This is a genomic window from Plantactinospora sonchi (genome assembly GCF_036422035.1).
In the GTDB taxonomy this organism is placed as follows: Bacteria; Actinomycetota; Actinomycetes; order Mycobacteriales; family Micromonosporaceae; genus Plantactinospora; species Plantactinospora sonchi.
This window is the reverse complement of the sequence record NZ_JAZGQK010000031.1, coordinates 57,672-163,189: the sequence shown is the minus strand read 5'-3', so window position 1 is coordinate 163,189 and position 105,518 is coordinate 57,672. Positions and strand designations below refer to the sequence as shown.

The 105,518-nt window shown below is 70.3% G+C and carries 79 protein-coding genes and 2 pseudogenes (1 of these 81 only partly in view); 45 read left to right on the top strand and 36 right to left on the bottom strand.

The window, feature by feature from the left end; translation table 11 throughout:
- On the bottom strand, nucleotides 1-1,232 hold a 1,232-nt coding region (locus V1633_RS30585; protein ID WP_331217777.1), incomplete at its 3' end, for a peptidoglycan DD-metalloendopeptidase family protein.
- Nucleotides 1,233-1,748: 516 nt separating this feature from the next.
- Between V1633_RS30585 and V1633_RS30580 the strand changes: the two genes are divergently transcribed.
- Nucleotides 1,749-2,717 carry a LuxR C-terminal-related transcriptional regulator gene (locus V1633_RS30580; RefSeq protein WP_407952131.1) on the top strand — a complete coding sequence of 323 codons (969 nt, stop codon included), beginning with the start codon at nucleotides 1,749-1,751 and terminating at the stop codon, nucleotides 2,715-2,717.
- A gap of 333 nt (nucleotides 2,718-3,050) precedes the next feature.
- Here the strand turns inward: V1633_RS30580 and V1633_RS30575 are convergent, their stop codons facing one another.
- Both V1633_RS30575 and V1633_RS30570 read right to left on the bottom strand, forming a co-directional pair.
- Nucleotides 3,051-3,545 carry a DinB family protein gene (locus V1633_RS30575; RefSeq protein WP_331217775.1) on the bottom strand — a complete coding sequence of 165 codons (495 nt, stop codon included), beginning with the start codon at nucleotides 3,543-3,545 and terminating at the stop codon, nucleotides 3,051-3,053.
- 82 nt (nucleotides 3,546-3,627) lie between these two features.
- A complete protein-coding gene (locus tag V1633_RS30570) occupies nucleotides 3,628-4,470 on the bottom strand; it encodes a LysR family transcriptional regulator (RefSeq protein WP_331217774.1) in 843 nt (280 codons plus the stop codon).
- A gap of 73 nt (nucleotides 4,471-4,543) precedes the next feature.
- On the opposite strand from V1633_RS30570, the gene V1633_RS30565 reads away from it, so the two are divergent.
- On the top strand, nucleotides 4,544-5,788 hold the full coding sequence (locus tag V1633_RS30565) for an MFS transporter (RefSeq protein ID WP_331217773.1): 1,245 nt from the start codon (nucleotides 4,544-4,546) through the stop codon (nucleotides 5,786-5,788).
- Nucleotides 5,789-6,107: 319 nt separating this feature from the next.
- Here the strand turns inward: V1633_RS30565 and V1633_RS30560 are convergent, their stop codons facing one another.
- Nucleotides 6,108-7,037 carry an AraC family transcriptional regulator gene (locus tag V1633_RS30560; RefSeq protein ID WP_331217772.1) on the bottom strand — a complete coding sequence of 310 codons (930 nt, stop codon included), beginning with the start codon at nucleotides 7,035-7,037 and terminating at the stop codon, nucleotides 6,108-6,110.
- 74 nt (nucleotides 7,038-7,111) lie between these two features.
- Here V1633_RS30560 and V1633_RS30555 point away from each other — a divergent pair, with 74 nt between their 5' ends.
- The gene (locus tag V1633_RS30555) at nucleotides 7,112-8,146 is read left to right on the top strand and encodes an SDR family NAD(P)-dependent oxidoreductase (protein WP_331217771.1); all 1,035 of its coding nucleotides are present in this window, start codon (nucleotides 7,112-7,114) and stop codon (nucleotides 8,144-8,146) included.
- 223 nt (nucleotides 8,147-8,369) lie between these two features.
- On the opposite strand, the gene V1633_RS30550 is transcribed toward V1633_RS30555, so the two are convergent.
- From V1633_RS30550 to V1633_RS30535, 4 genes are all read right to left on the bottom strand, one after another.
- On the bottom strand, nucleotides 8,370-14,555 hold the full coding sequence (locus tag V1633_RS30550) for a S8 family serine peptidase (protein WP_331217770.1): 6,186 nt from the start codon (nucleotides 14,553-14,555) through the stop codon (nucleotides 8,370-8,372).
- Between the two features lie 15 nt (nucleotides 14,556-14,570).
- Nucleotides 14,571-14,720, bottom strand: coding sequence for a hypothetical protein (locus V1633_RS30545; protein WP_331217769.1), 150 nt, complete (start codon nucleotides 14,718-14,720; stop codon nucleotides 14,571-14,573).
- A gap of 80 nt (nucleotides 14,721-14,800) precedes the next feature.
- Nucleotides 14,801-17,755 carry a helix-turn-helix transcriptional regulator gene (locus tag V1633_RS30540; protein ID WP_331217768.1) on the bottom strand — a complete coding sequence of 985 codons (2,955 nt, stop codon included), beginning with the start codon at nucleotides 17,753-17,755 and terminating at the stop codon, nucleotides 14,801-14,803.
- A 181-nt stretch (nucleotides 17,756-17,936) separates the two neighbouring features.
- Nucleotides 17,937-18,857, bottom strand: coding sequence for a helix-turn-helix transcriptional regulator (locus tag V1633_RS30535; RefSeq protein WP_331217767.1), 921 nt, complete (start codon nucleotides 18,855-18,857; stop codon nucleotides 17,937-17,939).
- Between the two features lie 143 nt (nucleotides 18,858-19,000).
- Here V1633_RS30535 and V1633_RS30530 point away from each other — a divergent pair, with 143 nt between their 5' ends.
- Entirely contained in the window at nucleotides 19,001-20,047 is a 1,047-nt protein-coding gene (locus V1633_RS30530) for an alcohol dehydrogenase catalytic domain-containing protein (RefSeq protein ID WP_331217766.1), read from the top strand.
- Nucleotides 20,048-20,460: 413 nt separating this feature from the next.
- Here V1633_RS30530 and V1633_RS30525 read toward each other — a convergent pair whose 3' ends face one another.
- The 3 genes and pseudogenes from V1633_RS30525 to V1633_RS30515 form a co-directional block, all read right to left on the bottom strand.
- Entirely contained in the window at nucleotides 20,461-21,084 is a 624-nt protein-coding gene (locus V1633_RS30525) for a hypothetical protein (protein WP_331217765.1), read from the bottom strand.
- 272 nt (nucleotides 21,085-21,356) lie between these two features.
- Nucleotides 21,357-21,569 (bottom strand): annotated as a pseudogene (locus V1633_RS30520) (4Fe-4S domain-containing protein); the annotation flags it as partial.
- Nucleotides 21,563-22,738: a cytochrome P450 gene (locus V1633_RS30515; protein ID WP_331217763.1), complete on the bottom strand. Its 1,176-nt coding sequence runs from the start codon at nucleotides 22,736-22,738 to the stop codon at nucleotides 21,563-21,565. The gene V1633_RS30515 and the pseudogene V1633_RS30520, both read right to left, overlap by 7 nt.
- Nucleotides 22,739-23,255: 517 nt before the next feature.
- Here V1633_RS30515 and V1633_RS30510 point away from each other — a divergent pair.
- The gene (locus tag V1633_RS30510) at nucleotides 23,256-23,384 is read left to right on the top strand and encodes a hypothetical protein (protein WP_331217762.1); all 129 of its coding nucleotides are present in this window, start codon (nucleotides 23,256-23,258) and stop codon (nucleotides 23,382-23,384) included.
- A 224-nt stretch (nucleotides 23,385-23,608) separates the two neighbouring features.
- On the opposite strand, the gene V1633_RS30505 is transcribed toward V1633_RS30510, so the two are convergent.
- The 4 genes from V1633_RS30505 to V1633_RS30490 form a co-directional block, all read right to left on the bottom strand.
- The gene (locus tag V1633_RS30505; protein ID WP_331217761.1) at nucleotides 23,609-24,217 is read right to left on the bottom strand and encodes a dihydrofolate reductase family protein; all 609 of its coding nucleotides are present in this window, start codon (nucleotides 24,215-24,217) and stop codon (nucleotides 23,609-23,611) included.
- Between the two features lie 280 nt (nucleotides 24,218-24,497).
- Nucleotides 24,498-27,518: an AfsR/SARP family transcriptional regulator gene (locus V1633_RS30500; protein WP_331217760.1), complete on the bottom strand. Its 3,021-nt coding sequence runs from the start codon at nucleotides 27,516-27,518 to the stop codon at nucleotides 24,498-24,500.
- A 423-nt stretch (nucleotides 27,519-27,941) separates the two neighbouring features.
- The gene (locus V1633_RS30495) at nucleotides 27,942-28,496 is read right to left on the bottom strand and encodes a hypothetical protein (protein WP_331217759.1); all 555 of its coding nucleotides are present in this window, start codon (nucleotides 28,494-28,496) and stop codon (nucleotides 27,942-27,944) included.
- On the bottom strand, nucleotides 28,493-30,604 hold the full coding sequence (locus tag V1633_RS30490) for a galactose oxidase early set domain-containing protein (protein WP_331217758.1): 2,112 nt from the start codon (nucleotides 30,602-30,604) through the stop codon (nucleotides 28,493-28,495). The genes V1633_RS30495 and V1633_RS30490 overlap by 4 nt, the downstream gene beginning before the upstream one ends.
- Nucleotides 30,605-31,057: 453 nt before the next feature.
- Here V1633_RS30490 and V1633_RS30485 point away from each other — a divergent pair, with 453 nt between their 5' ends.
- The 3 genes from V1633_RS30485 to V1633_RS30475 are packed head-to-tail and all read left to right on the top strand — an operon-like array spanning nucleotide 31,058 to nucleotide 35,297.
- Entirely contained in the window at nucleotides 31,058-32,716 is a 1,659-nt protein-coding gene (locus tag V1633_RS30485; RefSeq protein ID WP_331217757.1) for a glycosyltransferase family 2 protein, read from the top strand.
- Nucleotides 32,713-33,732, top strand: a complete 1,020-nt coding sequence (locus tag V1633_RS30480; RefSeq protein ID WP_331217756.1) for a glycoside hydrolase family 26 protein — start codon at nucleotides 32,713-32,715, stop codon at nucleotides 33,730-33,732. Before V1633_RS30485 ends, V1633_RS30480 begins: the two co-directional genes overlap by 4 nt.
- A gap of 17 nt (nucleotides 33,733-33,749) precedes the next feature.
- Nucleotides 33,750-35,297 (top strand): glycosyltransferase family 39 protein, encoded by a 1,548-nt coding sequence (locus tag V1633_RS30475; protein WP_331217755.1) that lies wholly within the window; start codon nucleotides 33,750-33,752, stop codon nucleotides 35,295-35,297.
- 20 nt (nucleotides 35,298-35,317) lie between these two features.
- Here V1633_RS30475 and V1633_RS30470 read toward each other — a convergent pair whose 3' ends face one another.
- Genes V1633_RS30470 through V1633_RS30455 form a run of 4 tightly spaced genes read right to left on the bottom strand, consistent with a single transcriptional unit; the run spans nucleotide 35,318 to nucleotide 42,921 of the window.
- Nucleotides 35,318-38,083, bottom strand: a complete 2,766-nt coding sequence (locus V1633_RS30470; protein ID WP_331217754.1) for an ABC transporter permease — start codon at nucleotides 38,081-38,083, stop codon at nucleotides 35,318-35,320.
- Nucleotides 38,080-41,262: an FtsX-like permease family protein gene (locus tag V1633_RS30465; RefSeq protein ID WP_331217753.1), complete on the bottom strand. Its 3,183-nt coding sequence runs from the start codon at nucleotides 41,260-41,262 to the stop codon at nucleotides 38,080-38,082. The genes V1633_RS30470 and V1633_RS30465 overlap by 4 nt, the downstream gene beginning before the upstream one ends.
- 7 nt (nucleotides 41,263-41,269) lie before the next feature.
- Nucleotides 41,270-41,992, bottom strand: coding sequence for an ABC transporter ATP-binding protein (locus V1633_RS30460; RefSeq protein WP_331217752.1), 723 nt, complete (start codon nucleotides 41,990-41,992; stop codon nucleotides 41,270-41,272).
- Nucleotides 41,989-42,921, bottom strand: a complete 933-nt coding sequence (locus V1633_RS30455; protein WP_331217751.1) for an ABC transporter ATP-binding protein — start codon at nucleotides 42,919-42,921, stop codon at nucleotides 41,989-41,991. The genes V1633_RS30460 and V1633_RS30455 overlap by 4 nt, the downstream gene beginning before the upstream one ends.
- Before the next feature lie 495 nt (nucleotides 42,922-43,416).
- Here V1633_RS30455 and V1633_RS30450 point away from each other — a divergent pair, with 495 nt between their 5' ends.
- The 4 genes from V1633_RS30450 (at nucleotide 43,417) to V1633_RS30435 (ending at nucleotide 48,978) form a co-directional block, all read left to right on the top strand.
- Entirely contained in the window at nucleotides 43,417-45,906 is a 2,490-nt protein-coding gene (locus V1633_RS30450) for a glycoside hydrolase family 97 catalytic domain-containing protein (RefSeq protein WP_331217750.1), read from the top strand.
- 27 nt (nucleotides 45,907-45,933) lie between these two features.
- Complete coding sequence (locus V1633_RS30445) at nucleotides 45,934-47,181, top strand: ABC transporter substrate-binding protein (RefSeq protein ID WP_331217749.1); 1,248 nt, start codon at nucleotides 45,934-45,936, stop codon at nucleotides 47,179-47,181.
- Nucleotides 47,182-47,267: 86 nt separating this feature from the next.
- A complete protein-coding gene (locus V1633_RS30440; protein WP_331217748.1) occupies nucleotides 47,268-48,110 on the top strand; it encodes a carbohydrate ABC transporter permease in 843 nt (280 codons plus the stop codon).
- Complete coding sequence (locus V1633_RS30435) at nucleotides 48,103-48,978, top strand: carbohydrate ABC transporter permease (RefSeq protein ID WP_331217747.1); 876 nt, start codon at nucleotides 48,103-48,105, stop codon at nucleotides 48,976-48,978. The genes V1633_RS30440 and V1633_RS30435 overlap by 8 nt, the downstream gene beginning before the upstream one ends.
- A 269-nt stretch (nucleotides 48,979-49,247) precedes the next feature.
- On the opposite strand, the gene V1633_RS30430 is transcribed toward V1633_RS30435, so the two are convergent.
- Complete coding sequence (locus V1633_RS30430; protein WP_331217746.1) at nucleotides 49,248-50,177, bottom strand: AraC family transcriptional regulator; 930 nt, start codon at nucleotides 50,175-50,177, stop codon at nucleotides 49,248-49,250.
- 262 nt (nucleotides 50,178-50,439) lie between these two features.
- Here V1633_RS30430 and V1633_RS30425 point away from each other — a divergent pair, with 262 nt between their 5' ends.
- From V1633_RS30425 to V1633_RS30415, 3 genes are all read left to right on the top strand, one after another.
- The gene (locus tag V1633_RS30425; RefSeq protein ID WP_331217745.1) at nucleotides 50,440-50,964 is read left to right on the top strand and encodes a hypothetical protein; all 525 of its coding nucleotides are present in this window, start codon (nucleotides 50,440-50,442) and stop codon (nucleotides 50,962-50,964) included.
- A 204-nt stretch (nucleotides 50,965-51,168) separates the two neighbouring features.
- Nucleotides 51,169-52,020, top strand: coding sequence for an LLM class flavin-dependent oxidoreductase (locus tag V1633_RS30420; protein ID WP_331217744.1), 852 nt, complete (start codon nucleotides 51,169-51,171; stop codon nucleotides 52,018-52,020).
- Complete coding sequence (locus V1633_RS30415; protein WP_331217743.1) at nucleotides 52,017-52,442, top strand: nucleoside deaminase; 426 nt, start codon at nucleotides 52,017-52,019, stop codon at nucleotides 52,440-52,442. Before V1633_RS30420 ends, V1633_RS30415 begins: the two co-directional genes overlap by 4 nt.
- 119 nt (nucleotides 52,443-52,561) lie before the next feature.
- Here the strand turns inward: V1633_RS30415 and V1633_RS30410 are convergent, their stop codons facing one another.
- Nucleotides 52,562-53,437, bottom strand: coding sequence for an endonuclease/exonuclease/phosphatase family protein (locus V1633_RS30410; protein ID WP_331217742.1), 876 nt, complete (start codon nucleotides 53,435-53,437; stop codon nucleotides 52,562-52,564).
- A gap of 174 nt (nucleotides 53,438-53,611) precedes the next feature.
- Nucleotides 53,612-54,013, bottom strand: coding sequence for a hypothetical protein (locus V1633_RS30405; protein WP_331217741.1), 402 nt, complete (start codon nucleotides 54,011-54,013; stop codon nucleotides 53,612-53,614).
- Between the two features lie 188 nt (nucleotides 54,014-54,201).
- Here V1633_RS30405 and V1633_RS30400 point away from each other — a divergent pair, with 188 nt between their 5' ends.
- Nucleotides 54,202-54,735 (top strand): hypothetical protein, encoded by a 534-nt coding sequence (locus tag V1633_RS30400; RefSeq protein ID WP_331217740.1) that lies wholly within the window; start codon nucleotides 54,202-54,204, stop codon nucleotides 54,733-54,735.
- A 42-nt stretch (nucleotides 54,736-54,777) separates the two neighbouring features.
- Here V1633_RS30400 and V1633_RS30395 read toward each other — a convergent pair whose 3' ends face one another.
- Together V1633_RS30395 and V1633_RS30390 are read right to left on the bottom strand one after the other, a co-directional pair.
- Nucleotides 54,778-55,776 (bottom strand): phosphotransferase enzyme family protein, encoded by a 999-nt coding sequence (locus V1633_RS30395; RefSeq protein WP_331217739.1) that lies wholly within the window; start codon nucleotides 55,774-55,776, stop codon nucleotides 54,778-54,780.
- A 175-nt stretch (nucleotides 55,777-55,951) separates the two neighbouring features.
- Nucleotides 55,952-56,527: an EXLDI protein gene (locus V1633_RS30390; RefSeq protein WP_331217738.1), complete on the bottom strand. Its 576-nt coding sequence runs from the start codon at nucleotides 56,525-56,527 to the stop codon at nucleotides 55,952-55,954.
- A gap of 385 nt (nucleotides 56,528-56,912) precedes the next feature.
- On the opposite strand from V1633_RS30390, the pseudogene V1633_RS30385 reads away from it, so the two are divergent.
- From V1633_RS30385 to V1633_RS30365, 5 genes and pseudogenes are all read left to right on the top strand, one after another.
- Nucleotides 56,913-57,732, top strand: a pseudogene (locus tag V1633_RS30385) (ABC transporter ATP-binding protein).
- Nucleotides 57,729-58,490, top strand: coding sequence for an ABC transporter permease (locus tag V1633_RS30380; protein ID WP_331217736.1), 762 nt, complete (start codon nucleotides 57,729-57,731; stop codon nucleotides 58,488-58,490). The pseudogene V1633_RS30385 and the gene V1633_RS30380 overlap by 4 nt, the downstream one beginning before the upstream one ends.
- 120 nt (nucleotides 58,491-58,610) lie before the next feature.
- Nucleotides 58,611-58,937 (top strand): PadR family transcriptional regulator, encoded by a 327-nt coding sequence (locus tag V1633_RS30375; protein ID WP_331217735.1) that lies wholly within the window; start codon nucleotides 58,611-58,613, stop codon nucleotides 58,935-58,937.
- Nucleotides 58,934-59,290, top strand: a complete 357-nt coding sequence (locus V1633_RS30370) for a DUF1048 domain-containing protein (protein ID WP_331217734.1) — start codon at nucleotides 58,934-58,936, stop codon at nucleotides 59,288-59,290. The genes V1633_RS30375 and V1633_RS30370 overlap by 4 nt, the downstream gene beginning before the upstream one ends.
- Nucleotide 59,291: 1 nt before the next feature.
- Entirely contained in the window at nucleotides 59,292-59,621 is a 330-nt protein-coding gene (locus tag V1633_RS30365; protein WP_331217733.1) for a DUF1048 domain-containing protein, read from the top strand.
- Between the two features lie 108 nt (nucleotides 59,622-59,729).
- Here V1633_RS30365 and V1633_RS30360 read toward each other — a convergent pair whose 3' ends face one another.
- Nucleotides 59,730-61,706: an AfsR/SARP family transcriptional regulator gene (locus V1633_RS30360; protein ID WP_331217732.1), complete on the bottom strand. Its 1,977-nt coding sequence runs from the start codon at nucleotides 61,704-61,706 to the stop codon at nucleotides 59,730-59,732.
- 97 nt (nucleotides 61,707-61,803) lie between these two features.
- Here V1633_RS30360 and V1633_RS30355 point away from each other — a divergent pair, with 97 nt between their 5' ends.
- From V1633_RS30355 to V1633_RS30345, 3 genes are all read left to right on the top strand, one after another.
- A complete protein-coding gene (locus V1633_RS30355; protein WP_331217731.1) occupies nucleotides 61,804-62,688 on the top strand; it encodes an alpha/beta fold hydrolase in 885 nt (294 codons plus the stop codon).
- Between the two features lie 96 nt (nucleotides 62,689-62,784).
- Nucleotides 62,785-63,420, top strand: a complete 636-nt coding sequence (locus V1633_RS30350; protein WP_331217730.1) for an RNA polymerase sigma factor — start codon at nucleotides 62,785-62,787, stop codon at nucleotides 63,418-63,420.
- The gene (locus V1633_RS30345) at nucleotides 63,417-64,391 is read left to right on the top strand and encodes a CU044_5270 family protein (protein WP_331217729.1); all 975 of its coding nucleotides are present in this window, start codon (nucleotides 63,417-63,419) and stop codon (nucleotides 64,389-64,391) included. The genes V1633_RS30350 and V1633_RS30345 overlap by 4 nt, the downstream gene beginning before the upstream one ends.
- Nucleotides 64,392-64,533: 142 nt before the next feature.
- On the opposite strand, the gene V1633_RS30340 is transcribed toward V1633_RS30345, so the two are convergent.
- The 3 genes from V1633_RS30340 to V1633_RS30330 form a co-directional block, all read right to left on the bottom strand.
- Complete coding sequence (locus tag V1633_RS30340; protein ID WP_331217728.1) at nucleotides 64,534-68,184, bottom strand: S8 family serine peptidase; 3,651 nt, start codon at nucleotides 68,182-68,184, stop codon at nucleotides 64,534-64,536.
- A 489-nt stretch (nucleotides 68,185-68,673) separates the two neighbouring features.
- Complete coding sequence (locus V1633_RS30335; protein WP_331217727.1) at nucleotides 68,674-68,877, bottom strand: cold-shock protein; 204 nt, start codon at nucleotides 68,875-68,877, stop codon at nucleotides 68,674-68,676.
- Between the two features lie 218 nt (nucleotides 68,878-69,095).
- On the bottom strand, nucleotides 69,096-69,320 hold the full coding sequence (locus tag V1633_RS30330; protein WP_331217726.1) for a hypothetical protein: 225 nt from the start codon (nucleotides 69,318-69,320) through the stop codon (nucleotides 69,096-69,098).
- A 412-nt stretch (nucleotides 69,321-69,732) separates the two neighbouring features.
- On the opposite strand from V1633_RS30330, the gene V1633_RS30325 reads away from it, so the two are divergent.
- Nucleotides 69,733-70,026: a hypothetical protein gene (locus V1633_RS30325; RefSeq protein ID WP_331217725.1), complete on the top strand. Its 294-nt coding sequence runs from the start codon at nucleotides 69,733-69,735 to the stop codon at nucleotides 70,024-70,026.
- Here V1633_RS30325 and V1633_RS30320 read toward each other — a convergent pair.
- From V1633_RS30320 to V1633_RS30310, 3 genes are all read right to left on the bottom strand, one after another.
- A complete protein-coding gene (locus tag V1633_RS30320) occupies nucleotides 70,018-70,635 on the bottom strand; it encodes a DUF2306 domain-containing protein (protein ID WP_331217724.1) in 618 nt (205 codons plus the stop codon). The two genes, V1633_RS30325 and V1633_RS30320, sit on opposite strands and share 9 nt — an antisense overlap.
- Nucleotides 70,636-70,824: 189 nt before the next feature.
- Entirely contained in the window at nucleotides 70,825-71,487 is a 663-nt protein-coding gene (locus V1633_RS30315) for a response regulator transcription factor (protein ID WP_331217723.1), read from the bottom strand.
- On the bottom strand, nucleotides 71,484-72,623 hold the full coding sequence (locus V1633_RS30310) for a sensor histidine kinase (RefSeq protein WP_331217722.1): 1,140 nt from the start codon (nucleotides 72,621-72,623) through the stop codon (nucleotides 71,484-71,486). The genes V1633_RS30315 and V1633_RS30310 overlap by 4 nt, the downstream gene beginning before the upstream one ends.
- A 91-nt stretch (nucleotides 72,624-72,714) precedes the next feature.
- Between V1633_RS30310 and V1633_RS30305 the strand changes: the two genes are divergently transcribed.
- Nucleotides 72,715-72,951 carry a hypothetical protein gene (locus V1633_RS30305; protein WP_331217721.1) on the top strand — a complete coding sequence of 79 codons (237 nt, stop codon included), beginning with the start codon at nucleotides 72,715-72,717 and terminating at the stop codon, nucleotides 72,949-72,951.
- Between the two features lie 134 nt (nucleotides 72,952-73,085).
- Here the strand turns inward: V1633_RS30305 and V1633_RS30300 are convergent, their stop codons facing one another.
- Entirely contained in the window at nucleotides 73,086-73,448 is a 363-nt protein-coding gene (locus tag V1633_RS30300) for a YkvA family protein (protein ID WP_331217720.1), read from the bottom strand.
- A gap of 169 nt (nucleotides 73,449-73,617) precedes the next feature.
- On the opposite strand from V1633_RS30300, the gene V1633_RS30295 reads away from it, so the two are divergent.
- Nucleotides 73,618-74,211 carry an ester cyclase gene (locus V1633_RS30295; RefSeq protein WP_331217719.1) on the top strand — a complete coding sequence of 198 codons (594 nt, stop codon included), beginning with the start codon at nucleotides 73,618-73,620 and terminating at the stop codon, nucleotides 74,209-74,211.
- 362 nt (nucleotides 74,212-74,573) lie between these two features.
- On the top strand, nucleotides 74,574-74,930 hold the full coding sequence (locus V1633_RS30290) for a DoxX family protein (RefSeq protein WP_331217718.1): 357 nt from the start codon (nucleotides 74,574-74,576) through the stop codon (nucleotides 74,928-74,930).
- 105 nt (nucleotides 74,931-75,035) lie between these two features.
- On the opposite strand, the gene V1633_RS30285 is transcribed toward V1633_RS30290, so the two are convergent.
- The gene (locus tag V1633_RS30285) at nucleotides 75,036-75,326 is read right to left on the bottom strand and encodes a hypothetical protein (protein ID WP_331217717.1); all 291 of its coding nucleotides are present in this window, start codon (nucleotides 75,324-75,326) and stop codon (nucleotides 75,036-75,038) included.
- A 306-nt stretch (nucleotides 75,327-75,632) separates the two neighbouring features.
- Here V1633_RS30285 and V1633_RS30280 point away from each other — a divergent pair, with 306 nt between their 5' ends.
- The gene (locus V1633_RS30280) at nucleotides 75,633-77,012 is read left to right on the top strand and encodes an RICIN domain-containing protein (RefSeq protein WP_331217716.1); all 1,380 of its coding nucleotides are present in this window, start codon (nucleotides 75,633-75,635) and stop codon (nucleotides 77,010-77,012) included.
- Nucleotides 77,013-77,093: 81 nt separating this feature from the next.
- Here V1633_RS30280 and V1633_RS30275 read toward each other — a convergent pair whose 3' ends face one another.
- Nucleotides 77,094-77,840: a FadR/GntR family transcriptional regulator gene (locus V1633_RS30275; protein ID WP_331217715.1), complete on the bottom strand. Its 747-nt coding sequence runs from the start codon at nucleotides 77,838-77,840 to the stop codon at nucleotides 77,094-77,096.
- 180 nt (nucleotides 77,841-78,020) lie between these two features.
- On the opposite strand from V1633_RS30275, the gene V1633_RS30270 reads away from it, so the two are divergent.
- From V1633_RS30270 to V1633_RS30240, 7 genes are all read left to right on the top strand, one after another.
- Entirely contained in the window at nucleotides 78,021-79,286 is a 1,266-nt protein-coding gene (locus V1633_RS30270) for an ABC transporter substrate-binding protein (protein ID WP_331217714.1), read from the top strand.
- A gap of 264 nt (nucleotides 79,287-79,550) precedes the next feature.
- Nucleotides 79,551-80,378: a carbohydrate ABC transporter permease gene (locus V1633_RS30265; protein WP_331217713.1), complete on the top strand. Its 828-nt coding sequence runs from the start codon at nucleotides 79,551-79,553 to the stop codon at nucleotides 80,376-80,378.
- Nucleotides 80,378-81,205 (top strand): carbohydrate ABC transporter permease, encoded by an 828-nt coding sequence (locus V1633_RS30260; RefSeq protein WP_331217712.1) that lies wholly within the window; start codon nucleotides 80,378-80,380, stop codon nucleotides 81,203-81,205. Before V1633_RS30265 ends, V1633_RS30260 begins: the two co-directional genes overlap by 1 nt.
- 1 nt (nucleotide 81,206) lies before the next feature.
- Entirely contained in the window at nucleotides 81,207-82,430 is a 1,224-nt protein-coding gene (locus V1633_RS30255; protein WP_331217711.1) for a mandelate racemase/muconate lactonizing enzyme family protein, read from the top strand.
- Between the two features lie 117 nt (nucleotides 82,431-82,547).
- Nucleotides 82,548-83,573, top strand: a complete 1,026-nt coding sequence (locus V1633_RS30250; protein ID WP_331217710.1) for a zinc-dependent alcohol dehydrogenase — start codon at nucleotides 82,548-82,550, stop codon at nucleotides 83,571-83,573.
- Entirely contained in the window at nucleotides 83,570-84,331 is a 762-nt protein-coding gene (locus V1633_RS30245; protein WP_331217709.1) for an SDR family oxidoreductase, read from the top strand. Before V1633_RS30250 ends, V1633_RS30245 begins: the two co-directional genes overlap by 4 nt.
- Nucleotides 84,328-85,206 (top strand): amidohydrolase family protein, encoded by an 879-nt coding sequence (locus tag V1633_RS30240; RefSeq protein WP_331217708.1) that lies wholly within the window; start codon nucleotides 84,328-84,330, stop codon nucleotides 85,204-85,206. Before V1633_RS30245 ends, V1633_RS30240 begins: the two co-directional genes overlap by 4 nt.
- Nucleotides 85,207-85,471: 265 nt before the next feature.
- Here V1633_RS30240 and V1633_RS30235 read toward each other — a convergent pair whose 3' ends face one another.
- The gene (locus V1633_RS30235) at nucleotides 85,472-89,017 is read right to left on the bottom strand and encodes a ThuA domain-containing protein (RefSeq protein WP_331217707.1); all 3,546 of its coding nucleotides are present in this window, start codon (nucleotides 89,015-89,017) and stop codon (nucleotides 85,472-85,474) included.
- Between the two features lie 522 nt (nucleotides 89,018-89,539).
- On the opposite strand from V1633_RS30235, the gene V1633_RS30230 reads away from it, so the two are divergent.
- The 9 genes from V1633_RS30230 (at nucleotide 89,540) to V1633_RS30190 (ending at nucleotide 102,134) form a co-directional block, all read left to right on the top strand.
- A complete protein-coding gene (locus tag V1633_RS30230; RefSeq protein ID WP_331217706.1) occupies nucleotides 89,540-91,051 on the top strand; it encodes a sugar ABC transporter ATP-binding protein in 1,512 nt (503 codons plus the stop codon).
- A gap of 55 nt (nucleotides 91,052-91,106) precedes the next feature.
- The gene (locus V1633_RS30225) at nucleotides 91,107-92,081 is read left to right on the top strand and encodes an ABC transporter permease (RefSeq protein ID WP_331217705.1); all 975 of its coding nucleotides are present in this window, start codon (nucleotides 91,107-91,109) and stop codon (nucleotides 92,079-92,081) included.
- 2 nt (nucleotides 92,082-92,083) lie between these two features.
- Nucleotides 92,084-93,067 (top strand): ABC transporter permease, encoded by a 984-nt coding sequence (locus tag V1633_RS30220; protein ID WP_331217704.1) that lies wholly within the window; start codon nucleotides 92,084-92,086, stop codon nucleotides 93,065-93,067.
- A gap of 11 nt (nucleotides 93,068-93,078) precedes the next feature.
- Nucleotides 93,079-94,263: a substrate-binding domain-containing protein gene (locus V1633_RS30215; protein WP_331217703.1), complete on the top strand. Its 1,185-nt coding sequence runs from the start codon at nucleotides 93,079-93,081 to the stop codon at nucleotides 94,261-94,263.
- A gap of 6 nt (nucleotides 94,264-94,269) precedes the next feature.
- Nucleotides 94,270-95,121 carry a sugar phosphate isomerase/epimerase family protein gene (locus tag V1633_RS30210; protein WP_331217702.1) on the top strand — a complete coding sequence of 284 codons (852 nt, stop codon included), beginning with the start codon at nucleotides 94,270-94,272 and terminating at the stop codon, nucleotides 95,119-95,121.
- A 135-nt stretch (nucleotides 95,122-95,256) separates the two neighbouring features.
- Nucleotides 95,257-97,650: a ricin-type beta-trefoil lectin domain protein gene (locus tag V1633_RS30205; protein WP_331217701.1), complete on the top strand. Its 2,394-nt coding sequence runs from the start codon at nucleotides 95,257-95,259 to the stop codon at nucleotides 97,648-97,650.
- Nucleotides 97,651-97,823: 173 nt separating this feature from the next.
- Nucleotides 97,824-98,744, top strand: a complete 921-nt coding sequence (locus V1633_RS30200; RefSeq protein ID WP_331217700.1) for an RNA polymerase sigma factor — start codon at nucleotides 97,824-97,826, stop codon at nucleotides 98,742-98,744.
- Nucleotides 98,745-99,161: 417 nt separating this feature from the next.
- A complete protein-coding gene (locus V1633_RS30195) occupies nucleotides 99,162-100,586 on the top strand; it encodes an endo-1,4-beta-xylanase (RefSeq protein ID WP_331217699.1) in 1,425 nt (474 codons plus the stop codon).
- A gap of 360 nt (nucleotides 100,587-100,946) precedes the next feature.
- Complete coding sequence (locus tag V1633_RS30190; RefSeq protein WP_331217698.1) at nucleotides 100,947-102,134, top strand: zinc metalloprotease; 1,188 nt, start codon at nucleotides 100,947-100,949, stop codon at nucleotides 102,132-102,134.
- A 25-nt stretch (nucleotides 102,135-102,159) separates the two neighbouring features.
- Here the strand turns inward: V1633_RS30190 and V1633_RS30185 are convergent, their stop codons facing one another.
- A protein-coding gene (locus V1633_RS30185; protein WP_331217697.1) for a serine protease crosses the window boundary here: on the bottom strand, nucleotides 102,160-105,518 show its 3' portion. It continues 1,273 nt past the right edge of the window; only the last 3,359 of its 4,632 coding nucleotides appear in the window; its start codon lies beyond the right edge, outside the window; its stop codon occupies nucleotides 102,160-102,162.

The following is a 105,518-nucleotide window of genomic DNA, read 5'->3' as shown; positions in this document are numbered from 1 at the left end:
GCGCCGTCGGCGTTGTAGTCGCCGGGGGCGGGGATGGCGTTGCAGCCGCCGTATTTGAGGCCGGAGCGGAGGTGGGTGTTGGTGTGGGTGCTGTAGATGTTCCAGTCGGATCCGTTGGTGCAGTCGGGGCGGTACAGGGCCAGGTCGGTGGCGCCGTCGCCGTTGTAGTCGCCGGGGGCGGGGATGGCGTTGCAGCCGCCGTATTTGAGGCCGGAGCGGAGGTGGGTGTTGGTGTGGGTGCTGTAGATGTTCCAGTCGGATCCGTTGGTGCAGTCGGGGCGGTACAGGGCCAGGTCGGTGGCGCCGTCGCCGTTGTAGTCGCCGGGGGCGGGGATGGCGTTGCAGCCGCCGAATTTGAGGCCGGCGCGGATCTGGGTGCCGTTGGCACCGTTCTTGATCCACCAGGTGGAGCCGTTGGTGCAGTCGCGGCGGAACAGGGCCAGGTCGGTGATGCCGTCGCCGTTGTAGTCGCCGGGGGCGGGGATGTCGGTGGATCCGCCGTAGGGGTGGTCGGCGAGGATCTGGCTGTCGTTGGCCCCGCTCTGGATCCACCAGGTGGAGCCGTTCACCGGGTCCCGCCGGTACAGCGCGAGGTCACTGCGCCCATCGGCGTTGTAGTCACCCACGGTCCGGCTCTGTGCGCCGCCGCAGTTGTTGCTGACGCGCGTGACCGAGGGTGAGAGCGGTTCCCCGGCGGGGTAGCCGTCGGTGGTGATGCCCGACGGTATGCCGTTGAACCACGACTCGACCTTGGCGCCGTCCCGCTGCTGCTCGAAGTGCAGGTGAGGACCGGACGAACTGCCCGTACTGCCGACCTTGCCGAGCTGCCGTCCACGGCTCACGGTGTCACCGACCCGTACCATGGGCGCTTCGAGCATGTGCAGGTAGAGGGTGCGCCAGCCGTTGCCGTGGTCGATCTTCACGTAGTAGCCGCCGCCGGTGCCCATTGGACCGCTCGGGTTCTGCGGGGTCCGTCCACCAAGGGTTCCGTCGATGCCGGACGAGACCACCGTGCCCTGGTAGGCGGCGACAATCGGCCGACCCCACGCGCTGCCGGAGGTCGGGGTCATGTCGATGTCGTAGTCGTCGTGTCCCCGGTAGGTCCCCAGGAGCCACGACTCACCGCACGGGAACGGAAGCTGGAACAGTGGACGGGGGCCGGCGGCCTCCGCTCTCTGCGGATCGATCGTGACCAGGGTCGCCGAGGTCATCACGGCGAGCGCGGCCAGCATGGTGGCGACGATGGAACGGCCGCGGGACGCTGCTGTCCGTATCGTCGCGGGTGTTGTCGAGGGGGGCATCGGTCATCCTCTCTCAGGAGGCGCCAGCGGCTTGATATCCGCAGGCGAAAAAGCGTGGATTTGATAAGTTGTTCAAGCAAGCTGTCGGACTCGGATCGATCCAGGCTGACGGTCGATACCGCAATTCGGAGACAGACGGGCTCGGATCTGACCCGGTCCGACCTGGCGGATGGCGATGAACACTTCATGAACAACAACAGCAACTGCGTACTCTGATAGGTGAACATCTCTTCCGCGCTTGGTGTGGTGGTTGGCGCTCGGGCGATGACCCTCCGCCGAAACCAAGGGTGTCGATCTTCAGAGTGGAAGTCACGGCCTCTGAACTGGCGCGATTCCGCCTGGCGTGATGGCGCCAGCGCGCCGATCCGGACGCTGGAGTCGGGGGCAGCGGATCGACCGCCGGCTGTTGCAGAATCGTGCTAGATCCACACGGGGGAAGGGGCTGAGTTGCTGGCCAATCTGGGATTGTCACGGTGGGACGAACACGTGTATCGGGCGATGCTTCGCCACCCTTGTGCGGAGGTGGAGGAGATTGCCGCGTTCTTGGAGGCCGGCGAGGAGACGGTCCGCCAGGCACTGGACCGGCTCGTCGACCTGGCGCTGGTCCGCGCCTCCGACGACGGCCTGCGGGCGGTGCGCCCGCAGGCCGGCCTGATGTTGCTGCTGGCCCGTGCCGAGGCGGAGGTCGCGGCCCGTCAGCACGAGATCGAGGCGACCAGGACGGCGATCGGCAGCATCGTCGCCGAGTTCTCCGCGCACAGCTCGGCGGACGTCGTCACCCGCCTGGAGGGGATAGAGGCCGTCCGTGACCGGCTCGCCGAGCTCGCCTGTGAAGCGGAGTGGGAGTGCCTCTGGTTCAGCACCGGTGGTGCGCAGGCGTCCGATGCGATCGAAGCGGCGAAGCCGCTCAACCAGACCGCTCTGAAGCGGGGGGTGCTGGTCCGGAGTGTCTACCAGGAGAGCTTCCGGAACGACCCTGCCACCGTGGCGTATGTGCGGTGGATGGCCCAGCTCGGCGGTCACTGCCGTACCGTGCCGACCCTGCCGATGCGGCTGGTGATCTTCGACCGTCGCGCCGCCCTGGTGCCTATCGACCCCGCGGACTCACGAGCCGGCGCCCTGGAGATCTACATTCCGGGCGTGCTCGCCGGCCTCGTCGAGCTCTTTGAGCAGGTCTGGGAGTCGGGTCGGCCGATCGGTGAGGCGCCCGCCCGGGACGGGGACGGCCTGACCACTCAGGAACGGCACCTGCTCAAACTGCTGGCGGCCGGGCATACGGACGAGTCCGCGGCCCGCAGACTGGCGGTGTCGACCCGTAGCGTGCAGCGGATGATGACTGTGCTGACCGAGCGGTTGAGGGCGGTGAGCCGTTTTCAGGCCGGAGTGGAGGCGACCCGCAGGGGCTGGGTGACCTGAGCCAGCCTCGTAGCCCGCAGTCATGGCTTGGCCGCGGTCATCCGGGTGGGCGGGCCGGAAGTTCCCGCCAACTCCGGACCGACAAGCAACGAACGGACCCGCTCCCACGGCTCGTCCTCGCTACGGCGCTGGGCACGCCGGGTTTCAGGGCGGGGGTTGATGTCGTGGTCCGGTGGGACAACGCGCACGGCAGTTGGGTGATGGGAAATCTCCCGGACGGCTACACCTTGTCAGCCCAAGCCCTAACCGGATGACGCGCGATCTGCGGCAGATCGGTGCGTTCCTCACCGTCACCCTGCCCACCCTTCGGGCCGTTGGTGGTCTCCGAATTTCCTACCGGCCGGTGGCTCCGTCGACAAGCTCTCGCAGGATGTCGGCGTGACCGGCATGCCGGACGGTCTCGCTCGTCATGTGGGCGAGCACCCAGCGAAGCGTACGAGGCTCGTCACCGACCGGCTGCGCGGTGAGGACCTCGGGGCCAACAGCTGCGATGATGTGGGCATCGCTGTCGGCTATCGCGGTCCGGTAACCGGCGATGATCTGATCCGGCGACCTGTCCGGCTCGACCACCATGTCGAAGTCGACGTCGGCGTAGCGCGGGTCTCCGGCGAACGTGTAGCCGAACCAGTACCGTTCGGCGTCGGTCAGGTGCTGGACGAGGCCCAGCAACGTGGTGTCGGAGACGACCAGGCGGCGCCGCAGCTGCTCCTCGTTCAGGCCGGCAACCTTCTTCAGCACGCATGATCGAGCGAAGGACAAGAAGGCGAGGGCGGTGTCGAGCTCGCCACCGTCGTTGCGTGGCACGGCTTCGCGTTGGGATTCGATCATCCGCCGACCCTACGGTCTCGTCATCTGGGAGAGTCAGTCGGGCATCGTGGCGCGGCGTGCTCGGGTCTTGATGGGCTCCTGCTCAAACCACCTGACGTAGCGCGGTCTCCACGGCGTCGACCAGTGGGTCCCCTTCGGTCCGTGGGTGCCGTGCGAGGCCGAGCTCGACGTCCGGCAGGGTGGGCAGGGCGTCCGGGTCGTGGCAGACCATTGCCGGTTCAAGGTTCGCGGGCATGAGCGCTGCGACACCGAGCCCGGCCCGGATCGCGGCGAGCACACCGACCAAGCTGTTGCTCTCGAACACCATCCGCCAGCGCCGCTCGGTACGCTCCAGCGTCTCCAGCACCGATGTACGCCAGGCGCACGTGTTTGAAAACAGCACCACCGGCAGCGGATCGGCCGCAAGGTCCACATCCTGGCCGATCGCCCAGACCAGCGGGCGGCGGACCGTCCAGCGGGGCGCTCCGGGCAGGTCTGGCACTTCGTCGAGTACGAGGTGGACGCGGCTCGCGTCGTAGGCCTCCCGCATCGCGGCCCTGGAGAGGACGAGCACCTCCAGTGTCGCGCCGGGATGCAGTCGGGCGAGGTCGGCGAGGGCCTGCGAAAGCCGGGATGCGGCGAGATCTTCGAGCAGTCCGACGCCGCAGTGTCCGGTGAGCGCGCGCCCAGTTTCGGTGAGCGCCTGTGCGGAGAGCGAGAGGATGCGTTCGGCGTATGGCAGGAGTTCCTCGCCCGCCCGGGTTGGGGAGACGCCGGCTGGCGACCGGTGCAGCAGCGGATGGCCGACGACGCTCTCGAGCCTACGCAACTGCTGACTGAGCGCGGGCTGGGTATGTCCGAGCGTGGCCGCGGCGCGGCTGATGCTGCCCGCCTGCACAGCGGTGACGAACGACCGGAGCAATACGATCTCGAGCTCTCGAGCCATAAGGAATCATTATGCCGGATCCAACGTATGCGGCTCTTCCTACGACGAAGGCAGAGGATCTAGCGTCACAGAGATGACCCGATACGGGCAGGTGCTCGCCGTGCCAGGGATGGCATCGCTGCTGAGTGTCTCGCTGCTTGCCCGCACCGCGATCACGGCCGACGTGATGGCGCTGACGCTCTATGTCGTGCTGGGCCTGGGGCTGACCTACGCGGCAGCGGGCGGTGTCGCCGCAGCCCTGACCGCCGGAGTGGCGTTGGGTGGACCGATGCTCGGCCGCATGATCGACTCGCGGGGCCTACGCACCGTACTGCTCGTAACCGTCGTAGCGCAGGTCGTGTTCTGGTTGAGCGTGCCGATCCTGCCGTATGGGTTCCTGCTGGTCACCAGCCTCGTGGCGGGCCTGCTGATGGTGCCGGCCCAGGCGGTGACCAGGCAGGCGATCGCCGCGACGACGACGGCGGAGCAGCGCCGGGCCGCGTTTTCACTGGAGTCGGTGCAGGGCGAGCTGTCGTACATCGTGGGGCCGGCAGTGGTGATCCTCTGTGCGGCGACAATGTCGCCCGGTGTGGTGGCATGGGGGGTCGGTGCCGCGATCGTGGCCGGCGGGGCGGGAATCGTCTTGCTCAACCCACCGGTGCGTGCCGAGGACGAGGCAGACGCCGGCGCGGCCGGACGGCCCCCGTACAGGCAGTGGCTGGGCGCTGGGATGATTGCCGCACTGACGATGGCGTTCGGCACGACGACGCTGCTCAGCGGCGTCGACCTGGCCATCGTCGCCACACTGCAAGGGGCAGGTCAGGTGTCCTGGGCCGCCGTGGTCGTAGTGGTGTTCGGCGTGTCGTCGGTGGTCGGCGGACTGACCTACGGCGCACTGACCCGGCCGCTGCCCACGTGGCTGCTGCTTGGCTCGCTCGGGCTCGTGACGATTTTCGCCGGGCTCGCCCACGACTGGCGCTGGTTGTGCGTGGCCGTCGTCGGCGCCGGGCTGCTCACCGGGCCGACCCTTGCCACGGTGGCCGACGCGGTGAGTCGGCTGGCGCCGGCCGGTGTGCGGGGTGAGGCGACAGGTTTGCAATCTTCAGCGCAGAGCGCTGGGTTCGCGCTCGGATCCCTGCTCGTCGGCACGGCGATCGACCTCTCCGTGCCGGCGGGCGGCTTCGCGGCAGCCGGGCTGGCCGGCCTCGCCGCCGCGCTGACCGGTTACCTACTGTCCGGTCGCTCGTCCGCTCGAACTGCGGCTCCGCTCGGCGATCTCGACCGTACCGGGACATCCGACCCGGAGCCACGCGGAGCCGGCGCTCGGCCTGCCACATGACGTCCGGGTCGTCCCCTTTCGGTGGTCCGACTTCGTCGGCAACGTCCAGGCCTCGGCGAGCCAGCGAGACGGACGGCTCTCCACACCGGAAACCTCTGGGGCCGGATCGAGGAGCAGCCACCAATTCGTTGCCTCGCGAGGACGGCACCGCGCACGCCGTCCCGAGACCGGCGACAACACCCTGATCGTCCAACCTGGCGGACGTCTGCCGTTCGTCTGGCGGCTCGGCGGCGAGCATCGGGCCCCGGACCCCATACTCTGCCGCATGGTGCCAGCATCGACCGGGCACAACCTACGCATCTGCGTCGGACGACGACTGTCACGTTCCCTGTTCTTCGCGCACCCGGTACCGGTAACGCAGTGGTGACACGCCCACCTCGCGTTTGAAGGCGGTGCTGAAGGCGCTCTCGGACGCGTATCCGAGGTGGGAGGCGAGCGACCCGACGCGCACGTCGCCGTCGCGGAGGGCGCGTTGCGCGAGCAGCATCCGCCACCGGTTGAGGTAGGTGACCGGCGGCATCCCCGCGACGGTCCGGAAGCGGTCGGCGAACGACGTGCGCGACATCGCCGCGGCACGCGCCAGCTCCTCCAGGCCCCAGGGTTTTCCGGGTTCCTGGTGTATGAGGGCGAGCGCCGGACGCAGCCGTTCGTCGGTCAGCGCCCGTAGCCAGCCTGGCGGCAGCTCGGCCTGGTCGACGTAGGCGCGTAGCACCTCCAGCAGCAGGAGCTGGCCGTGCTGCCGGATCGCGAACGCCGAGCCAGGCTGACCGCCCGTCGCCTCGTCGAACAGGCGGTCGAGGCTTGTGCGCAGGTTGCTGGCCGCTGCGGCCGATGCCCGCACGTGTGCCACCGGAGGGAGCGCCTGTAGCAGCAGTGTCCGACCAGCCTGGTTCAGGTCCACGCGTACGCCGATGACGACGTCGTCGGTGTGGCGGTCGACACCGGCGAGGCGGGTCTGGGGGTCGGTCTCCTCCGGGACGATCACGCGGGGCGGGCCGTCGCCGGTGCCGCCTTCGATCTCCAGCCACGACCGGTTGGTCACGATCGCGACGTCGCCCGGCTGGAGCTCGACCGGGTCGCCAACGCCGTCGGTGGTCAGCCGGGCCCTGCCGCTCACCATCGCGAAGAACTTCAGGAGATCCTGCACCGGCGCGCGCGAGACCCACCGGCCCGTGGCTGACAGCCCGCCGGTCAGTAGCGCGCGCACCTCGACGAGGTCCAACACCTCGGACAACTGATCGCTCGCCATCCCCGTACTATCGCGCAAGAAAACCGGACCGACAACCATTCAGAGTTCGAGAGCGCGGGCGCACAGTGGTGGCCATGACACAGAACATGACCCACAGACAGCACCCCATCGGCTCCGGCTTCACCGCGGCGTCGACGGCCCGCGAGGTGCTCGCCGGGATCGACCTGTCCGGCATCAACGTCGTCGTCACCGGCGGCCACCAGGGACTCGGCCTGGAGACGACCCGGGCGCTGAGCACGGCGGGCGCGTCCGTGACGGTGGCTGCGCGTGACCCAAATCGGGCGGCGGCCAGGTTGACGGGCATCGAGCGCGTCGACACCGGCCGGCTCGACCTCCTCGACCCGAGCTCGATCGACGCCTTTGTCGCCCAGTACCTCGACTCAGGGCGCCCGCTGCACATTCTGATCAACAACGCGGGCATCATGGGCGGCCCCCTGGTCCGGGACGCCCGCGGATACGAGTCGCAGTTCGCCACCAACCACCTCGGACACTTCCAGCTGACCCTTGGCCTGCTGGCCGCCCTGCGGGCCGCGAACGGTGCCCGGGTCGTCAACCTCACCTCCGGAGGACACCGCGTGTCCGACATCCGCTGGGACGACCCGCACTTCACCAGTGGGTACGACCCGATGGGAATGTTCGGATACGGCCAGTCGAAGACCGCCAACGTGCTGTTCGCCGTCGAACTGGACCGCCGATGGGCCGCGGACGGAATCCGGGGCTACGCCGTGCACCCGGGCATCGTCTACGGCACGAATCTTGGACCCCACATCGCCGAGGGGGTGGCGCGCACGGCCACGTTCAGCGATGAGCAGCTGCGGGCCATGGGGCTGATCGACGAGTCGGGCCAGCCGGTCATCGACCCCGACCGCGAGCACAAGACGACGCAACAGGGCGCCAGTACCAGCGTCTTCGCCGCGACCAGTCCACTGCTGGCCGATATCGGCGGCGTCTACTGCAAGGACAACGACATCTCACCACTGGACGAGAACCCGGAGCCCGTCATCTTCGGCTCCGGGAAGCTACCCCCCGCCACCGTCGTGCCGCACGCCATCGACCCACAGTCCGCACAGCGCCTCTGGGACCTGAGCGAGGAACTACTCAAGGCGTAACCGGGCGCAAAGCTGCCACCGCGGTCGGGGCGACGCTGGCGAGGGGCTCTGGCGTGTGGCGGGCAAACGCGCTGTGTCGCCTGCTGACGAGGAACTCGGATTTATTGCCACCAGGTACGCGAGTACGGTCTGACGCCGCGAACCCGGTAGTCGCGGTCAGAGCCTCCACGACAATTCTTTTTCGTGGAGGCTCTGACCACTCTTGGCGAATCGGTCGGCTATCTCAGAGGCGCGGGTCCTGCTGGACCTTCAGCGCGTTGAGGATCGGGTCGCCCTCGCCCTTCTCGCGGTGAAGCTCGATCTTCAGATCGCCACCGGCGTGCTCGACGGTGACCGTGTTCATGTCCGCGGTCAGCGCACCCACCTTCGCCTGCACGTCGTGGTCGTAGAGCACGACCTTGCCGTCGACCAGCACATCGAAGGCACGCTTGCCGGCCCTGACCTTCTCGATCTCGGCGAAGTCGAGGCCGATCCGGTACGTCCCGGCGGGGGCGTTCTTGAACACGTAGCTGAACGTCTCGCCGGTCCGCTGGGTGCGGAACAGCGCGTCGTCCTCGGTGCCGGCGATGTCGGACTTGGTGGTACGCGCCTTGCCGCCGACGTAGCCCCACGGCCGCTTGCCGAGCTCCTGGTCGGGCGACCAGACGAAGCCGTCGGCACCGACGTAGCCGGATCCACCGACGTCGACGCCCTGCCAGTAGGCCGAGGTCGCCAGCCGGACCGGCTTGAGCTGGGCCTCGCCCTTGCCGGCGTTCGACGCCACGAGCAGGTCCCCGACGAGCACGCCGGGCTCGACGTCGGCGTTGTCGGCCGTCGCCGTGACCGTGGTGGCCTCACCGGCCGCGAGCGTGACCGTGCCGGTTGCGGCCGCGCCCGTGAGGGTCAGCCACGGAAGGTCGCCGGCCTCGTGCCCGCCGTCGCTGGCGCGTTTCTGCTCACCGATCCGCACCTCGAGCGGGGCGGAGCCGGTGTTGGTCACGGTCACGTCGGCTGTCGCCTTCTGGTCCGGACCGACGAGCCAGTCGAAATCTCCTCCGGTGACGGTGGCGATGCCCGTGGTCAACGCCGTGTCGACCACCTCGGCCTGATCCTTCTTGGCGATCGTCACCGGGTGCCTGGCGGTGACGTAGTTCGGCGCCTCGACCTGCACGGTGTTCTCGCCGACCAGCGCCTGGGCCTTCCACCGGCCCTTGGCGTCGGTGGTGATGACCCGTTCACCGCTCGGCCCGGTGAGCGTGACGATCGCGCCCTCGATCGGCTTGCCGTCGTTCTTGTCGGTGACCGTACCCTCGATCGTGCCCGCGGCCGGAAGGGTGTACTCCAGTCCCAGGCCGGCCTTCAGGACGGGCTGGTTGAAGGAGTACTGGCCCGCGGGGTTACGGGTCAGGCTCTCCACACCGACCGTCGCCGACGACCCTCGGGTGAGGGGGTTGTCGCCGCCGACACCGTCGCCGTACCCGATCTGGATTCGTCCGTCCGCGATCAGGGTGACCGAGAAGCTCACCCGAGCCGTCCGGTCACCGTAGAAGGCGACGTTGCGCCACTCGATGACTTCCGCCGCCAACCCGTCCACCTCGGTCCTGCCGAAGTAGATGCCCGCCTCGTCGTCGACGACCAGGTCGTCCCAGAGCGGGTAGATCGCGTCGAAGGTGAACGGCGACGGCAGCTCCGTGTTGCTCCCCACGGCGCTGGCCTGGTCGAAGATCAGCTGGCCGTTCGTCGTCACGCACACGCCGTCCCAGGCGGTGTCGTAGAACGGGAACAGGAAGCTGGAGTCGAACCACAGCACGCCGCATGAGTCGTCGCCGTGCCACCCGGACTCCTCCGTGCCCTGGCGGTATAGCCCGTCGGTCACCTTCATCGAGTACGAGCGGCCGGCGGGGGCCACCGGCACGGGGCCCGGCTCCGGCTGCTCGGGCTCCGGCTCCGGCTCCGCCGCGTCCGCGCGCGGGTCGAGCGTCACCCGCAGCGCGGCGATGGTCGGGGCCTTCAAACCCCGCGAACCCCGCAGCTCCACGGTCAGCGGACCGCCCTCGTGCTTCACGACGGTGGTGCGCCAGTCGGCGGCGTTCGGGCCCACGGCCGCCGCCGGGTCGTACGCGTACTCCGTCAGCGTCCCGTCCACGAGTACGTCGAACACCCGCTTGCCCCTGGCCACCTTCTCGATCTCGGCGAAGCCGAAATCGATCGCGTAGGTGCCCTTGGGCGCGTCGGGGAACCGGTAGAACAACTGCTTGTCCGGCGTGCTGCGTTGCGACTGGAACAGGGCGTCGTCCGTCGTACCTTCGATCCCGGACTTCGTCGCGGCGACCTTCGTCTTCCCCTCGTAGCCCCACGCCGCCTTGCCGGCGGCCTGGTCGCCGGACCAGGTGTAGCCGGAGCCGTCGGTGAACGACGGGCCGCCGGCGTTGACGCCGACCTGGTACTTCGTGGTCGTGAGCGTCACCGGGACGTAGGTCTTGGACTGGCGTCCGGAGTCGGACCTGACCACGATGTTCGCGCCGAGGACTCCGGGCTTGGCGTTCTTCGAGGAGATCGAGACCTTGACGGTCGTCGACTCGCCCGGGGCAAGGGTGCCGCCGGTCGAGGAGAGCGACAGCCACGGCAGGTCGGCGAGCAGGTCGTCCTCGACGTCGACCAGCACGACGTCGTCCGCGACCTGGTCCGCCGCCCACAGCGCGCCGGTCGAGTCGGTTTCGAGACCGCCGCCCTGGCCCGCCTTCTGGCCGGGAAACCACCACGCGTTGACCAGCGAGCAGTCGTCGGGGTCGACCTGCAGCAGGCGGGTGGGCCGGTTCGAGGTGAGGTCGGTGTACCAGATGGTGTCGGACGCCTGGTTGTAGGCCAGGCCCATCACCTCGGGCAGCGGCGGGGCGCAGAAGGAGAGCAGCGCACCCGGGTTGTCGTGGGACGTCCCGGCGACGGTGCCGATCATGCCGTTCGCCCGGCCACCGACGTAGAACACGTCCTCCGTCGGGTTGTAGGCGAGTCCGGTCAGCTGCAGCGTCGACCAGTCACCCTTGATCTGCCGGGTCTCCTTCCCGGTCTTCCGGTCGAAGCAGTGGATGTAGCTGGCCGGGCTGTCCTCCATCTGGCACATGTCACCGGTCCTGGTGTCGAGCGCCATGTCGAACGCGCGGTACGCGGGGTTCCACGACGCGTCGAAGACCTTGCCGGTCGGCCTGCCCGTCACCGTGTAGGCGGTGTTGGTCCGCCTGTTGTAGTCGTGGACCCAGACGTCGCCGTCGTACCCGATGCCCGAGGGCTCCTTCTCCTCAATCGTGCCGGGAATGGCGATCCGGGTGATGACGTCTCCACCGGAGGTCGCGCCGACCTTGCCCGCCGCCTGTGCTTCCGCGGCCTTCGCCGTCGCCGCCTTGCCGTCGACGTTCGACGGCTTCATGCCGCTCGCCCCGGCCTTCCACGCGGCGAGGTCGATGGTGCTGTTCGCACCCGTCCCGGTGCGCCCGGTGGCGCCGGCGGCGTCGAGGTCGGGGTGGCGCGCGGCCTCGCCCAGGTTGTACGTGAGCGGGGCGGAACCGGTGTTGGTCAGCCTCAGCGAGCCCACGCCGTTCTGGTCGGTACCCAGCAGCGCGTCGAGGCCGTCGGCCTTCAGGCCGGCGACACCCGTGGTCAGCCGCGCGTCGATCGTGGCATTCGCGTAGAGCTTGTCGAGGGAAAAGGGGTACGCCGCGGTCGTGTAGTTCGTCGCGTCGACCGTCATGGTGTAGTCGCCGACCGGAAGCTGGCGGTGCACGATACCGGTCCCGTTGGTCGTGACGGTCTCGACGAGCCCTTCCTTGTTGCTGAAGGAGACCTTGGCTCCGGCGACCGGCAGCCCGTCGTTCTGGTCGACGACGGTCGCGTCGAGGTACCCGAAGTCAGGCATGTCGTAGGTGACGATCATCCCGTCGCGCAGCACCGGGGCGCTGTCGGAGAACCGGATGCCGTCGACGCCGGCCCAGCCCTGGATGCCGGTGGTGGCGTGCGCGCCGGCGGTCACCGGGTCGTCGGTCCCGATACCGTCGCCGTAACCGAAGATCACGGTGCCCGAGCGGGTGAGCGTGGCCGAGTAGCTGACCGGCTCCGTGTACTCCGGCCGGGTCGGATAGGCCCATAGCCTGGCGTTGCGGAACTCGACGACGAACGCGTCCTCGCCGTTGACCTTGGTGGCTGCCGTGAAGACGCCCCCGCCGGGGGCGAACTCGACGGGGGTCTGGTGGTAGAACGGGAAGATGCCCGCACCGCCGCTGCCGGGTCCGGTGCCGATGTCCGGGGAGATCACGCCGCGCAGGCTGACACCGAGGGTGTCGTGGCTGCCGTTGTAGAGCGCGATCGGGAACGGCAGCTTCACCGTCGCCCACACGCCGCTGGTGAACGCGACCGGGTCGGTGCCGCGCAGGTATTCGCCTTCGGAGACGGCGCAGCTGTAGCCGCCCTTGTCGACGACGAGCCCGACCGGGATCTCGGGCGACTCGTTCTGCGCGCCGACGGTCAGCGGGACGGCCGTGGGCGAGAAGCAGGCGTTGGGCTTGACGTTCAGCGTGTACCCGCCCTCGGGGACACCGCTGAACGTGAACGCGCCGTTGGCATCCGTGCGTACCGGCTTCAGCGGCGTGTCCTTGACCGAGACGTCGGCGTTCGGGACGGGCCGCTTCCGGTCGTCGACGACCCTGCCGCTGATGTCGTGCCTGGCGGCGGCCGTGAGCGGCAGCGTGACGGAAGTGTCCTGACCGAGGGAGATCGTCACGTGGGCGGTCGCGGTCAGGTAGCCGAAGACCCTGGTGCTGAGCTGGTAGTCGCCAACCGGGAGGTTCGTGGTGAACCGGCCGTCCTCGTCGGTGCCGATCGACCGGCTGAACGGCCCGCCGATCGTCACCTCGGCGGCGGGGACCGGGACGCCGTCGGCGGTGACGACACCGGTCAGGGTGCCGCCCTGCCGGGGCGCGAGTTCGAGCAGGCGGACGAGGTCGAGCCGACCCTCGCCGTACTTGTTGTTGACCGCGGCGGTACCGCCGCACTCGGTGTCGTCGACGTCGACGGCCGACTCGGCGAGCAGGCGGCGGGTCTCCTCGACCTGCCCGATGAGGGTCGGGTCGTAGCTCCACAGGTCGGCGACGGCGCCGGCGACGTGGGGAGCCGCCATCGACGTACCGGCCATCTCGACGTAACTGTCGTTCGGGTAGGACGAAAGGACGGCGACGCCCGGAGCGGAGATCTCGGGCTTGATCCGGCCACCCTCACCCTCACCCTTGCGGGAGAACAACGCGAGCGTGCCGTCCGAGTCGTACGCGCCGACGGAGTAGGCACTCTCGGCGGAGCCGGGCGAGGAGACGGTGTCGCAGGCCGCGTACGGCGTGGTGTTGCCCGATGACCAGACGCTGAAAATGCCGGCGGCGCTCCAGGCCTCGTCGATGGCCCGGAAGAAGTCGTCAAAGTTGTGCTCGGCGTTCTGGCCCCACGAGTTGTTGATGACGTGCGGGCGCTTGGACGGGTCAGGGTTGTTCCCCTGGACGTCGGTCGGGGCGAGCAGCCACCAGCCGGACCGGAGCAGCGACTCGACGCCGGTACTGTCGCAGCAGCCGTTCGTCGCGATCCACTGCGCGTCCGGGGCGACGCCGACGTGGTTGGTGCCGTCGTCGCCGACCATGGTGCCCATGGTGTGCGTGCCGTGTCCGTTGTCGTCGCACGGCGCGCCCGTGCACGTGCCCCGGGTGGCCATCCAGTTGTAGTTGTGGTCGACGGTGCCGTCGGGCTTCGTGCCGCGGTACTGGTGCATCAGGGCGGGGTGGTCGAACTGGACGCCCGAGTCGAGGTTGGACACGGTGATGCCCGCACCGGTGGCGCCCATGGCCCAGGCCTGGGGGGCGTGGATGGCGTCCAGACCCCACGTGGCGGTGTCTGCCTCGGCGGCCTTCGGCGCGCCCGGGCGGGCAGCCTGGTCAGCGGGGATCTTCTTGTCCACCGGCTCGACCAGCGCGACCTGCGGCGTCGCGTGGATCTCGGCGACCTGCACCTTCGAGGCCACGTCGAGGGCGAGTTTTTCGGTGCCCCCCTTGACGAGCACGGTGTTGGCGATCGGGTAGGAGGTGTACGTGACGCCTGCCCGGTCGAGCTCGGTGGAGACGGATGCCAGGGACTGCTTCGCCGCCGCGCCCAGCGCGTCGTAGACGAATTGACCGCGAGCGGCCCAGTCGGTGATCTTCTTCGCCGGCCCGAGGTCGGCCTTGGAGTCGAACGTGATCCAGAAGTCGGACGCCGGCTCCGTGCGGAAGCGGTCCTTCAGGTTCGACGCGATCTTGTTGGCGGCCGCGCCGGGATCCGGCTCAGCGGCGGACGCCGGTGGTGCCTGGATCATGCTCAGGCCGACCGCTGCGGCAAGCGTTGCCGCGAGGGCTTTGAGTCTCATGTGGGGTCCTTCAACCTACAGGGGCTGGTAGGGGTCGTGGCTCTCGTGCTCGTCGGCACCGTGGGCGTCGTCGGCGTCGGAGGCGCCGACGCGCGGCTCGCGGGACAGCTCGGGTGGTCGGTGCTCGATGGCGGAGTCGTCACGCGTGACAGATCGCTCAGGCATGCGTCGCCCCACGGCTATGGATCATGAAGTCATGCTCGAGGGGCCGAGTGGTCGTCGCTATCCAGCGGATACGTCAATTTTCACGACGGGTCGCCGAGGGAGTCCTCTTCCGCGAACACTCCGGCCTCCACTGCCTTGACCGCGAGCGCGGTGCGGGAGGTCACCTTCAACTTGCGCATTGCCGCGCGCAGCTGCTGGTCCACCGTGGCCGGTGACTTGGCCAGGATTCGGCTGATCTCCCGGTTCGTCTTGCCGGCGACAACCAGTTGGACCACGTCGAGTTCGCGAGGTGAGAGCTGGTCGCCGTACCCGCGTCGGCCGCCGCGCCACAGTCGCGGAACCTCGGCGCCGTGATCGCGAAGCCGCTGTGCGACACGGTCCGCATCGCCGCGGGCTCCGAGCCTGAACAGTTGCTCGTACTGTGCGGCCAGCAGCTCTCGGCCTTGGTCGACCTGACCTTGTGCGATGAGCGCCTCGGCTTGACGCTCGCGGGCGACCATGACGTCGTAGGGGCGCGGCAATCCGCTCCAGGCGCGCGCCGCCCGATCGTATGCCGTCGCCGCACGGGCGTGGTCTCCGGCCGCGGCGAGCAGCAGGCCGCGGCATACGGCGAGCGCGGCGCGCGGCGCGGGCGCCGTACGGCCCCGCAGTCCTCTGGCGAACTGGTCGCCCAGGCGTGTCGCGGCCTTCAGGTCGCCCGCGGCCAGGTGCGCCTCGATCCGGGCGGGAACGAGGTCCGTCGCCCAGATCCAGATGCCTTTTCTCCGGACGGTGTCCATCGGCGCGTTCGTGATCTGCAGCGCCCGGCCGCTGTTTCCGTCCGTCAGCCACAGTCTGGCCAGCGCGGCGGCGGCCTCCATCGTGTCGTCGGCTGCGCCGAGACGGGCAGACTCGTCGAGGACCAGCCGGAACTGCTCCTCCGCGGCGCGCCGCCGTCCGGCCGCGCCTGCCAGCCGGGCCGCGAGGCGAATGCTGCCGAGGTAGTGCGCCGGCCGGTCCCGGTCGGCGTCGGCGAGTGCCGCGCTCCGCTCCGCGAGACCCTCCCACCGGCCGGTCAGCCACGCCAGGTTGGCCTGTTCGAGTCGGACGTTGTGCTGCAACCGGGATGCCTGCTCGGCCTCGGCAAGGCGCAGGGCCACGGCGAGGTGTTCCTCCGCGTCGGCGTACCGACCCCAGATCAGCGCGCCGGTCCCGACATTCGCGTGGATGCGGGCCACGTCCAGCCGCTCCGCCGAGGTCGCGCCGTCGACGGGTAGGCCGGCGACGACGTCCCAGGCCTCCTCCTCACCGAGCATGAGCAACGCGGCGGCGCGGTTGCCGGCCAGGTTCAGCCGCTCTGCGGGGGAATCGAATTCGGCGGCGTACTCGGCGGCGCGATCCAGCCAGCGCCGATGGGTCGACGCCGGCCACGGCCCCGCATAGGCCCAGCCGAGGTAGGTCATCGCCCGAGCCGCCTCGACCGGGTCGTGGTCAAGGTTGGCCACCGCCTGCTCCAGCTCGCTGAGTGCGGCCTGCGCCTCACCTCCGGTGATCAGGAGCCGACCCAGGGGGTTGCGGATCTCGGCCTGCTGGCGGGCGGAGAGACCGGGGGTCTCCAGCACCGAGCGCAGGGTACGGATCACGCGGTGGTAGACCTCGTCGACCGGTTCACGTCGGCCCAGTGCGGCTACTCCGGCGATGCGCGCGACCCGTGCCCGGTCCACCGGCGGCAGCACGGCCCACGACAACAGATCGACCAGCACGTCGACCGCCTTGGTGTGGTCACCCGAGGCCATGGCCAGCTCGGCACCCTGCTCGGCGTACCGCGCCCAGGACTGCCGCTCGCCCGCCTCACGGAAGTGGTGGGCAAGGCGTGCCACCGGCGGCGGATGGATGCCCTCCAAGGCCCGGCCGGCCAGCAGGTGCAAGTGTCTGCGGTCGGTCAACGGGATCGCTTCGTAGACAGCCGTGGCGGCCAGCACATGCCGAAATCGCCACCGGCCGCGGTCGTCCCCGTCCAGGACGCCGGCGTCGGCTGCCTCGGTGACAGCGTCTCGACACGTCGCTGGTGACAGACCGGCGGTCATCGCGATCGTGGCCACCGATGACCGCTCCGCCAACGTGGCCGCGGCTCGCAACACCTGCTGCGCCGTCGGCGACAGACGGCCCACCCGCTCCCGGGTCGAGTCGCGCACCGTTGGCGGCACCCGTAGCTCGCGCAGCTTCAGCCGGACCCACTGTCCGTCGCGGAAGACGAGGTCGGCGCGGTCGCACATGAGGCGAACCGACTCCTCCAGGGCCAGCGGAACGCCACCGGTCCGCTCGTGCATGAACGTCGCGAACTCCTGCGATACCGGGTTGCCGTCCAGCATCGAGGACACCAGCGCTGCCGTGTCGTCGGGGCGCATCGGCGCCAGGGCGATCCTCAGCTGGGTCACGCCAGCGGGCAACCGGGACGTCAGCCGCAGCAACAGCGATCCGTCGTCCACCTCCTCCGGCCGATAGGAGACCACGAGGCTCGGCCCGTCCGACTGCTGTCGGGAGGTGACGAAGAGCAGGAACTCCAGGGTCACCTCGTCTGCCCAGTGAGCGTCCTCCAGCACGAGAACGTCGACACGCAGCGCCCGCAGCAGCTCGTCCAGGGCGCGGAACAGGCGGTGCCGTGCCGCCTTCGCATCGTCCAAGGGCTGCGGTGCGGGCGGCAGGTCCGAGGACCACTCAGGAAACAGGGGCCGTAACGCACCCGCAAGCTCGGTGAGCCGCAGTCGCGACACCGGGCGGTCGATCCCACGGAACGCGTCGACGATCGGCCCCAACGTCAGCGACTCGCGAAGCGGTGGGCACACCGAGACCAGAGCCGTGCGCTGGTCGGGCGTGGCCAACCACTCTCGCAGCAGTCGGCTCTTCCCGATCCCCGCCTCGCCCTCCACCAGCACGATCGCCGGTGGCCGGGCCAAGGCGCCCCGAAGCGCCGTCATCTCACGATCACGACCCACGAAGTGCGGCGTAGAAACCGTCGGTGCAGTCCCGTCGGCCTCGGGCGGGGGGTCGAGCATGCGTGATGATCTCTCTTTCCGCTGCTCGGGCACAAGTACCGTCGCGGCGGCTCGCGTAGCGGCATCCTCAACCGGAGTGCCGAATCAGCCTCCTCGGGCGGCCCGGAGACCGGTCCTCCGCGCAGCGCCTGTCGTCGGGGTCCGTCCACCCCGGCCTCCGGGTCGGCTCGACCGCGATGGATCAGAGCGGCCCGGGCTGAGGGGAGAGACTGGTGGGCTCTGCCGCCCGAGACCGCGTAGCCGCCCAGCTGGCGAGGAGTTTGAACCGGTCTTCGGATGCGGTGCCGGGTTCGGCGGTGTAGATGATCAGGTCGTGCACGGCTCGGCCGGACAGGGGTAGGTCGAGGGACTGGAAGGTCAGCTCCAGCCGGCCGACGTCGGGGTGCTGGAGCCGTTTGATGCCGTCGTGGCGGATCAGGACGTCGTGTGCCGCCCACTGGCTGCGGAACTCCGGGCTGAGCGTGGACAGCTCGCCGACGAGTTCGCGTAGTGCCCGGTCACCGGGCTCACGCCCGGCTTCGGCGCGCAGCAGGGCGGCGGTGGCGATGCCGGCGGCGTCCCAGTCGACGAAGAAGTGGTGTGCACCGGGGTCGAGGAAAATGTAGCGGGCGATGTTGGGGCGGCCGCGCCTGTCGACGGTGGCGCTGTCGAACATCGGCGCGAGCAGGGCTCGGGCCAGGGGGTTGTTGGCGACGACGTCCATGCGGCCGTTGCGTACGAACGCCGAGGACATCGTCATGGAGTCCAGCAGCCACTGGACCCGGGGCGGGACCTCGACGTCCCTGCGACGCGACGGCGTGCGACCGTCGGGCCGCGATGACCGGGCCAGGTCGAACAGGTAGGTGCGTTCGTCGTCGTCCAGTTGCAGGGCGCGAGCGACCGCGTCGAGGACGCCTTCGGACACGCCGCCGATGTGACCCTTCTCCAGCCGCGTGTACCACTCCGTGCTCACGCCGGCAAGGACGGCGACCTCCTCGCGCCGCAGCCCGGCGACCCGGCGACGGACGCTGGTCGGCAGTCCGGCCTGCGCCGGGGTGATTCTGGCGCGTCGGCTGGCAAGAAAGTCCCGGATCTCGCCGCGGTTCCCGGGCCGCTGGTCCATGTCATTCACGGTAGCCGCCGCTCACGGCGCGAGGGGGGTCGAGGTTGTACCCCCGATAAACGCGACCTTTTCCGGTGGCGGCGGTCCCGGTCTGCTGGGGATCGAACCTGCCGACCCGATCCCAGTCCATTGGAGGACATCACATGCGTGCCACCCTCATGTACGGCGCCGGCGACGTCCGGATCGAGAACGTCCCGGACTCCGTCATCAAGCACCCCACGGACGCACTCGTCCGCGTCACCGCCTCCTGCATCTGCGGCAGCGACCTGTGGCCGTACGCCTCGATGTCGCCGACCAGCGCCCCGGCCCGGATGGGGCACGAGTTCATCGGCGTCGTCGAGGACACCGGCCCCGAGGTGAGCACCGTCAAGAGGGGCGACCTGGTCGTCGCCCCGTTCGCCACCTCCGACGGCACCTGCGAGTTCTGCCGGGACGGCCAGCACACGTCCTGCACCCACGCCCAGGCCGGCTTCTGGGGGCACGACGTGCCCGACGAGGGCGGCCAGGCCGAAGCCGTCCGCGTCCCGCTCGCCGACGGCACCCTCGTCAAGCTGCCCGTCGCGGCGGACTCGGCTCTCATACCGTCCCTGCTGACCCTCTCCGACGTTCTGGGCACCGGCTACCACGCCGCCGCCGTGGGCGGCGTCACCGAGCGCACCCGCGTCACCGTCATCGGTGACGGCGCCGTCGGCCTGCTGGCCGTGCTGTCGGCCAAGCGCCTCGGCGCCGAACAGATCATCCTGATGGGCCGTCACAAGACGCGCACCGACCTCGGCCGGGAGTTCGGCGCCACCGACGTCGTCTCCGCCCGCGGCGACGAGGGCATCACCCAGATCCGCGAACTGACCGGCGGACACGGCACCCAGGTGGTCCTCGAATGCGTCGGCACCATGCCCGCCTACGAACAGGCCTTCGGCGTCGTACGCCGCGGCGGCGTCATCAGCCGGGTCGGCGTCCCCCAGTACGAACAGGCCCCGATCGGCTTCGGCAGCCTGTTCCGCCACAACATCCGCCTCGCCGGCGGTCCCGCACCCGTCCGCGCCTACATCGAGGAACTCATGCCCGACATCGCCGACGGCACCATCAACCCGGGAAAGGTCTTCGACACCACTACCGACCTCGACGGCATCCCGGCCGGCTACCAGCACATGGCCGACCGCAGCAATCTCAAAGTCCTCATCAGGCCGTAATCGAAAACACCGACTCCGTGGCGGGCGCGCCGTGAGGTCGCCGCAGCGGCCGCGCCCGTCGAACTCGGTGGTCGGCATCCGTGGCCACCGCCGCGACCGGCGGCCCGGTCCGGCCGATTCGGGAAGTACCGAACACGGCCGGGACCCGCATCGGCAGTTTCGCCGGTCCAGGCCGGGGAGGCGAGGGCCGAAGCACGTGCGGAAGGGGTGCTACTGCTGACCGGCCGGTCGTGCGCGCGGTGTCCCGCCAACACTCGGCCACGAGCTGACGCGCCGCGATCGCGATCCGCAACGCAGCCGCCGTCAACGTAAGGCCCGCCATGCGGCAGGTCCGGATACCTGACCTTCAGCAGAACGCGCGGCGGCGGTGGCAACAGCGTGACGGTGACATCCGGTTCGTGGCTCGGGGCCGGTCAGACGGCCGGTTCGCTGGTGGGCGACCGGTGGCCTCCGTGGGACGCGACCAGCGCGTCTGCCACGATTTCCGCGTCAGCTTCGGCGATGTCCGCTGGATACTCGGGTAGCAGGTCGTCCCAGACGACCAGCCACGAGCCGTACAACTGGGCCTGTCCTTCGGGTCGAGCGAAGAACCAGACGTGCAGGTGGGCGCCACCGTCTCCGACGCGGTAGACGTGGGCCCGCGAGATGTGCGGCAGTGCCTGCACGTGGCGGACGATACGAGTGCTCAGTAGGCCCAGTTCGGCGGCCAGTTCGTCAGGTAGATCCGCCATGTCGTAGTGATCGCGCGGGTACAGCATGAGCGCCAGCGGAACGCCCACTCCCGAAATGCGGGCCAGCCGCCAGTGATCGTTGAACCAGATCCCTTCGTCCCGGTCGCGGCAGGCGTCGCAGTCCGACGGGTCCTCGCCGTGTCGGGCGGGCTCGGGCAGCACTGGCGGGCGTAACGGCGCTACGCGTAGTCCGTCCGGGTCGAACGGGCTGATCTCCCAGCCCGTCATGCGTGCCAACGGGAGCCGGCGCTCGCCGTCCGCGACGGCGACTGCGTGGTCATAGAACTCGTCCGGTCGTAAGGCCATGCGGCGAAGACTAGTACGACAGGATCCCAGGTGATCGATAGCCTCGTTGTGGCCGCAGGGCGCATGTCCCGGAGGTCATGTACACGGCGATGATGTAGCTGCGGGAGCGCTTTTCTGCACGGCCACCGACCGAGGTGTGCAGGTGTCGGACGAGAGTCCCGACGGCGCCGCTGTCACGGCCGATCTGCCGCGCCTGCGTGCGGTCATGGTGCAGCGCCGCCGGCATCATCGCCAGCAGGCGCCCGAGGCGCGTCGGTGCGAGCGGGAGCAGGCTGTTCGGCGAGGGCCAGCGCCCGGCTGGGGCAGAGGTGGATCGCCTGCCGTACCTGGCTGATCGTCTGCTCGTCCGTCGGGGCGTTGTCGAGGACGATTACGGTTCCGTCGTCCTCGTTCTGGTCGAACACGGACGGTTCGGCGAGTACGCACTGGCCGGCGCCGACGCAGCGGGTGGGGTCCGCGGTTACCTGGATCATGTCTGCTACCAGGTGACCGGGAGGGAGTGCAGGCCGTAGACGGTGGAGTCGTTCTTGAACGACAGTTCGTCGGTCGTCGTGGCGAGCTTGAGGCCGGGGATGCGGGCGAACAGGGTGTCGAAGACGATCTGGAGTTCGAGTCGGGCGAGGTTCTGGCCAAGGCACTGGTGCGGTCCGAAGCCGAACGCGATGTGGTGGCGGGCGCCGCGTCTGATGTCGAAGGTGTCGGCGTCGGTGAACGCGGCGGGGTCGCGGTTCGCGGCGTTGCCGAGCGTGATGACGCCCTCGCCGGCCCGGATCAGTGCGCCGCCGATCTCGACGTCCTCGGTGGCGACCCGGGACGTGACGAACTCGGCGATCGTGAAGTACCGGAGCAGTTCCTCGACGACCTCCGGCGTGACGGTGGGGTCCTCCTTCATCGCGGCCAGTGCCGGTGGCCGTTCCAGCAGCGTCATCACGCCGAGAGAGATCATGTTTCCGGTGGTCTCGTGCCCGGCGAGCAGCAACAGGAAGCCGAGACCCGCCAGGTCCTCCCGATCGGCGCCCTTGGCCAGTTGGCGGCTGAGCAGGTCGTCGGCCGGCTGCTTCTCCTTCTCGACGATCAACGCGGCCATGTACTCGCGGATCTCGTTGGCCGCCGCATAGCGTTCGTCAGCCGGAATGGAGCGGTTCAACAGGTTGGCGGACCGACTCTGGAAGAAGTCGTGGTCGGTGTACGGCACGCCGAGCAGCTCGCAGATGACCAGCGACGGCACCGGCAGTGCCAGCGCCGGGACGAGGTCGGCGGGGCGCGGTCCGGCGAGCATCGCGTCGACGTGCTCGTCCACGATCTGCTGGATGCGCGGGCGCAGTGCGGTCATCCGCCTGACGGTGAACTCGCCGACGACCGCACGCCGGGCCTCACCGTGCTCCGGCGGATCGAGCCCGATCATGGACTGTCGGACCGGAGTGCCGGTTCGCCGTGCGGGCGGCTGCAGCGGAAATCCCTCGCGTTGGCGGTCGGAGCTGAACCGGGGGTCGGTCAGCATCGCGCGGATGTCCTCGAGTCGGCTCAGTGCCCATGCCTGCGAGCCATCGGGAAGCGTCACCCGGGTCACCGGCTCTTGTTGCAGCCGGATGTGCTCCGGGGGCGGAGCGTAGGGGCAGGTGCGGTTCAGGGGAAGGACCAGGGAATCGGTCATGGCGCCATCTCCCATCGCAAAGGCTGATCAAGCAGACGGAATGTTCCTCCCGACGACGACCGTACCGCGCGGTGGAAGCCGCGACCCTCACCGCGAGGAAGATCAGTTCGCGGTGGATGCGGCGTTACTCCGTGGTGTTCCCGTGGGTCAGGCGCGGATTCACCGTATGGTGCGCGGAATCGACGAGAGTTGCTCGTCCCTGCGGCCCGACTTCTCGTCTCGACGATCACGACGCGATGACCAGGACGAACGACTTCCCGGCACCCGCAGGGCCGGTGAGAAGGGTGGCTGTCGTCGCCACGGGCCCCGCCATGGACGAGTGATCTCGACGCTGTCGAGATCGCCGACCTCGACGGCACAATCACGATCCAGAGCAGACCGGGCGAGGAGACCGGGGTGTAATTGTGGATTCCGCGGCACCGGCCCACCGACCGGTGAGCCGGAGCGGGTTGCCCGCCGGGCATTTTGGGAACAGGAAGGTCCTGGCCCGGTCCCTCCTCATCGGACGGAGATAGACATGCTGGAAAACCTCGCCGTGGTCGGCGGTCCGAAGACGCCTGTCGCCACACCCGTGCTGATCGGGTTCTTCGTCCTCGTCGGGGTCGCCATCGTCGTGATCCTGTTCCTGCGCTCGCGTAACAACTAGCACCGTACGATCCAGCCGGTCACCACCGGCCGGCCCGGCGCATCCACGGGGGACCGGCGGACGCAGAAGGCGGCCATGGTCGCTGCGGTGATCGCGATGTGGGCACCCGCTGGACGCTCGGCTCGTCGGCCGACGCGGGCGAACCGGGACGAACCCACGTCGGGGCATGACCCCCGATAGCCCTTTGGGTAGCCGGGAGGGGACGCCCCCTCCCGGCCGTCCAGCTAGGCGACGGCGCCGTAGCTCGGTTTGCCTGCCCACTCGTAGGTGAGGTACACGACGCCGGCGTCGGTGGCGCTCGACCCGGTCAGCTTCAGCCCCGTCGGCTTGGTGCCCTCGGCGAAGAGCCGCTTCCCCTCGCCGAGGACGACGGGGAAGACCAGGAGCCGGTACTCGTCGACCAGCTCCGCCTCCTGCAACGTACGGAGCAGGTTGCTGCTGCCCTGCACGAGGACCTCGCCGTCGGTGTCCTGCTTGAGCTCGGCGACCGTCTGCGCTGCCTCGCCCACCAGGACTCGGGTGTTGTTCCACCCGGCGGTCATCGGCGTCCTCGTGGCGACGTACTTCGCCATGCCGTTGATCTTCTCGCCGCCCTCGTCGTCGGGCACGTTGGGCCAGTGCGAGGCGAGAATCTCGTACGACCTGCGGCCGAGCAGCATGCCGTCCGCGCGGTCGAACACCTCGGTCATGATGCGGCCGAACCCCTCGTCGACGTGCGGGGGCAGCCATCCGCCGTGCGGGAAGCCGTTCGAGTCGTCCTCGCCGACTCCGCCGGGGCCCTGCATGATCCCGTCCAAGGACACAAAGGTGGAGACCACCAGCCTACCTGTCATTCCTGATTCCTCTTTCTGCAGAGATAGTTCGGCTAACGGGCTGTCTCGCGACAGCGGTTCCGCTCCGTCGGCTCTGTCATGGGCCTTGCCTCCCTCGGTCACCAGGACCCGACGGTTTTCCGGTCGTTCGGCCGAGAGCCTCTCCAATCGCCTTATCGATCGGTATTCGGCTCGTTATCCATCCGCCGACCGCTACGGCACCGGGCGTCGCGTCCGTCCGGGCGGGCATCGGGAGGGCCTGCGCCGGTACGGCGGGACCTGGGTGACCGAACGGCACCCGTCAGGCGTCCGCCGGTGGCAGGTTGGCCCGCTCGGCCCTGGCCAGCAGGTCGAGCGTTCTCGACACGAACGGCGGTGTGCCGATGTCGCGAAACAGCTCCAGCGCCCGCCGCAGGTACGCCGTTGCCGCCCGGGGCTCGTCCCGGGCCAGGTCGAACTCGCCCAGTCCGAGCAGCGCGCGTGCCTCGCAGAGCCGGTCGCCGACGGTGGCGGCCGCCCGCAGCGCCTCGCGCAGGGTGGTCTCCGACCTGTCCACCTTGCCGGCCCGGAGAAGCGCGGTGCCCAACCCGCACAGCGCGAACGCCCGGCCGATCGGGTCAGCGGTGTCCTCGACCGCGGCCAGCGCGGCCGTGTACGCGTCGACGGCCGAGAGCGGTTCGTCGAGGTGCAGGTGGGTCTCGCCGAGCCGGTACAGGACCTGCGCCTCGATCCGGCGGCTGCCGCCGCGCCGGCTGAGGTCCAGTGCCTCGGTCAGCACCCGGTGGGCCTCGTTCGGGTTTCCGGCCTGTAGTTCGATCGCCGCCAGGTTGTGGAGCACGTATGCCGAGTAGACCAGATCACCTGCGCGTTGGAAGATTGCCAGCGCCTGCCGGCACCGGGCCATGGCGTCTTCGAGGTGGCCACCCAGCCGGTCGATGATCGCCATGTGCTGGAGGGCGTGAGCCCGCCCGGCGTCGTTGCCGGTGGACCCGAACAGGTCGAGCGCCACGTCCAGGAATCGCCGGGACTCGCTGAACCGCCGCTGTGCGTCGAACAGTGACCCGAACGAGTACGACAGCACTGCTTGGCCGTGCCGGTCCCCGGCCCGGCGGGCGGCGTCGAGGGCGATCGTGTGGGTCTCGCGCCAATCGTCGAAGTAACCCCGCGCCTCGTAGAGCGTGACGGCCTGCTGGGCCAGGTCCCAGGAGAGTTCGGTGAACCCGGCCCCGGCGGCCTGGCGTACCGCGGCCAGCATGCTCAGCCGTTCCCGCTCGAGCCAGGCGATCGGCTCCGACACCAGTTCCTCGGCCAGCCGCTCCGGTACCGGCCAGCGCGGCGCGTCGCTACGCAGGTCGCGGTGCTCGACCCCGTAGCAGGCCCGGTGCGCGGCGTCGGCGAGGCACAGCAGGGCGCCGAGCGCCCGCGCCAGCGCGGGTCCCTGGTCGACGACCGGCTCCTCGGCGGCGAGCCGCTCCCGGGCGAACGCGCGGATCAGGTCGTGGAACCGGTACTGGCTGTGCACCCCGCGCGCGGACCCGGTGGTCTCCAGCAGGTGTGCGTCGGCGATATCGTCGAGCACGTCCTGCGCCGCGGTGCCGGGCTGGTCGAGCAGTGCCGCGGCGACCCAACCGGAGAAGTGCGGGAAGTCGAGCAGGGCGAGCCGCCGGAACAACCGGCGGGCCTGCTCCGGGAGGCTGTCGTAGGTCAGCGAGATGCTGGCCCGGATGCCGAGCACGCCGTGGTTCAGCTCGTTGAGACGGCGGGTCTCGTTGCCCAACCGCTCGACCAGTTGGCTCACCGCCCACTGGGGTCGGGTGGCGAGCCGGGCGCCGGCCACCCGCAGCGCGAGCGGCAGATGACCACACAACTCGGCGAGTTCCGCGGCGGCGGCCGGCTCGGTCCGCATCCGTTCCGGCCCGGCGACGCTGGTCAGCAGTTCGACGGAGTGATGGGGATCGAGCAGACCGACCTCGACATGACCGGTGCCGGGCAGCCCGGCCAGCCGGCTGCGGCTGGTGACCAGTACGGCGGCGGAGGGGGTCCCGGGCAGCAGTGGAAGCACCTGCCCCTCGTCGTTGGCGTTGTCCAGCACCACCAGGATCCGCCGGCCGGAGACCAGGTGCCGGTACATCTCCGCGCGTTCCTCGAGCGTTTCCGGCAGTGCGGTGCCCGGCACCCCCAGTACGCGGAGAAAGCGTTCCAGGACCCGGTTGGGATCCACCGGCCGCGTGGTCTGTCCCCGCAGGTCGATGAAAAGCTGGCCGTCGACGTATCGGTCCGAGAGCCGGTGCGCCACATGTACTGCCAGTGTGGTCTTGCCGACCCCGGCCATGCCGCTCGCCACCAGGACCGGTACCGCCAACCGGGTCCGATCCTCCCGCGTGCCGGTGAGGTGCCGTTCGATCGCTTCGGCCTGCTCGGCCCGACCGGTGAAGTCGGCGATGTCGGTGGGTAGCAGCCGCGGCGCGGCGGGGACCGGCAGGAGCGGCCCGGTAGCGGCCGGCTGGGCCGGCCCGGTGCGGGGTGGCTCGGCCGGTTCCGGCGGATCGAGTCGGGCGTTCCCGGTGAGGATGTCCTGTTCGAGTCGCTGGAGTTCGGTGCCGGGCTCGATGCCGAGTTCGTCGACCAGCGCACGCCGGGCCCGCCGGTAGACCACCAGGGCCTCGGCCTGCCGCTGTGACCGGTAGAGCGCGAGCATCAGTTGCCCGTGCAGCCGTTCCCGCATGGGATGTTCTTCGACGAGCGCGGTCAGTTCGGCGATCAGGTCGTGGTGCCGGCCCAGCTCCAGTTCCAGCTCGACACAGTCCTCGATCAGGCTGATCCGCTGCTCGTCCAGCCTGTCCGCCGCCGGCCGGAGCAGCGGGTTGACCAGTCCGTCCAGGGCCGGCCCGCGCCACTGGGCGAGGGCGCGGCGGTAGCACTCGACGGCCCGGTCCAGCCGGCGCTCGTCGCGGAACCGCCGGCCCTGCGCTGCCAGGTCACCGAAGCGCCGCAGATCGACCTGCGTGTCAGGGACCTGGAGCGCGTACCCCTGGGACCGGGTGGCGATGACGTCGTCCCCGCAGCCGTGCTCGGCGAACAGCCGGCGCAGCGCCGACACACAGATCTGCACCTGGACCCGGGAGGTTGACGGTGGGGCCGCCCCGTAGACGATGTCCAGCAGCCGGCTGACCGGGACCGGCCGGTTCGCCTCCAACGCGAGGGCCGCGAGCACGACCTGTTGCCGTGGGCCGCCGAGGTCCACCGGGTTGCCGTCGACCGTGACCTCGAGCGGGCCGAGTACCCCGACCACCGGGTCGCCGGCGGGCAGCGGGACGCTCATCGCGCTCGGTCGCTCGCGAGCGCGGCCCGCGAAAGCGTCGACGGCCGCATGGTCCTCCTGGGCGGAACGACTGGTACGGGAAGGGGCGTCGACGGCCGCCGGGTGGAGAAGGTGCGGCGTCACCGTCAGAAAGCACCCTAACAAGGGACGCCGAGCGACCCGGCCAGTTGCAGATCACCATGCACGACGGCGACGCGCTTCGCGCGGTGTCCACCGCCGTGCAGGCTGAGCTCGGCGGCAAGGACTGTCGCAATGCGGCACCGGCTGACCGGGACGACTGTCTGGTGGGGACGGAGTCCAGTCTGGGTCGTCGGCCCCGCCGACCACGATCCGTAACCCAGCCAGTGTCGCGCCGGCACCCGTGGACCTCGCGGTTCTGCCGCCCTTCTTCAACGAGTTGTCGGCACCCGCGCCGCCGCCGTGTCAGTCGCCCGGGCCGCAGGCCGTTCCGTCGCCGTTGCGGTCCAGGCCATGCCGGTCCCGCCCGTTCACCTTGAGCGGCTTGTAGCCCCGCTCCTTCAGCCAGTCGCACCGGGCGGTGACACCGTCCGGGAACTGCCACGGTACGCAGACGGTGCGGTCGCCGTACGCGTAGTCGCAGCCCTCGTTTCCCTCGCGGATCTCGTTCGGCGCGGTGGGCGAGGGGATCGGCGCCTCCGGAGCGCCGGGCTGCTCGGCGAAGGGCAGCACCCGGGGCGGCGCGGAGATTGCTGAGCCGGCCTGGTCCCGCACCACGCCCGCCCCGTCGGGCCGCGACTCCGACTCGGGCTGTTCCCCCGGGGTCGCCTCGACGGTGCCGGCCGAGTTCTCCGGCCCGCCGCCGAACCAGACCGCCGAGCCGGTGGCGTCCCGATCCAGCAGCAGCCAGCCGCCGACCGTCAACGCCAGCACCGCGATCAGGGTGCCTCCGGCGATCCATCGCTGACGTCGTCCGAGGCCGCCCAGCCAGCGCCGGGCGGCGTCCATCCGGCCCGTCATCCGACCTTGACCCACTTGGCGACCGACGGGACCCCGTTGGCCCCGTGCACGAAGAGCATGTACCAGCCGGGCGGGGCGAGGTTCGGGTTGCTGGTCACGTTCAGCCCGATGGTGTTGCCGGCGACCGTCATCGGCAGCTCGACGAAGCGCTGGTTCGGGTCCGAGGAGTGGGTGACGGCGGCCGGCCGGATCAGCGAGGCCCGGACCACCGGCGCGGAGACGGTGATCTTCTGGGTGCTGCCGTACGCCCACTGCGTGCTGGCCACCGACTGGATCTGCGGCCGGGTCCCGTGGAAGAGGTACGGCGGCGAGTAGATCGAGATGCGCATGTCGAAGGTGCCGTTACCCGGGTTGTCGCCGACCGCCATCACGCGGCCGTCCGGCAGCAGGAACGCCGAGGAGTGGTACGTGCGCGGCACCGGGTCGACGGCCATCCGGGGCCGGAACGTGTTCGAGATCGGGTCGAAGATCGACGCCTCGAAGACCGGGTCGGCCCGGTTGTGCAGCGCGCCACCGGTCTCGAAGACCGTGCCGTCCGGCAGCAGCACCGCCGAGACGTACATCTTGCCCTGGCCCGGGCTCTGCGGCGTGCCGCCGGTCAGGGTGCCCTGCGGGATCAGCGGACCGGGGACGTACCTCGGGCTGGCGGCCTTGAGGTCGATGATGTCGGTCAACCGGTTGGCGTCCACCGCCGTGTGGCCGTTACCGCCACCGAGGGTGAGCACCCGCTGGTCCTGGGCCGGCGGCAGCAACACGCTCATCGACTGGTCGCGCTCGTCCTTCTTCTGCAACCCGGGTACGTCGACGATGGTCTTGGCGTTGTAGTCGTAGATCGACGCGCCGGTGCCGGGCAGGCCGTCGCCGAAGGTGTGGCTGCCGGTGTAGAAGAGCCGGCCGTCCTGCATCAGCACCATCGTCGGGTAGAGGCCCCACCACTTCCAGGTCTGTTTCACCTCGTTCCAGGCCAGCCAACGCTTCTCGGCGGCCTTGTAGTACTCGGTGAACGCGGTGCCGGTGGAGTCCTCGCCGAGCCCGCCGAGCGAGATGACGTCACCGTTGCCGAGGATGGTCGCCGACGGGTACCAGTGGCCGGCGGTCATCGCGTTGGTCTTGGTGTACGAGTTCGTCGCCGGGTCGAAGAGGTACGAGCTGCGCAGCCCCTTGAAGCCCTCGCTGCCGTCGGGCTTCGGGTACTCCTTGTTGCCGCCCATCACCAGCACCTTGCCGTCGGCCAACTGGACGTGGCCGGCGCAGAACAGGTCCTCGGGGGTGTTCACGTTGGTGAAGACGCCGGTGGTCGGATCGTAGACGGCGGTCTTGAAGGTGCCGGCCCGGAACGCGGCGGTGTCGTTGCCGGAGCCGGCCACCAGCAGCACCTTCCCGTTGTGCAGCATCACCGCGTGGATGCCCCGCACCGTCGACTGGTACGGCATGACCTGCCACTGCCCCTTGGTGCAGGCGACCCCGGCGGTGCAGACCGGGGTGGGCGGCGCGGTGGTCGCGTCGGTCATCGAGTAGTCGTCGGTGATCAGGGTGCCGGTGCCGTAGAGGCTGATTCCCCAGCTGATCTGGTCGGTGCCGGCCGGCAGCGGCGGGGTGCGGACGCTTTTCTGCTTGTACGTGTTCGTCGCCGGCAGGGTCGCCACGTCGATCCAGTACTGCCAGCCGGCGGTGGGGTCGTGCCGGAACAGCGTCATGGCCGCCGCCACGGTGGTGGACTTGTACCAGACCGAGAGGTCGTACTGGCGGCCCGCGGTGACTTTCGGCGCGCAGGTCGCGTTCCGCTGCATCATCACCTTACGGTCACCCGACGTGTACTCGGTGATGTCTATCTTTGCCGCGACATTGCCGCTGCGCGCGTCGGTGGTCGTGCCGATGGTGTGCGCCTGGTCGCCGTAGCCGTTCTTCTCCCAGCAGGTCGGGAAGCCACCTGCCACCGACTCCAGACCCGGGTTCTGCACCAGGTTCGTGGCGGCCTGGGCGGGACTCGCGACCAGGGTGAGCGCGATCAGCAGGAGGAGGGTGAGCAATCCGCCCAACCGCCGACGGAGTTCGGGACTCCACATCGGCGCGGCTTGCCAAGCGTTCCCGAGCTCGACCTCAGCCATTTTGTGTCCCCTCGCCCCTGCTCCGTGCTGGACCGTCCGGGATTCTAGCGGGAAGGGCCAAGGGGCTCCGGTGCGCGGTTCAGGGCGGTGCCCACGGCTGGCCGGAATGATTCGCTACGGACGGTGATCACGTCCGTTCGACCGAACGGACCATTGCGACCGGAATCCGAGAATCCTTAGGTTTCGGGGGTCGGTGCGTGATCGGCGGACGGTGAGAAGTCTGACAATCGGGACAGATCTATGCATCGCATCGAAGTCGGACGGACCGCCGGGCGGCTTCTGTGCTTCTGTTCACAAAACTTGTTGTCGTGCCGCGCGGTCACCTTGACTTACGAACCAACTGCGTCGGCCGAAGGTCGGCGCGCGAAGCCTGCATCAACAAGCCCGGAGCCTGCGTTGACACCACGTCTCCGCAGAGGTACGGCACGCTCAATCGCCTAGGGGGAAATCTCGGTGGGTCCGTCAACCCGTACCGGAAGTGCGCCGCCGCTCGACGCGACGGCGGAGTTCCGGGTGCCCGGCACGCTGCGGGTACCCCGGCAGCGCTCCGGTTCGAAGGACCCGGCGGAGCCGCTGCGCCCGGCGTACGCCCCGGTGCCGCTGCCGCCGACCGACGACGAGAAGTACTCCTACCGCAACCGCAGGCTCGCCGGCCTGATGTGCTTCTCCTTCATCAGCTTCGGCTCGCTCGTCGCCAGCCAGGTGCTCTTCGTCCGGCTCACGCCGTGGCTGCTGGTGCTGACCCCGCTGATGTTCTTCACCCTGGCCTACTACCTGATCTCGGTCTGGGTGAACATCTTCACCCGAGGCTTCGACCTGAAGCGGCACCGGCAGATCGTCAAGGACTGGCGGCCGGAGCGGTACCCGGCGGTCGACGTCTTCCTGCCGGTCTGCGGCGAGGCGCCGCACGTGCTCGCCAACACCTGGGAGTACGTCCGCCAGATGAGCCTCTACTACCGGGGCAACGTCACGGTCTACGTGCTGGACGACTCGCCGACCGAGGACATGGAGCGGATGGCGCTGGCGTTCAGTTTCGTCTACCAACGCCGCCCGAACCGGGGCTGGTTCAAGAAGGCCGGCAACATGCGGTACGCCTTCGAACGCACCCTCGCCGACTTCATCCTGGTCCTCGACGCCGACTTCACACCCCGGCACGACATGCTCGACGAGATGCTGCCGCACTTCGACGACGATCCGACGCTGGGCATCGTGCAGTCGCCGCAGTACTTCCGGGTGCACAAGGGCCAGGGCTGGGTCGAGCGGGGTGCCGGTGCGGTCCAGGAGCTCTTCTACCGGTCGGTGCAGGTCTCCCGGCAGAACCACAACGCGGCGATCTGCGTCGGAAGCTGCGCGATCTACCGCCGGGCCGCGTTGGACTCGATCGGCGGTTCCACGCTGATCGAGCACTCCGAGGACGTGCACACCGGGTTCGACCTGCGGCGTAAGAACTGGCAGCTCCGGTACATCCCGGTGGTGCTGGCGGCCGGGCTCTGCCCGGACGACGTCGACTCCTTCTTCACCCAGCAGTACCGCTGGTGCGCCGGCTCGATGAGCCTGCTCGGTTCGCGCAAGTTCTGGGAGACCAAACTGCGCATCCGGTCCCGGTTGAGCTACATCTCCGGCTTCTGCTACTACCTGCACACCGGGCTGTTCACCTTCGTCGGCCCGATCATCCCGCTGGTCATGCTGGTCCTCTTCCCGGACGAGATGGCCCTGGCGAACTACCTGCTGATCCTGCCGAGCGTGATCTACAACTTCGTGCTCTTCCCGATGTGGCACAGGTGCCGGTACGGCCTGGAGGCCTGGACGGTCAAGCTGCTGTACGGCTGGGCGCACGCCTTCGCGATCATCGACATCCTGCGCGGCCGGCGGATGGGCTGGCAACCCACCGGCGGCAAGGCGCCGAAGAGCAAGACCCGCCGGCTCTGGCTGGGTCTGCGGTACTGGACGTTCGGCGTCGGGCTGCTCTGGGTGGCCATCGCCGCCTACCGGATGCTCACCGACGACGCGCTGATCTTCGCTCCCGCACTGCTCAGCGGCGCGTTCTTCCTGGCCATCGTCTGCCAGGCCCTGCTGGTCGATCCGCGCAAGGATGTCGAGGTCGTGATGTGAAAACCCGGCACCTCGTGATCGCCTTCACCATCATGGCGATCGCCGTAGTCGAGTACGCCGCGCTCAGCCGGGTCAACATGTCGCAACTGCTCCGCTCCGTCGCCACCGGGGAATCGGGCCCGGTGGTCGGGGGATCGACGCCAGGTCCGACCCCGACGCCGCCGTACGATGTCACGCACCTGCTCGACCCGGAGAAGAAGTTCCTCGGCGTGGCGGTGGACGCCGACGCCGACGACCCGCACGTCGCCAAGGTCGAACAGTTCGCGAAGAAGGTCGGCAAGACGCCCAACCTGGTACCGATCTACGAGAGCTTCGACGACGCCTTCGCCGCCGCCGAGGCCCGGCAGATCTACCAGTACGGGGCGCTGCCGGTGGTCCGGTGGGAGCCGTTCAAGCCGAAGCTGGCCGACATCGCGGCCGGCAAGCAGGACGAGTACGTCACCACCTTCGCGACCGCCGTACGGAAGCTGAACCTGCCGATCGTGCTGACCTTCGCGCACGAGATGAACGGCAACTGGTATCCGTGGGGTCGGCAGCGCAACAAGCCCGCCGATTTTGTCGCCGCCTGGCGGCACATCCACACCATCTTCGCCCAGGTCGGTGCGACGAACGTCATCTGGGCCTGGACGCCGAACGTGATCAACCCCATGCCGAGCGTCAAGCTGAAGCCGTACTATCCCGGGGACGAGTACGTGCACTGGATCGGCATCGACGGCTACTACACGCACAAGGGCAAGAAGACCTTCGACACCCTCTTCGAACCGACGATGCGGCAGATCAGGGGCTTCACCAAGAAAGCGTTCCTGCTCGTGGAGACGGCCGCCGAGCCGGGCGGCACGCGACCGGACCAGATCGAGGACCTGTTCGAGGGCGTCGCCGACAACCCGGACGTGCTCGGCTTCATCTGGTTCAACATCAACGGCTCGGGTCTGTGGAACATCGACCGCGACAACGCCTCGCTACGCGCGTTCCGCGCCGAGGCGAAGAACACGGCATTCGGATTCCGGATTGAGTAGGGGAGGGGTCTCGGGCGATGGTCCTCGCTCCTGAGCGCGCAGAGGTCGACACGCCCACCGGCGGCACCCCGCCGGAACCGGAGGTGCAGCGCCCCGGCCGGTACACCGGACTGCTCGCGGTCGTCCCGTTCCTGGCCGCCCTCGGCATCGGCACGACCGGCGCCGGCGACCGGCAGATGTGGAACAACGAGTACGCCACCTGGCACGCCGCCACCCTGTCGTTCCGGGACCTGGCGCACCTGCTGTCGAACACCGACCTGGTGCACACCAGCTACATCATGCTGGTCAAAGCCTGGATCGCGGTGGCCGGCGACTCGCCGCTGGCGATGCGGCTGCCCTCGGTGGCCGCCATGGCGCTGGCCGCGGCCTTCCTGACGCTGATCGGCCGCCGGGTGGTCAACACCCCGGTCGGGGTGGTGGCCGGGCTGCTCTTCGCCGGCATCCCGGCGATCAGCCGGTACGCCCAGGAGGCCCGGTCCTACGCCGTGGTCACCATGCTGGTCACGCTCGCGACCCTGCTGCTGCTCCGGGCGATGGAACGGCCGGGTCGGCTGCGCTGGGTGCTGTACGGCGTGAGCCTCGTCGCGGCCGGGATGGTGCACTTCGCCTCGCTGGTGGTGCTGGCCGCGCACCTGGTGCTGGTGGGCCGGGAGACCAACGGCGAGGACGAGCGGCGCTACCAGTGGGCCGGCTCCGTCGGCATTGCCGGCCTCGGGGTGATCCCGCTGCTCTCGTTCGCCTCCCGGCAGTCGGCGTCGATCTCCTGGATCAAGGCGGATCTCGACGCCGTCCGGAACTTCCCCCGGGAACTCTTCCTCTCCTGGACCGCGGCCGGGGTGGTGGTCGGACTGGCTCTGATCGGCGCGCTGCTGCTCTGGCGTGCCCACCCCAGGATCGCGCCGGCGGTCGTCGTCTGGGCCGTACTGCCGATCGTCTTCGTCTACGTGACCTACCCCGTACTGCACATGTTCCTCGCCCGGTACGTGCTGTTCACCCTGCCCGCCTGGTCCCTGCTGGCCGCCGCCGCGATCTGCGGGCTGGGCGGCCTGGTGCTGCGCGGCCGGTCCTGGGCGTGGGCGCTCGGCGCGGTGCTCCTGCTCCCGGCGTTCGGCTACCTCGTACTGCCGGACCAGCGCGAGGTCCGGGCCAGCCCGGTCAGCGGACAGCCCGACTACCGAGGCGCCATCGACGCGATCCGGGCCGGAATGAAGCCGGGCGACGGCATCGCCTACAACGACGTCTTCGGTCAGCTCTCCGACCTGGCTCGGGAGGCGGTCGACTACGAGATGCGCGACGACCAGCGACCGCGCGACGTCTTCGTCGCGGTCACCTCGGTGGCGCGCGGGTCGTACTCGGCCCGGGAGTGCGGCAGCCCCGGCACTCCGGTCTGTACGGCTCCGGAGGCGGAACGGATCTGGCTGATCAGCACCGGCTACGGCAAGGATCCGCTGGACGGGCTGCCGCCGGAGCGCCGGAAGTTGCTGGCGGCGTACAAGGCGACGCCGCAGGGCAGCTTCGAGATGGTGCGCCTCGTGCTGCTCACCCGGAACGCACCCGCCACCTAGACGGACGAGGCACCAGGCGGTCACTCGCCCGCGCGGAGCACCTCGCCGAGCCGGTCGCGCCGGCGTAGCGCCGACTCGACGGGAACGACCGTGGCGGCCCCCGCCAGCAGCACCACGCTCACCAGGCCGAGCATCCACCACGGCAGAACCGCCGCCGGGGCGGCGGCTTGGCCGGTGAGCAGCCGCAGGTCGAGCGGGCCGAGCGTCAGACGTGCGAGCAGGGCGCCGAGCAGTGGTCCGCACACCGCGGCGACCACGACCGGTGGCAGCAGCTCTCCGGCGGCGACCCAGCGGGCGTCGCGTGGCCGCAGGCCGAGTGTCCGCAGCCGGGTCAGGGTCTGCCACCGCTCCGCCGCACCCGCGGCCGCGGCGAGCGCGAGGCCGAGCAGCCCCAGCGCCAGCAGCGCCACGGCGGCCGTCCACGCCAGGCGCAGCAGCCCTGCGGTCAGCGGGGCTGCTCGCTGCGCCCGCAGGACGTCCGCGCGCAGCACGACGTCGGCGGCGACGCCGCTGCCCGACACGGCCTGCGCCGCGCCGGGGCCGGTCACCCAGACGGTGTTCGGGACGGCGGGCAGCCCGGCGGCGGCGAGGGCCGTCGCGTCCACGATGACGATGTCGGTGGCGCCGCCGACGGAGGGGGCGGTACCGACCGCGGCGAGACGGATCGCCGGTGCGTCGTCGCGGGGCAGCTGCAACCGGCTGCCGGTCCGCAGGCTGCCGTCGCTCGATCGGACCAGCGCCGGGACGTCCCCGGAGCCGGGACCGGGTGCCGCGAGCCGGGCCAGCGCCGGCGCGTCCGGCAGCGGGGTGGCGGCCAGCAGGCGCTGGAACGCGGCGGCGTCCACGATGACCAGGCGTGGGGCGAGCAACGTCGAGTCGGCGAAGACGTGCGCCGAGTCGGTCACCTGCGCGACGACGACCTGCCCTACCCCGGGTGCGGCAGCGATGCGCTCCGCGAGTGCCGGCGTGGAGGCCGCGGCGTCGGCGCCGACGTCGAGGCGGGCGTCGGCACCGACGGCGCTCCACGCGCCGTCGGCCAGGCCCCGGGTGACGGTGGTGCCGAGGATGAGCGTGAACGACGCCAGCGCCGTGGCGCTGACCAGCACCAGCAGCGGCAGCGCGCGCCCGGCCGTCTCGGCCGCCCGGGCGGCGCCGAACACGGCCAGCGGACGGCGCGAGCGCAGGGCCTGCCGGAGCGCCAACCACACCCCGAGGGGCAGCAGCCGCAGCAGGACGAGTGCGCCGACGAGCACGCCCAGGGCGGGGGCGGTCATGGGCAGGGCCAGGTCGCCGGTCAGCTCACCGGTGTCGCCGTCGGGGGTGGCGGGCAGGAGTCCGCGCTGGTGCAGGGCGACGAAGGCGGCGACCGCGGCGATCAGGACCGCGGCCTCCAGGGCGGTACGACGCAGCTGGCTGGTGCCACGGATCCAGCGCCGTGCGGCCCGGTTGGCGGGCCTGCGCCGGTCGCGGCTGGCCCGGGCGGCGGCGAGTGTGCCGAACGCCGGCCCGGCGACGGCGCCGGCCAGGACCACGGGTACGGCCCAGGACCAGGAGACGCCCGCAGCGGCCGCGCGGGCGAGCACGAGCCCGACGGCGGCGGCCGACAGGGCCAACACGACGGACTCGATCAGCAGTTCCGCGCCGAGGTCGGGCAGCGCCGCTCCACGCTGCCGGGCGGCGCCCAGCGCCGGGGTACGGCGGCGTACCAGCAGGTCGGCGGCGAGCAGCAGGACCAGTACCGTGGCGGTCAACACCCCGGCGAGCAGGACAGCGGCCTGTGCGGAAGCGGCGCTGATCTGCGTACGGGCGTCGCGCAGGACGGTGTCGAGTTGAGATTCCCACTTCAGGGACTGGTCGCGGACGCTCGACGAGCCGGAGGCGGCCTTGAGTGTGACCACGGTGCCGGCGAGCGCCGCGGCGGCGTCCCAGGTGAGCGTGCCGGGTTCGGGGGCGAAGCGCACGCTGCGCCGCAGTTGGTCCTCGTCGACGGCGAGCCGGGCGTCCGGCAGCGACTCGCGCGACAGCAGGCCGCCGAACCGGGTGGTGCCCACGCCGTCGGCGCCGGGCACGGGGCGCAACAGCGACGGGGCGAGTCGCCAGGTGGGGTCGGCGCTGTCCGCAGGTCGGTAGATCCCGCTGATCCGCACGTCCCTGTCCCGACCCTGGACGTCCTTGAGCGGGATCCGATCGCCCGGGCCGAGGTTGAGCGCGGCGGCGTCCGCCTCCGACAGGCCGACCTGCACCGGCCAGGGCGGTCCGGTGTAGGGGATCTCGACGGCCCGGTCCGGATCGGGGACGGCGGGGCCGGGCGCGCTGCCGGCGATCCAGGTTACGTCCGGGCCGCCGGAGTCATCGGCCAGATACGTGAACTGGAAGGTACGCAACACGCTGCCGTCGGTGATGCTGAGGACCGGGCCGTCGACGACGGCGACGGGTGGGAGCAGGACGGCGTCCAGCTCGGGCCCGAGCGTGTCCACGGCCCGGCTGCGGAAGTCGTCGACGTCCTCGGCGACGCGGGGTATCCGGACACGCCCGCCGGTCGGGCCGTCGTCGCGCTCCCAGTTGGCGTGTACGGAAACGTCCGCGTCGCCGCCAGCACGGCGGACCGTGTCCTGGACGGCGTCGTCGGCGGCGGTGCGCAGCAGCGCCGGCACGGCCCCGGCGAGCAGCGCGACAGCGGCGATGACGGTGGCGGTGAGCAGCAGCGGTCCGGCGTCGGCGCGGCCGCGGCCGCGGACGCTGGGCCAGTGCGGCGCCGGCCAGCGGCGGGTCAGCCACCGGTTCACGGTGCCACCCGCAGGTGCGCGGCGTCGGCCCGGCGGACCTGGACGGTGACCACGGCGACGACCGCGAGCGTGCACCCGGCCAACAGCACGGCGAGCAGTGCGGCCTCGGCTGGCCACGGCCACTGTGGCTGGGCGGCCGGGACGGGCGCGGCGCCGGTCTCGGAGCGCACGAGCAGGGGTACGACGACGCGGGTGGCGAGCGCGCCGACGGCCGCCCCCGCCGCGAGCAGCGGCAGCAGAACGCCGGCGTGCTGGCCGAGCAGTACGGCCCGGATGGCGCGTCGGGGCATCCCCAGGCCACGCAGCCGCGCCACCTCGACGGCGCGGACCTGCAGGTCGCAGGTCACGTGCAGGACGATGCCGGCGAGCAGCAGCAGGGCCGCAGCCGGGACGATCAGCCGGAGCGCGGCCGGCAGCCCGGCGCGCAGCGGTCCGCCGGTGAGGCGGGCGGTCTCCGCCTCGCGCGTCGTGACGGTGCCCAGGTGCAGGGCGGTGGCCCGCTCGACGGCACCGGGCCCGGCGGGGTGGCCGACCCACCACGCGTCGACCGGGAACGTCAGGTCGCCGGTGACGGCAAGTGCGCGGGACAGCGTGTCCAGGTCGGCCAGGATGGCGACGGCGCCGGGGGCGGACGGGACGGTGGGTATGACGTCGGTGACGACGATCGAGACGGGCGTGGTGCCGACCGTGACGCTGAGCTGCCTGCCGTCGTCGACACCGACCTCGCTGGCGAAGCGGGCGGAGACGGCGACGGGCACCGGGCCGGGGTCCGGGAAGGCGGTGGCGACGAGGGTCCGGGCGGCGTCCGGGGCGCCGTCGAGGTCGACGGTCGCAGCCATCCGCAGCGCGGTTCCCGCCGGCGTGCCGGACAGCACGACGTTCGGGTCGCTCAGTTTCTCCGCGACCGGCGGCGCGGACGTGGCGGTCCACCCCGATCCGTCCACCGGTCCGGCGGGTGGCACGGTGAGCGTGACGGCTACGGCGATGGGACCGACGACCCTGTCGAACCCGCCATCCGGCCCGGTCGGGTCGACCGTGACCGGCAGGGACACCGCGACGAGGCGCAGTCCGTCAGCCGTCGCGCACGCGGGCAGCCGGTGCTCCCGGCCGTCGAGCGGTACGGGGGGACCGGTGCAGGGCGTGCGCAGGCCGGTGGCGTCCTGCAGCAGCAGCCGGGGCGTCACGGCGAGCGAGGTGCCGCCGGCTGAGGTCCCGCTCAGGACGAGCGGGGCACCAGCCGGAACGGCGAGGCCGGCGACTTCGGCCCGTGGCGCGAGCGCGGCTCCCACGTCCGTCCAGCCGCGGTCGCCGTCCAGCCGCCCGCGCAGCAGCGCGTCGGCGCGGGTGGTGTCGACGGCGACCAGGCGTGGCGCCTCGCCGGCGGTGCCGAGCCACTGTCCGACCGCGATGCCGCGGTCGACGGCCGGGCTCACCGCCCCCGAGGTGGCCGCGCTGACGTCCGCGCCCTGCCCGGCGACCGGCGCCGTGGTGAGGGTGAGCGCCAGGTCGGTGCCGACGGACAGCGCGGCCTGGTCGTGCTGCGACCGTTGCCATGTGGCGTCGAAGGCGACGCCGAAGGTCCCGGCCGCACAGGCCAGCCCGACGAGCAGCCCGGCGGCGACCGCCTGGGTCCGGCGGGCCGCGTCGGCGGCCGCCAACGGAAGCACCAGCCCACGGGCGCGGTACGCCAACCGGTCGACGCCGCGCAGCGCGGGCAGCACCACGCGGAGCACCAGGGCGGTGCCTGCGGTGAGCAGCAGCGCCGGCGCGAGCACCCGGACCGCGTCGGCGCGCGGGCTGGCGGCGGTGGGCTGGGCGTACAGCTGCCACCACCCGGCGGCGGCGAATGCGGCGAGCAGCAGGTCGGCGCCGGATCGGGCCAGCAGTTCGCGCCGGTTGCGCCGGTCACCGGCCGGCCTGCCGGGCCGGATCGCCAGGACGACGAGGACGACGGCGAGTACCAGCGCGCAGCCGGCGACCGCGAGCACCTGGGCGCCGGTGACGGCGGGCGGGACGGTCAGGCCGGCGCCGTCCAGCGGCGGCAGGTGGGTCAGGCCGGCGTGTACGGCCGACGAGGCCGGTATCGCGAGCGCGGCGGCGAGGGCGGCGACGACCCCGGCCTCGACTGTCGCGGTGCTGGCGAGCTGGCGGCGGCTGGTGCCCAGGGCGGACAGCAGGGCGGTCTCATCGGCGCGCATGGCCGCAGTCAGCCGGCCGGCGAGGGCGAGCGCCGTCGCGGCCAGGACACCGCCGAGGACGGCGACGGCGAGCACGACGGCGGCGGTGACGTGCCGCTGGTCGTCGGCGGCCCGCAGGGTCAGCGGCAGTTCGGAGGAGACGCGTCCGAGCCCGACGCGCTCGCCGAGGGTGCCGGCCAGCCGCCGGTCGGCACCGCGGACGGCCCCGGCCACGGTCTCGAGGTCGCGGCGGTTGGCGTGGGACAGGTCCGGGTGGGCGGTGACCTCCAGCCGGCTGAGGGTGGCACCGGTGGTGACCAGTTCGGCGAGGTCGACGATGAACGGGCCGTAGGCGTTGACGGGCTGCCCGAATCGGCCGTCCCGGTAGTTGGTGGCAGCGCCGGCCGCGGCCAACGGGTCGCGGTCCCAGCCGCGCCCCGGCAGCGGGCGTACGACACCGACGATGGTCACGTCGAGGGCCGGGACGGGCGCGTGGGCCAGCTCCGGGCCGAGGCGGAGTCGGCGACCGGGGGTGAGGCCGAGCAGCTGGGCGGTGGACTCCAGCACCACCGAGTCGCCAGGGTCGCGGGGCCAGCGTCCCGTGATCAGCTGAGCTCGGGTCGGCAGGTCGTCCAGCCCCGACAGGTACGCCTGGGCCGGAACGGTGGTGCCCGGGGCAAGCGCTGGTGGTAGCGCCCGCAGCACGGTCGACGCCCGCGCGGTCGTCGTCGCCGGGAACGGTGCGAGCGCGGAGGTCACCACGGCGCGGGTGTCGGCGGCGACGGATGATGCGTCCCGGCCTTCGATGGTGCCGGTGTAGGCGGTCACGTCGACGGCACCGGGGGCGGCGCCGGCCATGGCGACCTCCAGCGCCCGCTCGGTGGTGCGGGTACTCAGCAGGGTGCAGGTGCCCAGCAGGGTCGCGCCGACCGTGACGACCCCGAGGAGGGCCGCCAGCAGCGGCCACTGCGCGCGGGCGCGGCGGCTGACCAGCCTCAGCATCGTCGCGTCACGTGGCGTCCGGCACGTGCTCGTACGGCTGCCCGGCCGCCTGTTCGTCGACCTGTCCGTCGTGGATGCGGATCACCCGGTCGGCCAACGCCATCATCACCGCGTCGTGCGTCGACACCAGTGCGGTGACGCCTTCGGACTCCACCACGCCACGCAGCAGGGCCATCACCGACAGACCGGTCTCGGCGTCCAGTTGCCCCGTGGGCTCGTCGGCGATCAGCAGCCGGGGCGAGGCGGCCAGCGCACGGGCGATCGCCACCCGCTGCTGCTGGCCGCCGGACAGCTCGGCCGGCCGCTGCCGGGCGTGGTCGGCCAGGCCCACCAGCTCCAGCAGCAGCTCGACGCGCCGCTGGCGCTCGGCCGGGGCGGTGCGGGCCAGCCGCAGCGGGGCGGCGACGTTCTCCGCGGCCGACAGCACCGGGATCAGCCCGAAGCTCTGGAAGACGTACGACACCTTCTCGCGCCGCAGCCGGGACAGGCCGTCCTCGTCGAGCGCGGTGACGTCGGTGCCGTCGACGTGCACGGTGCCGGTGTCCGGGCGATCCAGGCCGCCGACGACGTTGAGCAGGGTGGTCTTGCCCGAGCCGGACCGGCCGACGAGCGCCACCATGGAACCGGCGGCCACGTCGAACGACACGCCGCGCAGGGCGTGCACGGCGGTCGGCCCGGTGTTGAAACGCCGGTGTACGTTGCGCACGCTGAGCAGCGGCTCGATGCTCATTCGCCGCTTCCCGCGTCGGGGCGGATCGTGATGTGGTCGGGCTCCAGGGCCAGCCGGACCCGTCGGGTCAGCGCCAGTGCCTGGCGGAAGTCGCGGGGCACCTGGACCCGCCCGGCCCGGTCCATCACGGCGTACTCCTCGGCGATGATGTGCGTGTCGCCCTCCGCGTCGGTGGTGGTACGGCGCAGCACCTCGCTGCTGGTGCGCCCGTCCCGGATCGCGACGGTCCGTTCGACCTGGCCGCTGACCTCCGGGTCGTGGGTCACCACGACAACGGTGACGCCATACTGTCGGTTGACGTCCCGCAGCACGCCGAAGACCTCCGCGGACGTGGCGGCGTCCAGTTCGCCGGTCGGCTCGTCGGCGAGCAGGACGCGCGGCTGGTTGGCCAGCGCCACCGCGATCGCGACCCGCATCTGCTGCCCACCGGAGAGTTGCCCGGGGCGGCGGTCGGCGCAGTCGGCGACACCGAGGACGCCCAGCAGTTCGGCCGCGCGCTCCCGGCGCTGCTTCTTCCCGACACGGGCCGCCGTCATCGGCAGGTCGACCATCTGCCGTGCGGTCAGGTAGGGGATCAGGTTGCTCGCCGTCTGCTGCCGTACGAAGCCGACGGTGTGCCGCCGGTAGTTCACGCGGTCCGCGCGGGACATCGCCAGCAGGTTCCACCGGTCGACCCGGGCCCGCCCGGCGGTGGGGGCGTCGATGCCGGCCAGGATGGACAGCAGCGTCGACTTGCCCGACCCGGAGGCGCCGACGACGGCGACCATCTCGCCGCCGTCCACGGCCAGGTCCAGTCCCTGCAGTGCCTGTACCTCGATCGAACCGGTCTGGTAGATCCGCACCAGGTTCTCGCAGACGATGAGCGCGTCCCGGCCGAATTCGGGCGCCCGCGCGGACGGCTGTGGCAGGGACAGGGCTGTGCTGGACATTCCCTCCTCCGTCCAGGTCGTGCCGACCTCGAGCTAGCGTCGGGTGGCGGTCAGGCCCACCGAGCGGGCACGTCGTGTCACCTGGCCGGCACGCAGGTCGCGTGATGCGTCAGGAGCCTCATCTGCCCGTGTTGACACAGTATTGAAGCAGCTTCGCAACCGGCGGCGTCGTTGACCATGCCCCTGGGCGGGCTTTCCGGTGTCCCTGGACGAGAGCGACCCGGCCCCCGCACGGTCGGCGGCGGAGTCATGCCGGTATCCGAGTAAGTACGACTTCCCGCCGACGTGCGCGTAAACCGGGTCACAAATGCGCTGATCGTCCCTGTGGAGGGGGCGTGGGCGCCGTCTTGCTGCCACACCGCCTGCTCAGATAGAAGCGAATCGTCCAGGCTTCCAGTTCGAATGAACATTCCCGGCGGGCTGCCGCGACCCTAGCGTCGGAACCCGCCGTGCAGGGAATCCGCCCGCGCGGCCCCCGCACGGCACGGAGACGATGTGGTCAACGAGATCGGTCCGACGGCTCTGCCCGAGCGCGTCGAGCCCGAGGTGAAGACGCGAGCGGACGGCGTCGTCCTACGGGTGCGGTGCGGCGGACGAACCGTGCTCGACGGGGTCCGGCTGGGCATCCGCGTCGGCGGCGTCGACCTGGACGTCGGTTCGGTCCTCCTGCGTTCCCGCGACCGCGAGATCACCGGCGAGTGGACCGCCCGGTCCGGCAAGGCGACCGGAACCCACCGGTACGCCCACCTTGAGACGGTTCACGAGCTGCGCCACCCGAGTGGCCTCGAGTGGCAGATCCACGTCCGGGCGAGCGTGGACGGCGTGGCCGTCCGCTACGTGCTTGCCCGGCTGGAGGGCCACGGCCGCCTCGACGCCGACCGCACCCGGCTCACCTTCGAACCCGACGCCCGGGTGTGGGCGCTCGACTACCAGACCTGGTACGAGACACCGCGCTTCGGCACCGACCTCGCCGAGCTGCCCCCCGGCGCCTACGGGTTCCCGCTGCTCGTCCGCTCGCCCCGGGCGGGCGGCTACGTCCTGCTCACCGAGGCGGCGATCGACGGCCGGTTCAGCGGTGCCCACGTCGAGACCGATGCCGGGGGCGAGGCACGGTTCGCGCTGGCCGACGAGTCGGTCGAGATCACCCGCGGTCCCGTGACCCCCTGGCGGGTGTTCATGATCGGCGACCTCGCCGCGATCGTCGAGAGCCGCTTCGTCGACGAGTTGGCGCCGGCGCCCGACCCGTCGGCCGACGCGCGGTGGGTACGGCCGGGGCGGGCCGCCTGGTCGTGGTGGTCGGACTTCTACTCCGGCGCCCAGCTGCACCGCCAGCGGCACTTCGTCGACGTCGCCGCCGGCCTCGGCTGGGAGCATCTCCTCATCGACTGCGGCTGGGACGAGACGTGGGTGCCCGAAATCGTCGCGTACGCGAGTCGCCGTGGCATCCAGGTACACCTGTGGGCGGTCTGGCATGACCTCGACGGGCCGGAGAACCTGGCGAAGCTCGCGCTGTGGCGGTCCTGGGGCGTCGCCGGCATCAAGGTCGACTTCATGGAGTCCGAGTCGAAGGAACGCTACCGCTGGTACGACACGATCCTTGCCGAGACCGCCCGGCTCGGCCTGCATGTGAACTTCCACGGCTCGGTCATCCCGCGCGGGTGGGCGCGGACCTGGCCGCAGGTCATCGGCTACGAAGCCGTCCGTGGCAGCGAGTACTACGTCTTCTACCAGGACACGCCGCTGACCGCCGCGCACAACGTGATCCAGCCGTTCACCCGCAACGTGGTCGGGGCGATGGACTACACGCCGGTCGCGTTCGGCGCGCCGAAACGGACCACGAGCGACGGCCACGAACTCGCGCTCAGCGTCGCGTTCGAATGCGGCATCACCCACTTCGCCGACGACGTCGACGCCTACCTCGCCCGGCCGGACGCCGCGCGGTTCCTCGCCGAACTGGCGCCCGCGTGGGACGAGACGCTGCTGCTCGCCGGCGACCCCGACCACGAGGCCGTCATCGCCCGCCGGCACGGCGATCGCTGGTTCGTCGGCGGCATCGCCACCGGGCCGGCGCGCCGTCTCACCGTCCCGCTCGACCGGCTGGCACTCGGGCCGGCCGACGCCTGGATCGTCGGCGACGGCGCTGACGGCGGCCTGGTCGCTGACCGGCGGTCCGTCGACGACAACCTGGTGGTCGAGGTGGCGGACAACGGCGGCTTCGTCGCCATCCTCGCCGCCCACGGCGCCCGGCTGCACCGGGCGGTCGCGCGGCCTGAGCAGGCCGCTGCGCGGGTGGACCCGCCTGTCCAACTGCTCGACCCGAACGGCACTGCCGTACTGCGGACCGACGGACGTCTGCGGCTGCCGCCCGGCTGGTCGGCGGAACACCTCGGCGGTGACCGCTGGACGGTCTCCGCCCCTGCCGCTCTGGCGCCCGGTCGGGCCGGCGTGGTCACGGTCGAGACGCCGGGCGCGGATGGCGTCCCGGTCGTGGCGCACGCCCGCCTGTTCCGACCCCTGACGCCCGGATCCCACCGCCTGTCGACGCTGACGATGGTCTCCTTCGAGAACGAGAGCGGCCCGATCGAGCGCGACCAGAGCAACGGTGGCGGCAATCCGGGCGACGGCTGCCGGATGCGCATCGCCGGGACGGAGTTCGACGACGGGCTCGGCGCGTCCACGCCGTCGCGGATCGAGCTCTACCCGGGCGGCTCGGCCGACCGCTTCACCGCCCGCATCGGCATCGACGACGAAGCCCCCGGTACCGCCGCCCGGATGAGCGTGCACGCCGACGGCGTGCGGCTGTTCAGTGCCGACGTCCGCTCGGGTGAACCTCCGCTCGACGTCGACGTCGACATCCGAGGCGTCGCCACGCTGTGCCTGCACGCGGACCCCCTGCCCGACAACCCGGAGCCGGCCCACGTCGACTGGGCGTCGGGTCGCCTCCACCTCCACCACACCACCGCCACCACCTCGGTCGAGCGCTGAAGCTCGGCCACCCACCAAGGAGTAACCATGCGACACGGCAAGAGATGGATCGCCGCCGCGGCCGTGCTGGCCACCCTCACCGCCACCGGATGCAGCGGTGGCGGCGGGGGAGACGGCAAGGTGACCTTGACGTACGCCACCTGGAGCGACGACCAGAAGCCGGCGATGGAGGCGATCGCCGAGGCATTCGAGGGCAGTCACCCCGACATCGACGTGCAGGTGCAGGTCCTGCCCTGGCCCGAGTACTGGTCCACGCTGCAGGTCGGCGCGGCGGGACGTACCGCACCCGACGCGTTCTGGATGCTCGCCGACCAGTTCCCCACCTACGCCAAGGGCAACCAGCTGCTCGACATCACCGACGCGGTCAAGACCGCCGGCGTCGACCTGGCCGCCTACCCCAAAGCCGTGCTGGATCTGTACGACGTCGACGGCAAGCTGTACGGCCTGCCGAAGGACTTCGACACCAATGCCATCTGGTTCAACAAGGCCCTCTTCGACAAGGCCGGCGTGGCCTACCCGGACGACAGCTGGACCTGGGAGAACGCGCGTGAGGCCGCCCGTAGGCTCACGAACCCCGCCGCCGGCGTGTGGGGCATCGCCGCCCCGATCGACCGCCAGGGCGGCTACTACAACAGCATCTACCAGGCCGGCGGCAAGGTGATCGGCGACGACGGCAAGGCCGCCATCGACAGCCCGGAGGCCATCTCCGGCCTGCAGTTCTGGACCCAGATGCACGCCGACGGCCTCTCGCCGACGCTCAAGCAGCTCTCGGACACCGAAGCGGTGCAGATGTTCATGGACCAGAAGGTGGCCATGTACTTCTCCGGCTCCTTCTGGGCCCAGCGCCTGTACGGCGACCAGGCGCTGCGCCCCCACGTCGGCGTCGCGCCGCTGCCGAAGGCGAAGCAGCGGGCCACGATGATCAGCGGCATCCTCAACGCCGGATACGCCGGCACCGAACACCCCAAGGAACTCGCCGAGTTCCTCATCTTCGCCAGCGGCAGGGACGCGGCTGTCATCCAGGCCAAGAGCGGCGCCGTGCTGCCCGCGTACCAGGACACCCAGCAGGGCTGGCTCGACGCGATGCCCGAGTTCAACCTGAAGGTCTTCGTCGACGCCGTCGACTATTCGGTGCCGCTGCCGATCGCGGGCGACGCCGCGAAATGGACCGGCCTCGAGACCCAGTACCTCGGCCCGGCGTGGGAAGGCAAGCAGAGCGCCGCCGACGCCGCGCGGGCCTACAACACAGCGATCAACGAGGTCCTCGCGCAGTGACCACCGACGTTGTCAGCCCTTCCCCGCGGTCGCGCACCCGTCGCCGCGGGGGAGGGCTGCTGCCCTCACCTGGATGGGGCTACCTGATGATCGCTCCGGCGTTTGTCGGCCTCGTCGCGTTCTACCTCTGGCCGTTCCTCACCACCTTCGGCAAGAGCTTCATGGACGTACCGGCCTTCGGACCGGGGACGTTCACCGGAGTGGACAACTACACCGAACTGCTCGGCGACGGACGCTTCTGGCAGGCATTGCGCAACTCCGCGCTGTACACCGCGATCCTGCTGCTCGGCGTACCCGTGGCGATCGTCCTCGCCGCGCTCATCGAGCAGGTCGGCCGCGGCCGCGCCGTCTACCGGGTCCTGTTCTTCCTGCCGGTCGTGACCCTGCCGGTCGCGGTCAGCATGGTCTGGCGCTTCATCTACAACGGCGACTTCGGCCTGCTGAACTACGTCCTCTCGCTGGTCGGCGTCCCCGGCCAGTACTGGGTCGCCGACGCGACCTTCACGATCTACGCTGTCGGCGTCGTGGGCATCTGGATGAGCCTCGGCATCAACCTCGTCATCCTCGGCGCCGGACTCCAGTCGATCCCGCAGGACCTCTACGAGGCCTCCTCGCTCGACGGGGCGGGGCGGGTCCGCCAGTTCTTCCGGATCACCCTGCCGCTGCTGTCGCCGAGCGTGTTCCTGGTGACCGTGCTGACGGTGATCTCCGCACTGCAGATGTTCGACCTGATCTTCGTAATGCTCCGCAGCGTCAACAACACCGCGCTCGCCGACTCGAAGACCATCGTCTACCTCTTCTACGAGAAGGCCTTCGTGGAGTTCGACCAGGGCTACGGCGCCGCGATCGCGATCGTGCTGCTCATGGTGATCATGGCTGCGACCCTCGTCCAGTTCCGTCTGCAACGTCGGTGGGTGTTCTATGACTGATCAGATCCTGCGAAGCAGGCGGATCCGTCGCGCGGCGACCGGTTCGAAGGCGTCTCGGCACGGCGAGTGGGTCATCCACCTCTTCCTCGCCGCCGCGGCGGTGGTCATGGTCGCGCCGTTCGTCTGGCAACTGCTCACCATCTTCAAGTCCAACCGCGAGGCCTCGCAGGTGCCGCCGACGCTCCTGCCCGAGGACCCGACCACCGGCGCCTTCGCCACGTTCTTCGGCTCGGTGCCGTTCTGGGCGCAACTCACCGTCTCGGTGTCCGCGCTCGTGCTCCGGGTGATCGGGCAGCTCACCGTCTCGGCGCTCGCGGGCTACGCGTTCGCCCGGCTCCGCTTCCCGGGACGCAGGCTCCTGTTCGGGTTGTTCCTCGCCATGCTGATGGTGCCGAGCCAGTTGTTTCTCATCGGGCAGTTCGAGATCATCAGGGACTTCGGAATGCTCGACAGTGTTCCGGCCCTGGCGCTCCCGGGCATGTTCTCGGCGTTCGGGATCTTCCTGATGCGGCAGGCGTTCATGTCGGTCCCCGCCGGGTTCGAAGAGGCTGCCCGCCTCGACGGCGCCGGACCCCTGCGGACGTTCTGGTACGTCATGCTCCCCATGGCCCGCCCGACGATGGCGGCGCTCGCCGTCCTCACCTCGCTCTACTCCTGGAACGACCTGCTCTGGCCGCTCATCGTGACCCCGCGTGGTGACAGGCGCCCGCTCACCGTGGGCCTGGCGGGCCTCCAGGGGCAGTTCGGAACCGATTACCCGACCCTCATGGCCGGTGCCCTGGTCGCGTCGCTGCCGCTCATCCTGATCTTCCTGGTGCTGCAGCGGCAGTTCTTCTCCGGTATCGCCAGCAGCGGCTTGAAAGGCTGAACGATTGTCGGGCCGCGCCGGACCCAGGCGAGAACCCCGCGGCCTTGTCGGTTCGTCCGGACACCCCCTCCGGTATCCGGACGAACCCCAGCACCGCCTCGACCCGGTGCATGGCCCGGACCCCGGCAGCCCGGAATCGGTGCGGCTGGGCCGGCTTGGTTCGCGCGAGGTGGCCGCGCGGGCTTCCGGCGATCAGCCACCGACGAGGCGCCGGCAGCACGGCGAAGAACGTCTACGCCCTCGCCCGCGATCTCGGCGAGCACGTGCGGTCACACCTCGAAGGCGGTATCGGCGAGTTCGTAGCCGGCATGGCGCCGGCGGAAACTGCTCGGGCTCATCCCGTGGTGCTTCCGGAAGACCCGCGAGAAGTAGAAGGCGTCGTCGAAGCCGATCTCGGCCGCGATCTCGGTGACCGTCGCACCGGTCGTGTCGAGCAGTTGCCGCGCCCTCGCCATCCGCAGCGCGGTGTGGTGGGCCAACACCCCGCCTCCGGTCGCTCTGCGAAACAGGGTGCTCAGGTGCGACGGCGACACCCCCACCAGCCGCGCCAGCTCGGGGACCTTCACCGTCGCGTCGAGCCGCTCGGCCAGATGGCTCATGGCGCGTTGCAGCGGGTCCCCCGGTTCGGGAAGCAGTCGATCGACGGCGATCTGCGTCAGCAGCTTCCACGCGGTCCCCGCCGCGCCCACCAGGCGGATGGGTGACTGGTCGCGCTCGACGCAGGTGACGATCTCGTCCAGCAGCGCCACCGCCCGACCGACAGCCCGCACCGGCACCACGGGCCGCTCGGTCGTGGCCCCCATGCAGTCCGCGAGTCTCGACACGTCCGACCCCATCAGATGCGCCCACCAGATCGTCCAGGGATCGCGTTCGTCGGCACCGTACTCGTGCGGGACGCCGCGGGGGATGACCAGCGCCTGCCATGCCCCGATCCGATGCATTCCCGACCCGACGCGCGCCCAGCCCAAGCCCGAGGCACAGACGATCAGGACCACCTCAGGTGTGCCCCGAGGTCGTTGCATCCGGTGGTCGGCGGCGTCCGGGTAGTACCCGGCGTCGGTGACGAGGAGTCGCCCGGTGATCGGGCGCCGCAGCGCCTCGGCGACGAGCGGGCGGGGGACCGAGGCCATGCGTTGCCCCCGGAACCCCTCTTGGAGCGGCACCGGTCCATCGTGCGCGGCAACCAGCGGATTGTCCATGCCGTGGGTCACCCAATTCGCCACGACGAGGGTCCCGGGCGGCTGCTGGCGCCCAGGCGGGTGACCGCGTCGTAACGGAATGTTGATCCTGGTCATGGTCGTGGCCGAGGATCACGGCGGCATGTCTGTGTCGTCCGCGGGTCAGGGCGAGAACCCGGCCGAGCGCACCGCCGCCGAACGTGTGCGTGGATATCCGTCCGTGGGGGCAAGGCGCGTACTACGGGCCCGCGCCCGGCTTCCATGATCGGGTAGCGTCGCGCGGGTGAGCCAGAACCTTCACCCGGTCCGCCGGGTCAGCGTGGGCAACCTCAGTGCCGACATCGACGAGGAACTCGCACCGATCATCGAGGTTGTCTGGCGTCTGGGGCTGACGACGTGGACCTGTTGCCAGAATGCGGGTGAGAGCAACGCCGACTGGCCGAAGCAACTGCCACACATGGCCCCGGTCATCGCCGCGCAGGTGGGGTGGGCCTACATCGACTTTCCGATCGACGACGGACTCGCATTCCTGACCGGGCTCGCCCAGGCCGGCCCTCGCGACGCCTTCTACCTGCGGATGACGCACTGGGCGGCACCCGACTCGTGGCACGTGTCTGCCCGGCCGATGGATCGGGCAACCTTCGACCAGGTGCGTGAGTCGCAGTTCGCGCTGCGGTTCCTGTTGGTCCGCTTCCCGAGCTACGACCGCGCGGAGATACTGCGTCGCCTGACCGCCTACGAGGCGGGCCAACTTACACCGCCAGGGCCGATCGATCGGTCAAGCATGACTCCCGTGCACCCGGCATGATGGCGGATCCTCAGTCCCCACGGCCCGTGCGCCCGGTGACGAACCGGCCACCTTCCGGCGCACCCGGTTTCGCGGCATGTCCGCGTACATGCCGGTCGTCGTTGAGGCGCTGGACGTGACCGGGTCCCTGATCACCGGGGTGCGGAGTGGGCGGCAGGCACAAGGCATTCACAAGCCGGATCCAGGCTGGCTAGCCTGGGACCCGTGCAGCTTGGTGTGAACGTACCTAACTTCGCTCCGGGTACCGACCCGGACCTGCTGCGACGGTGGGCGCAGACCGTCGAGGGTCTCGGCTTCGACCTGCTGATGGTCTCCGACCACATCGCGGTGACCCCGGACGTGGCCGAGCAGTATCCGGCGCCGTTCTACGAGCCGTTCACCACGCTGTCCTGGCTGGCCGGGCTGACTCGCCGGGTCCGGCTGGGCACCACCGTGCTCATCGTCCCGTACCGGCACCCGCTGCTCACCGCCCGGATGGCGGCGAACCTCAACCGGCTCAGCGGCGGCCGGCTCGTCCTCGGCGTCGGTGTCGGCTGGGCCCGACAGGAGTTCGAGGCGCTCGGCGTGCCGTTCCGGCGGCGCGGCGCGTTGACCGATGAGTACCTGCAGGCGATGCGCGACGCCTGGCGGAACACCGACGACTACGACACGGCGGCGATTCCGATCTGGGTCGGTGGCAACAGCGACGCCGGCATCCGTCGCGCCGTGCTGCACGGTGACGCCTGGCACCCGCTGCGGTTCACGCCCGGATGGCTGGTCGAGGCGGCCGGGCGGCTAGAGGCCACCGCCGGCGAACTGGGTCGCCCGGTGCCCGCGTTGATGCCGCGAATCGCACTGCGGGAGACCCGGGAAGTGGTCACCGAGCCGGACCGGCCGGCCGGTGTCGGCACCATCGACCAGATCATCGCCGACCTCGACCAGCTCCGTATGCTCGGCGCCGAGACGGTGGTGCTCGACCCGTTCAACGGCGACCCGACCGAGATCCGCCAGCCCGAACGCGCTTGGCAGACTCTGGCGGGCCTGGCCGCACACCACAGATCCCAGGAGGACCGATGACGCCCGACGACGAGAGGTTCCTCCGCCGTGCCGTGGAACTCGCGAACCGGGCCGGGGCCTCCGGCGAACGGCCGTTCGCCTCGTTGCTGGTCGGTGTGGACGGCACCGTCCTGATCGAGGACCACAACACGGTGGTCTCCGACTCGGACATCTCCGCCCATCCTGAGCTGAAGCTGGCCCGTTGGGCCGCTCGGGAACTCACCCCCGACGTGGCAGCCACCACCACCATGTTCACCAGCTGCCAGCCTTGCCCGATGTGCGCGACCGCGATCGCCCGGTCCGGCCTCGGCCGGGTGGTGTACGCCCTGTCAGCCGAACAGTTCGAGCAGGTCAAGCCGGCCACCCCGCCGCTACCTCCGGTACGGTACGAGGGACCGGCGCTGTTCGATGAGGCGCGCCAGCCGATCGACAACTACTACTAGGGCCCACGGACGGATCTTCCCGCTCCGGTGCCGGTCGTGGCCGGCCCCGCCCGGTGGTACCCGTTCTGAAGGCTCCCCGCCGACCTGGGCGAAGAGCAACGGCGTGGGGCGGGATCGGGTCAGTTCTGGATGGAGAACGTCGCGACGACACCGTTGTGGTCGGACCTGGTGCCGCCCACGATGTCGTAGCCGGTCATCCACATCAGCTGGTACTCCGGCAGCCGCTTCCAGAAGTAGACGTAGTCGATGTGCCGGTTGCCGTGCGTCCCGGTGCCCTTCTCGCCGTAGAGGTTGTAGTTGGAGCGCAGGTTCGGCAGTTCGTTGGCTTCGAAGACCTGCCACGGGAACTTCGCGTACCCGTAGCTCCGGTCGGCGCTGAAGTCGACGTTGAGGTCACCGCTGACGATGACCTGGCCCTCGCCCTGCTTGTCGACCGCCAGCTCCTTGAGGCCCTGGAACTGCGCTTCGGCGCACCTGGTGCGCGGCAGGTCCTCGGGCCGGCCGGCGGTTTCGATGCTGGCCACCGCGTGGGCGTTGATGTGTGTCACGTTGCGGCCGCTGGCCTTGTGCCGGTACTTGACCCAGTTGTTGTACCGGGCCGGTGGCACCTCGCCCGGACCGTTGGTGTCACACACGAAAATCGAGCCCTTGTCGAGTACGTCGAACATGCTCTTCCGGGCGATCAGCGCCTCGCCAGCCTGGTTGGTCCCGCCCGGCGCATACAGCCACCAGCCGTTGTCGGCGGCCCAGTTCTCCAGGAAGGCTTTGCGGTTGCCGACCTCGTTGAGACCGACGAGGTCCGCCTCAGCCGTGATCAGGTTCAGGTCGTGCACGAAGTCGGCCTGGCTCAGTCCGTGGTAGATGTTCAGCGTCGCCGCCTTGAAGGCCACGTTCGCCGCGGCCGCCGGAGTGGCCGGCAGCAGGGCCGCCACCAGTGCGACCGCGCCGGCGAGAGCGCCCAGGGCGCGGGCCGACCAGTGTGTTGTCTTGCGCATCGACTTCCCTTCGCACGAAACCGCCGTCGGTGGCGGCCAGCGCATGTTATCGATCCGAGTCGACGCGACACCGAACAACGGGGAACGGGAGATCGACAGGCCCGCGCCGACCCGCGCGGTCGCGCCGACCAGCTCAGCCGGGTGGTCGGCCTTCGACGAAGGCGGTGTACCGGCTCAGTCCGGTGGCCAGCCCTCGACGAAGGCGGTGTACCGGCCCGGTGCCAGCTGGTGCGCCGTGAAGCTGGCCATCGGCGCCTGGTCGCGGGCGAGTCCGGCCAGCACGGCCACGTACGCGGGAACGGCGGGACCGGTCAGGCGGCCGACGAGAGTCGCCCGGGTCCGCTCGGACGGCAGCGTCCAGGCGGTCACCGCTTCCGGACCCGCGCGCTGGAGCAGCACGTCGATGTAGATGGGGCAGACGTGGCCGGGCGCCATCTCCTGCACCATGGCGATGAAGCGGCCGAACCGATCCACGGCCAGCGGATCCAGGTCAACGTCGGCGCGGGGCACCTGGTCGATCGGCAACCGGTGCTGCTGCTGTCTGCGCAGCTGCCGCCAACTCGGCCGGCGGTTCAAAAGCCCATTCCGTCATCCTGGCACACTCGGCCCGCCCAGGTGTTCCCACGCGGCGCCGGCACGATTCACCGACTCGTCGTTGCCGTAGCGGACCTCTGCCGCGTCGCCGGATCCCCGGCGTCCGCAGGCCACCGGTCACGGTGGACGCACGGGCAGTGGACGGCATGGGCGTGGTTGATCTTTGATCGGTGATGGATCCTGCCGCGCTGGCTCCGGCGCGGAACATTCTCATCGCCGCTGTGGCCCCGCTGGACGTGCCGGTCAAGCTGGTGACGAGTCTCGGCTTCGGCATCGACGCCTATGACGGCGTCAACCACGTCCAGGTGCTGGAGAACCTCGCCGCACTCGACCGTGACGGCGGCTACCTCGGTGCCCCGTCCATCCCCGGTACCAGTCGGGAGGCGGCGCTGTACCGCGATGCTGTCGCCGACGCCCAGGCCGCCACCCCGGACCGGCCGAGCATCGTACAAGGGCAGATCGCCGCCGCTACCAGCGGCGCGTTCGGAGACGTCCGGTTCACCCGGCGGACCGGCGTCGGCGACCTGTTCGTCAATCCGCTGATGGCGATCTACTTCACCGTCGACCTCGACAAACTCGCCGCCCGATGCCTGTACCTCGACCGAATCGAGAACACCATCGGCAGGCGACAGGTCATCACGCGCATCCAGGCGTTCCGCGACGAACTCCTCAGCGCACGCAATCCCCGCGCGTTTCCGCACTGAACATCCGGACGGCGGCCCGACCCAGACGCACAGGTGGCGCCGTCAAGACGAGCAGGTCCGGTGCCCGCCGGCAACCTTTCGGACGTCCGCCAGCAGCCTGGCGATCCGGGCGTCGTTCACCCAGGCGCCGCCGGTACGCTCGGCGGCACCCAGCCAGTCACCGATGTCCCACATCGCCCGGCAGGCAGCCAGTACGGGGAAGCCGTCCACCTCGCTCTGGCTCAGCGGACGGACCTGCTGGTAGCCGGCGAGGACCGCTGCCCAGCGTTCGCGTTCCTCCTCTGGCGCGTCGGGGCCGCGGTAGAGCACGGTCAGGTCGTACGCGCGTAACCCGTACCCGCAGTGGTCGAAGTCGAACGTGACGAGCCGTCCGTCGTCGTCGATGTTGGTGTTGCCCGGGTGCAGGTCTGCATGGATGATCCCGTATGCGCCGTCGATCGCTCGGAGCCGCTGGATCTCGCCGGTCAGTCGCTCGCCGAGCCTGCCGAGTTCGGCGAGGTCAGCCGCGGCCCGGCCCGAGCCGGCGTACGGTGCCAGGCTGGCCAGCGGCCGTTCGACGAGGATGCGTTCGTCGAGGTGGTAGCGGTCGTGACTGGTGCGGAAGGCGTCCATCTCCAGGTGCATCCGGGCGATGCCGGAGCCGAACTCGCGCCACTGCCCGGCGGTCAGCGTGCGTTCGTACAGGGGTGTGCCAGGCGCGTAGGTGAACAGGGCGAAGCATCGTTCGCCTTCGGGTGCCGTGAGTCGGCCGAGCCGGTCGCCGAGGGTCCGCTGGTACGGGCGGATGACGTCCAGCCCGGCCGCGGCCAGGTGCTCAAGCAGGTCGACCTCGAAGCGGAGGTCGGATTCCGAACGGATCCAGTACTTCTCTCTGTTGTAGACCCGCAGCACGCGGCGACCGCCCTCGACGTCGGTGACGAGGTAGGTGTCGTTGAAGCCGCGGTTCAGCAGGCTCACCGTGACGGGCGCGGCGACGGCGTACTCCCGTTCCACGAGCTGGGCGAGGTCCTCGGCGTGGAGGAGCGAGTGGGTGACGCGCATGCCGAGCGAGCCTATGGGGGGACCAGATGTCCCGCCAGGGAACCGCCGGTGGAAGCCGAGCGGAATGGACAGCGGGGCCGTACCGGGCGGCCCGGTGCAGGGAGGCGACCGAGCGGCTCGTCAGCCGGGGGCTCCGCTGCGTCGGGTGGGTGGCCGGCCTGTTCGGGTGACCGGCTCAGATGTCGAGGTCCTCCACGACGGGCTCGTCCCTGATGGTCTGCAGCGCGACTGCGTAGAGTTCGGCCGGCAGCAGCGCGTCGAGTTCCTCGACGGTGTCGACAACCGAGAACGTGGCCTGGGCCGGGGTCCGCATCCAGGCCTGGTCCGGCGACCAGTCACCGATCCAACCGCGCCAGCCGGTGGCCCACTTCTTGCCGCGCTCCGCGTTGGGCCCGACCGGGATGTGCAACTCCGACCGGACATGGTGTACGGCGAAGCGGCCCTTGCTGGTCCGAAACAGCGAGTACGTCTCCTCGCCCCCCCCGCTCGACGAGGTCCACTCGCCCAGAGCGGTACCGAGGAACCGCTGGACCACCGCGCGTCCGACGCCCACCTTCACGGTGATTTCGTCGAACCCGGCCCTCTTGGCCTCCTCGACCTGCACCAGTCGGCGTAGCGCGGTGACGATCGCGGCCGACAGGTTGCTCCCTGTCAGCTCTTGGGCGCGCACCAGCAGCGGCAGGTCGTCGTCAGCGACGTAGATCGTCTTGTTCGGCACGTGCTTCTCACCTCTGGACAGCAGTCTACTCATACGTGTAATACTACGTACATGCATACGTACACAGATTCGGAGGTGTCCGCGGCCCGGGTCGGTGACCCCCGCCGTCGCTCGGGGGTTCGGTGGTCGCCCCGTGATCGCGCCCGGTTCGGTTGCCGGGGCATCGGTGCGTCGATGCCTTCCGGGTCGTCGTGGGGCTTGCCTGCCCGGTAGTCAGTGTTACTATCTACCGGTACTCAGTGGTGATGAGTAGTGCCGCGTGGCGGGGGCTCCGTCGGAGAAGGGGCCGCCGCGCACGGTGCACACCCGCAACGCCCCGGGTCAGGAATACCGCGAACAGCTCTGGACGACCGGGGACTTCCTGCCGGGCGATCGATCGCGCCGCCAACGGAAACCGAACACAGGAGAGGGCAGTCTGATGACCGCACAACAAGTCCCGGCGATCCACGTGCAGGGTCTGGAAAAGTCGTACAAGCAGTTGCGGGTGCTGCGTGGCGTGGACTTCGAGGTGGCGCGGGGCAGCATCTTCGCCCTGCTCGGCTCGAACGGGGCGGGCAAGACCACCGTGGTGAGGATCCTGTCCACGCTGCTCAAGGCCGACGCGGGGACCGCCAGCGTCAACGGTCTCGACGTCGGCACGCAGGCGGCGCGGGTGCGGGAGTCCATCAGCCTCACCGGCCAGTTCGCCGCCGTCGACGAGATCCTCACCGGGCGGGAGAATCTCGTCCTGGTCGCCCGGCTGCGGCACCTCAAGAACCCCGGCGTCGTCGCCGATGACCTGCTCGCCCGTTTCGCGCTCACCGACGCGGCCGGGCGGAAGGTGTCGACGTACTCGGGTGGCATGCGCCGCCGCCTCGACATCGCGATGAGCCTCATCGGAAACCCGCCGGTGATCTTCCTCGACGAGCCGACGACCGGGCTCGACCCCCAGGCCCGTACCGAGGTGTGGCAGGCCGTCAGGGAACTGGCCGGACAGGGTACGACGGTGCTGCTCACGACCCAGTACCTGGACGAGGCCGAGCAACTCGCCGACCGGATCGCGATCCTCCACGAGGGTCGGATCATCGTCGACGGCACCCTCACCGAACTCAAGCGGCTGCTTCCGCCCGCCAAGGTCGAGTACGTCGAGAAGCAGCCGACCCTCGAGGACGTCTTCTTCGCCATCGTCGGTGCCGGGGGCGCCGGCGGTACCGCCAAAGATCGCACCGTCGGCGCGGACAACTAAGGAACAACGATGACCAAGCACTTCCTCGGCGACACCGCCGTCCTGCTCGGCCGGTCCCTGACCCACGTCACCCGCAGCGTCGACACCATCATCACCACCGCGATCACGCCGATCGTCATGATGCTGCTCTTCGTCTACGTGCTCGGCGGCGCGATCAACACCGGCACGGACTCGTACGTGAACTACCTGCTGCCCGGGATCCTGCTCATCACGATCGCGTCGGGCATCGCCTACACCGCGTTCCGGCTCTTCCTGGACATGAAGAGCGGCATCTTCGAACGCTTCCAGTCCATGCCGATCGCCCGGTCGTCCGTACTGTGGGCGCACGTACTGACCTCACTGGTCGCCAACCTGATCTCGCTCGTGGTCGTCGTCGGGGTCGCGCTGCTCATGGGCTTCCGCACCGGAGCGGGCGTGCTGGCCTGGCTCGCCGTCGCCGGCATCCTGACCCTGTTCACCCTCGCCCTGACCTGGCTCGCCGTCATCCCGGGCCTCACCGCGACATCGGTCGACGGCGCGAGTGCCTTCTCCTATCCGCTCATCTTCCTGCCGTTCATCAGTTCGGCCTTCGTACCCACCGACACCATGCCCGGCCCGGTACGCGCCTTCGCCGACAACCAGCCGGTGACGGCCATCGTCAACGCCATCCGCGATCTGTTCACCCAGCAACCGGTCGACGGTGACATCTGGATCGCCCTCGTCTGGTGCGTCGGCATCCTCGTCGTCACCTACGTCTCCGCCATGGCCATCTACCGGCGCAAGATCTCCTGACGGCACCCGGGCCGTTGATCCGGACGTGCTCGCCGCCTGGCGGGTCCGATCGCTACTCTGTGTTACCGTGTAGCGGTACCTGGTGCCACCGAGTACCGGAAGGATCGAAGAGGACCCACGTTGGATGACCTGACGGAGATGCTGAAGGGCACGCTCGAGGGCTGCGTGCTTGAAATCATCGGCAGCGAGGAGACCTATGGGTACGCCATCACACGTCGGCTGAACGAACTCGGCTTCGTCGACGTCGTCGAAGGGACGGTTTACACCATCCTGCTGCGACTGGAGAAGAACGGGCTCGTCCAGGTGACGAAACGACCGTCCGGGCTGGGCCCGCCGCGCAAGTTCTATGCGCTCAACGATGCGGGGCGCCAAGAACTCGCGAGGTTCTGGGCGAAATGGGAGTACATCACATCACGGATCGACAAGCTCAGGGAGGGCGGGAGATGAACTTCTGGGAGACCATCACGGGCAGCGATCTCACCAGGGATTGGAAGGCGTTCGAAGCCCGGGCTGCGGCATTGCCGGCCGACTACCGGGCGGCATGGGGACAGATCGTGGTTCACCTCTTCCCCTACGGCGACTTCACGGGTCGCAACCTGACACCGATCGCCGATGCCGCCCTGGGGCTGCTCGAGGAGACAGCGGCGGACGGGCAGAGCATTCACGAGGTGCTGGGTGACGACATCGAGGGCTTCTGCGCGGCGCTGGCCGGCGGAGAAGGGGCCCGGAGCTATCGCGACCGGTGGCGCGAGCAGCTGAACAGGAATGTCGCAAGGAAACTGGACCGGCTGGGAGGTTGACGTGGGCATTCAGGACATGATCGAGGGCAAGAAGCAGTGGCGGGCGCACATGGCGCGGGTCAAGGCGCTCCCACGGGACTACCAGATCGTCTACAAGGAGATTCAGCGGTACTTCTTCAAGGTCGGGCCGGTCGGGCTGGCAGACGGCTCCCTGCTCTCGGGAATCGTCGATTTCTTCGAGGAGGGCGTCGCGGCCGGCAAGGGAGTTCGGCAGCTCATCGGCACCGACGTCGCGGGCTTCTGCGACGACCTGATCAAGGACTCGCGCACCTACGCGGACATCTATCAGGAGTCCATCAGCGGAAAACCCGGCACAACGGCCGAGAAGTGACCCCGCCGACCCGAGACAGCGGCAGCCCGTGACGGTCTGCCGTGCGGCGCTCCGATGAGCGGGTACGCGCCAGGCGCCGACCGGGTCCCCAGGGCCCGGCTCTCCGCCTCAGCGACCGCGTCTCAGAGCCGCGTCGAGGTGGTCCAGGTGACCTGCGACGGGGCCCACGGTGAGCATGCCGCTGCCGGCCCCGGCCAGCTCGCCGGCCGCCGGCGTGAGTTCGGTCCGGGCGCGGGTCATCACCACCCGGTCGTCCAAGGCGATCGCGGCCTGGGCGGTGAGGCACCACATGGCCTCCAGCAGCAGGTCGCGCGGCGGATCCGGGGTACGGCGCAGCGCGGCGGCGGCCTCGGTCGGGCGGTCCCGGTCCAGCAGGACGAGCGGGCGCACCCAGGGCGTGTACGGGCCCCAGTCGGTGTCATCGTCGAAGCGGAGCGGGACGCCGTGCCACACCCGCAGACACAGCAGGGCCAGCGATGGCAGCCCCCGTGCCACGCCGGGCATGCCGGCGTTGGCGAGCTGTGCCGCCGCCTCCCCGTAGGCGGCCTCCACGGCCTGTGACGACGACCCGGTCGCGGCCAGCCGCAGTGCGCGGTACCACCGGGTGAACACGCCGACCAGCGGCCGGTCGTGTCGCTCGGCGAGCCGGTCCGCCGCGGCGGCGTGCCGGTCGCCGGCGGCGAAGTCCGCGAGTGCGCCGCGGGCCTGTAACCGGACGAGGTGACCGAGGATCTCGAACGTCGACAGGCCGTGCCGGGCGGAGAGCGCGACCAGCTCGGCACCGATCTCGTCCCGCTCAGGAGCCAGGCCCGCGCGGTGGAAGGTCTGCATGAACACGCCGTTCAGGGCGAAGGCCAGCAGGGCCGGGTCGCCCAGACGGCGTGCGATCCGCTCCGCTTCCCGGGCCGCCTCCGGCCCACGCGCGGCGCGCGTACCGCGTGACTCCACCGCGACAGTGGCCAACAGTCGGGCGCGGGTGGCCTCGGACGAGCCGGGGCGGAGGGCGGTCAGGGCCCGCTCGGCCGCCGCGACGATCCGCGCCGCCTGCATCGGATCATCCGAGCGCGTCCAGATCGCGGGTACGTCGTACCCGCCGATCACCCGTGCGGTCAGTTCGGGGTCGCCCAACTGCTCGGCCGCGTCGATGGCCGCGATCCGCTGTTCCCGCGCCGCCTCGAGTCCGCCGGCCCCCGTCACGGCGAGACTGCGCAGCAGGCCGACCGTCGACTCCAGTCGGGCCCCGGAACCGGACGCCACGGTACGGTCGTATGCCGCCGTGGTCTCCGCCCAGACCCGTTCCGGTCCGGGTGACCCGGGACCGTCGCTGATCCGATCGGCCTGGCGGAGAATGTCGGTCTCCAGGTCACGCAGTCGTGGGCCCGGATCGACGCCGAGCTGTTCCAGGAGCAGGCCGCGGGCTCGGCGTAGCACCGCGAGCGCGTCACCCTGGCGTCCCGCGCGGTACAGGGCGAGCGCCAACAGCCGCCACCCCTCCTCCCGCCACGGATGCGCGGCCACGTGGGCGTCGAGGTCCGGTACGACGTCGGAGGCGCGCCCGAGCGCCAGTCCCGCCGCGGCCCGCTGCTCGGTCGCGTTCAGCCGCAACTGCTCGAGGCGGGAACGCTCGACGCGCGCCCACGGCTCGTCGAAGCCGGCGAACGCCGGCCCCCGCCACCAGTCAAGGGCACGATCGAGCCACTCGACCGTCTCGTCCGGGCGCGCCGTGGACGCGGCGGCGACCGCGTCCTCGAACCGCCAGGCGTCGACGGTGTCCGGTGCTGACCGGAGCGCGTAGCCCGGGCCCTCGGTGACCAGCAACCAGGCCCGCTCGCGCGGTGGACGCTGTGGCTCCAGCGCGCGCCGCAGCGCCGCGACGAATGTGCGGACGGCGCTGACCGCGCCTGGTGGCGGCTCCGGCCACAGGTCGTCGACGAGGCGGTTGACCGGTACGACCCGGCCACGCGCGACGACGAGTCGCGCCAGCACCGCGCGGTGTCTCGGCCCCTTCAGGTCAATCGGCGCGCCGGCGTCGTCCCAGGCGACGACCGGGCCGAGAACACCGAACCTGACCTGCACTGATCGCACCGCCCTTCCGCGCCTCGGCTCAACGTATCGCGCTCATCGTCTGCTCATCCGCGACCGGCACGCTGGAGTCGCCGTACCGGACAAGAGAAGGACGATCATGACTATTGCCATTCCCGGGTTCGACTACCAGCGCGTCACGGTCGAGGACGACGTGACGCTGAATGTGGCCGTGGGCGGCACCGGCACCCCGATTGTGCTGTTGCACGGGTTTCCGCAGACCCACGTCATGTGGCGGCACGTCGCCGTCGACCTGGCCGCCGACCACACCGTGATCTGTCCCGACCTGCGCGGCTACGGCGCCAGCGACAAGCCCGCCGCGCGCGACGGTGACGGCGGCACGTACGCCAAGCGGACCATGGCCACGGACGTCGTCACCCTGGTCGGCAAGCTCGGTCACCAGCGTTTCGCTCTGGCCGGGCACGACCGTGGCGCCCTCGTCGCCATCCGCGCCGGCCTGGACCACCCGGCCACGGTCACCCACCTCGCCATCCTCGACGTCCTGCCGACCCTGGACATGTGGGACGTCCTGCACGGGTCCAGCGCCGCGGTCGCCTTCCACCTGTACCTGATGGCCCAGCCCCCCGGCCTGCCCGAGCAGATGATCAGCGCCAGCGCGGACGCCTTCTTCGGTTACTTCCTCGACGGGTGGGCCCGGAACCCGCGGGCCATCCCCGCTGACCTGCGGGCGGAGTACCTGAAAGCCTCGCGGGAGGCGGTCCCCTCCATCGTCGCCGACTACCGTGCCTCGGCCGGCATCGACGTCGAACACGACCGGGCAGACCGGGCCGCCGGCAACCGGCTGGCCATGCCGGTCACCGTCGTCCAGCAGGACTGGGGGGCCGCGCTCGGCTACGATGCCGCCGCGCTGTGGCGCTCCTGGGCCGTCGACCTGGAGCACCGCACCACGTCCGCCGGGCACTTCATGGCCGAGGAAGCACCTGATGAGGTCGTCACGACGCTGCGCGCACTGCTCGCGCGGTAGCGGATCGTCCGCCCGCCGGCGGACGGCTCCGGGATATGACCGAACTCATGGGAACCCGGTGCGGTCGACCGGACAGGCAGGGGTGTGACGACGAGTATGCGTACCCGGATCCGAGCCGGGGATCCGGACGCGTTCCGCGAACTGTTCGACGAACACGCCCGTTCGGTCTACAACCACGCCTTCCGGCTCGGCGGCGACTGGTCGACGGCGGAGGATGTGGTGTCGCTGACCTTTCTGGAGGCGTGGCGGCTGCGCGACCGGATCGACGCCGGGGCCGAGGCCGGGTCTCTGCGCCCCTGGCTGCTCGGCATCGCCACCAACGTCAGCCGTAACGTCCGGCGGGCCGCCCGGCGGCATGACGGCGTACTCGCCCGGCTGCCGGGCACGGACGTGGTGCCGGACTTCGCCGAGGAGATCTCCGGCCGGATCGACGACCGGGAACGACTCGCCGTGCTCCGGACCGCGCTGACGGCGCTGCGCCGAACCGAGCGTGAGGTGTTGGCGCTGTGCGTCTGGGCCGGTCTGGAGTACGCCGAGGCGGCGGAGGCGCTCGGCGTACCGGTCGGCACCGTACGTTCCCGGCTGTCCCGGGTGCGCAGGAAGCTGGCCAAAATGGTCGCCGCCGGGCGGCTCCGGCCCGCCGGAGAGGGTCGGGAACCCCGTTCCGGCCACGGACAGGTAGAGGGTGACCGCCGAATCGCGGTCCGGTTTGCTCAGGAGAACGCCCGATGAACCTCACACCGATCCCACCCGACCAGAACGACCGGGCGGAGCTGGCCCGACTGCTGCCCGGGCCGGTGGAGCGGGAACTGCCGAGTGACCGTCACCGTCACCTCCAGGAGTTCGTGATGAGCGAGATCCACCAGGACCTCCGCGCGACCGGGCAGGTCGCACGTCCTACGCCGAGAAGGCGTTTCGCCCTCGCCGCCTCGGCGCTGACCGCCGTCGCCGCCACGGCGGTCGGCGCGGTGGCGATCGGCACCGCCGGTTCGGAGCCCCCGCCCACTCCACCTGTCACGGCCGCGCTCTCCGGCCAGCAGATCCTGCTCGCCGCCGCCTCCACCGCCGAGCGGCTGCCGGAGAGTTCCGGCAACTACTGGTACGTCAGGATCACCTCCTCGGGCACCTCGAAGAGCGCCCCGTGGCAGGTGGAGAACTGGTTCGACCGTTCCGGCCGCACCTGGCTACGGGGCGACAAGAGCAACGGACAGGTGGTGGAACTTTCCGTGCCCACCCCGTTCCAGCTCGGTGGTTCCGAGATCACCGTCGCGCGGTTGAGGATGCTGCCGACCAGCCCGGAGGCGTTGCGGGAGTGGCTGACGGACGCCGTACGCGACAGCGACGTCCGGACCAGTGCCGGCCGGCCGACCGTCGCGCAGCAGGAGCGGCTGGTGTTCGACGGGCTGATTTCGCTGGTCTCACAACTGCCGGCCCCGCCGAAGGTCCGGGCCGCCGCCTTCCAGGCGATCGCCGCCTACCCCGACGTCGAGAGCCTGGGCGCGGTCGACGGCGGCCAGGGGCTGCTGGTGCCCTTCGGCACCGGCTCACCGGCCCGGCTCGTCGTCGACCCGGTGACCTCGCGGATCCGCCAGACGAACTTCTTCGTCTCGGTCGAGGGCGGGCAGTACGTCGCGGGCGGCAGCGGTGCCGACGCCGGTTCGTTCACGCTCGTCGCGGAATGGACCGACGAACTGCCCCGCTGATCGTCGTCCCGTACACGAGCCGGCCCGGATCCTCGGATCCGGGCCGGCTCGTGTCGTTGGTGGCCCGGCCTGCCCGGGTCGGCGGTGTCAACCTTCGCCGTACCGGACCACCCCACGCCCTCCGACGTCGACGAGAGACGCCCTAGTTCTCCTGCCCGATCCCGTACGCGCGGAGCACCGTCTGCTCGACGGTGTTGCCGTCCTGGTCGACCGCCGTGGCGCGTAGTGAGGCGTGGCCGGTCGCGGGATGGGTGAGGCTGACCTTCCAGTGGTCACCGGCTGCCACGACCGTCGTCGGCCGCCAACTCGTACCGTCGTCGTAGGAGACGTCGACGGTGAGCGAGGTCGCCTTCACCGTGCTGGCCCCCTGCCGCGTCACGTATGCCGGGAAGCTGAACTGCCGACCGCCCGGCGCCCGGTTGCGGAGGTCCACCGCCGGGTCGAAACGCACGGTGAGCAGCGGAAGCGCCTTCGTGTTGTCGGCGGCCGAGGACCGGAACGTCCACGTCGCCGCGACGTGCGTCCAGAGCCGCCAGGCGCCGGAAGGCCGGCCGGCCTCGGCCACCAGCCGGTACGAGCCGGGCGCCGCGGGCACATCGAAGCGTGCGGCGTCCGGTGTCGGTGACGTGTCGACCGGTTGTCCGTCCCGGTGGAGGCTGATCGAGCCGCTGTCGCCGAATTCGGAACTGGGCAGGCGGGGCCGGCCGACCGAGTCGCCGAACATCGGCAGTGCCACGTCGATCGCGTCGTCCGTGCGCCACGCCCACGGCCGAGGTGCTTCGCCGGCGTGGACGCGGGTCAGCCCGCGCAACGACGGCCCGGTCACCGCCTTGTTCCAGACGACCCGGTATCGCTGCCCCGCCCTGAGCTCCATCGTCTCCTCGGTCGTGGAGGTGCCCGGGCCCGCCTGTTCGGAGAGCCGCCAGGTGCCGGGGGTGTGGTACTCGACGCGTTCCTGTCCGGCCAGGACCGGCGAGAACGCCCCGACTCCGTGCTCCCGGCCGGCGAACTGGGCGAACGCCTGGGCACTGTGTACGGCGCCGACGGCGTTGTCGTGGTAGACGGCGTGTACGGCGACCAGGTCCCGGGTCCGGGGCTGCCGGACCTGCGCGGTGCTGAGCTGGCCCTGTACCCCGTACGCCAGCTCGTAGCGGTGGTTCGGAGCCCGTCTGCTGGTGTAGGACGCCTCCGTCGGACCGGCCTTGACCAGCTCGGCGAACCGCTCGGCCGTGGGGCCGACGCCGGAGATCGTCGGCAGTGCGAGGCCCTTTCCCGGGTCACCACCACCGTTCGCCATGGCCTCGGCCGGGCTGGTCGGGATCAGCATCGCCAACTTCCCGCCGGCCTCCGCGATGGCCGTGGTCCGCCGGAAGATCTCCTCCCAGCTCGTGCCGTCGGGGATCCGGGCCAGCACCAGCTTGCCCTTGGCGTCGATCGTCGACAGGTCTTCCGGGGTGCCGGCACCGCCGTCCACCGCGGCCAGCGTGAGTTGCTCGGCCGGCCCCGGTTCGCTCATCCAGTAGGCCCGGACCTGGAACGGCTGCCCGGTCTGGGCGTGCAGCTCCAGGGTGGCTTCCTCGGCCAGTCGCGCCTGGGTGAACGCGAATCCCGGCGAGCTGGTGCCCGACACGGTCGCCGCGTACACCTGGTGCAGTCGCGGGTCCAGGTCGGTGCCGACGGAGTAGGTGCAGGAACAGTCGCTGATGTCGCTGAACATGCTGACGTTGTGCACGCCGGCGTTGGCCGCCGGGTTGTCGGTCGTGATCGAGACCGGCTTGCCGATCCGGGCGTCCAGGGTCTGCACCATGTCGCGGTCGAGGACCAGCTCCGGGTGCGAGATGAAGCTGACCTCGGGTTCCTGGCCGCCGCGCGGGGTCGCGACGGTACCGTGCAGGGCGTACCGGCCGCGCGGCAACCGGATCTTCTCGCCCGGCGTGACCTGGTAGCTGTTCAGCACGTGGTCCAGGTCGAGCAGGGTCACCCCGGTGTACGGGTCGGCCGAGGCCGGCTCGCCGTCGCGGTCGACGAGGTCGACGGTCAGGTCGTACTTCTCCTCCTCCTGGTGGACCGCCAGTCCGGTACGCGTGAGCGTCGCACCGTCCGCGCCGCGCGCTTCGAGAACGCCCGCGTACTCGCCCGCGCCGCCGGTCTGGGCGGCCACCGTGATCCGCACCGTCGCGTCGCTGCCGGCCGGCACGGTCACACTGTCGTCGGCGAGCGTCAGCAGCCCGGCCGGGGCGGGTTGACCGTCCCGACGGGTGACCGAGGCCGACAGGGCCAGCGTCACCGGGTTCTTTCCGGAGTTCTGCCAGGTGACCGTCGACGTCCGGGTCGCGTCGTCCTGGTGGGGCCAGCGGAGGAAGGTCGAGACGCTTCCGGTCGCGGTGACCGGCTGGCTGGTGGCCCGCGCCACGTCCACCCGGCCGGTGCCGACCGCGTACGGGTGCGCGCCGGCCACCTCGACGGCGGTGCTGGTCAGCGTGGCCTTGAGGCGGCTCGCCGGCCAGTCCGGGTGCTGCTGGGCGAGCAGCGCGGCCGCGCCGGCCACGTGTGGCGCGGCCATCGAGGTGCCGCTGATCCGCTGGTACGCGTCACCAACGGGCGCTCCGATCGGATCGACGCCCGCCGGTCGGGCGGCCACGATCTCCTCGCCGGGCGCGGTCAGCTCGGGCTTCAGCGCGCCGTCACCGAGCCGGGGACCCCGGCTGGAGAAGGGACTGAGCACGTCACTCCTGCTCACGCTGCCGACCGTCAACGCCTCGTCGGCCGTGCCCGGCGCGGAGACCATCCGGTCGCCGCCGAAGTTGCCGGACGAGATCACGAACAGGGTCCCGTACGCGCGGGTCAGGTCGTTGACCGCGAGCGACATCGGGTCGGCCCCGTCGGTGGGGCCACTGCCCAGGCTCATGTTCACGACCTTGGCGCCGCTCTCCGCCGCCCACTGCATCCCGGCGAGGATGTCGTCGAAGGTGCCCGATCCCGTGTTGTCGAGGACCTTGCCGATCGCCAGCGTGGCGTCGGGAGCGACGCCCTTGTTCCGGCCGTGGTCGGCCGCACCCGAGCCGGCGATGATCGAGGCGACGTGGGTGCCGTGTCCGTGGTCGTCCTCGACGCTGCCCTTGCCGGTGAAGTCCCGCAGCGCGCCGAGCCTGCCGGCGAAGTCCGGGTGGTCCACGTCGACGCCGGAGTCCAGCACCGCCACGGTGACCCCGGCGCCGGTCTGGCCGCTGTGCCACGCGGCCGGCGCACCGATCTGCGGCACGCTCTGCTCCAGACTGGCCCGGACCCTGCCGTTCAACCAGACCCGGGTGACGCCGGCGGCGAGACCACGCGCGCTCGTCCGCAGGTCAGCCCAGAACTGGGCGGCGGTCGACTTTCTCTCGTCGAGTGCCGCGAGCCGCATCTGCGGTAGTGCACGTCGGACGGTGCTGCCGGCCAGGGCGGCGGGACGGGCCGCCCGGTTCGCGTCGTCGTACCGCACCAGCAGCGGGAGGTGCGGGCTGTGGGCGTCGTCGTAGCCCTGCCGTACCAGCCCGGTGACGTTGAACAGCTCGCGGTCCAGGACGCCGTCCCGTACCAGGGCGGACGCGTCACGCGGCACGACGTACCGGTCGCCCCGGTGGGTGAACTCCTGGAACTGGGTCAGGCCGGCTCTCGGCGCCGGGTCGATCACCGGCCGGGCGTCGGCGTCGGTGCCGCGTACCAGCACGCGGTCGCCGGTGATCAGGGTGACCCAGGTCTGCGCGTCCTGAGCCGTGTCGGCTGCCTCGGCTGCCGAGGCGGGGCCCGACACCCCACCGGTTGGTGTCAGGCCAAGACCGGCTACGACGAGTGCTGCCAGGGCGGCCCCGAAGCCACGTACCCGTGCTGGTCGTCTCCTGCGTTCGTTCATCTGCTCGCTTCGCCTCGTTGGTGTCGACTCCCGCCCGTCGCCGCGAACCCGCTCCGTGCTGGCAGGAACGGGTGACGGGTCAGGCCGCCTGGCCGCTGCTGCCGAACCCGTCGGGCCCGGTCGGGCCCTGGGCCGGCACAGCGGCGAGGGGGAACCGCCCGGCTGGGTCGGGAGTGACCGCGCTTGTGCGGTCACCTTGAGCTGTCCGGCGAGGGGGAGCGGTTCCCGAATTTTCGGCGGTTTTCGCCGGGCACGCCGATGTGGGGCGGCCAGGACCCTCGGAATGACGGGCGTTCGCGTCGCGCCGGAACGAATCTGAAGAAAGGCTGATGGATGAAACGCCGAACGGCGGCCCGCTGAACCAGTCGGGCCGCCGTGACGAAGCGTGGATCAGAGCGCGCGGATGTCCGACGCCTGCGGGCCCTTCGGGCCCTGGGTGATGTCGAATTCCACCCGCTGGTTCTCCTCGAGGCTGCGGAAGCCGCTCGCCGAGATCGCCGAGAAATGGGCGAAAACGTCGGCGCCGCCGCCGTCCTGGCTGATGAAGCCGAAGCCCTTGTCGCCGTTGAACCACTTCACGGTACCTGTAGCCATGTCTGCTCCTTCGCAGGCTGTGGGGAGACCGCACGGTGCGGACTCACACGCCGCCGCGTTGATCACCCGCGTCGGAACCGACACGAAAAACGAGAAAGCGCCTGCGTGGGTTCAGATACCCACCAGGCGCCGAAAACGTCTACGGAAATCAAAACTGCAACGGGATTACCGTAGCACAGAATCTGCCGCTCGCCGCCGGTCTGAGGTGTCTGCCCCCGTCACAGCACCGCACCGCGAGGCGCGACTTCGATCGCCGCGACGCCTCGGCCGTAGAGGACGACGAGCCGGTCACCGTGTGTCGTGTGCAGCACTCCCGAATCCTGCGCCAGGGTCGAGATCACGTGTCGCACAAGCTCGTCCTCGTCGGAGACGTCCGGTTTGTCGTACGTGATGTCCATGCGGTCGCCGCCGATGAGCCGGACGCGTAGCACCGTGGTCGCCATGTCGCAGAGGCTAGTCGATCCCGCCGACGGGCCCCGCGTTCCTCGCGGGGAGTCCGCTCCCCGAGCCGGCGGTGGCAGCGCCGCGTGCGGTGTGCGTAGAGTGAGTGGTGAATCAGTCCGTCACTATCGCTGGCGGGACTGCGCCTACCGGGCGTGCTGCCGGAATCCGGCAGTGTCCAGAGAGCGACGTCCAGGGTTGAGGGCCGAGCGTTGGCAGACCATCCGATCGCCATCGACATTTCTGTGTGCTGAGGGAAACACCGCATCCGTTACCGGCGATGATCAGTGACGCCGTACGGCAACCGTCTCGCGCCCGGCGTGGTACGCCGATGCCACCGCGGCACGGTCGCGGCAGGTGAGCGTGCCGATTTGACCGCCCGACCGGGCAACACCCACAACCCAGGAGAAGGACATGACCTCTGTGTCAGCCCCGCCGGCGGGCTCTCTGGCACCATTGCGCGAGCGCGCCAAGACCCTCCGGGAAAAAGGGGCGGACAGTTTCCACGCCGTGCTCGCCGGGGTTCTGGCCGCCGGGCTGGAGGATGCGCTTCAAGCGGGTGACCACGCGAGAGCGATCAGCCTCATCAATCGCGGCTTCGCGGAAGGAAGTCCGCAGCTGGGCTGCGACCTTCTGTGCCGGGCGATGACCGTCGTCGGGACAGCCCGGACCTGGACCGTGCAGCTCGCGCCCCTGCGATCACCGTAGCCTCCGGTGGCGCAGGTACCACTCGGCCACGGCAAGGTTGATCAGCCAACCGGCGAGCACGAGCCCGGCCCGGACGTTTCCGTCAGGCTGGTCGCCGGTTGCCGCCACGTACGGCGCGTGGGTGAACGCCTGCGTGCCGGCGCCGAGGCCGATCGCGTAGCCGCGCACCATCCAGGCCCGGTGCCGGGTGAAGTCGCGGCGTAGCGCGGCGGCGAGGCCGAGCACGATCGAGGCGGCCATGGCCGAGCCGAAGACGAGCCGCATGCCGGCGAGCACGTCGTTGTCGTGGGCCGGCAGGTCGTACGCGAACGTCATCCACAGGCCGGACAGGGCGACTGTCAGTCCACAGGGGACGAGCACCCGGCCGGCGAGACGGTGCCAGCGGCGGCGGCGCAGCCTGGGTACGAACTGGAAGGCGCCGAGGGTCGTGTAGACCACCGCACCGACGACGTGCAGCACCACCGGCAGCGGATCGGCGATGAACCGGGTGTTCGCCGGGGTCACCTCCGGTCCGGTGCCCAGCTCGGTCAGCCGTACCGCACCGGCGATCATCGGTATCAGGCCCAGCAGGATCAACGCGGCCGGCAGCCGCCACTCGCGCATTGTCATGCCGTCGATGGTGGCCGCCGCACCCGCCCCGGCTCATCGACACATGGGCCGGAATCTGGCCGGTCCATGGTCGTACGCCGTCGTCGTACTTTCAGCGGGCGCCGGTCGCCGCCCCGGGTACGCGGGACAACAGACCATCAGGGTGACGAGGCCGGACCGGCGGCAGGACGTGGCGTGGTGGGGGAGCCGTCATCCGTGCGCCCGCGTGCGGTTGGTCTCGTACGCCCACATCGCGATCTCGACCCGGTTACGCACACCGAGCTTGGTCATCAGGCTGGTGATGTGCGACTTGACGGTGCTCAGCGTGATGTGGAGCTCGACGGCGATCTCCTTGTTGGTGCGTCCCCGAGCGACCGCGACCAGTACCTGCTCCTCCCGGTCGGTGAGCGCCTCGACCGGCTGCCTCGGTTGCGCGACCGGACTCGCGTCGGCGAACGCTTTCAGCAGCCGCGTGGTGACGCTCGGCGCGATCAGCGCGTCCCCGTTGGCGGCCGCGTGGACGGCCTGGGCGAGCAGGTCCGGGCCGGCCTCCTTGAGCAGGAAGCCGCGGGCGCCCGCACGCAGTGCCGCGTACACGTAGTCGTCGAGATCGAAGGTCGTGATGACGACCACCGCGAGCGGCTCCGCGACCGACGGCCCGGCGAGCGCCCGAGTGGCCTCTATGCCGTCCATGCCGGGCATCCGGATGTCGAAGAGGCACACATCGGGGCGGAGCCGCCGGGCGAGTTCGACCGCCCGGCGGCCGTCGCCGGACTCGCCGACGACCTCGATGCCGGGCTGCGCGTTCAGGATGATGGTGAGCCCGGTGCGGACGATCTCCTGGTCGTCGGCGACGAGCACCCGCACCGTCACGCGCCGACCCCCGCGCGCGGGAGCACGGCCGTCACGGTCCACCCATGGTCGGGACCGGGACCGGCCGCGCAGGTGCCGCCGAGCAGGTCGGCCCGCTCCATCATGCCGATCAGGCCGAACCCGGGCGATCCGGCCGGGTGGGCGGCGCCGGCCTCGCCGTCGTCGCTGACCCGCAGGCGTACGGAGGTGTCGTCGACCGCGACGCTGACCGCGATACGGGTGGCGTGGCGGGCATGGCGGCGGGCGTTGGTGACCGATTCCTGGGCCAGGCGGTAGAGCGCGGAGCCGACCGGGGGCGGGAGGTCGTCGAGGTCGCCGCGGATCTCCACCTCGACGGCGGGTCCGGCGCGGCCGGGGCCGGCGAGCCCCCGGATGTCGGCGACCCTCGGACTGGGCGCCAGGTCGGCGGGCTGGTCGCGGCGCAGCACGCGGACCATCGCGCGCATCTCGGCGAGCGCACGGGACGCCTCGGCCTCGATCACGCGGAGCGCCTCGACGGCGGCGCCCGGCTGGCTGGCCGAGGCGGCGATGCCGGCCTGGGCGCGGATCGCCATCGCCGACACGTGGTGGGCCACGGTGTCGTGCAGGTCCCGGGCGAGCCGCTCGCGCTCCAGCAGCTTGACCCGCTCGAGCTCGCGCAGCCGGGCGGCGGCGCGGAAGCGGATCGCGGCGCCCAGCGTGGCCGCGGCGAACATCACCGCGAAACCGGCGACCAACTCTCCGCCGTCGATCGAGCCGGCCAGGCCGGCGGCGGCCACCTTGGCCGTCACGAAGACCGAACCGATCACGGCGTCCCGGCCGGAGCCCCAGCGGAACAGCGCGTAGGTCAGCAGCACCAGGAAGCTCGTCGTGTACATCTGGCAGGCATCACCGGGCAGCACGAACGGGGCGACCGTCGTGAAGCCGAACGCGACCGCCACCATCGCGAGTGGCTTTGTGCGCCGCCACAGCAGCGTGGGCAGCAGCGTGAGCGCGATGACGAGGCAGCCCACCCGCCACGGCAGGTCGGGCCGAGCGACCCCCTCCAACACGATCGCCGGCGCGAAGACGGCGATCAACGCCCAGTCGCGCCGAGCGGGGCCCGAGGCGTGCGGGACGCGTGGCTCGGCCAGCACGGCGCGCAGGCGAGGGTGCATGGGACCATCGTACGAATGGTGGTGCGACTCCAGATCGTCCCAAAGTACGACTGGTTCGTCCCGCCGGAGCCCGTGCTCGGCTCGTTGGGTTTTGGTCTTCTTGGCTCAGGGCTGGACGGTCCGGGTCGCGGTCAGGCCCCAGGTGGCGTACGACAGCGTGACGGTGCCGCCCAGTTCGTCAACCGCGGCCGACGCCGACATCGACACGCTCGCGCCCACCCTGATCGGCGCCACACACCTGGTGTTCAGCGAGCGGAAGGACGGCCGACCGGACCCTGTGGCCGTCCGCAGGACCGTGGTCACGATCCTGGCGAGCGCCCTGCGGTAACGGTGATCCCACGCCCGGACCGGGCAGGGACCCCTCTCCGGCTCCCTGCCTCCGGGCGCACCGGCAGCGCGGGGGTGTGCCGATGGGCGAGTCCGACGGTCGGTCCGGACCTCAGGAGCAGCGGCTCCAGAGCGTCACCGCCGGGTAGGCCTTTGGTTCTGTCGGCCGGGCGGCGACAGCTGCGCCTTGTCGGCGAAGTCATGACCCACCGACCCGACGCGGGCCGCCCGGCGCTGGTGGACCAGCCGGGTCAGGTAGAGCAGCGCGCCGGCCAGGATGCCCATGTCGTCGAGGTAGATCGGGTCGGGCAGCAGGTCGACCGGCAGCAGCGTGTAGATCAACGCGCCGTAGAACGCGACCTTGCCGCCGGCTCCCAGCTCGCCGAGCAACTTCCGGGTACGCAGTACCCTGACCGCGAGCACGACAGCCCCGGCCAGGGTGGCGACGGCCACGATGCCACCCACTACCAGGACCACGGTCCACGCCTCACGGGACATGCCGCAACGGTAACCCGGCGGACCCCGCGCCGCCCGGCGGCACCGCCGAGGGCCGGGTGGAGCTGCTCCCGTACGCGGCAGCCGGTGGGTACGACGCCGACGTGTCCGGAAAGTTGGTCAGCCGGGTCACCGACAATCCCTGACGAGTCAGGAAGAGTACGGACATTCGGTGATCGTCATCGCATATGATCCCGATGAGTCGGGTCCACGACATCGCGCAATTGCCCCGCATCGACGTGTTGCGGCGGTGGTGCAAGGCATTGGCGATGCTTCCGGGTTACCTACAGGTTCCGCGCATGACTCGCCTGCGGGCTGCTGTGATCGTGAAGGGCTGAACGGCATGACCAAGCGTTCCGGCATCGACGCCGTACACAACTTCTTTGCGCGTGTCTGGCAGGCGCCGCAGGACTACGACGCCATCGACGAGCTTGTGGTGGAGGATTTTGTCCTCATCTCCGGTGGCAAGCGCATCGAGTCGCGGGCTCTCTTCAAGGAGTGGGTACGCAGCTTCAGCGCCGTGATCGACAACCTCGACTTCGAGGTCGTCGAGTCGTTCGAGAACCACGACGGTTCGCGCGTGGCGTCCGTGTTCTGCTTGACCGGCAACAACAACGGCGTGTTCGGAACCGCGCCCGACAACGCGCCGTTTCAGATGAGCGGTACGGCCGTCTGGGCGGTACGCGAGGACGGCATGCTGCTCTCGAACCGTGTCGAGCGCAACGCGTTCGAGGTTTACCAGCAACTCACCGGCCGCCCGGGGTAACCGCGCCCCATTCCTTCTCCCGGCCCCGTCAGAGGAACCGGTCCATGACAGGACCCGGTGCGTGACAGGAACCGGGCGGGGCGTGGACAGGATCATCCGGTCCGGCCGGGCCGGCCCTGCTCGGCCGCGGACCTGGTTGGCGGAGTGCCGAGGCCGCGTGACGTGGTACCAGCAGCCCTGCGAGCACGCGCTGTCACCGCGCCCGTGGTGAGAATGAGTCTTCCGCGGTGAAGTTCGTGATCTGGACGGCTGCGGCGTAGGCCCACTCCTGTGACGCCGCTCACGGCCCGTCACATCCCGTCGGGCTACCTCGACCTATCAGCGAACAGTCATGTCTTGCCACCGCCGAAGAGGACGTTCTCATGTTCGCCGCATACGTCACCGTCACCATCGTCGCTGCGGTCTTCACCGGCAGCGCCGCCGTCACCTACCTGATCGGCCACGACTACCCCAAGGCCCAGTTGGACATGAAGCGCCTGCCACGGTCGTGGGGACCGGTGTTGGGCATGTTGCTGGCGGCGGGCTCGTTGGGATTGCTGGCCGGGTTCGCCGTGCCGCTGCTGGGCGCCCTCGCCGCCGCTGGCCTTGTGCTGTACTTCGTCGGCGCGTTCGTTGCCCACCTGCGGGTGGGGTCCCGCCAACTCGTCGGACCGGCCGTGTTCTTCGTCGTCTCCGTGGCCGCCCTGGCCCTGAACCTCAGCTACCACGGCCCGTGGTGAACCGCCCTGGTCCCCTCCCGTGGCCGGCGCGGGCTGCCACACTCCGCACCGGCCGTGCCCGGGACATCCGCTGGTTCAGTCGGTCCGAGACGGTTCCGGCCCCCGTCAGGCGGTGCTGCCGGTGACCGAGGTTCCCGACTTCGTCAGGCGGTACGTGAGTTGCGTGCCGCTCCAGAAATGGAATGTGAGGGTGACAGTGCCGTCGTTGACCTCGGCGAAGAATTCGGGTTTCAGGGGCGGGGTGAGTGGCGATCTGGACCGTATGCCGTGAACCGGGATCCATTGAGGAGTGGCGGAAGGTCTCTGGGTGCCGACCGGGGCAACGCCCGTTGCTGCGAACCCGGCATGCGCCGTCGACGCGCGTCGAGGGCGGTACTGGCTGTCCGGCGCGGCCAAGCGCCCTCGCTCGACCGGCGATCACGTCGTCGGATTGACATGTGTCGTTTGACGTATGACGATGTGAGCGTTAACTTTTCACCCACGGGTCAGGCGGCTGCCGGGCGTCCTGACGACGCAGGGCCGCGATGTGGCGCGGATCCGCCACGACCGCCGGTCCATCACGCGGCCGGACGTCCGGGCGGGGTGGCCGCGTGGACGCGCCGGCCCATGCAACGTGCCGACGCCACCACCGGACGGCGGCATCCCCGGTCACACGCGTCCATCCTGCTCGCGTGCGACCCCTGAGCGAAGGAGCGGATCACGATGACCATCGGTGAGGCTCGTCCCGTCTCTCCGCAGAGACGTCGCTGGCGGTCAGGGTTGGCCGTCGTGGCGGCGGCGGTTGTCGCGGCCGGCACGCTCGTCGCGGTGAACGCCGGACCCGCGTCGGCGGCGGCAGTGGACACCGGTGCCTGGTACGTCCTGGTGAACCGGAACAGCGGCAAGGCACTGGACCTGTACGGCTCGGCCACGAACGACGGCGCGCGGATCAGCCAGTGGACCCGGAACAACGGAGCCAACCAGCAGTGGCAGTTCGTGGACTCCGGTGGTGGCTACTACCGACTGAAGTCCCGGCACTCCGGCAAGGTCCTCGACGTGCACAACTGGTCCACCGCCGACGGCGGGGCCGTGGTGCAGTGGTCCGACCTCAACGCGACGAACCAGCAGTTCCGGTTGGCCGACTCCGACGGAGGACACGTCCGGCTGATCAGCCGGCACAGCGGCAAGGCCGTCGAGGTGCAGGGTGCCTCCCTGGCGGACGGCGGGAACATCGTGCAGTACGCCGACTGGAACGGCGCGAACCAGCAGTGGCAGCTCGTGCGTGTCGACGGCGGCAACCCGCCGACGGGTGGCGCCGGCTGCGGCAAGGCCCCGACGTTGTCGAGTGGCACGCACACGATCCAGAGCAACGGCAAGAGCCGTTCCTTCATCCTGCGGATCCCGGCCAACTACAACAACGCCAACCCCTACCGATTGATCTTCGCTTTCCACTGGCGGGGCGGCACCATGCAGGAGATCTCCTCGGGCGGCACCAGCGGGACCCCCTGGTCCTACTACGGACAGCAGGAGCAGTCGAACAACAGCGCGATCCTGGTCGCGCCGCAGGGGCTCGGCAACGGTTGGGGCAACTCCGGTGGCGAGGACGTGACCTTCGTCGACGACATGATCCGGCGGATCGAGGGCGACCTCTGTGTCAATCCGCGACAACGCTTCGCCCTCGGTTTCAGCTGGGGCGGCGGTATGAGCTACGCCCTCGCCTGCGCCCGGGCGAATGTGTTCCGGGCCGTCGCGGTCATCGCCGGCGCGCAGATCAGCGGGTGTAGCGGCGGTACGCAGCCGATCGCGTACTTCGGGCTGCACGGCATCTCGGACAACGTCCTCAACATCTCCCAGGGGCGGGCGCTGCGGGACACGTTCGTCCGGAACAACGGTTGCGCCGCACAGAACCCGCCGGAGCCGGGGGCGGGCAGCCGGACACATGTCACCACCAGTTACTCGGGATGCCGGTCCGGCTACCCCGTGCAGTGGGCCGCGTTCGACAACGGCCACATGCCCGGTCCGGTGGACGGCACCTACGCCGAGAGCGGCATCACGACCTGGACCAAGGGCGAGATCTGGCGGTTCTTCGCCCAGTTCTCCTGAGGGCTCGGAAGACTGACGGGCGGGCTCCTGGTGAGCGGAGGGTCGGTACCCGCCGTGGACCGGGAGTCCCCCGTCGGTGTGTCACCGCTGGAGCCGGGTGGGGTTGCCCGTTCCGCTGCGCCGGACGAGCCACGCCTCGCTGATGTGGGTGTACATCGCCTCGGCGGCACCGTCCGGGTCGTGCGCGGCGATGCGTTCGTAGATGCGTCGGTGGCCGCGGTTGGAGGCTACGCACAGGGAGCGTTCGGTCCGACCCATGTACCGGGCGGTGTTGACGACCTGACTCTCCAGCGCGCGTACCACGCCGCGGGCGATGCGGTTGCCGGACGCCTGCATGATCGTGTCGTGGAAGGCGCGGTCGTGCTCGTGGTAGGTGACGTGGTCGTCGACGAGTTCGTCCATCCGCTCCACCTGACCGCGCAGCCGCTCGATGGTCTCCTGGTTTGCCAGGCGGGCGGCGACGTTGGCCATGTCGGACTCCAGCACCCGCCGGGTGACGACGAGGTCGTCGAGGATGGCCAGGCTGTCGTCCTCGGCGATGGTGGCCGCGAGGACGAGTTCGTCGAGCATGTCCCACGACGACGGCGGGGTGACCATGGTGCCGGCACCCTGGCGGACCTGCACCAGCCCCTTCTCCTGAAGGATCTTGACGGCTTCCCGGACGACGGTCCGGCTGACGGAGAAGGTCTCGCAGAGCACCGGCTCGGGAGGAAGTGACGTCCCGGACGGGTGCGTCCCGCGGACGATGCGCTCCACCAGCTCGGCGGTGACGGCCCGGGCGAGGTTGGTCGGTCGTCGTGTCCAGGCCGGGGGCGCTGCAGCGTTCAAGGCGGTCTCCTGCGATGGCGTCATGTCCCCTCCGGATGGCTCACCGCGCTGGTAACCCGGCGTCCGTGATCAGTGTACGGTCGACCATTGACGTTAGACATCATACGAGTTACGTTTCCGTCCAATCATGACACCTGACGGTCGGTCCGCCGACCACCCCACGTCCAAAGGGTGACAACGATGAAACAGCGAGCAATGTGGCCGGCCGTCCTCGTGGTGGGACTGGCGCTGGCCGGCTGTGGAAGCGCCACAGGGTCAGACTCGTCCCCGGGCGGGTCGGAGGGCAAGCTGGTGGTGTGGGACTGGAAGTCCGGCGAGGCTTCCGCCGCACCCTACATCGAGAAGGCGAAGGCGGACTTCGCGAAGAAGCATCCGGACGTGACGGTCGAGTTCGTCGCGCAGCCCTTCGACCAGTACTACACGCTGCTCGGTGCGGCGATCCAGTCCGGCAAGGGACCGGACGTCATCCTGTTCAACGGCGGCGGTCAGATCCGCGACCGGGTGGACGCGCTGGTGCCGCTGGACGAGTACGTGGCCGAGGACAGGCAGCGGCTGGCCGGCTGGGACGCGTTCACCAAGGACGGCAAGGTCTACGCCGGCCCGGTGACGCTGCAGGGCCACCCCATCTACTACAACAAGACGCTCTACGAGAAGGCCGGACTCGATCCGGCCAGTCCGGCCACCACCTGGAGCGAGTTCGTAGCCGACTGCGGCGCCATCGCCAAGGCCGGCGCCAAGTGCTTCGCCCTCGGCAACAAGGAGGGTGCCGGCATCCAGTTCTGGCTCTCCGGCCTGGCCTCGGGCATCCTCACCGCGCAGGAGTACGACAACTGGATCGCCGGGAAGCGCGACTGGAACTCGCCCAACGTCAAGCGGGTCTTCCAGCTCTGGAAGGAGGCCGGTGACGCGGGTCTGAACAACGACGGCGCCAACTCGACCGCGATGTTCAACGACTCGTTCGCCCTCTTCCAGTCCGGCAAGGCCGCCCACGTCATCGGGCTGATGTCGGACGTGGGGCACTGGCAGGACTTCAACGAGTTCCTGACCGCCGACAAACTCGGCGTCATGGACGCCCCGGTGGTCACCGCCGGGACCACCCCGAGCCTGCCCTACGACGGGGGCATCGGCTACGGGGTCGCCAGGTGGACGAAGGACCCGAAGATGGCCGCCGACCTGGTGCGGGCACTGACCTCCACCGACGCGCTCAAGGCCTTCTACGCCGGCGCCGGCGCGATCGCCGCCGACACCACCATCGACGTGTCGCAGGGCGGGCCGGCCGTCGCCACGATCGTCTCCGAGATCAAGAGCGGCAAACCGGCCCTGCACGTGGCGCTCTCCTCGAAGACCCTGGACCTGATGGGTCGGCTCTCCCAGCAACTGCTCAGCGGTTCGATCACCGTCGACGAGGTGGTGAAGCAGTTGGCCGCTTCCGACCAGGCGGGCTGAACCCGTGCCGATCGGAAATGACGTACAGCCGTGGGGGGGGGGGGGGGGGGGGGGGGCCCCCCCCCCGGGGGGGCGGGGGGGCCCCCCCCCCCCCCCGGGGGGGCCCCCCCGGCCGGGCGGGGGGGGCCCCCCCGGGGGGGGGGGGGCCCCCCGGGCCCCCCCCCCCCCGACGGGGCGGCGGCCGGGCCCGCCACCCGCCGTGGCGGCGCTCGTCGCCGGCGCTCCGCGAGTACCCGGTCCGAGCGCTTCGCGCCCTACGTCCTGGTGGCCCCGGCCGTACTGATCATCGTGGTGCTGCGGCTCTACCCGCTGCTCCTCGGGGTCAACTTCTCCTTCACCGGCGACGGTGAGCGCAACGGCGTGGCGGTCGGTCTCGACAACTACCTGGAACTGCTCCAGGATCCGCTGTTCCGGACCGCGCTGGGCAACGTGGGACTGCTGGTGCTGCTGCTTCCGGTGGCGGTGGCGATTCCCGGGCTGCTCGCGACGTTCATCTACCTCCGGGTCCCCGGCCACCGGCTCTACCGCAGCGTCTACTTCTTCCCCGCGGTGCTCTCCCCGGTCATCGTCGGCGCGATCTTCAACCTTCTGCTCGCCGTCGACGGCCCGCTCAACGCCGTTCTCGGGTCGGTCGGTGTCGGTCCGGTGGACTGGCTCGGGCACCCGGACGTCGCGATGTTCGTGGTGGTCGCCGTGCATGTCTGGGCGACCCTCGGAATGGCCCTGGTGGTCTTCCTCGCCGGCTTCGCCACCCTGGACGGCGCACTGCTGGACGCGGCCCGGGTGGACGGCGCGTCGCTGGCCCAGGTCATCTGGCACGTGATCGTCCCGGGACTGTCGCGCACCATCCAGTTCGTCTTCGTGACCACGATGATCGGGATGCTGACCTCCATGTTCGGCCTGCTCTACGTCATGACCAGCGGTGGGCCGGAGGGATCGACGTACCTGCCGGAGTACTACATCTGGATCAAGCAGGGGCAGATGAACCGGCCGGCCCTCGCGTCAGCCGCGTCGACGGTCCTCTTCGTGATCATGATCGTCGTGGGGCTGTTGCAGATCAAGCTGCTCAAGCGGGCGGGAAGGGAGGCTTGATGTCCCGCATCCGGCTGGGCCGGTGGGTGGTGGCCGTCCCGATGGCGTTGCTCGCACTGGCGACGGTCTACCCCCTGGTGTTCACCGTCAACGTCGCGATGAAGACCCGGCGTGACTACATCCTCGACCGGTTCTCCCTGACCGACGCCCTGCGCTGGGAGAACCTCAGCACGGCGTGGAACAGCGTCGGGATGGGCCGATACTTCGTCAACTCCCTGCTCGTGGTGACGTCGTCGGTGATCCTGCTGCTGCTCTTCGGGTCGATGGCCGGCTTCGCCCTGAGCCAGTTGCGGTTCCGCGGCTCGACGGCGCTGTTCCTGGGCTGCCTCGCGGGACTGTTCGTGCCGTTCCAGGTGATCATGGTGCCGCTCGCCCGGATCATGGCGGACGGTGGCCTCATCGACACGTACCCCGGGTTGATCCTCGTCTACGTGGCCCAGTTCCTGCCCTTCACCGTCTTCCTGATGACGAGCTACTACAAGACCATCCCGCCGGAGATCATCGACGCGGCCAGGATCGACGGCAACAGCGTGTACGGCGTGTACCGCCGGATCATGCTGCCCCTGGGTACCCCGGCACTGCTGTCGGTCGGCATCCTCGACGCCCTGTTCTGCTGGAACGACGTCCTCATGGCGCTGGTGATGATGCCTTCGGCCGACCACCGGACCCTCATGGTCGGCGTCACCTCGCTGCGTGGGCAGTACTCCGACGACATCCCCACCTTCGCCTCCGGAGTCCTGATCGCCGCTGTCCCCGTCCTGGTGGTCTACCTGTTCCTCCAGCGCCAGATCGCCGACGGCGTCGCCGCCGGTTCCACGAAGGGCTGACATGCGGATCACCGGATATCGGACACTCACCACGGTTCAGGAATGGGGTCGGCCCGTCGGCGACGCCAACGGCGTCTTCTCCGACGGGGTGGTCCCGGTGCCGATCGTCATCGTCGAGACCGACGAGGGCATCTCGGGGGTCGGCCTCGGGCCGCACGTGGAGATCGAGCGGATCTTCGCGGCCATCGAGGGCGAAGATCCCCGTGCCGTGACGACCCTCTACGACCGCATGCTGCGGCACACCTTCAAGGCCGGCCACGCGGGCCCGGTGTTCGGCACCATCGGCGCGCTCGACACCGCCCTGTGGGACATCAAGGCGAAGGCGGCCGGCGAGCCACTGTGGCGACTGCTGGGCGGACGTGACCGACGGGTTCCCGCGTACGCGTCAGGTCTGGACATCGGGCTGACCGACGACGAACTCGTCTCGGCGTACGAGGTCTACGCCCGGTACGGGCTGCGGGCGGCCAAGCTCAAGGGCGGGCTCGACATCGAGCGTGACCGGCACCGCCTCTGCCTCGTCCGGGACGTGCTGACCGAAGCCGGGCACGGCGTGCGGCCGGGGCTGATGCTCGACGTCAACGAGGTCTGGACCCGCAAGCAGGCCGTCCGGCACGTCTGCGAACTCGAACGCGTCCTCGACCTGATCTGGATCGAGGAGCCCGTCCGGCGCTGGGACGCCGACGGCCACGCCGCCGTCGGCCGGGGCATCCGTGCGTCGGTCGCCACCGGAGAGAACCTCACCGGGCTCGAGCAGTACCGCCCACTGATCGCCGCCGGGGCGATCGACATCGTGCAGATGGCGGCCGTCTGGGGAGTCACCCACTTCCTGCGGACGTCCGCCCTGGCGCATGCCCACGACCTGCCGGTCAGCCCGATCGGCAACAGCCCGATCGGGCTGCTGCACGCCGCGACTTCGGTGCCCAACCACCTGACCAGCGAGTTGCAGGACCTGACTCCACCGGTCGGCGTCTCCGTCGACCTGCACGTCGAGGACGGTGCCTTCGTGCTCGGTGACTCGTCCGGCCTTGGCGTCCGGGTCGACGAGGAGCGGATCAGGGCCACCACCCGGCGGTCGGAGACGCGGACGTCCGAGAGCCCCAACGTCCGGCCGGAGCGGGCCGGCCGGCGACTGCTGGCCGGCGTCGACGGCATCGCCGGAACGCCGCGGTTCCCCGGTGCGCCGCTGCACTCCCACAACGACGTGTCGCCCACCGCACGCCACTGACCCGGCCACCGGGTCCTGCTGCGACGGAAGGAATTCGTGGGTGCCCCGCCACGGCGGGGCACCCATGACCGTGCCGGCCGGGACGAGCGACGTACCGGCTGTCGAGACGGAGGATCGATGAGAACAGTGGTCTACCGGGGGGCTCGCCGCCTCGGGATCGAGGAGCGCGCCCCGGAACCGCCGGGACGCGGCGAGGTGTCGATCGCGGTTGCCTACACCGGGATCTGCGGCACCGACCTGCACATCTACCACGGGGACATGGACGCCCGGGTCGGCGCCTCGGCGATCATCGGGCATGAGATGTCGGGGCGGATCGCGGCGGTGGGGGAGGAGACCACCGGCTGGTCCGTCGGCCAGGCCGTCACCGTGATGCCGACCCGCTCGTGTGGGCGGTGCGCCGCCTGCCGGCGCGGGAACTCCCACATCTGCCACGCGATGAACTTCCTCGGCATCGACTCGCCGGGCGCCATGCAGTCCTCGTGGAACGTCCCGGCGGACCTGGTCCTGCCGCTCCCGGAGGAACTGCCGCTGGACCACGCGGCGCTCGTCGAACCGGTCGCGGTGGCGGTGCACGACGTCCGGCGGGGGAACGTGACCGGCACCGACCAGGTGGTCGTGGTCGGCGGCGGGCCGGTCGGAGTCCTGATCGCCATCGTGGCGAGGGGCCGTGGCGCACGGGTCCTGCTCGTCGAGCCGGATCCGTTCCGCCGCGCCGCCGCGCACGGGATGGGGATCGACGCCGTCGACCCGGGAACGACCGACGTCGTGGCGCTGGTGAACGACCGCACCGACGGTGCCGGCGCCGACATCGCCTTCGAGGTCTCCGGGTCCCCCGCCGGTGTCGCCACGGCGGTGGACGTGCTGACCACCCGCGGCCGGCTGGTGATGGTGGCGATCCATCCCCGCCCCCGGGAGGTCAACCTGCACCGGTTCTTCTGGCGCGAACTGGAGCTGCTCGGCGCCCGCCTGTACCAGCGGGAGGACATGGCGGAGGCGGTCCGGCTGGTCGCCTCCGGCGCGATCCCGGCGGGACAGCTCATCAGCCGGGTCGAACCCGTCGAGGCGGTGGACGCCGCGTTCACGGCCCTGGAGGGCGGCGGGGTGCTGAAGGTGCTGCTCGACTGGCAGGAGGACAACCGGTGATCGAACTGTTCGACCTGTCCGGACGGACCGCCGTCGTCACCGGCGCCCGGCGTGGCATAGGTCTGGCCATGGCCGAGGCGTTGGCCCGGTCCGGTGCCGACGTCGTCGGCGTCTCGGCCCAACTGGAACCGGACGGAAGTGAGGTGGAACGCCGGGTACGTGCCGCCGGCCGCCGCTTCACCGGGCTGCGGGCCGACCTCGCCGACCGGGCGGCCGTGCACCGGTTGGCCCGGGACCTCACCGCGCTCGGACCGGTCGACATCCTGGTGAACAACGGCGGCACGATCGCCCGTACCCCGGCCGTCGATCACCCGGACGAGATGTGGGACCACGTGATCGAGGTCAACCTGAGCAGCCAGTTCGTGCTGAGCCGGGAGATCGGCCGGACGATGGTCGAGCGGGGCCACGGGAAAATCATCTTCACCGCCTCGCTGCTGAGCTTCCAGGGCGGCATCACCGTTCCCGGCTATGCCGCGTCGAAGTCGGGGGTGGCCGGGCTGACCAGGGCGCTGGCGAACGAGTGGGCGGTGCACGGGGTGAACGTGAACGCCATCGCCCCCGGTTACATCGCCACCGACAACACCCGGGCGTTGCGGGACGACCCCGATCGCGCACCGGCGATCCTCACCCGGATCCCGGCCGGCCGGTGGGGTCGTGCCGACGATCTCGGAGGTGCCACGGTGTTCCTGGCCTCGGCGGCGTCGGACTACGTCAACGGGATCGTGCTGCCCGTCGACGGCGGCTGGCTGGGCCGATGACCGGCGGGCAGGTGCCGGGCGGCCCCGGGATCGTCGACGCGCACCACCACCTCTGGGTCCGGTCACGGCATCCGCAGCCGTGGATCGACCCGGTGACCATGGCCGCCATCGACGCCGACTTCGAGCCCGTCGACCTCGCCCCGCTGGCCCGGGCCGCCGGGGTCACCGCGACCGTCGTGGTCCAGTCCATCGCCTCGCCGGCCGAGACGGTGGACCTGCTGGGCGTCGCGGCCGACGATTCGCTCATCCACGGGGTCGTCGGCTGGGTGGACCTGACAGCCGACGACGTCGCCGACCGCATCGACCGGTTGCGGGCGGCACGGGGCGGGGACCGGCTCGTCGGCATCCGCCACCTCGTTCAGGACGAGTGCGACCCGGCGTACCTGGACCGTCCGGACGTCCGCCGGGGGATCGCGGCGGTCGGTGCCGCCGGGCTCGTCTTCGACCTGCTCGTCCGCCAGCACCAGCTACCGATGGCCACCCGTCTGGCGCGCGACCTGCCGACGGTACGGTTCGTCCTCGACCACCTCGGCAAGCCCGCGCTGGGCAGTCCGGAACTGGCGGACTGGACCCGGAACCTGCGGACACTGGCGACCTCGCCGAACACGACGGCGAAGCTCTCCGGCCTGGTGACCGAGGTGCGACGGCCGTACTGGGTGCCCGAGGACCTACGACCGCCCGTCGACGACGCTCTCGACGCGTTCGGGCCGGACCGGCTGATGTTCGGCTCGGACTGGCCGGTGTGCCTGCTCGCCGCGTCGTACCAGCGTTGGGTGGCGGCCCTGGCGGAGTTGCTGGGCGACCTCGGGGCAGCCGACCGGTCGCTGATCTGGGAGCACACGGCGCGGCGCGTCTACCGGCTGAAGCCGTCGTGAGGACGCCTGCGCTGCCGTGCTGTGGCACCGGCGGCCGGCTGCCGTGCCGGACGAGGTCCGGGACGCGCTGACGACAGCCCGTCGCCCGGGTAGGGCCGGCCGGCCCTACCCGGGCGACGCCGTCGTGCCCGCCGGGGCCCGCCCCCCGGACGCCCGCCCGGGGGCGGGGGGGGGCGCGCCCCCCCCCCCCGGCCCCCCGCCGACGGCCCGGCCTGGACCGGCCCCCTGGGTGGGTGCCGGTCCCGACCGGGACGTCGCCGCCTCGTCACGCCAGGTTGAACCGCCACTGCTGGTTGGTGCTGCCCAGGCAGTTCCACTGCAACAGCCGGGCTCCGTCGTTGGTGGCGCCGCCGTTGACGTCCACGCAGTGACCGCTCAGCACACTCTTCACCGTGTACACCCCGGAGGTCCCGGTCGGCGTGGCGGTGAACTTCTGCTGGTTGCTGTTGTTGCAGGTGGCCTGCTGGAGGAAGGCGCCCGGCGCGGTGGAGGCGCCGGTCACCTCGACGCACTTGCCGCTGTGCACCGCCTTCAGGTAGACCGCACCGCCACCGGCGTCGACCGCCTGCCACTTCTGGTTGTTGCCGCCGGTGGCCGCCCACTGGTGGATCTGGGCACCGTCGGCGGTGGAGACGCCGTTGACGTCCATCAGCTTGCCGCTGTGCTGCGCGGTGAGCGTCCAGGTCCGGCCCGCTATGCCGTCGGTGTTCGGTACGCCGACACCGGTGCCGCCGAAGGTGTGCGAGTCGAGGTCGAACCAGTTGTTCGCGCTGCCCTTGAACACCAGGTACAGGGTGTGGCTTCCGGCGAGCGCGGTGACGTTCACCGGCGGCGTGGACTGGTAGTTGTCCCAGCCCCCGGTGCTGGGCACCGGAGTGGTGGCCAGCAGCGTGCCGGTCGGCGAGCCGGCGCGCAGTTCGATCGAGCCGCCACCGGACGGCGACGACAGCCGGTAGCTGACCGTCGTGATGCCCGACAGGCTCATCGGGGTGAAGGCGATCCAGTCGTTGTTCGAGATGTCCCCGACGCGCTTGCCGCTCTCCGCGCCGGCCTGGTCGACGATCCGGGTGCCGGACTGGCTGCTGTGGTACTCGGCCTGCTTGTGCTTGGGTTGCAGGATCGCCTGCGCGCGGCCGGTGAGCGGAGCCGCTCCGCCGGCACCGCCGTTGTCGGTGTAGTGCGCGTTGAGCACGTAGAACAGGTTGGCGCCGTCCGGGTGCCCGCCGAGCAGGTCGGTGGAGATGGTGCCCGAGCAGCCGGGGTAGTCCGTGGTCTCGTGCGCGTGGTCGTCGTGGCCGAGGGCCGGGTTGAGGATCACCTTGGTGCAGTCGACCGCCGCGCCGCCCGGGTCGGAGACGGTGATCTGGTACGACACCTTTTCGCCGAAGGTGAGCATGCCGCCGTTGGCCGGGGTGGTGATGGTGACCACCGGGGCGGTGTTGCCGACGGTGATCTGGACGTTGGCGAAGCCGGTCTTGCCGGTGTTGTCGGTGACCTTCAGCTGCGCCGTGTAGTTGCCGTTGCTGTTGTAGACGTGCGACGGGTTGGCCGCCGTCGAGGTGCTGCCGTCACCGAAGGTCCACTGGTAGCTGAGCGTGTTGCCCGGGTCGGGGTCGGTGGTACCGGCGCTGCTGAACTGGACGTTCAGCGGGGCGTTGCCGCTGGTGGGCGTACCGGTGGCCTTGGCGATCGGGGAGCGTCCGCCCTGGATGTAGTCGATCCGGTAGAGCCCGGAGTCGCTGTTCCCGCCGCCGAAGTTGGTGCCCCATTCCAGCAGGTAGAGCGAGCCGTCCCGGCCGAACTCCAGGTCCATCGGCTTGTTGAAGTTGCCGGCCGGCAGGAACGGGTTGGTCCGGGTGACCGTGGTGGCCGAGTCGAAGTGGACCTCCTTGATGTAGTTGCGCGACCACTCGTAGAAGAAGTGCACGCCGTCGTAGTAGGGCGGGAACTTCGTCGCGGACGGGTTGGCCGGGTCGTACCGGTAGACGGGCCCGCCCATCGGCGCCGAGCCGCCGGAGCCGAGTTCCGGGAAGGTCGGCGAGGTGCCGTAGCCGTACCAGATCTGGGGGGCGACGACCGGCCGCAGGCTGGTCAGCCCGGTGTTGTTGGGCGAGTTGTTGACCGGTGAGCTGCAGTTGAACTTCGCGCCGACAACGCCGGTGTCCGGGTTGTACGGGGCGTAGGGCTGGTTGTCGCCGTGGCAGAACGGCCAGCCGTAGTTGCCCGCGGACTTGATCACGTTGAGTTCGACGAGCCCTTCCGGTCCACGGTTGGTGGTCGGGGGGTTCCGGTCGGGCCCGTAGTCGGCCAGGTAGACCCAGCCGTTCGCCGGATCGATCGAGAAGCGGAACGGGTTACGGAAGCCCATCGCGTAGATCTCGGGCCGGGTCTGCGCCGTTCCCTGCGGGTAGAGGTTGCCCGCCGGGACGGTGTAGCCGCCGCCGGCCGAGGGCCGGATACGCAGCAGCTTTCCCCGCAGGTCGTTGGTGTTGCCGGCGGTCCGGGCGGCGTCGAGGTTGGCTCTGCCGGGCCGCCAGTCCAGCGGGGCGTAGCCCTGCCAGTTGGGGTCGAGGTTCGGTGGCGTGTCGTCGCCGGTGCCGATGTAGAGGTTCCCGTCCGGACCGAACTCGATGTATCCGCCGGTGTGGCCGGGCTCAGGGAAGGTCCGGTCGCGGTAGGCGGGGATGTCGATGATCCGGACCTCGGTGGAGAGGTTCAGGGTGTCACCGGTGAGCGTGTAGCGGGAGACCCGGTTGACGTCCGTCGTGCTGTTCGCCGGCGCGTGGTACAGGTACACGTGGCCGTTGCTGGCGAAGTTCGGGTCGAGCGCCAGCCCGGTGAGGCCGTCCTCGCCGCCGGTGTAGACACTGAGCGTGCCGGCGGTGACGGTGGTGCTGGTCGACGGCTTGAAGATCTTGAGCTGCCCGCCCCGCTGGACGTAGAGCACGCGTCCGTCGGGAGCCACCGCCAGCGCCATCGGGTCGACGGTGTTGTCGTCGAGGGCGCGCTTCTCGAAGTTGCCCCAGACGGTGCCGCCGCAGTCGCCGGGTTCGTTGCCGGCGGCCCACTTGACGCCGCCGAGGACGTGGTTGCGGAAGTTGGTCTCGCTGTACGACTCGACGGCGTGCCCCATCGCGGTGGCCCAGAGCCGGCCGCCGCTGACGTTGCGGCACCAGGAGATCGGATGGTCCGGGCCCATCGCCCGGGAGCCGGGGTTGTACGTGCGCTCGTCGGCGGTCACCAGGACGTGCACGTCACCACGCGGGTTCCTGTCGAAGTTGTACCACTCCTCGCTGCGGTTCCAGCGGTCCGGCAGGCTGGCCGTCGAGGGATGCTTCTTGTCGGCGACGATGGCGGTGCCGGGCAGCACGCCGGGGGAGTGCTCCGGCATGTGGGCACCGGCGTTGACGGTCTGGTCCCACCACGGGTACTCGCCCTCGATGCCCATGTCCGTGGCGTTGTGGATGGCGACGATGCCCTTGCCGCTGGCCAGGAACCCTTCCACCGCCTGGCGCTGGGCCGCCGAGGTCCACACCATGCCCGAGGTCTGGAACATGATGAGGACGTCGAAGGTCGCGAGGTTGGCCGGGGTGAAGACGTTCGAGTCCTCGCTGTGTACCAGTTCGAAGTTGTTCGCCGCCGCCTGTTGCTGGAACATCGAGATCCCGGCGGGGATCGAGTCGTGCCGGTAGCCGGTGGTCTTGGTGAACAACAGGGCGCGGAAGGCGGGAGCCGCCGACGCCGGGGGTGCGAGCGCGAGCGAGAGTAACAGGCCGGCGAGCACGCCGATGATCAGTGTGTTGCGACGCATGCCGTCTCCTAGTTCGGGCGGGCAACGGAACTGCGGCTACGGGCCCGGCGGCGCGTCAGGTGGTGCCTGGGCACGCGTGGGGGCACGAGTGTGCCGGCTGGTCGTCGTGCCGTCCGCCGCAACGGCAGTCAGCCCCGCAGGAAGTCACACAGCGTGACGGGGGATTTGTCCCCGCCCCGTGTCTGCAAGGTGTCCGGATGCGATCCAGATCGAAAACCATCGATGTCTGCGCGTCGCGTTCCACGTCGTCCCGAGGTGGGGGCGGCCGTGTCTGGCCCCTCGGTTCGGCGTCGTTGCCGATCGAGTGGCGGGCCCGGCAGTCGCCTCAGGTCGAGGATTGCGGAGCCGCATCCAAACATCTATCTTCATACGTGTGATGTTTCGTTCGTGTCAAGCGAGCGTTTGCACCGTAAGAACCTGAGCCTCCGCGCCACCGCCGAAAGTTCGCCGTCCGGGCGGACAACCGGCTCGGCATGCCGCGGACGTACCACGTTGTTGACTACTATCCGTAAGGCTTTTGCGATGTCAGATCCACCGTCTGCGCCGCTGCTCGTGCTGCGGGGCATCGGCAAGTCCTTCCTCGGGGTACGCGTCCTCACTGGTGTCGACCTCGACGTCCGGCCGGGCGAGGTGCACGCCGTCGTGGGTGAGAACGGCGCCGGGAAGTCCACCCTCATGAAGATCGTCTCGGGGAGTCATGTCCCGGACGAGGGCAGCGTCGAGTTCGCCGGTGCGGCGCGGGCGTTCCGTGGTCCGCGCGACGCGCAGCGGGCCGGCATCGGCATCATCCACCAGGAGTTCAACCTGCTGCCGGAACGCACCGTCGCGGAGAACGTGTACCTGGGCCACGAGCCGCTGCGCCGTGGACTGGTCGACCGCCGCGAGATGCTCCGCCGCACCGGTGAACTGCTCGCCTCGATCGGTGAGACCGCGCTGCCGGCCGACGTCCGGGTGGGGCGCCTCGGCGTCGCACAGCAACAGGTCGTCGAGATCGCCAAGGCACTCGCCCTCGACGTGCGGCTGCTCATCATGGACGAGCCCACCGCGGCGCTGGCCGACCACGAGGTCGAGCTGCTGTACGGGCTGGTGCGCCGGCTCCAGGAGCGGGGCATCGGCCTGCTGTACGTCTCACACCGGCTCGCCGAGGTCTTCGACCTGTCCGGTCGGATCACGGTCCTCAAGGACGGCCGCCGGGTGACCACCGTGCGGACCGCCGACACCACCGCCGACGAACTGGTGCGACACATGGTCGGCCGGGAACTGTCCAGCTACTACCCGGACCGGGCCGGCCCGGAGGACCGCGGCCCGGTCCGGCTCGCCGTCCGCGACGGGGGAAACAGGAAGCTGCGCGGTGTGAACCTGGAGCTGCGGGCGGGTGAGGTACTCGGCGTCGGGGGCCTCCAGGGTGCCGGACGGTCGGCGTTGGCCCGTGCCCTCTTCGGGGTGGCCCCGCTCACGACCGGCGAGGTCACGCTCGACGGCACACCGGTGCGGCTGCGTTCGCCGCGCGTCGCGATGCGGGCCGGCATCGCCTACGTCACCGAGGACCGCAAGGGCGAGGGCATCGTCGCCCGGCAGTCCGTACTCGACAACGCGCTGCTCGCCAGCCGGGCCGTCTTCGCGGCCCGGTCCGGCCGCGCCGCCCGGACCGTGCGGGTCCGTGAGCTGCTCGCCGCGGTGGAGGTTCGCGCCGCCGACGACGGCCAGGAGATCCGCTTCCTGTCCGGCGGCAACCAGCAGAAGGTCGTGCTCGCCCGGTGGCTCGCGCTCGACCCGCGGATCCTGCTCTTCGACGAGCCGACCCGGGGCATCGACGTGGGGGCGAAGAGCGCGATCCACGACCTCGTCCGCCGCCTCGCCCGCGACGGGGCGGCGGTTCTGATGATCTCGTCCGATCTGCCGGAGCTGCTGGGGATGAGTGACCGGATCGTCGTCATGCGCGACGGCCGCGTCGCGGGCGAGTTGCCCGCCGGCGCGACCGAGGAGGACGTCGTCGCCCTGGCCGTCGGGACCGTGTCGGAGGCGGTCCGGTGAGCGTGAGGAGTGAGCCGGGTTTGCGAGCCCCGCAGTCGCGAACAGAGGCGGTCCGGTGAGCGGTCTTTCCCTCGTGCCCGCCCGACGGGCCGTACCGGGCGTGTTCGTGGCCCTCGCTCTGGTTCTCGCGATCGGTTGGCTGGTCGTGGCGCTCGACGGCGGCCAACTGTTCAACCAGTCGACGACGGTGAGCCTGCTGCACGTCGCCGCCGGGCTCGGGCTCGTCGCCGTCGGCCAGACCCTGGTCATCCTCGGCGGTTCGCTCGACCTGTCCGTGGCGTACGTGATCAGCCTCAGTACCCTCGTCGCGGCCGAGACGATGAACGGCCGCGACGGCGCGCTGCTGCCGGCGGTCGGGCTGGCGCTCGCCGTGAGCGCCGGCGTCGGGCTGCTCAACGGGCTGCTCGTCACCAAACTACGGATCAACGCGTTCATCGCGACCCTCGGCGTCGGGCTGCTGCTCAAGGGGTACCTCGACAACGGTTACGACGGTCCTGCCGGCACCACCGCCCCCTCGCTCGTGCAGACCCTCGGATACCAGCGGGTCGGTCCGGTACCGCTGTCCTTCCTGCTGCTGGTCGTCGTCACCGGGGCGGTCTGGTTCGCGCTCTCGCGGACCCGGTTCGGCCACCACCTGGTCGCGATCGGCGGTGACCCGGAGGTCGCCCGGCTCTCCGGCGTCCGCAACGACCGGGTCCTGGTCACCGCCCACGTGCTCTGCGCGCTCTGCGCCGGCCTCGCCGGGATCTACCTGGCCAGCCGGCTCGGCTCGGGGGCGCCCCGGGTCGGCACCGAGGGTCTCTACGACCTGGAGTCGATCGCCGCGGTGGTGATCGGCGGAACCGCCCTCGCCGGTGGACGCGGCGGTGTCATCGGCACCATCGGCGGCGTGCTGCTGCTGGCCAGCATCGACGCCATCTTCAACCAGCTCGACGTGGACGCCTTCTTCAAGCAGGTGATCCGTGGCGCCATCATCATCGCCGCGGTCGCCGTCTACGCCCGCCGGGCCCTGCGGAAGGCGGACTCGTAGCCATGCAGACCGTGCAACGACCCCCGCTGCCGCTGCGGATCCTGCGGTCCCGTACCGGTGGCGTCCTGCCGATCCTGACGATCCTCGCGGTGCTCACGGTGCTCGTCGCCGTCCGGCAGCCCGACTTCCTCGCCCCGTCGTCGCTGATGTCGTTCCTCGGCCGCTCGGCGCCGATCATCCTGCTCGCCGCCGGCCAGTACTTCGTGATCGTCTCCGGCGAGTTCGACCTCTCCGTCGGCTCCCTGGTCACCGCCCAGGTCGTGGTCGCCGCCCGGCTCATCGACAGCGACCCGTCCCGCACCTGGCCGGTGGTACTGCTGCTGCTCGCCGGCGGTGCGGTTGTCGGTCTGGTCAACGGTCTGGTCACGACGCGGCTGCGGGTGCCCTCGTTCATCACCACCCTCGGCATGTTCCTGATCCTCGTCGGCGCGGTGTACCTCTGGTCCGACGGCGCTCCGAAGGGCGGGCTCTCCGAGGAGTTCCGCCAGTTCGGCCGGCGCGCGTTCGAGGACGTGCCGGTGATCGGTCGTCTTCCGTACGCCCTGGTCGTCCTGCTCGTCGTCGCCGTGCTGGCCGTGCTGCTGATGCGTTCGGACTTCGGCCGCACGCTGGTCGCCGTCGGCGACAATCCGCGTACGGCGGAGCTGAGTGGCGTGCCGGTCTGGCGTACCCGGACCATCGCCTTTGTCCTCAGTGGGCTGGTCGCGGCGGTCGCGGCGATCCTCCTCGGCGGCTACAGCGGCGTCTCCTTCCAGGCCGGTGCCGGCCTGGAGTTCGGGGCGATCACCGCGGTCGTCCTCGGCGGTGTCGCGTTGGGTGGCGGTCGCGGTTCGGTGGTCGGCGCGATGCTCGGCGCGCTGGCCCTGGAACTGCTCTTCGCTCTGATGAATTTCTACGGCGTCTCCGGCGCCCTCAGATCGACCGTCCAGGGCGCGATCATCCTGTGTGCCGTGGCGGTCTCCGCTCTGCGTTTCTCATCCAGATGAGGGGATTTCTTGTGAGACGTCGTTTGGCGGCGCTGGCCGCGGTCACCCTGCTGTCGCTTGTCGGCTGTGCCACCGACCAGCCGGCCGCGACCCCGTCGGGCACCACCACCGGTGCCGCCGGGGCGGGCACGGGCGAACAGTCGAAGTTCTTCGTGCAGGCCGACTACGACAACGAACTCTCGCTGCTCGCCGCCACCCCGACCGGCCCGGCTGACAAGCCGTGGGAGCAGGCGCTCAACCCGACGATGGTGGACACCGCGAAGTTCAGGAAGGCCGGCCCGTACAAGATCTGCTTCTCCAACGCGGCACTCAACAACCCCTGGCGGCAGGTCGGGTTCAAGACCATGCAGGCCGAGGTCGAGGCGCAGAAGAGCCGGATCGCTGAGTTCGTCCACGTCGACGCCGAGGGCAAGGACCAGAAGCAGATCGCGGACATCAACGACCTGCTCGGCAGGGGCTGCGACGCGCTCATCGTCTCACCGAACACCACCGCCACGCTCACCCCGGCGGTTGAGGCGGCCTGCCGGGCCGGCCTGCCGGTTGTCGTCTTCGACCGGGGCGTGAACACGAAGTGCCCGGTGACGTTCATCAACCCCATCGGCGGGTACGGCTTCGGCCACGTCGGGGCCGAGTTCGTCAGCCAGCGGATGAAGCCCGGCGGCAAACTGCTCGCCCTGCGGATCCTGCCCGGCGTCGACGTGCTGGAGACCCGCTGGTCCGCCGCGAAGATCGCCTTCGACAAGTCCAAGGTCGACGTCGTCGGAGTCGAGTTCACCGACGGCGACCCGGCCAAGACCAAGAAGATCGTCGACGACTACCTCCGGCGGCACGGCACGATCGACGGTGTCTGGATGGACGCCGGTGCGGTCGCGGTAGCGGCGGTCGAGGCGTTCCAGGACGCGGGCAAGCCGGTGCCGCCGATCAACGGTGAGGACCAGCTCGACTTCCTGAAGGTCTGGAAGGACGCGAACCTGACCGCGATCGCGCCGACGTACCCGACCTACCAGTGGCGTACGCCGATCATCGCCGCGCTGCGGATCCTCGACGGCCAGCAGGTGTCCAACCCGTGGAAGCTGCCCCAGCCGACGATCAACCGGGAGAACCTGGACACCTTCCTCGACCCGGACATGCCGCCGCTGCACTACGCCATGTGCGGCTGCACCGACCTGCCCGGTTACCCGCAGCGCTGGAAGTAGGTCCTGGTGTACGCCATCGGTGTCAACCCCTGGGTGTGGGCCTCGCCGGTCGACGACGCGGCCCTGGCCGAGCTGATCCCACGCATCGCCGACTTCGGTTTCGACGCGGTCGAGTTGCCGATCGAGCAGCCCGGCGACTGGGATCCGGTGCACATCCGGGACCTGCTGGCGACGTACGGCCTGGCCGCGGCCGGCGTCTGTGCGGTCACCCCACCCGGGCGTGACCTCGTGGACGCCGCCCCGGCCGTCGTCGAGGCGACGGTGACGTACCTCAAGGGCTGTGTCGAGAGTGCGGCGGTGGTGGGTGCGCCCTGTGTCGGGGGTCCGGTCTACGCCGCGGTGGGCCGGACCTGGCGAATGGCCCCGGGGGCCCGGGCCGCCTGTTATGCGGACTTCCGGCGGGCGCTGGCCCCGGTCGCCGACCACGCGGGGGAGCGGGGCGTCTCCATCGGGGTCGAGCCGCTCAACCGCTACGAGACGAGTGTGGTCAACACCGTCGAACAGACGGCGGAGCTGATCGACGGCCTGCCGTCGAACGTCGGCATCATGATCGACACGTACCACATGAACATCGAGGAGGCCGACCCGTACGGAGCCCTTGTCCGGGCTGGCCCGTACATCAAGCATGTCCAGGTCAGCGGTACCGATCGAGGCGCCCCCGGCGCGGATCACCTCGACTGGCCCCGCTTCTTCGCCGCGTTGGCCACCACCGGTTACCGGGGCGCGGTCTGTATCGAGTCGTTCACCGCCGAGAACGAGACCATCGCCACCGCCGCGTCGATCTGGCGTCCGCTCGCCCCGTCACAGGATCGGCTCGCCCAGGACGGCCTGAAGCATCTCCGGCGGATTCTCGGCTGAACCGCCGACCCTCCGCCCGACCGCGCCCGCTGCCGGTGGCGACCCGTGCTCAGCGCCGACAACCGTGCAGCGTCGACCAGTCACATCCGCACATCGGCCACACCACCACCCCCGTTCCAGGTAAGGAGACCTCCCGTGTCCGTACCCCCGATTCCCGCTGCCCGGCGGCGCACCCGGGTCGGAGCCGCGGCGGCGGCCTTGACCACCGTGGCCACCGCGACCGTGGTGGCCGTTTCCACCCCCGCGCTCGCGGCCACCACCACCCTCTACGCCGCACCCTCGGGCAGCGGCACCGCGTGCACCGTCGCCGCGCCCTGTTCGGTGACCGGCGCTCAGACCGCGGTCCGGTCCCGCACCGCCTCGATGTCCGGTGACATCGTCGTCGAACTGGCTGACGGGGTGTACCGGCTGACCTCCCCGCTCCGGCTGACGGCCGCCGACTCCGGCACGAACGGTTACCGGGTGCTGTGGCAGGCGGCGCCGTCGGCCCGCCCCGTGCTCAGCGGTGCCCGCCCGGTCACCGGCTGGTCCCTCGTCGACGCCGGGAGGAACATCTGGCGGGCCAACGTCGGCGCCGGCGTCGACACCCGGCAGCTCTACGTCAACGGCGCCATCGCCACCCGGGCCCGCACCCAGGTCAACCGGGCCGACTTCACCGCGGACAGCACCGGCATGAGGTTCACCAACAGTGCCCTGAGCTACCTGAACAACCTGGCCAACGAAAACCGGATCCAGATGGAGAGCGTCAACTCGTTCACCGACCGGTACGTCTCGGTGCAGAGCATCAGCGGCAACCTGATCACGATGCAGCAGCCCGGCTGGAGCAACAACAACTTCGGGTACGACACCTTCACCAGCCCGCACCGGGCCGGGCCGCTCTACCTGAACAACGCCTACGAGTTCCTGGACGCGCCCGGGGAGTGGTATCTCGACCCGGCGAGCGGGGCCCTGTCCTACATCCCGCTCAGCGGCCAGAACATGAGCACCGTCAGTGTGGAACTGCCGACGCTCCAGTCGTTGGTGCAGGTCGGGGGCAGCTACGACGCGCCCGCCCACCACATGACCTTCAGCGGAATCACCTTCACCGGCACGAGCTGGCTCGGGCCCAGCAGCAACCAGGGCTACGTGGACCAGCAGACCGGTGCCTACATCGCGGGCAACTGGAGCTGGCCCAGCTTCGCCTCGTGCCACAACGGCTGCCCGCAGTTCGAGGCCACCCGACCGAACTGGCTGCAGTCGCCCGCCGCCGTCCAGGTCTCCGCCGCCAACAACATCACCTTCACCGACTCCCAGTTCGTCAACCTCGGGCAGACGGCCATCGGCATCGGTAACGACTCCACCGCCCACGCCAGCGGGGTCGGGCTCGGTGCCAGCAACATCACCGTCACCAGGTCCGAGATCGCCCGCAACTCGGCCGGCGGCATCGTCGTCGGCGGTGTGCGCGCGGACGCGCACCACCCCAGCGACCAGCGGATGGTCAACCGGGACATCACCATCAGCAACAACCGCCTGCACGATCTCGGCCTGGAGCACCGGGGCATCGTGTCGGTGCTGACCACCTACGTCACCAACGCCACCGTCTCGTACAACGAGGTCTACAACATGCCGTACACCGGCATGTCGATGGGGTACGGCTGGGGCGCCAACGACGCCGGGGGAAGCAACCACTACGCCGACCGTGGGCTGTACAACTACCAGCCTCGGTACTCGACGCCGACGACCGCGTCGAACAACCGGCTGATCGGCAACTACGTGCACGACGTGATGCAGCAGATGAACGACGGCGGATGCATCTACACGCTGTCGGCGAACCAGGGCGGGTTGATCAGCGACAACTACTGCCTGCGGACCAACGGCTACTTCGGCGTCTACTTCGACGAGGGCTCGCGGTACTGGACCGCCAGGAACAACGTCTTCTCGAACACCGGTACCTGGGCCACCGCCAACTACTGGTTCGCCGAGAACATGGGCAACTTCACCGTCACCAACAACTGGTCGACCAACGGCAGCACCAACGTCACCAACGGCGACCGGGGCAACGTCGTCTCCGGCAACGTCACGGTGACGGGCGGCAACTGGCCCGCCGGCGCCCAGGCCGTGATGGCGGCCGCCGGCCCACAGAGTAGTGGCAGTGGCGGACAGAACGTGCAGCTCGTCGGGGGTCAGTCCGGTCGCTGCCTGGAGATCGGCGGATCGAGTACGACCAACGGCACCCAGGCGCAGCTCTGGGACTGCCACGGCGGGTCGAACCAGCGGTGGACGTACACCGCGGGCAGGCAACTGACCGTGTACGGCAACAAGTGCCTGGACGCCTCCGGCCAGGGCACCACCAACGGCACCCTGGCGATCATCTGGGACTGCAACGGTCAGGCCAACCAGCAGTGGAACGTCAATCCGAACGGCACCGTCACCGCGGTGCAGTCCGGACTGTGTCTCGACGCGAGCGGCCAGGGCACCGCGAACGGTACGAAGGTGCACCTCTGGGCGTGTCACGGCGGCACGAACCAGCAGTGGAGCCTGCGTAGCTGACACCAGGGGATGAGTGGGGCCGGGCCCGGGGCGCGGCCCCACTCTCCGAACTCACCCGGCGGCGGCCACCGTCGCGGGCGAGTTCACGGCTGACGCCTCGTGGTGACCGGGGTGCGGGCAGATCTGGCTGTCCAGGGGTGGACCCGACCGGGACCTCGCCGATGGAGCGGAGCATGCCAGCCAGCGGAGATGACGCGACGAGCCTGGTCGTGGCGGCACAGGCCGGCGACCGGCGGGCGCTCGACGAACTTGTCACGGCGTACCTGCCGCTCGTGTACACCGTCGTGCGCCGAACACTGGGCGATCTGCCCGATGTCGACGACGCCGTGCAGGAGACCATGGTGCGCGTTCTGCGGGAGCTGCGGGCGCTGCGGGCGCCGGGGAGCTTCCGGCCGTGGCTGTTGACGATCGCGACGCGCCAGGCCAGCAGCCACCTGTACCGGCGGCGGGCCGACGCCGACCGGACCGTGCCCCTCGCCGAGGTGACCGGTGCGCCGGACGCCGACGCGGAGGCGCTGACCCTGCTTCGGATGGAGCTGTCCCGCGAGCGCGGGCAGGTGATCCGTGCCAGTTCCTGGCTGGACCAGCACGATCGGAGACTGCTTTCGCTGTGGTGGCTGGAGACCGCGGGGCTCCTGACCAGGACGGCCCTCGCGGCGGCGGACGCGACGAGCGTGGCGCACGAGGGGGTACGCCTCCAGCGGATGCGCCACCAGCTGGAGTTGAGCCGGTCACTCGTCGCCGCGCTGGAAGCCCGTCCCAGGTGTGCACGGCTGACCGCGACCCTGGAGGACTGGGACGGCGTACCGAGCCCGCTGTGGCGTAAGCGCATCACGCGGCACACCCGCTCCTGCCCGGTCTGCTCGCGCGTCAGGCGGCCGGTTCCCCTCGAGCGGCTCATTGTCGGTCTCGCGCTGCTTCCCGTCCCGCCGGTGCGGAACGGTCGCGACCACATGCCTCCGGCTTTCATAACAGAAAACTGCTGTGGTTCTGCGTTTCCGTCATTCGGGCACCGTCACGGAAAAGTGTTATCAACCGTGCGCGTCGGAGGTCCGCGCCTGAAGCGGGTTGTGGGGAAGTCGAATTTTGCGTAGGCGTCCCGGTACCTCTTGAAGGCCGCGTAACAATCTGGCAATCTGCGTACATCGATGTGAGCGCTCTTCTCTGAGTCGTCCTTCATGCGTAGGACCAGGTGGGCAGGAGGTGTTAGCGCTAACAAGTGGGCGTCTCAAGTTGTGACGGAGGATCGATGAGGTGCCGGTCGTCGGTCACCTCCGAGCAAGCGGGGTTCGGCGTAGGCGCGGGCACCGCTGTCGCTTTCGGATGAGGACCGCATCGGCGGCGGACACCACCGACATGGCGAACCCACCCGCCGAACTCCCCACCGGGACCACCGCCGCCACGCGGCGCCGGACGCTGCCCCGGTAACGATGTCGAAAGGCTACTGACCGATGAACGAATTTGAATACCCGACCAGATCTCCCAGGCGACGGTGGTGGACGAGAGTGCTCATGTCGCTGCTGGCGGCCGGGTCACTCGGCGCCGGCATGGTGCTGCAGTTCGCCGGCCCCGCCAGCGCCGGCACCACGTTGGGTGCCTCGGCGGCGGAGAAGGGCCGCTACTTCGGCGCGGCCGTCGCGGCCGGGCGAATGGGCGACAACACCTACCTGACGATCCTCAACCGTGAGTTCAACAGCGTCACGGCCGAGAACGAGATGAAGTGGGACGCGACCGAGCCGCAGCAGGGACGGTTCAGCTACACCAACGCGGACCGGATCGTCAACCACGCCCGGTCGCGGGGGATGTCGGTACGGGGCCACACCCTGCTGTGGCACGCACAACAGCCGGGTTGGGCGCAGGGCATGTCCGGCAGCGCGCTACGCAACGCGGCGATGAACCACGTCACCCAGGTCGCCAGCTACTACCGAGGCAGGATCCACTCCTGGGACGTGGTGAACGAGGCGTTCGCGGACGGCAGCGGCGGCGGGCGGCGGGACTCGAACCTGCAGCGCACCGGCAACGACTGGATCGAAGCCGCCTTCCGCGCCGCGGACGCCGCCGACCCAGGCGCGAAACTCTGCTACAACGACTACAACACCGACGGGATCAACGCGAAGTCCACCGGGATCTACAACATGGTGCGCGACTTCAAGGCCCGTGGTGTGCCGATCGACTGCGTCGGGTTCCAGTCGCACCTGAGCAACTCGGTCCCCGGCGACTACCAGGCCAACCTGCAACGCTTCGCCGACCTCGGCGTCGACGTACAGATCACCGAGCTGGACATCTCCGGGTCCAACCAGGCCGCCGTCTACGGCACCGTCACCCGGGCCTGCCTCGCGGTCGCCCGCTGCACCGGCATCACCGTCTGGGGCATCCGCGACACCGACTCGTGGCGTACCGGGCAGAACCCGCTGCTCTTCGACGGCAACGGCAATAAGAAGCCCGCCTATGACGCGGTGCTCAACGCCCTCAACAGCGGCAGCGTCCCCAACCCGGGGCAGGTCGACACCAGCGCCTGGTACGTGTTGGTGAACCGCAACAGCGGCAGGGCGTTGGACCTGTACAACCTGGCCACCAACGACGGGGCGCGGATCACCCAGTGGGCGCGTAACGACGGTGCGTGGCAGCAGTGGCAATTCGTCGACTCCGGTGGGGGCTACTACCGGCTGAGGTCCCGGCACTCGGGCAAGGTGCTCGACGTCGCCAACTGGTCCACGGCGGACGGCGCCGCGGTAGTGCAGTGGACCGACCTCAACGCGGCCAACCAGCAGTTCCGGCCGGCCGAGTCGGCGGGCGGGTACCTCCGCCTGATCAATCGCAACAGCGGCAAGGCCCTGGAGGTGCAGGGCGCGAACGTCAACGACGGCGCGAACGTCGTGCAGTACACCGACTGGGGCGGCAACAACCAGCAATGGCAGCTCGTCCGCGTCGGGTAGGCAACCCGCAGGCCGTCGTCCTGCCCTGGCGGATGGGGTAACGGCCCGCCAGCTCCACCCGTCGGGCCGGACGACAGGTGGAAAAGGCCGGAGCGTGGGTTTCAGGCGCGCGACGGCAGCGGCATGAACGCCGACATGTCCGCTGCCTCCGCGACCTGGGGAGGGCCGGCGTGGAGAGGGCAAGCTCCGCGCCGGCCCGGCCGGCGGTCACCAGCCACGACGAGGTGACCTGCGCGGCGGTGAGCGGGAAACCCTGCGGCGGTACGGCAACGTCCGGCGGCGCGGCGTCGCGCAACACGTCGGCCACTCGACCGGACCGTGGACCTGAGGATCTCGGTTGTCCGGCCGTACCATCTCCCGGTGATCTCCCGACACCGACGGCTGGTTGCCGCGTCCCTCCTCCTGGTGTCGGAGGCGGTGGTCTTCGGGCTGCTCGTCACCGAATCCGTGACCGGTGCGATCGCCGCCGTGGGCATCACCTGCGTGTCGTTGTGGGTGCACATCGTCCTGCACGAGTGTGGGCATCTCGTCGTGGCGAAGCTGCTGCGTCTGCCGGTCGTCGCGGTCCGTATCGCACCCTTCAGCGGGTGGCGGAACGAGGTGTCGGTCCGGCCGGCACCGTCGACGACCGCGTTGCCGTCGCGGATGGTGCTGTTCTACCTCGGCGGTCCGCTGGCGAACCTGTGCACCGCGACGGTGCTCGGTGCCGCGACGGCGCTGACGAGCAATCCGATGGCACGCCTCGCGCTGCTCGGCACGGCGATCCTGGCCGCGCTACTCGGATTGGCCAGTTTCATCCCCGGGATCTCGCCCCGCAGTGACGGCCGCAGTCTGCTTCGCTGGCTCGTGGCGCCGACAGCCACCCGCGCCGCGCTACAGGCGGCCTACTACCGGGAAGAGGTCAGCAGAACGGTGTGGGCGATCGTCCGGGAAGAACTTGAGGACGATCCTCTCGGACACCTGGTTCGCGCCGGCGACGACCCGCGACTCGCGCTCGCTGCCGTCCTGCGGCGCTGGAGCACAGAACACGTGTACTCGGCGGCGGACCTCGTCGCCGACGCCGAGCGGCTCGCGGCGCTGGCTCGCGCGGAAGGCACCGACCCCTCGGCCGCCGCCGCGATCGGGCAGGTGCTCTCCGTCCAGTTCGGGATGTGGTACCTGTACGTCGCGGTGGTGGACGGATCACCGGTCGAACACCGCGAGGTGGTGGAGATCTCGGAGCTGGCCCAGCTCGCCTTCGACGTGCAGCCGCACGTGTTGTCCGCGCGGGTCGCGATGAGCCTGGCGCACCTGCTCAACCAGCGGCCGGACGAGGCGCGGTCGCTGCTCCTCGACATTCGGCCGGGTGTCGACCCGCCGGAGCTGTGCGGCGTCGCTTTTCTGCTGCGGGCCATCGCCGAGTGGCACGTCGGCAACCGGGCCGACGTGGAGACCCTCGTCAGGGCGGCCGGCGGCGACTACCAGCAACTGACACAGGTCGTTGCCATGATCCGGGCAGCCGATCCGGTGCCTCCCCTGTTCGCCCCGGCACCGACGGCTGACATCTGACCGGCGAGGGGACGCCATCCTGCCGTCAACCCGCCGCCCGGGTAACCGGCCCGGCAGGGTGATCCTCGGTGTCGTCGCTGCCGGTCTGCGCGATTCTCGCCAGTTCGTCGTGCAACGCCGGGGTGAACCCCACCGCGGTTTCGCGCAGCGCCCGGGCGAGTGGACCCGCGGTCGGTGCCTGCTCATTGCGACCCAGCCACACCCACACGAACTGTTCGAACCACTCGGTCTCGTCGCTGGTCAGATCTTCGCGCGCCGCCATGGTCGCGAGGACGACGTGGGCGGGGGGCTGCTCGGCAAACCGTGTGAGCCAGGTGCGGGTGAGGCGGAGAACCGTTTTCCGGATCTCGCAATCCAGACCTGGTTCGGCGAGAAAAGCGGAAAGCGCGAATCGGGACTGGGCCGCGTCGATCCCACGCTCAAGGACGGTCAGGTACTGGGCAGCGACCGCCTGAACCCTGTCCGGGTACTCGGACTGGCGTCGGAAGAGGGCCGCGATGACGTACCGGCCTCGGAAGGTGTTGAGCTTCGGTCGACACAGCCAGATCTGCGCCGCCCTGAACGCCTCGATCAGGAATTCCTCCGGCAGGTCCGTGCTGTCCAGCACCTCCGGGATGATGTCGCTGGCGCGGGACGAGGCAGCCTGGGCGTTCAGCCAGCCCACCGCGGCCTGGAGCACCCGGTGGCGGGTCTGCTCGTCGGTAGCCTGCGATCTCAGCAGGAGGCCGATGACCGACCGTGCCTCCTTGACGGATCCGAAGCAGGACAGCCACTGCAGGGCCCGCTCGGTCAACCGCGCGATCGTATCGGGCTCGCCGGCCGGAACGCCCGGAGTGTTCTCCGGCGAGACGACTCGGAGTAGTGCGCGAAGGACGCCGACGGACGAGGCCTCCTGCCACCACAGATCCAGCCAGGATGCCGCCGTGTTCACGACCAGGGCCCGCGTCTCGGCCGGTACGACGTCAGCTTCCAGCAGCGCCTGCAGCAGATGACGTGCGGTGAGGTGCTCGCTGTGCACCTGCAACCAGGTGTCGCTGGCGGAGTACGCGGTGGTGCGTAACCCGTCGGGTAGCCCGTCGGTGTGAATGATCACCTGTAGGAGGTAGTTCGCGCTGTGGTGTCGGCCGTGGGTCTGCAACCAGGCTTCGGCGGCGGCGTACGCGGTGGTGCGTAACTCGTCGGGTAGCCCGTCGGTGTGAATGATCACCTGTAGGAGGTAGTTCGCGCTGTGGTGTCGGCCGTGGGTCTGCAACCAGGCTCGGGCGACGGCGAACGTGACGCCGCGCGACTCCTCCGGCAGGTCGGCGGCAGAGACGAGTGACTGCAACAGGTGGCTCGCTGAGTAGTGGTCACCGTGGGTTTGCAGCCACGTTTCAGCGGCGGCGAATGCGGTGCTGCGTAACCCGTCGGGTAGCCCGTCGGCCTGGATGACCACCTGCAGGAGGTAGTTCGCGCCGAGGTGCTGGCCGTGGATCTGCAGCCACGTTTCAGCGGCGGCGTACGCGGTGGTGCGTAACCCTTCGGGTAGCCCGTCGGCCTGGATGACCACCTGCAGGAGGTAGTTCGCGCTGTGGTGTCGGCTGTGGGCCTGCAACCAGGCCTGCGCGGCGGTGTACGCGGTGCCGCGTAACCCGTCGGGTAACCCGGCGGTCTGGATGGTCACCTGGAGGAGGTAGTTCGCGCTGAGGCGTCGGCCGTGGGTCTGCAACCACGTTTCGGCGGTGGCGTACGCGGTGCTGCGTAACTCGTCGGATAGGCCGTCGGCCTGGATGACCACCTGCAGGAGGTAGCACGCCGTCTCGAGCGTCCCGTAGCTCGACAGCCAGTCGGACGTCGCCGCGCGGACTACCGTGGCCATCTCCGAGGGCAGGGCGGGGTGGGTCAGCGCCCTTCGGATCAGGTAGTCCGCGGTGGGATCGTCCGAGTTCTGCTCAATCCACCTCCGTGTGTGATCAAACGTCTCCGCGACGGCCTCGCCGTCGAGGTCCTGGCGGGTCAGCAGATGCGCCAGCACATAGGTGGCTTCCGGCCGCGTGCTGTGCTGGGCGAGCCAGGCCCGGGCCGCTCCGACGAAGTCGTGGACACGCTCCTGCGGCACCGCGGCGTTGGAGAGGAAACCCGGCAGCACGAAACTTGCGTCGATGGTCTCGCCGTGCGCGCGTAGCCAGGACAGCGCGCGGGTGACGAGCGGCGCGACGACGCCGCCGGGGAGATGTTTGATCCTGCTCATGGCGCGCAGGAGGTACGACGCGCCCAGTTGGGTGCCGTTCGCCGCCAACCACTCCAGGGCGAACCCGGTGAGCCGTTCCAGGTCGGGATCCGCCTCGTGATCCAGGATGTCGCACATCAACGTGGAGCTGAGCAGGAAATCGGACCAGGCGTCGCGGGAGTGCAGGTGGAGCCAGCCGACGGCCAGCCCCACGGCGGCCCTGGCCCGGTCCGGGGGGAGGTCGTCGCGGCGGAGCAGCAGTCGGAGAAGCTGTTCCACCTTGGCCAACGGACGTCCGGTGAGCCAGGCGATCGCGTGGTCGGCCAGCTCGGCGGTGACATTCTGGCTTTCGGAGGACAGGTCACGCACGGCCGCCAGCAGGAGAGAGAAGGCTTCCAGCTCGCCGCCGAGCCTCGTCAGCAGCGGGCTGAACGCGTGGTCCCAGTACGCCTGCCGGGTCGTCGTGAGCATGCCACTGCTCACCATCACCGCCGCGGTCCGGGCGCCGTCTCCCGGGTCCTGTAGCAGCAGCCGTATCACCGGGTCGCGATGTTCCCCGAACCAGCGGTCGATCTGGCTGACCAGATCCGCCGCGCGGTCACTTTCGTCGATGTCGTCGACGAGCCGGCCGAGCGCGACGAGCGCGTGCTCCAGGGAGGCCAGCCGTCCGCCGACGGCGTTCATGAGTTGTGCTGTCACCGTCGGGCGCGGGGCGCGTGTGGTGCTCCAGAACACGACTCCGGTGACCAGGAAATCGGTGACGACGTCGTGCACGGAGTCCAGCACGCCGTCGCTGCTGATGAGCCAGCCCATCTCGATGATCAGCCGCAGCAGGTTCGCCGCCGAGGCGCGGTCACCGAACATGTCCGAGGCGGCATCCAGGAGCGCCGACTCGTCGCCCGGTGTGGCCAGGAACACGGCCGCCGCGGCCTTGATGTGGACCTGCACCTCCGGGCCCCACAGGCTTTCCGGGGAGTCGAGCCGTGGTACGAGCTGGTCCTCGTCAAGGCGGAACTCCAGCCACTGCCGGAGGTCCTGAGCATCCATGCTGGCGCGCGGGAGGGCCGGCAGCCCGCGCGTGACCCGGTCCTCGATCTGTCGAGCCACCAGCAGGGTGAGGATGGGCCGGGTGGTGTCGGTGTACCCCAGCAGGGTGTCCAGACCGAGTTGTTCGG

Excerpts from the sequence above, each read along its gene's own strand:
- V1633_RS30465 (WP_331217753.1), bottom strand. The coding sequence starts at position 41,262 with ATGCTGAGGCTGGTCAGCCGCCGCGCCCGCGCGCAGTGGCCGCTGCTG.
- V1633_RS30475 (WP_331217755.1), top strand. The coding sequence starts at position 33,750 with ATGGTCCTCGCTCCTGAGCGCGCAGAGGTCGACACGCCCACCGGCGGC.
- V1633_RS30260 (WP_331217712.1), top strand. The coding sequence starts at position 80,378 with ATGTCCCGCATCCGGCTGGGCCGGTGGGTGGTGGCCGTCCCGATGGCG.
- V1633_RS30505 (WP_331217761.1), bottom strand. The coding sequence starts at position 24,217 with ATGACAGGTAGGCTGGTGGTCTCCACCTTTGTGTCCTTGGACGGGATC.
- V1633_RS30290 (WP_331217718.1), top strand. The coding sequence starts at position 74,574 with ATGTTCGCCGCATACGTCACCGTCACCATCGTCGCTGCGGTCTTCACC.
- V1633_RS30300 (WP_331217720.1), bottom strand. The coding sequence starts at position 73,448 with ATGTCCCGTGAGGCGTGGACCGTGGTCCTGGTAGTGGGTGGCATCGTG.
- V1633_RS30565 (WP_331217773.1), top strand. The coding sequence starts at position 4,544 with ATGACCCGATACGGGCAGGTGCTCGCCGTGCCAGGGATGGCATCGCTG.
- V1633_RS30345 (WP_331217729.1), top strand. The coding sequence starts at position 63,417 with ATGAACCTCACACCGATCCCACCCGACCAGAACGACCGGGCGGAGCTG.
- V1633_RS30490 (WP_331217758.1), bottom strand. The coding sequence starts at position 30,604 with ATGGCTGAGGTCGAGCTCGGGAACGCTTGGCAAGCCGCGCCGATGTGG.
- V1633_RS30545 (WP_331217769.1), bottom strand. The coding sequence starts at position 14,720 with ATGCCTGAGCGATCTGTCACGCGTGACGACTCCGCCATCGAGCACCGA.
- V1633_RS30390 (WP_331217738.1), bottom strand. The coding sequence starts at position 56,527 with ATGAGTAGACTGCTGTCCAGAGGTGAGAAGCACGTGCCGAACAAGACG.
- V1633_RS30330 (WP_331217726.1), bottom strand. The coding sequence starts at position 69,320 with ATGGCGACCACGGTGCTACGCGTCCGGCTCATCGGCGGCGACCGCATG.
- V1633_RS30310 (WP_331217722.1), bottom strand. The coding sequence starts at position 72,623 with ATGCACCCTCGCCTGCGCGCCGTGCTGGCCGAGCCACGCGTCCCGCAC.
- V1633_RS30250 (WP_331217710.1), top strand. The coding sequence starts at position 82,548 with ATGAGAACAGTGGTCTACCGGGGGGCTCGCCGCCTCGGGATCGAGGAG.
- V1633_RS30530 (WP_331217766.1), top strand. The coding sequence starts at position 19,001 with ATGCGTGCCACCCTCATGTACGGCGCCGGCGACGTCCGGATCGAGAAC.
- V1633_RS30550 (WP_331217770.1), bottom strand. The coding sequence starts at position 14,555 with ATGAGACTCAAAGCCCTCGCGGCAACGCTTGCCGCAGCGGTCGGCCTG.
- V1633_RS30200 (WP_331217700.1), top strand. The coding sequence starts at position 97,824 with ATGCCAGCCAGCGGAGATGACGCGACGAGCCTGGTCGTGGCGGCACAG.
- V1633_RS30455 (WP_331217751.1), bottom strand. The coding sequence starts at position 42,921 with ATGTCCAGCACAGCCCTGTCCCTGCCACAGCCGTCCGCGCGGGCGCCC.
- V1633_RS30325 (WP_331217725.1), top strand. The coding sequence starts at position 69,733 with ATGACCTCTGTGTCAGCCCCGCCGGCGGGCTCTCTGGCACCATTGCGC.
- V1633_RS30415 (WP_331217743.1), top strand. The coding sequence starts at position 52,017 with ATGACGCCCGACGACGAGAGGTTCCTCCGCCGTGCCGTGGAACTCGCG.
- V1633_RS30220 (WP_331217704.1), top strand. The coding sequence starts at position 92,084 with ATGCAGACCGTGCAACGACCCCCGCTGCCGCTGCGGATCCTGCGGTCC.
- V1633_RS30535 (WP_331217767.1), bottom strand. The coding sequence starts at position 18,857 with ATGGACCAGCGGCCCGGGAACCGCGGCGAGATCCGGGACTTTCTTGCC.
- V1633_RS30440 (WP_331217748.1), top strand. The coding sequence starts at position 47,268 with ATGATCGCTCCGGCGTTTGTCGGCCTCGTCGCGTTCTACCTCTGGCCG.
- V1633_RS30410 (WP_331217742.1), bottom strand. The coding sequence starts at position 53,437 with ATGCGCAAGACAACACACTGGTCGGCCCGCGCCCTGGGCGCTCTCGCC.
- V1633_RS30510 (WP_331217762.1), top strand. The coding sequence starts at position 23,256 with ATGCTGGAAAACCTCGCCGTGGTCGGCGGTCCGAAGACGCCTGTCGCC.
- V1633_RS30570 (WP_331217774.1), bottom strand. The coding sequence starts at position 4,470 with ATGGCTCGAGAGCTCGAGATCGTATTGCTCCGGTCGTTCGTCACCGCT.
- V1633_RS30320 (WP_331217724.1), bottom strand. The coding sequence starts at position 70,635 with ATGACAATGCGCGAGTGGCGGCTGCCGGCCGCGTTGATCCTGCTGGGC.
- V1633_RS30575 (WP_331217775.1), bottom strand. The coding sequence starts at position 3,545 with ATGATCGAATCCCAACGCGAAGCCGTGCCACGCAACGACGGTGGCGAG.
- V1633_RS30525 (WP_331217765.1), bottom strand. The coding sequence starts at position 21,084 with ATGGCCTTACGACCGGACGAGTTCTATGACCACGCAGTCGCCGTCGCG.
- V1633_RS30240 (WP_331217708.1), top strand. The coding sequence starts at position 84,328 with ATGACCGGCGGGCAGGTGCCGGGCGGCCCCGGGATCGTCGACGCGCAC.
- V1633_RS30540 (WP_331217768.1), bottom strand. The coding sequence starts at position 17,755 with ATGCTCGACCCCCCGCCCGAGGCCGACGGGACTGCACCGACGGTTTCT.
- V1633_RS30560 (WP_331217772.1), bottom strand. The coding sequence starts at position 7,037 with ATGGCGAGCGATCAGTTGTCCGAGGTGTTGGACCTCGTCGAGGTGCGC.
- V1633_RS30430 (WP_331217746.1), bottom strand. The coding sequence starts at position 50,177 with ATGGACAATCCGCTGGTTGCCGCGCACGATGGACCGGTGCCGCTCCAA.
- V1633_RS30335 (WP_331217727.1), bottom strand. The coding sequence starts at position 68,877 with ATGGCTACAGGTACCGTGAAGTGGTTCAACGGCGACAAGGGCTTCGGC.
- V1633_RS30280 (WP_331217716.1), top strand. The coding sequence starts at position 75,633 with ATGACCATCGGTGAGGCTCGTCCCGTCTCTCCGCAGAGACGTCGCTGG.
- V1633_RS30380 (WP_331217736.1), top strand. The coding sequence starts at position 57,729 with ATGACCAAGCACTTCCTCGGCGACACCGCCGTCCTGCTCGGCCGGTCC.
- V1633_RS30460 (WP_331217752.1), bottom strand. The coding sequence starts at position 41,992 with ATGAGCATCGAGCCGCTGCTCAGCGTGCGCAACGTACACCGGCGTTTC.
- V1633_RS30500 (WP_331217760.1), bottom strand. The coding sequence starts at position 27,518 with ATGAGCGTCCCGCTGCCCGCCGGCGACCCGGTGGTCGGGGTACTCGGC.
- V1633_RS30555 (WP_331217771.1), top strand. The coding sequence starts at position 7,112 with ATGACACAGAACATGACCCACAGACAGCACCCCATCGGCTCCGGCTTC.
- V1633_RS30230 (WP_331217706.1), top strand. The coding sequence starts at position 89,540 with ATGTCAGATCCACCGTCTGCGCCGCTGCTCGTGCTGCGGGGCATCGGC.
- V1633_RS30270 (WP_331217714.1), top strand. The coding sequence starts at position 78,021 with ATGAAACAGCGAGCAATGTGGCCGGCCGTCCTCGTGGTGGGACTGGCG.
- V1633_RS30495 (WP_331217759.1), bottom strand. The coding sequence starts at position 28,496 with ATGACGGGCCGGATGGACGCCGCCCGGCGCTGGCTGGGCGGCCTCGGA.
- V1633_RS30370 (WP_331217734.1), top strand. The coding sequence starts at position 58,934 with ATGAACTTCTGGGAGACCATCACGGGCAGCGATCTCACCAGGGATTGG.
- V1633_RS30515 (WP_331217763.1), bottom strand. The coding sequence starts at position 22,738 with ATGACCGATTCCCTGGTCCTTCCCCTGAACCGCACCTGCCCCTACGCT.
- V1633_RS30445 (WP_331217749.1), top strand. The coding sequence starts at position 45,934 with ATGCGACACGGCAAGAGATGGATCGCCGCCGCGGCCGTGCTGGCCACC.
- V1633_RS30255 (WP_331217711.1), top strand. The coding sequence starts at position 81,207 with ATGCGGATCACCGGATATCGGACACTCACCACGGTTCAGGAATGGGGT.
- V1633_RS30395 (WP_331217739.1), bottom strand. The coding sequence starts at position 55,776 with ATGCGCGTCACCCACTCGCTCCTCCACGCCGAGGACCTCGCCCAGCTC.
- V1633_RS30195 (WP_331217699.1), top strand. The coding sequence starts at position 99,162 with ATGTCGCTGCTGGCGGCCGGGTCACTCGGCGCCGGCATGGTGCTGCAG.
- V1633_RS30435 (WP_331217747.1), top strand. The coding sequence starts at position 48,103 with ATGACTGATCAGATCCTGCGAAGCAGGCGGATCCGTCGCGCGGCGACC.
- V1633_RS30350 (WP_331217730.1), top strand. The coding sequence starts at position 62,785 with ATGCGTACCCGGATCCGAGCCGGGGATCCGGACGCGTTCCGCGAACTG.
- V1633_RS30355 (WP_331217731.1), top strand. The coding sequence starts at position 61,804 with ATGACTATTGCCATTCCCGGGTTCGACTACCAGCGCGTCACGGTCGAG.
- V1633_RS30235 (WP_331217707.1), bottom strand. The coding sequence starts at position 89,017 with ATGCGTCGCAACACACTGATCATCGGCGTGCTCGCCGGCCTGTTACTC.